At 63.8% G+C, this 104,606-nt stretch carries 86 protein-coding genes, 3 tRNA genes, 1 other RNA gene and 1 riboswitch; of the genes, 52 read left to right on the forward strand and 38 right to left on the reverse strand.

Going from position 1 to position 104,606, the window contains the following annotated elements:
• Positions 1-68 precede the first annotated feature (68 nt).
• Positions 69-413, reverse strand: coding sequence for an ArsR/SmtB family transcription factor (locus D3F03_RS15840; protein ID WP_119110415.1), 345 nt, complete (start codon positions 411-413; stop codon positions 69-71).
• A 394-nt stretch (positions 414-807) separates the two neighbouring features.
• On the opposite strand from D3F03_RS15840, the gene D3F03_RS15845 reads away from it, so the two are divergent.
• Genes D3F03_RS15845 through D3F03_RS15855 form a run of 3 tightly spaced genes read left to right on the forward strand, consistent with a single transcriptional unit; the run spans position 808 to position 9,415 of the window.
• A complete protein-coding gene (locus D3F03_RS15845) occupies positions 808-3,351 on the forward strand; it encodes a sensor domain-containing protein (protein WP_425453159.1) in 2,544 nt (847 codons plus the stop codon).
• 39 nt (positions 3,352-3,390) lie between these two features.
• Positions 3,391-8,301, forward strand: coding sequence for a response regulator (locus D3F03_RS15850; RefSeq protein ID WP_119110416.1), 4,911 nt, complete (start codon positions 3,391-3,393; stop codon positions 8,299-8,301).
• Positions 8,291-9,415: a response regulator gene (locus tag D3F03_RS15855; protein WP_119110417.1), complete on the forward strand. Its 1,125-nt coding sequence runs from the start codon at positions 8,291-8,293 to the stop codon at positions 9,413-9,415. The genes D3F03_RS15850 and D3F03_RS15855 overlap by 11 nt, the downstream gene beginning before the upstream one ends.
• Positions 9,416-9,424: 9 nt before the next feature.
• On the opposite strand, the gene D3F03_RS15860 is transcribed toward D3F03_RS15855, so the two are convergent.
• Positions 9,425-10,351 (reverse strand): inositol monophosphatase family protein, encoded by a 927-nt coding sequence (locus tag D3F03_RS15860; protein ID WP_119110418.1) that lies wholly within the window; start codon positions 10,349-10,351, stop codon positions 9,425-9,427.
• 144 nt (positions 10,352-10,495) lie between these two features.
• Here D3F03_RS15860 and D3F03_RS15865 point away from each other — a divergent pair, with 144 nt between their 5' ends.
• Both D3F03_RS15865 and cysE read left to right on the forward strand, forming a co-directional pair.
• Positions 10,496-11,317: an RNA methyltransferase gene (locus D3F03_RS15865; RefSeq protein WP_119110419.1), complete on the forward strand. Its 822-nt coding sequence runs from the start codon at positions 10,496-10,498 to the stop codon at positions 11,315-11,317.
• A gap of 34 nt (positions 11,318-11,351) precedes the next feature.
• Positions 11,352-12,128, forward strand: a complete 777-nt coding sequence (gene cysE, locus D3F03_RS15870) for a serine O-acetyltransferase (protein WP_119110420.1) — start codon at positions 11,352-11,354, stop codon at positions 12,126-12,128.
• Positions 12,129-12,228: 100 nt separating this feature from the next.
• Here cysE and mog read toward each other — a convergent pair whose 3' ends face one another.
• On the reverse strand, positions 12,229-12,837 hold the full coding sequence (gene mog / locus D3F03_RS15875; RefSeq protein WP_119110421.1) for a molybdopterin adenylyltransferase: 609 nt from the start codon (positions 12,835-12,837) through the stop codon (positions 12,229-12,231).
• Positions 12,830-13,504: a ribosome biogenesis factor YjgA gene (gene yjgA / locus D3F03_RS15880; protein ID WP_119110422.1), complete on the reverse strand. Its 675-nt coding sequence runs from the start codon at positions 13,502-13,504 to the stop codon at positions 12,830-12,832. The genes mog and yjgA overlap by 8 nt, the downstream gene beginning before the upstream one ends.
• 79 nt (positions 13,505-13,583) lie before the next feature.
• Here yjgA and pmbA point away from each other — a divergent pair, with 79 nt between their 5' ends.
• The gene (gene pmbA, locus D3F03_RS15885; protein WP_119110423.1) at positions 13,584-14,972 is read left to right on the forward strand and encodes a metalloprotease PmbA; all 1,389 of its coding nucleotides are present in this window, start codon (positions 13,584-13,586) and stop codon (positions 14,970-14,972) included.
• A 150-nt stretch (positions 14,973-15,122) separates the two neighbouring features.
• On the opposite strand, the gene D3F03_RS15890 is transcribed toward pmbA, so the two are convergent.
• From D3F03_RS15890 to D3F03_RS15910, 5 genes are all read right to left on the reverse strand, one after another.
• Positions 15,123-15,198 (reverse strand) — tRNA-Thr (locus tag D3F03_RS15890).
• Positions 15,199-15,209: 11 nt separating this feature from the next.
• Positions 15,210-16,223, reverse strand: coding sequence for a class 1 fructose-bisphosphatase (locus tag D3F03_RS15895; protein ID WP_119110424.1), 1,014 nt, complete (start codon positions 16,221-16,223; stop codon positions 15,210-15,212).
• The gene (gene pepN / locus D3F03_RS15900) at positions 16,220-18,949 is read right to left on the reverse strand and encodes an aminopeptidase N (protein ID WP_119110425.1); all 2,730 of its coding nucleotides are present in this window, start codon (positions 18,947-18,949) and stop codon (positions 16,220-16,222) included. Before pepN ends, D3F03_RS15895 begins: the two co-directional genes overlap by 4 nt.
• A gap of 9 nt (positions 18,950-18,958) precedes the next feature.
• Positions 18,959-20,063 (reverse strand): peptide chain release factor 2 gene (prfB, locus tag D3F03_RS15905; protein ID WP_119110426.1). Its coding sequence is split into 2 segments (ribosomal slippage): positions 18,959-19,981 and positions 19,983-20,063, totalling 1,104 coding nucleotides; the frame shifts between segments, so codons are not numbered across the junction.
• 139 nt (positions 20,064-20,202) lie between these two features.
• Entirely contained in the window at positions 20,203-22,443 is a 2,241-nt protein-coding gene (locus tag D3F03_RS15910) for a sensor domain-containing protein (protein WP_119110427.1), read from the reverse strand.
• A 378-nt stretch (positions 22,444-22,821) separates the two neighbouring features.
• On the opposite strand from D3F03_RS15910, the gene ppk1 reads away from it, so the two are divergent.
• Both ppk1 and D3F03_RS15920 read left to right on the forward strand, forming a co-directional pair.
• Positions 22,822-24,897 (forward strand): polyphosphate kinase 1, encoded by a 2,076-nt coding sequence (gene ppk1 / locus D3F03_RS15915; protein WP_245960660.1) that lies wholly within the window; start codon positions 22,822-22,824, stop codon positions 24,895-24,897.
• Entirely contained in the window at positions 24,894-25,358 is a 465-nt protein-coding gene (locus D3F03_RS15920) for a SixA phosphatase family protein (RefSeq protein WP_119110429.1), read from the forward strand. The genes ppk1 and D3F03_RS15920 overlap by 4 nt, the downstream gene beginning before the upstream one ends.
• A gap of 100 nt (positions 25,359-25,458) precedes the next feature.
• Here D3F03_RS15920 and D3F03_RS15925 read toward each other — a convergent pair whose 3' ends face one another.
• Together D3F03_RS15925 and D3F03_RS15930 are read right to left on the reverse strand one after the other, a co-directional pair.
• Entirely contained in the window at positions 25,459-26,934 is a 1,476-nt protein-coding gene (locus tag D3F03_RS15925; protein ID WP_119110430.1) for a Ppx/GppA phosphatase family protein, read from the reverse strand.
• Between the two features lie 121 nt (positions 26,935-27,055).
• Positions 27,056-28,228 (reverse strand): ABC transporter substrate-binding protein, encoded by a 1,173-nt coding sequence (locus D3F03_RS15930; RefSeq protein WP_119110431.1) that lies wholly within the window; start codon positions 28,226-28,228, stop codon positions 27,056-27,058.
• Between the two features lie 175 nt (positions 28,229-28,403).
• Between D3F03_RS15930 and pstS the strand changes: the two genes are divergently transcribed.
• The 7 genes from pstS (at position 28,404) to phoR (ending at position 35,141) form a co-directional block, all read left to right on the forward strand.
• Positions 28,404-29,444, forward strand: a complete 1,041-nt coding sequence (gene pstS / locus D3F03_RS15935) for a phosphate ABC transporter substrate-binding protein PstS (protein ID WP_119110432.1) — start codon at positions 28,404-28,406, stop codon at positions 29,442-29,444.
• 122 nt (positions 29,445-29,566) lie between these two features.
• On the forward strand, positions 29,567-30,526 hold the full coding sequence (gene pstC, locus D3F03_RS15940; RefSeq protein WP_119110433.1) for a phosphate ABC transporter permease subunit PstC: 960 nt from the start codon (positions 29,567-29,569) through the stop codon (positions 30,524-30,526).
• Complete coding sequence (pstA, locus tag D3F03_RS15945) at positions 30,523-31,410, forward strand: phosphate ABC transporter permease PstA (RefSeq protein ID WP_119110434.1); 888 nt, start codon at positions 30,523-30,525, stop codon at positions 31,408-31,410. Before pstC ends, pstA begins: the two co-directional genes overlap by 4 nt.
• A gap of 76 nt (positions 31,411-31,486) precedes the next feature.
• A complete protein-coding gene (pstB, locus tag D3F03_RS15950; protein WP_119110493.1) occupies positions 31,487-32,260 on the forward strand; it encodes a phosphate ABC transporter ATP-binding protein PstB in 774 nt (257 codons plus the stop codon).
• 11 nt (positions 32,261-32,271) lie between these two features.
• Positions 32,272-32,973, forward strand: a complete 702-nt coding sequence (gene phoU, locus D3F03_RS15955; protein WP_119110435.1) for a phosphate signaling complex protein PhoU — start codon at positions 32,272-32,274, stop codon at positions 32,971-32,973.
• A complete protein-coding gene (gene phoB, locus D3F03_RS15960; protein WP_119110436.1) occupies positions 32,973-33,686 on the forward strand; it encodes a phosphate regulon transcriptional regulator PhoB in 714 nt (237 codons plus the stop codon). The genes phoU and phoB overlap by 1 nt, the downstream gene beginning before the upstream one ends.
• A gap of 123 nt (positions 33,687-33,809) precedes the next feature.
• Complete coding sequence (gene phoR / locus D3F03_RS15965; protein WP_119110437.1) at positions 33,810-35,141, forward strand: phosphate regulon sensor histidine kinase PhoR; 1,332 nt, start codon at positions 33,810-33,812, stop codon at positions 35,139-35,141.
• Positions 35,142-35,157: 16 nt separating this feature from the next.
• On the opposite strand, the gene D3F03_RS15970 is transcribed toward phoR, so the two are convergent.
• From D3F03_RS15970 to trxA, 4 genes are all read right to left on the reverse strand, one after another.
• A complete protein-coding gene (locus D3F03_RS15970) occupies positions 35,158-36,861 on the reverse strand; it encodes a hypothetical protein (protein ID WP_119110438.1) in 1,704 nt (567 codons plus the stop codon).
• A 154-nt stretch (positions 36,862-37,015) separates the two neighbouring features.
• On the reverse strand, positions 37,016-37,273 hold the full coding sequence (locus D3F03_RS15975) for a type B 50S ribosomal protein L31 (protein ID WP_119110439.1): 258 nt from the start codon (positions 37,271-37,273) through the stop codon (positions 37,016-37,018).
• Between the two features lie 80 nt (positions 37,274-37,353).
• Positions 37,354-38,616 carry a transcription termination factor Rho gene (rho, locus tag D3F03_RS15980; protein WP_119110440.1) on the reverse strand — a complete coding sequence of 421 codons (1,263 nt, stop codon included), beginning with the start codon at positions 38,614-38,616 and terminating at the stop codon, positions 37,354-37,356.
• 240 nt (positions 38,617-38,856) lie between these two features.
• Positions 38,857-39,189 carry a thioredoxin TrxA gene (gene trxA, locus D3F03_RS15985; RefSeq protein ID WP_119110441.1) on the reverse strand — a complete coding sequence of 111 codons (333 nt, stop codon included), beginning with the start codon at positions 39,187-39,189 and terminating at the stop codon, positions 38,857-38,859.
• A 133-nt stretch (positions 39,190-39,322) separates the two neighbouring features.
• On the opposite strand from trxA, the gene D3F03_RS15990 reads away from it, so the two are divergent.
• Together D3F03_RS15990 and D3F03_RS15995 are read left to right on the forward strand one after the other, a co-directional pair.
• On the forward strand, positions 39,323-40,681 hold the full coding sequence (locus tag D3F03_RS15990) for a TIGR03862 family flavoprotein (protein ID WP_281271438.1): 1,359 nt from the start codon (positions 39,323-39,325) through the stop codon (positions 40,679-40,681).
• A 72-nt stretch (positions 40,682-40,753) separates the two neighbouring features.
• Complete coding sequence (locus D3F03_RS15995; protein ID WP_199665490.1) at positions 40,754-41,680, forward strand: adenylate/guanylate cyclase domain-containing protein; 927 nt, start codon at positions 40,754-40,756, stop codon at positions 41,678-41,680.
• 107 nt (positions 41,681-41,787) lie between these two features.
• Here the strand turns inward: D3F03_RS15995 and D3F03_RS16000 are convergent, their stop codons facing one another.
• From D3F03_RS16000 to D3F03_RS16020, 5 genes are all read right to left on the reverse strand, one after another.
• Entirely contained in the window at positions 41,788-43,035 is a 1,248-nt protein-coding gene (locus tag D3F03_RS16000) for an acyl-CoA dehydrogenase family protein (protein WP_119110443.1), read from the reverse strand.
• A gap of 27 nt (positions 43,036-43,062) precedes the next feature.
• A complete protein-coding gene (locus tag D3F03_RS16005) occupies positions 43,063-44,148 on the reverse strand; it encodes a phosphotransferase (protein ID WP_119110444.1) in 1,086 nt (361 codons plus the stop codon).
• A gap of 13 nt (positions 44,149-44,161) precedes the next feature.
• A complete protein-coding gene (locus D3F03_RS16010; protein WP_119110445.1) occupies positions 44,162-44,881 on the reverse strand; it encodes a Crp/Fnr family transcriptional regulator in 720 nt (239 codons plus the stop codon).
• A gap of 111 nt (positions 44,882-44,992) precedes the next feature.
• Complete coding sequence (locus D3F03_RS16015; RefSeq protein WP_119110446.1) at positions 44,993-45,772, reverse strand: oxepin-CoA hydrolase, alternative type; 780 nt, start codon at positions 45,770-45,772, stop codon at positions 44,993-44,995.
• 6 nt (positions 45,773-45,778) lie between these two features.
• Positions 45,779-47,299 (reverse strand): 3-hydroxyacyl-CoA dehydrogenase, encoded by a 1,521-nt coding sequence (locus D3F03_RS16020; RefSeq protein ID WP_119110447.1) that lies wholly within the window; start codon positions 47,297-47,299, stop codon positions 45,779-45,781.
• Between the two features lie 103 nt (positions 47,300-47,402).
• Here D3F03_RS16020 and D3F03_RS16025 point away from each other — a divergent pair, with 103 nt between their 5' ends.
• Positions 47,403-49,448 (forward strand): type IV pilus assembly protein FimV, encoded by a 2,046-nt coding sequence (locus D3F03_RS16025; RefSeq protein WP_119110448.1) that lies wholly within the window; start codon positions 47,403-47,405, stop codon positions 49,446-49,448.
• A gap of 155 nt (positions 49,449-49,603) precedes the next feature.
• Here D3F03_RS16025 and D3F03_RS16030 read toward each other — a convergent pair whose 3' ends face one another.
• Positions 49,604-50,437, reverse strand: coding sequence for an alpha/beta fold hydrolase (locus D3F03_RS16030; protein ID WP_119110449.1), 834 nt, complete (start codon positions 50,435-50,437; stop codon positions 49,604-49,606).
• A 2-nt stretch (positions 50,438-50,439) separates the two neighbouring features.
• Entirely contained in the window at positions 50,440-51,741 is a 1,302-nt protein-coding gene (locus D3F03_RS16035; protein WP_119110450.1) for an O-acetylhomoserine aminocarboxypropyltransferase, read from the reverse strand.
• Positions 51,742-51,847: 106 nt separating this feature from the next.
• Here D3F03_RS16035 and D3F03_RS16040 point away from each other — a divergent pair, with 106 nt between their 5' ends.
• Complete coding sequence (locus D3F03_RS16040; RefSeq protein WP_119110451.1) at positions 51,848-52,321, forward strand: CBS domain-containing protein; 474 nt, start codon at positions 51,848-51,850, stop codon at positions 52,319-52,321.
• A 49-nt stretch (positions 52,322-52,370) separates the two neighbouring features.
• The gene (gene aroC / locus D3F03_RS16045) at positions 52,371-53,468 is read left to right on the forward strand and encodes a chorismate synthase (RefSeq protein WP_119110452.1); all 1,098 of its coding nucleotides are present in this window, start codon (positions 52,371-52,373) and stop codon (positions 53,466-53,468) included.
• A 101-nt stretch (positions 53,469-53,569) separates the two neighbouring features.
• Here aroC and nrdR read toward each other — a convergent pair whose 3' ends face one another.
• The 3 genes from nrdR to D3F03_RS16060 all read right to left on the reverse strand — a co-directional run bounded on the left by nrdR (position 53,570) and on the right by D3F03_RS16060 (position 56,332).
• Positions 53,570-54,019, reverse strand: a complete 450-nt coding sequence (gene nrdR, locus D3F03_RS16050; RefSeq protein ID WP_119110453.1) for a transcriptional regulator NrdR — start codon at positions 54,017-54,019, stop codon at positions 53,570-53,572.
• Between the two features lie 10 nt (positions 54,020-54,029).
• Positions 54,030-55,277, reverse strand: a complete 1,248-nt coding sequence (gene glyA / locus D3F03_RS16055) for a serine hydroxymethyltransferase (protein ID WP_119110454.1) — start codon at positions 55,275-55,277, stop codon at positions 54,030-54,032.
• 31 nt (positions 55,278-55,308) lie between these two features.
• Positions 55,309-55,454: riboswitch (ZMP/ZTP riboswitch) on the reverse strand.
• Positions 55,455-55,483: 29 nt separating this feature from the next.
• Entirely contained in the window at positions 55,484-56,332 is an 849-nt protein-coding gene (locus D3F03_RS16060; protein ID WP_119110455.1) for a lytic transglycosylase domain-containing protein, read from the reverse strand.
• A gap of 497 nt (positions 56,333-56,829) precedes the next feature.
• Here D3F03_RS16060 and D3F03_RS16065 point away from each other — a divergent pair, with 497 nt between their 5' ends.
• Positions 56,830-59,571 (forward strand): DUF349 domain-containing protein, encoded by a 2,742-nt coding sequence (locus D3F03_RS16065; RefSeq protein WP_119110456.1) that lies wholly within the window; start codon positions 56,830-56,832, stop codon positions 59,569-59,571.
• A 52-nt stretch (positions 59,572-59,623) separates the two neighbouring features.
• Here D3F03_RS16065 and D3F03_RS16070 read toward each other — a convergent pair.
• Positions 59,624-59,708: transfer RNA gene (locus D3F03_RS16070), tRNA-Leu, on the reverse strand.
• A gap of 105 nt (positions 59,709-59,813) precedes the next feature.
• Positions 59,814-59,898 (reverse strand) — tRNA-Leu (locus D3F03_RS16075).
• Positions 59,899-59,932: 34 nt separating this feature from the next.
• Here D3F03_RS16075 and rnr point away from each other — a divergent pair.
• Positions 59,933-62,230 carry a ribonuclease R gene (gene rnr / locus D3F03_RS16080; protein WP_119110457.1) on the forward strand — a complete coding sequence of 766 codons (2,298 nt, stop codon included), beginning with the start codon at positions 59,933-59,935 and terminating at the stop codon, positions 62,228-62,230.
• An 81-nt stretch (positions 62,231-62,311) separates the two neighbouring features.
• Here the strand turns inward: rnr and D3F03_RS16085 are convergent, their stop codons facing one another.
• The 3 genes from D3F03_RS16085 to D3F03_RS16095 are packed head-to-tail and all read right to left on the reverse strand — an operon-like array spanning position 62,312 to position 66,545.
• Entirely contained in the window at positions 62,312-63,820 is a 1,509-nt protein-coding gene (locus tag D3F03_RS16085; protein ID WP_119110458.1) for an NAD(P)H-hydrate dehydratase, read from the reverse strand.
• 45 nt (positions 63,821-63,865) lie between these two features.
• On the reverse strand, positions 63,866-65,125 hold the full coding sequence (locus D3F03_RS16090; RefSeq protein ID WP_119110459.1) for an FAD-dependent oxidoreductase: 1,260 nt from the start codon (positions 65,123-65,125) through the stop codon (positions 63,866-63,868).
• A 49-nt stretch (positions 65,126-65,174) separates the two neighbouring features.
• Positions 65,175-66,545 (reverse strand): amidase, encoded by a 1,371-nt coding sequence (locus tag D3F03_RS16095; RefSeq protein WP_119110460.1) that lies wholly within the window; start codon positions 66,543-66,545, stop codon positions 65,175-65,177.
• Positions 66,546-66,699: 154 nt separating this feature from the next.
• On the opposite strand from D3F03_RS16095, the gene rpsB reads away from it, so the two are divergent.
• The 21 genes from rpsB (at position 66,700) to D3F03_RS16200 (ending at position 87,970) form a co-directional block, all read left to right on the forward strand.
• On the forward strand, positions 66,700-67,452 hold the full coding sequence (gene rpsB / locus D3F03_RS16100) for a 30S ribosomal protein S2 (protein ID WP_119110461.1): 753 nt from the start codon (positions 66,700-66,702) through the stop codon (positions 67,450-67,452).
• Positions 67,453-67,553: 101 nt separating this feature from the next.
• On the forward strand, positions 67,554-68,477 hold the full coding sequence (tsf, locus tag D3F03_RS16105) for a translation elongation factor Ts (RefSeq protein ID WP_119110462.1): 924 nt from the start codon (positions 67,554-67,556) through the stop codon (positions 68,475-68,477).
• Between the two features lie 51 nt (positions 68,478-68,528).
• The gene (pyrH, locus tag D3F03_RS16110) at positions 68,529-69,251 is read left to right on the forward strand and encodes a UMP kinase (RefSeq protein WP_119110463.1); all 723 of its coding nucleotides are present in this window, start codon (positions 68,529-68,531) and stop codon (positions 69,249-69,251) included.
• Between the two features lie 42 nt (positions 69,252-69,293).
• Complete coding sequence (frr, locus tag D3F03_RS16115) at positions 69,294-69,851, forward strand: ribosome recycling factor (RefSeq protein ID WP_119110464.1); 558 nt, start codon at positions 69,294-69,296, stop codon at positions 69,849-69,851.
• 23 nt (positions 69,852-69,874) lie between these two features.
• Entirely contained in the window at positions 69,875-70,606 is a 732-nt protein-coding gene (uppS, locus tag D3F03_RS16120) for a polyprenyl diphosphate synthase (RefSeq protein ID WP_119110495.1), read from the forward strand.
• A gap of 9 nt (positions 70,607-70,615) precedes the next feature.
• Positions 70,616-71,467, forward strand: a complete 852-nt coding sequence (locus D3F03_RS16125) for a phosphatidate cytidylyltransferase (RefSeq protein ID WP_119110465.1) — start codon at positions 70,616-70,618, stop codon at positions 71,465-71,467.
• Positions 71,467-72,657 carry a 1-deoxy-D-xylulose-5-phosphate reductoisomerase gene (gene ispC / locus D3F03_RS16130; RefSeq protein ID WP_119110466.1) on the forward strand — a complete coding sequence of 397 codons (1,191 nt, stop codon included), beginning with the start codon at positions 71,467-71,469 and terminating at the stop codon, positions 72,655-72,657. The genes D3F03_RS16125 and ispC overlap by 1 nt, the downstream gene beginning before the upstream one ends.
• A 17-nt stretch (positions 72,658-72,674) precedes the next feature.
• Positions 72,675-74,033 carry an RIP metalloprotease RseP gene (rseP, locus tag D3F03_RS16135; RefSeq protein ID WP_119110467.1) on the forward strand — a complete coding sequence of 453 codons (1,359 nt, stop codon included), beginning with the start codon at positions 72,675-72,677 and terminating at the stop codon, positions 74,031-74,033.
• A 52-nt stretch (positions 74,034-74,085) separates the two neighbouring features.
• The gene (gene bamA / locus D3F03_RS16140) at positions 74,086-76,383 is read left to right on the forward strand and encodes an outer membrane protein assembly factor BamA (protein ID WP_119110468.1); all 2,298 of its coding nucleotides are present in this window, start codon (positions 74,086-74,088) and stop codon (positions 76,381-76,383) included.
• Positions 76,383-76,901 carry an OmpH/Skp family outer membrane protein gene (locus D3F03_RS16145; RefSeq protein ID WP_119110469.1) on the forward strand — a complete coding sequence of 173 codons (519 nt, stop codon included), beginning with the start codon at positions 76,383-76,385 and terminating at the stop codon, positions 76,899-76,901. The genes bamA and D3F03_RS16145 overlap by 1 nt, the downstream gene beginning before the upstream one ends.
• Positions 76,902-76,928: 27 nt before the next feature.
• Positions 76,929-77,921 (forward strand): UDP-3-O-(3-hydroxymyristoyl)glucosamine N-acyltransferase, encoded by a 993-nt coding sequence (gene lpxD / locus D3F03_RS16150; RefSeq protein ID WP_119110470.1) that lies wholly within the window; start codon positions 76,929-76,931, stop codon positions 77,919-77,921.
• Positions 77,918-78,358, forward strand: coding sequence for a 3-hydroxyacyl-ACP dehydratase FabZ (gene fabZ / locus D3F03_RS16155; protein WP_119110471.1), 441 nt, complete (start codon positions 77,918-77,920; stop codon positions 78,356-78,358). The genes lpxD and fabZ overlap by 4 nt, the downstream gene beginning before the upstream one ends.
• 13 nt (positions 78,359-78,371) lie before the next feature.
• A complete protein-coding gene (gene lpxA, locus D3F03_RS16160) occupies positions 78,372-79,160 on the forward strand; it encodes an acyl-ACP--UDP-N-acetylglucosamine O-acyltransferase (RefSeq protein ID WP_119110472.1) in 789 nt (262 codons plus the stop codon).
• A 3-nt stretch (positions 79,161-79,163) separates the two neighbouring features.
• Complete coding sequence (gene lpxB, locus D3F03_RS16165) at positions 79,164-80,321, forward strand: lipid-A-disaccharide synthase (protein WP_119110496.1); 1,158 nt, start codon at positions 79,164-79,166, stop codon at positions 80,319-80,321.
• Positions 80,293-80,931: a ribonuclease HII gene (gene rnhB, locus D3F03_RS16170; RefSeq protein ID WP_119110473.1), complete on the forward strand. Its 639-nt coding sequence runs from the start codon at positions 80,293-80,295 to the stop codon at positions 80,929-80,931. Before lpxB ends, rnhB begins: the two co-directional genes overlap by 29 nt.
• Positions 80,928-81,701 carry a TrmH family RNA methyltransferase gene (locus D3F03_RS16175; protein WP_119110497.1) on the forward strand — a complete coding sequence of 258 codons (774 nt, stop codon included), beginning with the start codon at positions 80,928-80,930 and terminating at the stop codon, positions 81,699-81,701. Before rnhB ends, D3F03_RS16175 begins: the two co-directional genes overlap by 4 nt.
• A gap of 211 nt (positions 81,702-81,912) precedes the next feature.
• Positions 81,913-83,115: a glutamine-hydrolyzing carbamoyl-phosphate synthase small subunit gene (gene carA, locus D3F03_RS16180; protein ID WP_199665491.1), complete on the forward strand. Its 1,203-nt coding sequence runs from the start codon at positions 81,913-81,915 to the stop codon at positions 83,113-83,115.
• Positions 83,112-83,507 (forward strand): hypothetical protein, encoded by a 396-nt coding sequence (locus tag D3F03_RS16185; RefSeq protein ID WP_119110474.1) that lies wholly within the window; start codon positions 83,112-83,114, stop codon positions 83,505-83,507. Before carA ends, D3F03_RS16185 begins: the two co-directional genes overlap by 4 nt.
• A 9-nt stretch (positions 83,508-83,516) precedes the next feature.
• Entirely contained in the window at positions 83,517-86,762 is a 3,246-nt protein-coding gene (gene carB / locus D3F03_RS16190) for a carbamoyl-phosphate synthase large subunit (RefSeq protein WP_119110475.1), read from the forward strand.
• Positions 86,763-86,943: 181 nt separating this feature from the next.
• Complete coding sequence (gene greA, locus D3F03_RS16195; RefSeq protein WP_119110476.1) at positions 86,944-87,420, forward strand: transcription elongation factor GreA; 477 nt, start codon at positions 86,944-86,946, stop codon at positions 87,418-87,420.
• A 121-nt stretch (positions 87,421-87,541) separates the two neighbouring features.
• The gene (locus D3F03_RS16200; protein ID WP_119110477.1) at positions 87,542-87,970 is read left to right on the forward strand and encodes a DUF4149 domain-containing protein; all 429 of its coding nucleotides are present in this window, start codon (positions 87,542-87,544) and stop codon (positions 87,968-87,970) included.
• 56 nt (positions 87,971-88,026) lie between these two features.
• On the opposite strand, the gene D3F03_RS16205 is transcribed toward D3F03_RS16200, so the two are convergent.
• Together D3F03_RS16205 and D3F03_RS16210 are read right to left on the reverse strand one after the other, a co-directional pair.
• The gene (locus D3F03_RS16205; RefSeq protein ID WP_119110478.1) at positions 88,027-88,773 is read right to left on the reverse strand and encodes a glycosyltransferase; all 747 of its coding nucleotides are present in this window, start codon (positions 88,771-88,773) and stop codon (positions 88,027-88,029) included.
• Positions 88,774-88,778: 5 nt separating this feature from the next.
• Positions 88,779-89,255, reverse strand: coding sequence for a YhbY family RNA-binding protein (locus tag D3F03_RS16210; protein ID WP_119110499.1), 477 nt, complete (start codon positions 89,253-89,255; stop codon positions 88,779-88,781).
• A 108-nt stretch (positions 89,256-89,363) separates the two neighbouring features.
• On the opposite strand from D3F03_RS16210, the gene D3F03_RS16215 reads away from it, so the two are divergent.
• The 4 genes from D3F03_RS16215 to glmM all read left to right on the forward strand — a co-directional run bounded on the left by D3F03_RS16215 (position 89,364) and on the right by glmM (position 94,349).
• The gene (locus tag D3F03_RS16215; protein ID WP_119110479.1) at positions 89,364-90,014 is read left to right on the forward strand and encodes an RlmE family RNA methyltransferase; all 651 of its coding nucleotides are present in this window, start codon (positions 89,364-89,366) and stop codon (positions 90,012-90,014) included.
• Between the two features lie 118 nt (positions 90,015-90,132).
• A complete protein-coding gene (ftsH, locus tag D3F03_RS16220) occupies positions 90,133-92,052 on the forward strand; it encodes an ATP-dependent zinc metalloprotease FtsH (protein ID WP_119110480.1) in 1,920 nt (639 codons plus the stop codon).
• A gap of 71 nt (positions 92,053-92,123) precedes the next feature.
• Positions 92,124-92,969 (forward strand): dihydropteroate synthase, encoded by an 846-nt coding sequence (gene folP / locus D3F03_RS16225; protein WP_119110481.1) that lies wholly within the window; start codon positions 92,124-92,126, stop codon positions 92,967-92,969.
• A 45-nt stretch (positions 92,970-93,014) separates the two neighbouring features.
• Positions 93,015-94,349, forward strand: coding sequence for a phosphoglucosamine mutase (gene glmM / locus D3F03_RS16230; RefSeq protein WP_119110482.1), 1,335 nt, complete (start codon positions 93,015-93,017; stop codon positions 94,347-94,349).
• Positions 94,350-94,423: 74 nt separating this feature from the next.
• Here glmM and D3F03_RS16235 read toward each other — a convergent pair whose 3' ends face one another.
• A complete protein-coding gene (locus D3F03_RS16235; protein WP_119110483.1) occupies positions 94,424-95,344 on the reverse strand; it encodes an alpha/beta fold hydrolase in 921 nt (306 codons plus the stop codon).
• Between the two features lie 130 nt (positions 95,345-95,474).
• On the opposite strand from D3F03_RS16235, the gene D3F03_RS16240 reads away from it, so the two are divergent.
• From D3F03_RS16240 to plsY, 3 genes are all read left to right on the forward strand, one after another.
• Positions 95,475-96,536 (forward strand): aldo/keto reductase, encoded by a 1,062-nt coding sequence (locus D3F03_RS16240; protein ID WP_119110484.1) that lies wholly within the window; start codon positions 95,475-95,477, stop codon positions 96,534-96,536.
• A 58-nt stretch (positions 96,537-96,594) separates the two neighbouring features.
• Positions 96,595-97,098, forward strand: coding sequence for an aminoacyl-tRNA deacylase (locus D3F03_RS16245; RefSeq protein ID WP_119110485.1), 504 nt, complete (start codon positions 96,595-96,597; stop codon positions 97,096-97,098).
• A 104-nt stretch (positions 97,099-97,202) separates the two neighbouring features.
• Complete coding sequence (plsY, locus tag D3F03_RS16250) at positions 97,203-97,883, forward strand: glycerol-3-phosphate 1-O-acyltransferase PlsY (protein WP_119110486.1); 681 nt, start codon at positions 97,203-97,205, stop codon at positions 97,881-97,883.
• A 60-nt stretch (positions 97,884-97,943) separates the two neighbouring features.
• Here plsY and D3F03_RS16255 read toward each other — a convergent pair whose 3' ends face one another.
• The 3 genes from D3F03_RS16255 to D3F03_RS16265 all read right to left on the reverse strand — a co-directional run bounded on the left by D3F03_RS16255 (position 97,944) and on the right by D3F03_RS16265 (position 101,027).
• Positions 97,944-99,230, reverse strand: a complete 1,287-nt coding sequence (locus D3F03_RS16255; protein WP_119110487.1) for a TRAP transporter large permease — start codon at positions 99,228-99,230, stop codon at positions 97,944-97,946.
• Positions 99,227-99,865 carry a TRAP transporter small permease gene (locus tag D3F03_RS16260; protein WP_199665492.1) on the reverse strand — a complete coding sequence of 213 codons (639 nt, stop codon included), beginning with the start codon at positions 99,863-99,865 and terminating at the stop codon, positions 99,227-99,229. Before D3F03_RS16260 ends, D3F03_RS16255 begins: the two co-directional genes overlap by 4 nt.
• A 160-nt stretch (positions 99,866-100,025) precedes the next feature.
• Positions 100,026-101,027 (reverse strand): TRAP transporter substrate-binding protein, encoded by a 1,002-nt coding sequence (locus tag D3F03_RS16265; protein ID WP_119110488.1) that lies wholly within the window; start codon positions 101,025-101,027, stop codon positions 100,026-100,028.
• Between the two features lie 172 nt (positions 101,028-101,199).
• Here D3F03_RS16265 and D3F03_RS16270 point away from each other — a divergent pair, with 172 nt between their 5' ends.
• Together D3F03_RS16270 and D3F03_RS16275 are read left to right on the forward strand one after the other, a co-directional pair.
• A complete protein-coding gene (locus tag D3F03_RS16270) occupies positions 101,200-103,143 on the forward strand; it encodes a sensor histidine kinase (protein ID WP_119110489.1) in 1,944 nt (647 codons plus the stop codon).
• Entirely contained in the window at positions 103,140-103,769 is a 630-nt protein-coding gene (locus D3F03_RS16275; protein WP_119110490.1) for a response regulator transcription factor, read from the forward strand. Before D3F03_RS16270 ends, D3F03_RS16275 begins: the two co-directional genes overlap by 4 nt.
• A 31-nt stretch (positions 103,770-103,800) precedes the next feature.
• On the opposite strand, the gene ffs is transcribed toward D3F03_RS16275, so the two are convergent.
• Both ffs and D3F03_RS16285 read right to left on the reverse strand, forming a co-directional pair.
• An RNA gene (ffs, locus tag D3F03_RS16280) (signal recognition particle sRNA small type) lies at positions 103,801-103,896 on the reverse strand.
• 33 nt (positions 103,897-103,929) lie between these two features.
• Complete coding sequence (locus D3F03_RS16285; protein WP_119110491.1) at positions 103,930-104,484, reverse strand: cytochrome b; 555 nt, start codon at positions 104,482-104,484, stop codon at positions 103,930-103,932.
• Positions 104,485-104,606 lie beyond the last annotated feature (122 nt).

Here is a 104,606-nt window from a genome sequence, read left to right on the forward strand (position 1 = left end):
AGGCCAAAGCCATGGGCATGCAGCTCGTGCCCTCCGACAACACCGCTTGAAAACACCATGAAAATCAATCAGTTATCTGGTGTTTCTTGAGAGCAGCTGCAAGCCGTTGCCGCAGGGCTCAGGCAAGCGGCTCCTTGGCAGCAGTTTTCGGTGAGGTAGCTCAGCAGCTCGTTCATGGTGGCGAACGACGCGCGATAGATCAGGTTGCGCCCTTGGCGCTCTTGGCTGATGAGCCCTGAGTGGGCGAGCTCTTTGAGGTGGAAAGACAGCGTGTTGGGCGCGACATCCAGTTGGTCGGCGAGGATTCCGGGAGTGAGCCCAGCGTCGCCTGCCATGACCAACGCGCGAAAGACTCGCAAGCGCACTTCTTGGGCAAGAGCAGCAAGGGATTTGACAACGTCGATTTCTTTCATTTAGCAACTATACAACTATTATTGAAATATTGCAGAGTGCTTTGACTGGAGCATCGAAAGCCGGCCTGCCAACAGTCAACGCCAAGCTTTAAAGGCCGTGCTGCACCATGGGCGTGTGAGCGGAAAGGCCGGTGGCGCAGTGCACTTGGGGACTCCGGTCATGGTGGTGGGGACGCTCTCGGTGCTGGTGAGTGCAATCCATCGAAAGATCCATTGCCCATGACGAAGTCGCTTGTGCGTGCGGTGAGGTCCGTGCCATAAGCTGTCTGATACACAAGGTTTTCATGATGGTTACTTTTTGTAATACCATGCCGCGGCAGGCTTGGCTCCGGCTATTGCTGATCGGGGCATTGCATGGCCTGCTACTAATCACGCGGGAGGGTTTTGTGTGACCGTGAACCCGTCAGTGCGCCTATCCGACTCGGCGGTGCCTGCTGCTCATACGGCGTGGCCGGCTGCGCTGGCGAGCGTGCCCGCCATGCTCGATGCAGTGCCAGTGGCGCTCCTCCATTTTCAAATGGAAGGCGCTGAGTTGCGCTTGCAGTTTGCCAATGCTGCGGCACACCGCCTGCATGGCCTGCGGGCCGTGCGCACGCCTGCGGTGTCGGCTGCCAAGGTGTTTGTGTTGCTCGTGGGCACGCACTTGCTTGAGCAGTTGCACGCTGTGGCGCACTCGGGGGTACCGCTCGATTGCCAGCATGTGCTGCGTGACCAGGGGCAGTTGCGTCTGGCCTGGAAAATTCATGCAGAGTGCACACAGAAAAACCACGTTCTGGTGACGGTGCAGGACATCGCTGAATCCGAGGCCTTGGCGGGCAGTCTGTTGCACGCCCAAAGCACGCTGGCCGAAACCCAGCGCGAACTGCGTGAACAAACCGAGGTGTTTGGGACCATGGAGAGCATGGGGCGCTCGGGCTATTGGCGGCGCATACGCGATGAGGGCGAATCGGTGCTGCTGTGGTCGCCCGGCCTGTGCGACATCGCGGGGCTGGATCGGCAGGAATGGATCAGCACCGAGCGTGCGCTCAGTGGCGTGCTGCCAGAAGATCGACAGGTGTTCGAATCGGCGCACGGAGCCGGCTGCGACAGCGATATCGAATACCGCTGGCGCCGGCCCGATGGGCAGGTACGCTGGATGCGCGCGCGCGTGCGCCTGCCGGCGCAGCAGGACGGCGTGCTGGTGGAAATGGGCGTGGTGCAGGACGTGACCGACGAGCACCGATCGGCAGAACGCATGCGCGATCAACTGGATTTCATTCAGAGCATTGCCAGCCGTGTCCCGGGGTTCATTTACCAATGCCGCGTCCACCGGGATGGCAGCCACAGCTTGCCGTACGTGAGCGAGGCGGTCAATGAAATGATGGGCGTGTCCAACACACTCGTGCGCCAGGACCACCATGCGCTGGAGCGCAACGTCGTCAAAGGCGATATTCCCATGCTGCGCCGTGTGGTGAGGCGTGCCGTGCGCACGCTTGAGCCGTGGCATTGCGAGTACCGCGTGCAGGCACCAGATGGTTCGGTGCGCTGGCACATGACCAGCGCGGCCTTGCAGGCGGAATCCGACGGCTCGGTCTTGATGCATGGCTACACGCAGGACATTACCGACCGCAAGCATGCCGCCCAGGAGATCGAGCGCCTGGCTTTCTACGACCCGCTCACCCAGCTGCCCAATCGCCGCTTGCTGCTCGATCGGCTCGACCGCTTGGTACTCGGCAGCCAGCGCAGCCACCAGCACGGGGCCTTGTTGTTCATCGACCTGGACAACTTCAAGGACCTGAACGACACGCTGGGCCATGACATGGGCGATCAACTGCTGATTCAGGTTGCCCAGCGCCTCTTGGGCAGCGTGCGCGAATGCGACACCGTGGCGCGCTTTGGTGGCGATGAATTCGTTATCCTGCTCGACGGCCTTCACCGTGACATGGACGAGGCCGCGCGGCAGACCGAGGCCATTGCACGAAAATTGCTTTCGGCGCTGAACCAGTCCTTCGAACTAGCGGGCCAGAAGCACTACAGCACGCCCAGTATTGGGCTGACGCTGTTCGGCCAGGAGCGGCTGAGTGTGGAAGAGCTCCTCAAGCGAGCCGACCTGGCGATGTACGAAGCCAAGGCCGCAGGCCGCAACACCCACCGCTTCTTTGACCCAGGCATGCAGCAGGCGCTGCACGAGCGCTCCAGCCTGGAGGCCGATCTGCGCCAGGGCCTAGCGGGCGGCGAGCTCTTTGTGCACTACCAGCCGGTGGTCGATCACAAGGGTCGTGTCATGGGTGCCGAGGTGCTGGCCCGCTGGAGCCACCCGGTGCGCGGCGCCATCAGCCCGCTGGAGTTCATTCCCCTGGCTGAGCAGACCGGCCTTATCCTGCCCTTGGGCAAGCAGGTGATGCGCAGCGCCTGCGAGCAACTGGTGCAGTGGGCCAAACATTCACACACGGCGCACCTGAGCATTGCCGTCAACGTCAGCGCCCGGCAGTTTCGCCAAGCCGATTTTGCTGCCCAGGTGATGCAAATCCTCCAGGAGACGGGCGCGAACCCGTTCAGGCTCACGCTCGAACTGACCGAGAGCCTGCTGCTCGGCGATATCGAGGAGGCGATACAGCGCATGGTGCAGCTCAAGCGCGAAGGCGTAGGCTTTGCTTTGGACGACTTTGGCACAGGCTACTCCAGCCTGAGTTACTTGAAGCGTTTGCCTTTGGACCAGGTGAAGATCGACCGGGGTTTTGTGCGCGATGTGCTGACCGACCCGAACGATGCCGCCATTGTGCGCAGCATCCTGGCGCTGGCGCAAAGCCTCGACCTGGAGGTCGTGGCAGAAGGGGTCGAGACGGCTGGGCAACTGGGCTTTTTGCGCCTGCACGGTTGCGAGAAGTTCCAGGGTTTCCTGTTTGGTCGCCCAGGCCCTGCCGCAGATATCGAGGCACAGGCCCATGGTGAGGTTTGAAGCACCGAAGCATGGCTCCGGCGGCGGGAAGCGCCTGCCATGCTGATGGGCGCTCCTGCGGAGCAGCGCGTGCCCTGGTTCAGGGGGGTTGTGGCCGTGCTGTTGTTTTCGCTTGTGGGCGCTTGGCTCGCGGTGCTGGCGTTGCACGAGCAGCGCTTGGCCGAGCGACAGGTGCTGCGACAAAAAGTGCTCTCACGCGCCAGCAATGTACTGGCCGAGCACTCTACCCACAGTGCTGTGGTGGGCGCTGTGGCGCTCATGGGTCTGAACGAACCCTTGCTGAAAGCCGTGGCGCTAGGGGTGCGAGCGCCCGATGCCCCTGCTGCTCTGGGAGCGCTCGCCGCCGCACGCGAACGCTTTGGACTCGACGGTGCGTACGTGATCAATGCCCACGGAATCGTCGTGGCGCATCAGACGGCAGGTGCCAGCTCCACAGGTCTCGATGTCGGTTTTCGTCCGTATTTTCAACAGGCCATGCGGGGCCAGATCGGCATCTACGCGGCCATTGGCTCCAAGACGAACACCCGTGGTCTCTACATTGCCGCGCCGCTGTATGCGGGCAGCACGGTGCAGACGCCCATCTTGGGTGCGGTGATGTTCAAGCTGCCGTTTGCTGTCGTGGACGCTGCGCTTGCTGGTACGGGCCTGACGGCGCTGCTGCTTTCGCCACAGGGGGTGGTGATGGCCTCCAGCCGCCCTGAATGGTTGTACGCGCTGACCCCACCACTGACGCAGAGCCGCATTGACGCCATTGCGCGCCTGGGTCAGTTGGGCCACTATTTCGATAACGGGGTGGCCTCGGAGTTGCCCTTTTCATTGGGCTTGTCGAAGGTTCTGATCGACGGAGTCCCGCAAGCTGTGGAGCACCAGGAGATGGACTGGGGCGACCCTGGAGGCCCCTGGTCCATGGTGGTACTGGAAGACATCTCACAGGTCATGCCATGGCCGGTGCGCCTGCGCTACGGGGGCATGGCTTTTGTGTTCTTGGCTTTGCTGGGCCTGTTGGTGCTCGAATTGCTGCGCAACCGCGCCCGTATCGCGGCCACGCAGCAGCGCCTGTTCGTGCTGGGCGCGGCGCTGGAGAACAGTCCTCTGGGCGTGGTGGTGACCGATGCCCAGGGGGTGATCGAATGGGTCAATCCTGAATTCGAGCGCAATACCGGCTATTGCCTCGATGAGGTACGGGGCCACAAGCCCTCACTGCTGGCCAGCGGCAAGACACCCATGCAGACCTTCAACGGTATGTGGGCCGCTGTCATGACCGGGCATGCGTGGAAGGGGCATTTCATCAACCGCCGCAAAGATGGCACCGAATACCACGAGGAGGCAACGCTCTCGCCCGTGCGCAATGCGCGTGGGGTCTGCGTCGGCATGGTGGGCCTGCACCAAGAGGTCTCGCAGCGTATGCGCGAGCAGGAAAAATTGCGGCGCAGCGAGCGCAGGCTGAAGGAGTTGCTGGAGCAACAGAACGCCATTTTTGACAATGCGCCGCCCGTGCTGCTGACATGTGACGGTGCCATGCACCTGTTCAATCCGGCTTTCGTGGCCTTGCTGGGCGGCACCCCCGAGCAGTTGCAGGACCAGCGCGTGAGCATGCTGTTTGGTAGCCCGGAGCAGCATGCCGCATTTGCCGCATACGTGGCGCCGCAGCTCGCGCAGGGCCTGCCGGTGCGCGAGAACTGGGCCGTGCAGCGGCTGGATGGCCGTGTGATAGACGTTCGCATGTCGGGGCGCGCCGTGCATCTGGATGGGTACCCCAATGCCGCCTTGTGGGTCATTGAGGATGTGACCGAGGTGCACCGCGCTGAACGCACCATGCGCGAGACGAGCGAGCGCCTGGAGTTGGTGCAAGAGGCAGGAAAAACGGCCGTTTTCGATGTGGACCTGCGCATCGGGCGCTGCCTCTGGCGCGAGAAGATCGAAGGGGTAGAGGGCATCACCGAGCGGGTATTTGACGACTGGCGTGCCATCTGGCTTGACCGTCTGTGGCCAGCGGACAGCGCCGCTGCCATGGCGCGCATAGACGCAGCGCTGCAGGGCGATACCTGCAGTTTCCACGATGCCTGGCGCCTGCAGCGTCTTGAAGAGGGAGTGCGCTGGTACGCCTGCACCGCCCATATCCAGCGCGACGGCGAGGGCAAGGCCGAGCGCATCGTCGGCGTTATCGTGGATATCGACGCCTACAAGAAGCTCGAAGAGCAGGTGGCGGCCCAGGTGCAGTTCCAGCAGGTGCTGATGGACACCATCCCGGTGCCCATTTTTTATAAGGACGACCAGGGCCGTTATCTGGGATTCAACCGGGCCTATGAGCAAGCATTTGGAATTCGGCGTGAGGACTTCCTGGGCCGGACGGTGCAAAGCCTGGTGTATTTGTCGCAGGATGCACGCGACCGCTTCGAGGCCGATGCGCAGGCGGCGCTGCAGGGGGGCACGGCCGTGCACCGCGAGATCGTCATGCCCCAGGCAGACGGGCAGCCGCACCACATGCTGTTCTGGTTGCAGGGTTTTCGCCGGCCTGATGGTGCGCCGGGCGGGGTGATTGGTGTCTTTGTGGACATCAGCGACCGCGAACGCGTGCAACAGGAGCTGCGCCATGCCAAGGAGCTTGCCGAAGAAGCCACGGCGCTCAAATCCAACTTCCTCGCCAACATGAGCCACGAAATCCGTACGCCCATGAACGCCATCATCGGAATGTCGCACCTGGCGCTCAGGTCGGGGTTGAACCAGCGACAGCACGATTACGTCAGCAAGATCGGCCAGGCCAGCCAACACCTGATGGGGGTGATCAACGATATTCTTGATTTTTCGCGCATTGAGGCGGGCAAGCTGCGCATCGAAGCACAGCCTTTCGTGCTCGACCAGGTGCTGGGTGGTGTCGTCGATGTGGTGAGCCACAAGGCCAGTGCACAGGGCTTGGAGCTTATTTGCGATGTGGCGCCCGACGTGCCGCCCAATCTCGTGGGGGATGCCTTGCGCATCGGGCAGATTCTCATCAACTACACCAACAACGCCATCAAGTTCACCGAGCGCGGCGAGGTGGGCATTGTGGTGCGCGTGCAGCAGCGGCAGGGCGAGCAGGTCCTGCTGCGTTTCGAGGTGCGGGACACCGGAATTGGTCTCGCCCCCGAGCAGATTGAGCGCCTGTTCCAGAGTTTCCAGCAGGCCGACACCTCCACCACGCGCCGCTATGGTGGCACGGGCCTGGGGTTGGCCATCAGCAAAAGTCTGGCCGAACTCATGGGCGGCGAGGTGGGCGTGCGCAGCCTGCCGGGGCAGGGCTCCACCTTCTGGTTTACCGTGCCGGTGCAACGCGGCGCACCGGCACGGCCTCTGCTACCGGCCCCTGATTTGCGCGGCCTGCGGGTGCTGGTGGTGGACGACAACGCGCATGCCGCCACGGTGATCGCCGAGATGCTGCAATCCATGAGCTTTGAAGTCGAGCAGGCCCATTCGGGCGCCGAGGCGCTGCGGGCCTTGCAACGCGCCACGCCGCAGGGGCAGGCCTTTGACCTGGTCGTACTCGACTGGCAGATGCCAGGGATGGATGGCCTGGAGCTCGCGCGGCGCATTGGTGAGCTGCGCCTGCCACGGCTGCCGCGGCGCGTCATGGTGACCGGCTTTGGCCGTGAAGACGTGCTGGGCTCCGCGCGGCGCCAGGGGATTGAAGAGGTGCTCATCAAACCAGTGAGTGCCTCCGTCATGTTCGACACGCTGATGGCCGTCCTGGGTGACCACGGCGAGCTTGCGACGGACTCTGTCGCAGCGGCGCCACTGTCGCTTGCCTGTGGCAGTCCGCAGTTCGCTGCCTTGCGCGGTGCGCGTGTGTTGGTGGTCGAAGACAACGAACTCAACCAGCAGGTGGCGCGTGAAATGCTGGAAGAGGTGGGCGTGGTGGTGGAGGTTGCCAGCAACGGCGAGGAGGGCGTGGCCATGGCGAGCGCGCGGCCCTTTGACCTGGTCCTGATGGACATGCAAATGCCGGTGATGGATGGGCTGGAGGCCACGCGCAAGCTGCGTGCCGAACCCCGCTTGTCGGCGCTGCCCGTGATCGCCATGACCGCCAACGCGCTGGAGGCCGATCGCGAGCGTTGCCTGGATGCCGGCATGAACGACCATCTGGCCAAACCCATGGCCGCGGAAAGCCTGTGGAAGACCCTGCAGCGCTGGCTCGCGCCAGCCGCCCGGGGTGCTGCGGACACGCCAGCCACCGTCGACAGGCCCGGAGCGGGCGCGGCTTTGGACGACACCGTGCTGCCAGCGGTTCCGGGCTTGAATCTGGTGCAGGGTTTGCGCAGCACCATGGGCCGGCGCGCGCTCTACGCCGAGACATTGCGGCGCTTTCTCGGGAGCCAGGAGCATGCGCCGGCACGCATCGGCGAAGCATTGGCCGCGGGCCATGGCGAAATTGCGCTGCGCGAGGCCCACACCTTGCGCGGCCTTGCGGGCATGGTCGGGGCCACGGCAGTACAAGACAGTGCTGAGCGGCTTGAAGAGGCGCTTCGCAACGGCCCCCAAGATGATGAAGCCGTGCGGCCTTTGCTGGAGGCGCTGAAGGCGAATGTGGACCAATTGGTGCAATCACTGCAGCCCTGGCGTGGGCGGGTGCAGGGGCCTGCTGGTGGTGCTTTGCCCGGGGCGGCTGCAGCAAGTCTGGCAACGGGTGGATCGGCCCGGCAGGACCCTGCTTTGCGCGAGGCAATCAACACCGCGCTGCAGCAATTGCACGAGCTGTTGCAGCGCGACGACCCGGCAGCGGTCGTCTTTGTGCAGCGCCATGCCGCGCTGCTGCAGCAGGCCTTGGGTTCGGCACTGCCCGCGCTCCAGGCCCACCTTGAACAGTTTGACTACGAAAACGCGTTGCGGCTCTTGGACGGGCAGCGCGTGGCGTTGGCACAAGCGCCCGGCTATCCGCCAAGGCACCGCCGCAAAGGGAGTTCCCATGCAACGTGAAAATGGCCTGACCGCCTCGGTTGAATGGCGCGACCGGCACTTGCCCACCGTGCTGGTGGTGGACGATACGCCGGACAACCTGGCATTCATGTCCGAGCTGCTGGGGGAACACTACCGTGTGAAGGTCGCGAGCAGCGGTGCCCGCGCGCTCAAGGCCGCCCAGGCCGAGCCTGTTCCCGACCTCGTCCTGCTCGACATCATGATGCCGGACCTGGACGGCTATGAAGTGTGCAGGCAGCTTAAAGCCACAGCCGCCACGCGCGACATTCCGGTTATTTTTTTGACGGCGCTTGCCGACACCGAGGCCGAGCGCAAGGGTTTTGCATTGGGCGCGGTGGATTACGTCACCAAACCCGTGAGCCCGCCCATCTTGCTCGCGCGCGTGCAGACGCATCTGGCGCTCAAGGCCACGGCGGATTTTCTGCGCGACAAAAGCGCCTACCTGGAGCGCGAAGTGGCCTTGCGCACGCTGGAAGTGCAGGCGATCCAGGACGTTGCCATGATGGCGCTGGCCTCACTGGCCGAGACGCGCAACGATGAAACCGGCAACCACATCCGGCGCACGCAGCTGTATGTGAAGGCCTTGGCCGAGAGACTGCGCACACACCCGCGCTTCGAGCCGGTGCTAAGCCGCTACATGATCGATCTGCTCTACAAATCGGCGCCACTGCACGACATTGGCAAGATTGGTGTCTCCGACCTGGTGTTGCTCAAACCCGGCAAGCTCACCGACGAGGAGTTTGAGTTGACCAAGGCGCATGCGCGACTGGGAAGCAAGGCCATCGAGAGCGCCGAACGGCAGCTTGGCATGCGGGTGCGATTTTTGAGTGTGGCCAAGGAAATGGCCCGCAGCCACCACGAGCGCTGGGACGGCACAGGCTACCCTGACGGCCTGGCCGGCGACGCCATTCCCGTGCCGGCACGGCTGATGGCGGTGGCCGACGTCTACGACGCGATCATCAGCGAGCGGGTGTACAAAACCGCTGGCACGCACGAGCAGGCTGGCATCGCCATCGTGAAAGGCCGGGGGACGCAGTTCGATCCGGATGTTGTCGATGCCTTTATCGACATCGCCGAAGAGTTCCACACCATTGCGCTGAACTATCCGGATTGAACGGCTGGCTTAGATCTCCGCGTCGTCTTCCAGCTTGCTGGGGACATTGCTCGGCGTCTCGCTCGCAGAAGCAGCTTCCGACAGCTCCTGCGCCGCCTGGCGCACGGCGGCTTTGTCACCGGCACCGGCGAACTTGCTGTATTTGCCCAGAATCTGCACCAACTGGCCGTAGATGCGGGGCGTGCCGGCCAGGCATTCGCGTTGCTCCAGAAAATCGGATTCACCGGTGAAGTTGCCGATCAGGCCGCCGGCCTCGGTCACCAGCAGTGAGCCGGCTGCCACGTCCCAGATGGACAGGCCGGTCTCAAAAAAACCTTCGGTGTAGCCGGCTGCCACGTAGGCCAGATCCAGCGCGGCAGCGCCGGGCCGGCGCAGGCCGGCGGTGCGCTGCATGACGTCGCCCATCATGTTCAGGTAGCTCTTGAAGTTGTCGCCCGGGCGGAATGGGAAACCCGTGGACAGCAGCGACTCCTTGAGCTGCGTGCGCTTGGAGACGCGGATGCGCCGCTCGTTCAGGAAGGCGCCGCGCCCCTTGGTGGCCGTGAACAGGTCGTTGCGGCTGGGGTCGTAAATGACGGCCTGCTCGACCTTGCCGCGCACCGCCAGCGCAATGCTGACGCAATACACCGGGAAGCCGTGAATGAAGTTGGTGGTACCGTCCAGCGGGTCAATGATCCAGACGTATTCCGAATCTTTCGCCCCATGCTCGCTGCCCGACTCTTCCGCAACGATCCCGTGGCCCGGATAGGCTGTCAGCAGCGTTTCGATGATGGCGCGCTCGCTGGCGTGGTCGACTTCGGTAACGAAGTCGTTGATCTGCTTTTGCGAGATGCGCACCGATTCCACGTCAAGCGCCGCGCGGTTGATGATGGCGCCGGCGGCGCGGGCGGCCTTGATGGCCACGTTGAGCATGGGGTGCAGGTTGGGGGACGACATGGAATTTTTAAGCGGGAGGGCGGCGTGCCAGAGCGGCGCGGCGCACAAGGTGCAAGAACGGAAAATCGCTGACCGGCGATGCGGGCAGCGACAATAAGCCTCCGATTTTACGCGTCTGGCTCTTGAGTTGCCCGCGACCGTCCTATGAAAACCCGCTTCATCCTGATCAACACCAGCCACGCCGGCAATGTGGGCGCCACCGCGCGCGCCATGAAAACCATGGGCTTTGGCGACCTGGTGCTGGTCGCCCCCCGCTGGCCCAACGTGCTGCGGCGCGAGGAAACCATCCAGCGCGCCAGCGGTGCTCTCGACGTGCTGGAGAACGCGCGCATCGTCGCCACGCTCGACGAAGCGCTGGATGGCGTGAACCACCTCTGTGCCACCGCCATGACGCCGCGCGACTTTGGCCCGCCCACGCGTGCGCCGCGTGCGCATTTTGAATTGCTATTGAAAGGAGAGCAGCTTGCGCAGTTGGGACAAGCGCTGGAGGCTGAAAACACTTCAAACCTGGTGTTGGAGCCGCCTGCTTCTGCTGCGGGTGCGCAAAGCACAGAGGCAGGCATCGCCTTCCTGTTTGGCTCGGAGCGTTTTGGCATGAGCAACGAAGACGTGTACCGCTGCCACGTCGCGCTCTCGATCCCCACCAACCCCAAGTTCAGCTCGCTCAACCTCGGTGCTGCGGTGCAGCTCATCGCCTACGAATGGCGCCAGGCATTGGGCGGTTTTCCCGTGTACAGCAGCGCGCCTGCGTCGCAGCAGGCCGATGCCCAGCAGGTGGCCGGCATGCTGGCGCACTGGGAGGAGGCGCTGGCCGCCATTGGTTTCCTGGACCCGGCAGCACCCAAAAAACTGATGCCGCGCCTGAACCAGATGTTCAACCGCGCGCAGCCGACACAGGAGGAAATCCACATCCTGCGCGGTGTCGCCAAGGCCATGCTGCAGACCGCAGCCCAGGCAAAGCACTAAACTGGCTGCCTGCCTGCTTCATTCTCTCGTTCCCATGTTCTCCCGCCTGCGCTCCGATATCCAATGCATCCTGGAGCGCGACCCGGCCGCGCGCAGTTCGTTCGAGGTGCTGACCTGCTACCCCGGCCTGCACGCCCTGTGGCTGCACCGGCGCGCCCACTGGTGCTGGACGCATGGCCTCAAATGGCTGGGGCGCTTTATTTCGCACTTTGCACGCGGGTTCACCGGCATTGAAATCCACCCCGGCGCCAAGATCGGCGAGCGCGTGTTCTTCGACCACGCCATGGGCGTGGTGGTCGGCGAAACCGCCGAGATCGGCGACGGTTGCACCATCTACCAAGGCGTGACGCTAGGCGGCACTTCGCTCTACAAGGGGGTCAAGCGCCACCCGACGCTGGGCAAGGATGTGGTTGTCAGCGCCGGCGCCAAGGTGCTGGGCGGCTTCGAGATTGGCGATGGCGCAAAAATAGGCAGCAACGCCGTGGTGATCAAGCCCGTGCCCGCAGGCGCCACGGCGGTGGGCATTCCGGCGCGCATCATCCCCTCGAAGGAAGGCCAGAGCGCCGACGTGACCGAGCCACAGGCCCCCAAGTTCACGGCCTACGGCATCACGCAGGAGGACGACCCCCTCTCGCAGGCCATGCGTGGCCTGGTGGAGAGCGCCGGCTCGCAAGAGCACCAGATCGCGCTGCTCTGGCAAGCCATTGAAAAGCTCTCGGCCGGCCAGCATACCCAGGGCTGCGTACCGGGCGACGCGGCGCTGAAAGAGCAGTTCGAGGCGGGCAAGCTCAACGACCTGATCGGTAAATAGCAGCGCGCTTGTGTGCTCTTTTATTGAGAGCTGAAAGCGCTTAGTGTGTAAGCGCTATAGCCAGTTTTCATGATATTTTTCGACAGTGTGGCGCGTGCGCTCAGGTTCGCACGGGCCGCTGCGCCGTCTTGGGCCTGAACGCCTTGCACACCGCCTCGCGGGTCTCCAGGTACGGCCCGCCGATCAGGTCGATGCAATAGGGCACGGCGGCAAAAATCCCTGCCGCCAGCAGGCTGCCGTCTGCAGCGCGGGCGCCTTCCAGCGTTTCGGCAATCGCCTTGGGCTGGCCGGGCAGGTTGATGATCAGGCTCTGGTTGCGAATCACCGCCACCTGGCGCGACAGGACGGCTGTGGGTACGAAGCGCAGGCTGATACTGCGCATCTGTTCGCCAAAACCCGGCATTTCCTTGTGCGCTATGGCCAGTGTGGCCTCGGGCGTCACATCGCGCGGGGCGGGGCCGGTGCCGCCCGTGGTCAGCACCAGGCTGCAGCCGGCGTCCACCAGGGCCACCAAAGTGTCGCTGATGGTCTGCTGTTCGTCGGCAATCAGGCGCGGCAGAAACTCGATGGGGTTGTGCAGCGCGCGCGCCAGCCAGTCCTGCAGCGCGGGCAGGCCCTTGTCTTCGTAAACGCCGGTGCTGGCGCGGTCGCTGATGGAAACGATGCCGATTTTCACCGGCTCGGGTGGGGGCAGGCTGGGGTCAGTCATTGGGCTCGTCTTCGTCAGGGGGCTCTGTTGCGTCGTCGGCTTCGCTTGCGCCGCCAAGGGCGGTACGCACCAGCGCAAACAGTTCGCGGTAGGCGCGGCCCTTGCGCGGGGCCAGGCCCGTGGATTCGGCAATCTTGGCGTCGTGGGCGCTCTGCGCGTCCTTGCGCGCCTGGCGGATCAGCGCGCGCAGTTGCTGGATATCGGTGTCGGGGTGGTGGGCAATCCATTCGGCCTGCGCTGCATCTTCGCTGATCAGCCGGTCGCGCCACTGCTCCGCCTGGTGCAGCGCCATCTTCTCTTGTGCCGAGCCGCTGTGCTGCACATCCAGCGCGGCGCGGGCGGCTTCCACCGTGGCCTCGTCGAGCTTGCGCATGAGCTTGCCGACAAACTGCATCTGCCGGCGTTTGCCCTCGAAATTGGTGATACGGCGGGCTTCGGCGAGCGCATCCACCAACTTATCGGGCAGTTTCAGGCCGGCCAGCAAATCGGCCCGCAGCGTGAGCAGATCTTTGCCCAGGTCCTGGAGCGCATCGCTCTCGCGCTTGAGGTCGGTACGGCTCGAATCGGCCGTGCCTTTGAGCTCGGCTTTGAGTTCGAGATCCAATTCGCTGCCTTCGGCAACGAACTGACCGCGCACGTAGTAGCCTTTTTTGGGTTTGCGTGACATGTGAAATGGGGGTTGGGGCAGCACGGGCTGCCCGGGGCGCTCTCCTGATGGAGAAGCCGCAAGTATCATAGCCCTCGCCATGAACCCAACCGACTCCCGCGCCGACACCGGCTTCAGCTATTCCCGCCCGTTTTTTGAAGAACTGGTGGACCAGGCGTTGCAACACGCCAAAAAACTCGGCGCGAGCGATGCCGCCGCCGAAGCCTCCGAGGGCAGCGGCCTGTCGGTAGGCGTTCGCAAGGGCGAGCTCGAGACTGTGGAGCGCAACCGCGACAAGTCACTCGGCGTTACGGTCTATGTCGGCCAGCGCCGCGGTAACGCCAGCACCTCGGATTTTTCGCGTGCCGCCATCGAGCAGACCGTGCAGGCGGCCTATGATATTGCCCGCTTTACCGCTGCCGACCCCATGGCGGGTCTGCCCGATGAAGGCGATATTGCCCTGCCCGAGACGCACCGCACCGATCTGGAGCTGTTCCACCCCTGGGCCCTGACCAGCGAAGAGGCAGCGCGCATCGCGCTCGAATGCGAGGCCGCAGCCTTTGCCACCAGCCGGCGCATCACCAACAGCGAGGGCGCTGGCGTGTCGGCCCAGCAAAGCCATTTTTTCACCGCCCACACGCGTGGTTTTCGCGGCGGCTACGCCACCTCGCGCCACAGCCTCTCTTGTGCCCCCATCGCCAAAAGCCCCGGCAAGCGCGGCGACATGCAGCGCGACGCCTGGTACAGCTCCATGCGCGACGCGCAGGAGCTGGCCGCACCGGCTGACGTGGGCCGTTACGCCGCCGAGCGTGCGCTCGCGCGCCTGGGCAGCCGCAAGCTCCCCACGACACAATGCCCGGTGCTGTTCGAGTCACCTTTGGCGGCGGGCCTGCTCGGCGCCTTTGTACAGGCGGTGAGCGGTGGCGCGTTGTACCGAAAAAGCAGTTTTTTGCTCGACTCGCTGGGCAAGCAGGTTTTCCCCAAGCACATTGATATTCTGGAAGACCCGTTCATCGCGCGCGGCAAAGGCAGTTCGCCTTTTGACGAAGAGGGCGTGCGCGTGGCGCCGCGCAAGGTGGTGGACGCCGGCTGCGTGCAGGGTTACTTCCTGAGCAGCTATTCGGCCCGCAAATTGGGAATGAAAACCACGGGCAATGCCGGCGGTTCGCACAATCTCATCCTGAGTTCGCGCCGCACGAAAAAAGGCGACGACCTGGACGCGATGCTGAAAAAACTGGGCACGGGCCTGTTCGTCATCGAGCTGATGGGCCAGGGCGTGAACTACGTCACCGGCGACTATTCGCGCGGCGCCAGCGGCTTTTGGGTGGAGAACGGAGAAATCGCCTACCCAGTGCACGAAATCACCATCGCCGGCAACATGGCCGCCATGCTCAAGGGCATCGAGGCGGTGGGCGCGGACGCGTACAACTACGGTGCGAAAACAATTGGGTCGGTGCTGGTGAACCGGATGAAGGTGGCGGGGAGCTGAGAGGGGTCTTAAGGCGCCAAGGATGGGCCAATTCGTCCAAGGCGCTTATAGGCGGCGGTGGTGTAAGCGCTCTTATTAAGCGCGGTCCAATCATCCACAGGCAGGATCAAAAGAAAAGCCCCTGACTCTTGCGAATCAGGGGCCTTCATTTGGTGCCGGAGAGATGAATCGAACACCCGACCTTCTCATTACGAATGAGCTGCTCTACCGACTGAGCTACACCGGCTTAGCTCAAAATTATAGCCCGGAATGGTAGCTGGTCACGCGTTCAACCTCGTTTTTTGAGCCCAGAATGACGCTGACGCGTTCATGCAGCTTGGTCGGCTGGATGTCCAGGATGCGCTCCTTGCCATTCGTGGCGGCGCCGCCGGCCTGCTCGATGAGCCAGGCCATGGGGTTGGCCTCGTACATCAGGCGCAGCTTGCCGGGCTTGTTGGGTTCGCGTTGATCCCAGGGGTACATGAAGACGCCGCCGCGGGTGAGGATGCGGTGCACGTCGGCCACCATGCTGGCGATCCAGCGCATGTTGAAGTCTTTGCCGCGCGGGCCTTCCTTGCCGGCCAGGCACTCGTCGATGTAGCGGCGCACGGGCGGGGCCCAGTGGCGCATGTTGCTCATGTTGATGGCGAATTCCTGCGTGTCGGCGGGAATGCGCACGTTCTCCTGGGTGAGGACGAACGAACCCTGCTCGCGGTCCAGCGTGAACATGACGACGCCGTCGCCCACGGTCAGTACCAGGGTGGTCTGCGGGCCGTAGACGCAGTAGCCGGCGGCGACCTGGCGGTTGCCGGGCTGCAGAAAATCGCCTTCGTCCACGCCGCGGTCACCTTCGGGCATGTGCAGCACGCTGAAGATGGTGCCGATGCTGACGTTCACGTCGATGTTGCTGGAGCCATCGAGTGGGTCGAACAGCAGCAGGTATTCGCCCTTGGGGTAGCGGTTGGGCACTACGTAGATGGCGTCCATTTCTTCGGACGCCATGCCCGCCAGGTGGCCGCCCCATTCGTTGGCTTCGATCAGCACCTCGTTGGCGATGATGTCGAGCTTCTTCTGGATTTCGCCCTGCACGTTTTCGCTGTCGGCACTGCCCAGAACGCCGCCGAGCGCGCCCTTGTTCACCGCGTGGCTGATGCTCTTGCAGGCGCGTGCGACCACTTCAAGCAGCAGGCGCAACTGGCCGGGGATGAGGCCGTCGATGCGCTGCTGCTCAACGAGGTAGCGGGTGAGGGAGATTTTCTTGGGGGGTGTCATGGGGTCTCCAGGGCGCGGGTGACCACCTCGCGCACGTCCTTGCTGAGTTTGGCATGTCCGGCCACTTGGGCAATGGCGGTATGCGCCACGCTGCGCCAGGGTTCGGCCAGCTTGCTCCAGCGGTCCAAGGCGCGCGCCAGGCGGGCGGCGACTTGCGGGTTGATGGCGTCAAGCGCGAGCACGCGGTCGGCCCAGAAGCGGTAGCCGGCGCCGTCTGCGCGGTGAAAGGCGCCAGGGTTGGCGCTGCAGTAGCTGAAGATGAGGCTGCGCGCGCGGTTCGGATTGCCGATCTGGAAGTCCGGGTGCTTCATCAGCGCCTGCACGGCGGGCAGTACGTGGCCGCCGCGATCGGGCGTGCCGGCCTGCAGGGCAAACCATTTGTCGATGACCAGGGCGTCGTCCTTGAACAAGGCATGGAAGCGCGCCAGTGCGGCCGCGGCGTGCGGGTGGCCGCTGGTGACCAGGGCTGCAAGTGCAGCAAAGCGGTCGGTCATGTTGCCGGCATCCTTGAAGCGCTGCAGCGTTTTGCCGGGCCAGACGGCGTCACCCGTGTGCTGCGCGGCGAGGCACAGCATGGACAGCGCCTGGCCGGCGAGGGCGCGGCGGCCGGCCGACGCCGCGTCTGGCTGGTAGGCGCCGGTGTCGTGGCTGGCTTCGTAGGCGGCTTCCCAGTCGCTGCGCAGGGCGGTGGCCAGTTGCAGGCGCATGGCTTCGCGCACCGCATGCACGCGCTGCGGGTCCACCACGTCGAGCTGCTCGGCCAGGTAGCTTTCGGAGGGCAGGCTCAGCACCAGCTCCTTGTAGGCGGCGTCGAGTTGCGGGTCGCGCAGTGTGCGGCGCAGGGCGGCGAGCAGGTCCGCGTCCATGATTTCAGCATCCAATGTGCCTCCAGCGCTTGATGCATCTGCGCTACCAGCTATTGCATTGATAGCGCAGCGCAGCATCAGGCGCTGGCCTGCTTCCCAGCGGTTGAAGGCGTCGGTGTCGTGCGCCAGCAGCGTCAATAGCTCGGCATCGGTGTAGGCGTAGTCCAGCCGCACCGGTGCGCTGAACGAGCGCAGCAGCGAAGGCACGGGCGCGCTCGCCACGCCGATGAAGCGCAGCGTCAGGCTGGCCGCGTCGAGCACCACGGTGCGCGTGCTGGCGCCGGGGGCGGTTTCGCCTTCCATCTGCAGGGGCAGGGCGCTGCCGTCCTGTGCCAGCAGGCCCAGTTCGACGGGAATGACGAAAGGCAGCTTGCTCGGCTGGTTCGGTGTGGCTGGGCAGCTTTGGCTGAGCGTGAGGGTGTAGGTTTGCGCGGTGGCGTCGTATTCGCCTTGCGCCTTGACGCAGGGCGTGCCGGCCTGGCTGTACCAGCGTTTGAAGGCATCGAGCCGCGTGGCCAGTTCGCTGCCGGGGTTGGCGTCGGCAATCGCGGCTGCGAAGTCGTCGCAGGTGACGGCCTGGCCGTCGTGGCGCTCGAAGTACAGCTTCATGCCGCGCGCAAAGCCCTCGCGGCCCACCAGGGTGTGCATCATGCGCACCACTTCAGCACCTTTTTCGTAAATGGTGACGGTGTAGAAGTTGTTGATTTCCACGTAGCTTTCGGGCCGTACCGGGTGCGCCATGGGGCCAGCGTCTTCGGGGAACTGCACGGTGCGCAGCACGCGCACATCCTCGATGCGCTTGACGGCGCGGGCCGAGGCGCTGCCCGCCATGTCCATGGAAAATTCCTGGTCGCGGAACACCGTCAGGCCTTCTTTCAGGCTGAGCTGGAACCAGTCGCGGCAGGTGACGCGGTTGCCGGTCCAGTTGTGGAAGTACTCGTGGCCGACCACGCTCTCGATGTTGGAAAAATCAACATCGGTGGCCGTGGCCTGGCTGGCCAGCACGTACTTGGTGTTGAAGACGTTCAGGCCCTTGTTCTCCATGGCGCCCATGTTGAAGTCGCTGGTGGCGACGATCATGAAGCGCTCCAAATCAAGGCTGAGGCCAAAGCGCGTTTCATCCCACGCGACGCTGGCCATCAGGGAATTCATCGCGTGCTCGGTCTTGCCCAGGTCGCCGGGGCGCACGTACACCTCCAGCAGATGCTCCTTGCCCGTGCGGGACGTGATGCGCTGCTGGCGCGCGACCAGTTTGCCGGCCACCAGGGCGAACAGGTAGCAGGGCTTTTTGTGCGGGTCCACCCATTTGGCGAAGTGCCGGCCGCCATCCAAGTCGCCTTGTTCCACCAGGTTGCCGTTGGAGAGCAGCACCGGGTAGGCGGCCTTGTCGGCGCGCAGCAGCACCTGGTAGCTGGCCATGACGTCTGGGCGGTCGAGGAAGTAGGTGATGCGGCGAAAGCCCTCGGCCTCGCACTGCGTGAAGAACGTGCCCTGGCTCACGTAGAGCCCCATCAGGGCGGTGTTCTTCTCGGGCGCGCAGGTGGTGAAGATCTCCAGGTCAAAACCGGCCTCGTCCTGGGGCAGGTTTTCAAGCACCAATTGGCCTGCGTCCATGCGAAAAGACGTGCCGGCGCCGTTGACCATCACGCGCGCAAGGTTCAGCTCGTCGCCGTCGAGGCGCAGCGGCTGCGCTGGCACGTCCGGGTTGCGGCGCACGCGCATGCGGTTCAGGACGCGTGTCTTGGCCGGGTCGAGGTCGAAGGTGAGGTCTACGGTGTCGATCCACCAGGCCGGGGCCTGGTAGTCGCCGCGGTGGCGGGCGGTGGCGGGTGCCTGGCCGTCTTCGCGCAATGAAAACATGCAGATTCCTTAAATACCTTGCTTCAATGAAGCTTCGATGAAGGCGTCGAGGTCGCCATCCAGCACTTTCTGGGTGGCGGAGATTTCGACGTTGGTGCGCAGGTCCTTGATACGGCTGTTGTCCAGCACATAGCTGCGAATCTGGTGGCCCCAACCGACGTCGGTTTTGGTGTCTTCGAGCTTTTGCGCTTCTTCCTGGCGCTTGCGCATCTCGAAGTCGTAGAGCTTGGAGCGCAGGCGCTGCCAGGCGATGTCGCGGTTGCCGTGCTGGCTGCGCCCGTCCTGGCACTGCACGACGATGCCGGTCGGCAGGTGGGTCAGGCGCACGGCCGAGTCGGTCTTGTTGATGTGCTGGCCGCCTGCGCCGCTGGCGCGGTAGGTGTCGGTGCGCACGTCGGACGGGTTGATGTTAATTTCGATCGAGTCGTCAATTTCCGGATAGACGAACAGCGAGGCAAAACTGGTGTGGCGGCCGCCAGAACTGTCGAACGGCGATTTGCGCACCAGCCGGTGTACGCCGGTTTCGGTGCGCAGCAGGCCGTAGGCGTAATCGCCCTCGATATGGATGGTGGCGCTCTTGAGGCCGGCCACGTCGCCCGGGGTTTCTTCTTCCACCGTCGCCTTGAAGCCCTTGCGCTCGGCGTACTTCAGGTACTGGCGCAGCAGCATGCTGGCCCAATCGCAGGCCTCGGTGCCGCCGGCGCCGGACTGGATGTCGATAAAGCAGTTCAGCGGGTCGGCTTCGGTGCGGAACATGCGGCGGAACTCAAGCGCCTCGATGTCTGGGCGCAGCTTGGCGGTTTCCTGCTCGATGGTGATCAGGCCGGCCTCGTCGCCTTCCTCGCGGCTCATTTCGAACAGCTCGCTGTTGTCGGCCAGTTCGCGCGTCAGGCGCTCAAGCGTGAGTACCACGCCGTCGAGGGATTTTTTCTCTTTGCCGAGCTCCTGGGCCTTCTTCGGGTCGTTCCAGACCGAGGGGTCTTCGAGCGAGGCGTTTACCGTGCGCAGGCGTTCAAATTTGGCATCGTAGTCAAAGATACCCCCGTAACTCACGGGTGCGCTCCGTGAGGTCTTGCAGGGAGTTGCCGATGAGGTTGATGCGTTCTGCTTCCATGGTGTTGTCTTTGGGTGTCTGGTGAGGAATCGGGCATTTTCTCACGCGCTGCAGACAGAAGTAATTTGCTATTTAGAAAATAGCTGAAAACCTAGGACCAACAAGCGCTGGAGCCTTATTTTTCTCAAAAGTTTGGCCGTCAGGGCACAGGTTGCTTGCCCGCAGCCTGCGAGTGGGAATGCAGCCAGCCGGGCAGGGCGTCGCCCGGCATGGGGCGGGCGTAGTAGTAGCCCTGGGCCTCGGTGCAGCCTTGTTCCCGCAGGAAGGCGAGCTGCTGCGGCGTCTCGACACCCTCGCCGGTGGTTGCGATGCCCAGGGCCTGCGCCATGCGCACGATGGCGCTGACGAGGGCGCGGTCGCTGGCGTCCTCGCCCAGGTCGCGCACAAAGGACTGGTCGATCTTGAGCTTGTGGATGGGAAAACGCTTGAGCAGGCTGAGCGACGAATACCCGGTGCCGAAGTCGTCAATGGCCAGCCGCACGCCAAGGGCGTTCAGTTGGTCCATGGTGGCGCTCGCCGACTGCGGGTCGTCCAGGGCCACGCCTTCGGTCAGTTCCAGCTCCAGCGCATGCGCCGGCAGCTCGGCCTGGGCCAGCATCTGGCCGATGCGCTCGGGCATGCCGGGCTGGCGGAACTGCACGGCCGAGAGGTTCACGGCCACGCTGGGCACCGCATGGCCGGCGTGTTGCCAGGCGCGCAGCTGTGCCAAGGCCGTACGCAGCACCCAATCACCAATGGCCAGAATCTGGCCGCTGTCCTCGGCCAGGGGAATGAATTCGGTGGGCGAGATGGCGCCCAGTTCGGGGTGCTGCCAGCGAAGCAGCGCTTCGACGCCGTGCAGTCGGTCGGTGGCTATGTGGACCTGCGGCTGGTAGTGCAGCGTGAACTGCCCGCGCTCCAGCGCGCGCCGCAACGCGTTCTCCAGCGTCAGGGCACGGGCCGATTGGGCCTGCATCTCGGGCGTGAAGAACCGGTGGGTATTGCGCCCGCCCTGCTTGGCGCGGTACATGGCCACGTCGGCCGACTGCGTAAGCGTTTCGAAATCTGCGCCGTCGCGAGGGAACACGGCAATGCCCATCGAGGGCGCCATGGTCAGCTCGTGGTGTCCGATCTGGTAGGGCGTCTTGGAGGCATCGAGCAGTTTGCCCGCCACGCGTTCCGCGCCCCTGGCATCGGCGCCGGGCAGCAGCAGAATGAACTCATCACCGCCGAGGCGGCAGACCGTGTCCTTGTCGCGCACCACGGCGCGCAGGCGCTCGGCAATGGCGACCAGCAGGGCATCGCCGACGCGGTGGCCCAGCGAGTCGTTGACGTGTTTGAAATGGTCGAGGTCGAGAAAGACGACGGCCAGCGGTGTATTGTTTTGCTGAGCAGCGCTGATGGCGTCGCGGCTGCGCTCGGCCAGCAGCGTGCGGTTGGGCAGGCCGGTCAAGGCGTCGTAGTGGGCCAGCCAGTGGATGCGGTCGCGGTCGGCGCGGCGCTCTTTCATTTCGCGGTGCAGGGTGTCGACGGTGTCGCTGAGCTCGCGCGTGCGTTCCTGCACTTGGCGCTCGAGCTCGGCCTGGGCCTGGGCCACCGCGGCCTGGGCGCTGCGGCGCTCGGTCACGTCCATCACGGTCCACAGCGATCCCAACGCGGGCTTGCCAGGATGCAAGGCCCGGCTGCAGACTTCGCAGACGATCTGGCGGCCGTCCTTGCGGCAAATGGTGACTTCGCCCGCAAACGAATCGCCGCGCTGCAGTACTGGATAGCTGCGCTGCGCAATGTCGTCCCACTCGGCGTCGGTGGCGTACCACTGCCGCGTCGAGCAGCCGGTCAGCTCGCCCGGACCGTAGCCCAGCATGTTTTCAAAGAAGCTGTTGCAGCGCGTCATCTTGCGGTCGACGAGGTAGACGATGCCCACCATGGCGTGGTCGAACAAAGTCTGCTTTTCCCACAAGGCGGCTTCCAGCTGGTTCTGCGCGGCTTTTTGCGCATCGAGGTCATCGATGACCCAGACAGCACCGTCCAGCGGCTCGGCCGCATTGATCAGGCTGCCGGTGAGGCGGGCCCAGAAGCGCTGGCCGCCCCGCCGCCGCATTTCGCGCTCAGTGGTGTAGGGCTTGCCGGCCGCGATCACGGGAAAGGCTGCGCGCCCCAGATCGCGATAGGCCGCTCGACCCAGGGAAAAGCTCTCGCTGCGCTGGCCAATCAGTTCGGCCGCCGAGGCATAGCCGAACAACTGTGCAAACCGGGCATTGCAGCGCACCACCTGCCGTTCGCGGATGAAAACGATGCCCGCGCCCGCGTTGTCCAGCAGCGCCTGCAACTCGTGCAGGGTGCGCTCAGGCGAAGCCGTGTTGGGGGGCGCGGCAGAAAGGGAGGGGGCAAACTCGTTCAATGAAACAGCGGTGCGGAGGCGGCCGGGCGGGTGCAGGGGACCTTGGCTGCGAGATTGTATGCAATTGTTTCGCCATCCGCCGTGGGTGCGCCTGAATCCAACGGCGAATAAGTGTATGCGCAGTGTCTGGTCGCGGGTGACTCGCTGGTTCCCGGCGCGGGTGCGGGAACGGGAGCGTCACGGGCGTGTCACAAAGGCTGGACAAACTACCAAGCACACCGAGCGCGGCGCGCGTACGCCACTGGCCTCGCTGGTGCGGCCTGGCTGTCGCAGGCTGTCCTTTTGCTCTGAGGGTTCTGCTCGCCTATGCTTCGTCCGCTCCTGTGCCTCGCTGTGCCAACACCTGTCGAAGACGTGGCGCCGCCGCCTGGGCCGCCCATGCACGCACCCACCGTGCCCCGACTGGAAGCCGCGCTGCTGGACCGCGATCTGAGCATCCTGGCGTTCAACCAACGCGTTTTTGACTGGGCAGCGCGGGCCGACGTGCCGTTGCTCGAGCGCCTGCGCTTCCTGGCCATCGTGTCGTCCAACCTGGACGAGTTTTTTGAAGTGCGGGCCGAGCCGCACCTGGCGTCCGCGCGCAACTCGGTGGCCGGCCGGCCGGCCTTCGAGGCCATTGCCGCCACGGTGCGCCAATTGGTGAACCGGCAGTACGCGCTGTACCAGAACGAATTGCTCCCGCAACTGGCGCTGCATGGGATCCGGGTGATCGCACATGGTGAGCGGTCGCCCGCACAGCGCCGCTGGGTGCGCGCGCTGTTCGAGCGCGAATTGCGTCCCTTGCTGCTGCCGGTGAGCCTGGATCCCGCGCACCCCTTTCCCCAAGTGGCCAACAAGTCGCTCAATTTCATCGTCCGGCTCTCCGGCAGCGACGCATTTGGCCGCCACAACGAAGTGGCCATCGTGCGCGTGCCGCGGGCCCTGCCGCGCTTTTTCCGCCTTCCGGCCTCCGTCGCGCCTGAAGGCCGGCAGTTTGTCAGCGTCTCAAGCGTGGTGCGCGCGCACCTGTCCGATCTCTTCGTGGGCCGTGAGGTGACGGAGCTGTCGCAGTTTCGCGTCACGCGCCATTCGGATCTGGCGGTGGACGAGGAAGACGTGCGCAATCTGCGCACCGTGCTGCGCCAGGGCCTGCAGCAGCGCAATTTCGGGCAGGCGGTGCGGCTCGAAGTGTCGGCGGGCTGTACGGAGTTTCTCTGCGCCTTCCTGCTGCGCCAGTTTGAACTGCCCGAGGCGGCCATGTACCGCGTGGAAGGTCCGGTGAATCTGGTGCGCTTGTCGCAACTGGTCGATATGGCCAGCGAGCCTTCCCTGTTGTTTCCGGTCTGGACGCCGCGTTGGCCTCGGGATTTGCCGCACACAGGCTCGCTGTTCGCGCATCTGCACGCAGGAGACGCGCTGGCGCACCAGCCGTACGAGAGTTTCGATGCGGTGCTGGCGCTGCTGCGCGAGGCCGTGTTCGATCCGGCGGTGGTCGCCATCAAGCAGACCATTTACCGCACCGGCTCGGACTTGCAGTTGCTGGAACTTTTGCGCGAGGCCGTGCGCCTGGGCAAGGAAGTGATGGTGGTGGTGGAACTGAAGGCTCGCTTTGACGAGGAGGCCAACATCAACTGGGCCGAGGCGCTTGAGAGCGCTGGCGCCCAGGTGGTGTACGGCGTGCTGGGCCTCAAAACGCACGCCAAGATGCTGCTCATCACCCGGCGCGAGGGCCGGCGCATGCGGCGCTATGGCCATCTTTCCACGGGCAACTACAACGCACGAACGGCGCGCTTGTATACCGACCTGAGCTACATGACGGCCGACCCCCTGCTTACCGCCGACATGGACCAGGTTTTCAGCCATCTGGCCAGCCAGAGTGTTCTGCCGCGCATGCGGCGCCTGCTGGTGGCGCCGTTTCACCTGCAGCGGCGCATGCTCGAGCGCGTGGCCGCGGTGGGTAAGGCGGCAGCGCAGGGGCAGGAGGCGCGCATCGTCCTCAAGATGAATGCCCTCACGGACGAAGCGCTGGCGCTGGCGCTGCTGAAAGCGGGGGCCCAGGGGGCGCGTATCGACCTGATCGTGCGCGGCGCCTGCATCGTGCCCGCGTGCGTTCCAGGCGTGAGCGACAACATCCGGGTGCGCTCGGTGATCGGCCGCTTTCTGGAGCATGCGCGCGTGTTTTATTTTGCGCACGGTGAGGAGCAGGTGCTGTATCTCTCCAGCGCCGACTGGATGAACCGCAACATGCTGCGCCGCGTCGAACTGGCGTGGCCGGTGTCCGATCCGCGCCTGCGCCAGCGCATCATTGACGAGTGCCTGGTCGGAGCGCTGCACGATGACCGCGACGCCTGGCAGTTGCGACCCGACGGCAGCTACGCCCGTGCGCAGCACCCCGTCTCTGGCAATAGCGTGCAGGCCGCGCTGATGGCGCGCTACGCCCAAGGTGCAAGCGATGCGGTACGCCGCGCCCCGTGATGGATCTCATCCTCTGGCGCCATGCGGAAGCCGTTGCGGGCGGCGTCGGCATTGAAGACCTGCGGCGCCCGCTGACGGCACGTGGCGAGCGCCAGGCGGCGCGCATGGCCCGGTGGCTGGACAGCCAGTTGCCCGAAGGCCTGCGCGTGCTGTGCAGCCCGGCGCTGCGCACCGAGCAGACGGCACGCACCCTGGGGCGCAAGCTCAGGCTGTGCGCCGAACTGGCGCCGGGCGGCAGCGCGCAGGATCTGCTCGATTGCGCGCGCTGGCCGCAGGGGCGCGGCACGGTGCTGGTCGTCGGGCACCAGCCCGTGCTGGGCGAGGTGCTGGCCCAGACGCTTGGCCTGGCGGGCGGGGCCTGCGCAGTGCGCAAGGGCGCGGTGTGGTGGCTGCGCCAGCGCCAGCGCGTGGACGCATGGGAAACCGTGCTGCTGGCAGTGCAGTCGCCTGAACTGCTTTAGGTCAACTATTTGATAAAAATCTGCCGCTAGCGCAATACCAATATAGGAATACAGCTATATTTACTATAGCAATCGAGAGCTCGGATGGCGTGGAAGCGGTTCAGGGCAGATCAAGCTGCAAGTCCCAGGGCGTTTTGTTCCATGCCGCCGCTTCCTCTTGCAGCAGGTAGGCCGATTGCGGAAATTCGCTTGCCCAGCCGGGCCGCGCCTGCAGGGCAAAGCGCTGACCGGACAGGCGCAGGCTCAGCCCTTCGGTTGACGGGTCGCGCCGTGCATGGCACAAGGCTTTGGCCAGCCGCAGGCACAGCAGTTGCAGGGCCAGCGTGGTGTCGCTCATGTCCACATCCAGTTTGCGTGGCTTGCCGCGCTGGCCGAGCACCAGCGTGCCCAGTTGGGCGAGCTCGTCGCGTGAGAAGCCGGCCGCGTCGGTGTTGTCCAGAATGTAGGCGCCGTGGCGGTGCGCATCGACATGCGAGACGATGCAGCCGATTTCATGCAACTGCGCCGCCCAGGCCAGCTCTCGTGCGCCCATCGCCCCGGGGCCGCGCAGTTGCCCATACAAATCCACCGCCGTGCGCGCCACGCGTGCGGCCTGGTCCACATCGACGGCAAAGCGTTGCATGAGTGTCTGCACGGTGAGCACGCGCAGGTCGGATTCGGGGTGTTCGCGCTGGACCATGTCGTACAGCACGCCCTGGCGCAGCGCTCCCTGGGCCACGTTAAGGCTGTCGATGCGCAGCAGGTCGAACACGGCGCACAGCACGCTGATGCCGCCCCCGATCACCGGACGCCGGTCTTCCTTGAGGCCGTCCAGGCGCACGCGGTCGGCGCTTTGCGCGCGCAGCAACTGGGCTTTGAGCCAGAGCAGGCCGTCGCGGCCGATGCGATCGCGCTCGAAACCTGCGCCCGCCAGAATGTCCGCCACCGCCCCCACCGTGCCCGAGGCGCCGTAGGCCAGCTCCCAGTGGCTGGACGAAAACATCTCCGCCGCATCTTCCAAGGCCGCTTGTGCGGCGACCTCGGCGCGCTCGAAGGCATTGGCGGTAAAGCGGCCATCGGCGAAATACTGCGTCGACCAGGCGACGCTGCCCACGCGGTAGGACGCGACGGCCTGTGCGTCGAATTGCTGGCCCAGGATGAGCTCGGTCGAGCGACCGCCGATGTCGATCACCAGCCGGCGCTCGTCCGACTGCGGCAGCAGGTGCGCCACGCCCTGGTAGATGAGGCGGGCCTCCTCGGGGCCGGAGACCAGGTCGATCGCATGGCCCAGCACCTCGCTGCCGCGGTGCAGAAAGGCTTCCCGGTTGTTGGCCTCGCGCAGTGTCTGCGTGGCCACCGCGCGTACCTGTGTGTGCGCAAAGCCCCCCAGCCGTTCGGCAAAGCGCGCCAGGCAGTCCCAGCCGCGCTGCATGGCGTCCAGGCTCAGGTTGTGGTCTTCGTCCAGCCCGCCTCCCAGGCGCACGGTTTCCTTGAGGTATTCCACGCGCTGGATATGGCCGTTGTCTTGCCGGCCGATCTCAAGGCGAAAGCTGTTGGATCCAAGATCGACGGCGGCGAGCAACGTTCCGTTTTGCATTGTGGAAAAAATAGGGGGAGGAAATAGGGAAAACCAGACGGTTGGCGGGGTTGGGCAGGATAGCACCCGCGTGCGCAGCGCCCGGCCCGGCCGGCACTGCGGTAGCCCGCTGGTCAGCCGATCAGCCGATCAGTCGCCCATCGGCAGACAGCATGGTCTGGGTCACGTAGCCGCTGCGGCGCTCGGCGCCTTCGCAGCGCACCATGAAACCGTCCACATCGGTGTCCTTGCGCTCGCGCAGCGCCTGCAGGACGCTGGCGCGGGTGATGCCCATGCGCATGCCCGAGAGCACGGCTGCGGTGTAGCGCGCCGCCACGAAGCCGGCCAAGCCCTGGGGCGACGGCGGCTCGTCGTAGTAGCGCGCGAGCGCCTGGCGATAGGCCCGTACCACGCCGGTGCTGGAGGTCAGCAGTGGTACCGCCTGCGTGGCAATGACGGAGGAGTGGCGGGGCACACCGCCCATCTGCCCGAGCACCTGCAGGTTCACATCGGCCAGCGTAATGATGTAGCGGTGGCCGCCTGGCTGGGCTGGCAGACGCTGTGCGAACGCATGCAGTTCAGGTGTTCCGCCCACGAACAACACGATGGCCTGGGTCTGCTCGGCCTGGCGTTCGGCGCTGCTGGGCGCCTGGCCCGGCGCAGGCAGGGAGCGCAGTTTCAGGCCCAGGGTAGCGGCCGCCTGCTCGACCGCGGGCAAGGCTGCATCGCGTTGACGGGCATGGGAAAACGCGACCCCGATTTCCCGCACGCCCACACTGGACAGGGAGCTGAGCGCGTGGGCCATCTGTTCGCGGTAGCCCGGAAAAATACCGAATACGGCGCTGCTGTCGGGGTAGGTGTCCTCTGCCTGTACCCAGGGCGCCACCTGCGCCAGCGTGGCCCCGCTTGGGCTTTTGGCCTGCAGTCCGGTCAGGGTGCGGGTGGCCGCATCCCCCACGCAGCCCGACAGGACCACGCAGTTGGCCGTTGCCTCGATGCGCTGCCAGGCATCACGTGTGCCCTGGGCACTGCCGTCGGTGACAAAGCTCAGGTGGCGCACGGGGCGGCCCTGCACACCTCCCGCGGCATTGATGCCTTGCCAGGCGGCCTGTGAACCGACAAGGAAATCGCGCCCCACGTCCTGCAGGTTGGCGGACATATCCACCACCTGGGCCACGGCAATCGGCGTGGTGTCGGTGCCGGGTGACCGTGGTTGGGCTGCAGACGGCAGGCCCCACAGGGCAAGGGCCGAGCTGGCGGCGTGCAAAAAACCCCTGCGGCTGATGGGAAGGCTGGAGCGCAAACCTGAAGGCATGGCAAACCCGCGCGAAGCGGTTGGTGGAAGAAGCGCTCAGCGTATATTTGTGCCGTGACGGTGCTGTGACACTGGTGGTTTCGACGGATGCAGGGAGTCGCATATGTCACAGACATGTCACATTGAGCGCCTAAATTGCACTTGCTTTCCATCAACCAAGGTAAGGGGTTTTGCAATGAACGGTTCAATGATTCGAATTTTGGTCTCTGGCGCAGTGGCTGTGGCGTTTGCTGGCGGCGCGTACGCGCAGCAAGAGGCTACCGGCGCTGGCGCCAGCTTTCCCGCGCCGCTGTATGCCAAATGGGCGTCTGACTACAACAAGGCGACCGGCGTGCGCATCAATTACCAGTCGGTTGGTTCGGGCGCCGGCATCCACCAGATCGACGCCAAGACGGTGGACTTTGGTGCTTCTGATATGCCCCTGGAAGATAAGGACCTGGCTCAGAAGGGCTTGATGCAGTTCCCCACCGTGATCGGTGGCGTGGTGCCAGTGGTCAATATTCAAGGTATCGAAGCCGGCCAGATGAAGTTGAGTGGCCATGTGCTGGGCGATATTTATCTGGGCAAGATCAAGCGCTGGAACGATCCAGCCATCGTGGCGCTCAACCCTGGTGTGAAGCTGCCTGATGCCGATATTTCTCCGGTGCGCCGCGCAGACGGTTCGGGCACCAGCTTCATTTTCACCAATTACCTGAGCAAGGTGAATGCCGAGTGGAAGTCCTCCGTGGGCGTAGGCACGACAGTGAAATGGCCCACCGGCGCGGGTGGCAAGGGCAACGAGGGTGTTGCTGCCTTCGTTGGCCGTCTGCCCAACTCCATTGGCTACGTGGAGTACGCTTACGTCAAGCAGAACAAGATGAAGTACGTGCAGCTGTCCAACAGCACCGGCACCTTTGTCTCGCCTGAGGACAAGGCTTTCAAGGCCGCCGCGGCGGGCGCCGAATGGAACAAGAGCTTCTACCAGATCCTCACCGATGAGCCTGGCAAGGACTCATGGCCCATCACGGGCGCTACCTTTATCCTGATGCACAAGGTGCAGGACAAGCCCATGCAGGCCACCACGGTACTCAAGTTCTTTGACTGGGCCTACACCCATGGTGACAAGACGGCGGCTGATCTGGACTACGTGCCCATGCCCGATAGCGTGAAGGCCGTGATCATGAAGGCCTGGGGCGAGATCAAGGACAGCTCGGGCAAGGCCGTTACGTTCAAGTAAGCGCGGTCGGGCGCGGCGCATTGGGCGCCGCCGCCCGATTTCGATCACCAGGACAGCCAGTGTCTACACTTACCGTTTCCTCCGCGCCAGGCGCCCATGCTCTGGCGGGTGCCCAGAAGAATATGCCTCCACCGCGTAAGTTTCGAATCTCCGGCGTACTGGCCGACCGTGTTTTTGCGCTGCTTGCGCATGCGGCGGCCTGGCTCACCCTGGCAACTTTGGCAGGGATCCTGGTGTCCCTGGTCATCGGGGCCTGGCCCGCTATCGAAGCCTATGGGCTGGGCTTTCTGACCAATAGCGTGTGGGACCCGGTGAAGGACGAGTACGGCGGTCTGGTGATGATTTACGGCACCTTGGCCACCTCGGCCATCGCCTTGCTGATTGCCGTACCGGTGAGTTTCGGCATTGCGCTGTTCCTCACCGAGCTCTCACCCGGCTGGCTCAGGCGCCCGCTGGGCACGGCCATCGAGTTGTTGGCTGCCGTTCCGTCCATCGTCTACGGCATGTGGGGCCTGATGGTGTTTGGCCCCATTCTGGCGACCTGGGTGCAGGCGCCGCTGCAAAAGTTGTTTTCTGGCGTGCCGTATCTGGGCGCGCTGGTGTCAGGTCCGCCCGTGGGCATTGGCATTTTGTCGGCGGGCATCATCCTGGCGATCATGATCATTCCGTTTATCTCGGCGGTGATGCGAGATGTGTTTGAAGTGACGCCCACGTTGCTCAAAGAGTCGGCCTACGGCTTGGGCTCGACGACCTGGGAGGTGGTCTCCAAGGTCGTGCTGCCCTATACCAAGACGGGGGTTCTGGGTGGCATCATGCTGGGGCTGGGCCGTGCGCTGGGCGAGACCATGGCGGTCACCTTTGTGATCGGCAACATGAACCAGCTCGATTCGTTGTCGCTGTTTGCCGCCGCCAACAGCATCACGTCCGCGCTCGCCAACGAGTTCGCCGAGGCAGGCGAGGGGCTGCACCAGGCGTCGCTGATCTACCTGGGGCTGGTGCTGTTTTTCATTACCTTCGTGGTGCTGGGGTTGTCAAAAATTCTGCTGCTGCGCCTGCAGAAGAACGAAGGAGCCCGGTCATGAGCAGCACCTCGCAAACCTTGATTTCAGCGGCCGACCTGGGCGCTGCACGGGCCGCGCGTTTTGCCAGGCGCAAGCGCGTCAACCGCATTGCGCTGGGTCTGTCGCTGCTGGCCATGGTGTTCGGCGTGTTCTGGTTGGTGTGGATTCTTTGGGAAACCCTCCGCTTGGGTCTGGGCGGGTTGTCGTTGGCGCTGTTCACCGAAATGACGCCGCCGCCCAACGAAGCGGGGGGGCTGTCGAACGCCATTTTTGGCTCGCTCACCATGGTGGCGCTGGCCACCTTCGTGGGCACGCCGATCGGCATCCTGGCGGGCATTTACCTGTCGGAGTACGACACCCACGGCCCGCTGGCGCAGGTCACACGCTTTGTGAACGACATCCTGCTCTCGGCGCCCAGCATCGTGATCGGCTTGTTCGTCTATACCGTCATGGTGACGCGTTTCAAAAGCTTCTCCGGCTACGCAGGGGGGTTGGCGCTGGCGCTGATCGTGGTGCCGGTGGTCATTCGCACGACCGAGAACATGCTGCTGCTGGTGCCGGCGGGCCTGCGCGAGGCGGCCTATGCCTTGGGTACGCCGAAGTGGAAGGTGATTTCTTTCATCACGCTGCGTGCGGCGCGGGCCGGCGTCATCACCGGTGTGCTGCTCGCGGTGGCGCGCATCGCGGGTGAGACGGCGCCGCTGCTGTTTACCGCGCTGAACAACCAGTTCTGGAACGCCGACCTGTCCAAGCCCATGGCCAGCTTGCCGGTGACCATCTTCAAGTTCGCCATGAGCCCCTACGAGAACTGGCAGAAGCTGGCCTGGGCGGGGGTGTTCCTCATCACCATGGCCGTGTTGGCCCTCAACATCCTGGCGCGCGTGCTCACGCGCGTCAAAAAATGAAACGGCGTAAGCCGTCTGTTTGGACACCATGCTGACCACCACGCTTGCACCGCCTTCCAGGCTGAACACTGCCCACATGGCGACCGCCATGCCTACCGTGCCCAAGATCACCGTGCGCAACCTGAACTTCTATTACGGCAAGTTCCATGCGCTCAAGGGCATCAACCTCGACATTCCTGAGAACAAGGTCACTGCGTTCATCGGGCCGTCGGGATGCGGCAAATCGACGCTTCTGCGCACGTTCAACCGCATGTTTGAGCTCTATCCCGAGCAGCGCGCCGAAGGCGAGATCGTGCTAGACGGCGAGAATCTGCTGACCAGCAAGCAGGATGTGGCCCTGCTGCGCGCCAAGGTCGGCATGGTGTTTCAGAAGCCCACGCCGTTTCCCATGTCGATCTACGACAACATCGCTTTTGGCGTCAAGCTGTTCGACAGCTTGAGTGCTCCTGAGATGGACGAGCGCGTGGAATGGGCGCTGCGCAAGGCAGCGCTCTGGACAGAGGTGCGCGACAAGCTGCATCAGAGCGGCGCCAGCCTCTCGGGCGGACAACAGCAGCGTCTGTGCATTGCGCGCGGCATTGCCATCAAACCCGAAGTGCTGCTGCTCGACGAGCCGTGTTCCGCGCTCGACCCCATTTCAACCGCCAAGGTCGAGGAGCTGATTGCCGAGCTCAAGGCCGATTACACCGTGGTCATCGTGACCCACAACATGCAGCAGGCGGCCCGCTGCAGCGACTACACCGCTTACATGTACCTCGGCGATCTGATGGAATTTGGCGAAACAGAGCAGTTGTTCGTCAAGCCCAAGCGCAGCGAAACGGAAGACTACATTACCGGCCGATTTGGCTGACCGGAGGCAACATGACAGAAAAGCATCTATCCTCGCAGTTCGATACCGAGCTCAATACCGTTTCGGCCCGTGTCATGGAACTCGGCGGGCTCGTGGAATCGCAGATCGGTCACGCCATCCGCGCCCTGTCGCAGTTCAGCCTGGAGGCCGTGGACACCGTAGCCACGCTAGAGACACGTATCAATGCGCTCGAAGTCGATATCGACCGCGAGCTCTCCACCATCATTGCCCGGCGCCAGCCCACCGCGCGTGACCTGCGCCTCTTGATGGCTTTCTCCAAGGCAACGGCCAACCTGGAACGCATGGGTGATGAGGCCAGCAAGATGGCGCGCATGGTGCGCTCCATCATCGAAACTGGCGCGCCGCGCAACCTCCCCACCATGGACCTGCGCGTGGCTGCCGATCTCGCCTCCGGTTTGCTGCACAAGGCGCTGGATGCGTTTGCGCGGCTCGACACTCGGGCAGCGCTGGCCATTCTCAAGGAGGACGACCTCATTGACGAGGAGTTCGATGGCTTCGTGCGCAAGCTCATCACCTACATGATGGAAGATCCGCGCACCATTTCGCCCAGCCTCGATCTGCTGTTTATCGCCAAGGCCATTGAGCGCATCGGTGACCACTCCAAGAACGTGGCCGAACTCATCATTTACCTGGTCGAGGGTACGGACGTGCGCCACACCTCGGTGGCCGAGATCGAGTCGGTGCTGCGCTGATGAGGCATCTTCCCAAAGTGCTGGTGGTAGAGGACGAACCGGCGATTGCCGAACTGATTGCCGTCAACCTAAGGCACAACGGTTTTGTGCCCGTGTGGGCCGAAGACGGCCCCAGCGCACAGCGCGAGCTTGACGCCGTACTGCCCGACGTGATTCTGCTGGACTGGATGCTGCCCAGCCAGAGTGGCTTGCAGCTCGCGCGAAAGTGGCGCGGCGACGCGCGCACGCGCGGCATTCCCATCCTGATGCTGACCGCGCGCGGCGACGAGCCCGACAAGGTCGCCGGCCTCGATGCCGGCGCGGACGACTACATCACCAAGCCGTTTTCCACCCAGGAGTTGCTGGCGCGCATCCGCGCCGTGCTGCGCCGCCGTGCGCCTGAGCAGGTTGCGGAGGCGGTGGAACTTGGCGGTCTGCTGCTGGATGCAGCTACGCACCGCGTGATGTATCTGGGCACTGAGCTGCGCATGGGGCCTACGGAATTCAGGCTGCTGCGCTACTTCATGAAGCACCCCGAGCGGGTGCACTCCCGCGCTCAGTTGCTGGACAAGGTCTGGGGGGACCATGTTTTCATTGAGGAGCGTACGGTGGATGTGCACGTCAAGCGCCTGCGCGAAGCGCTGGGCCAGGCGGGCGCCATGATCGAGACGGTGCGTGGCGCGGGCTACCGGTTTTCCGGTCAGGCTGGAGGCAGTGCAGCCATCCCCGACTGACGCTGTGCGGGAGTCATTCGGCTGTGATGTACTCTCACATTCATAGCATGTAGCCCATATGCATAAAGCGCTAGAGGCCGATTTGATCAATTTTTTCTATTCAATACCCCGGCTCCCATTTTCATGCTGGTCCGAGCGCTGATTTTTTTCCTGGTGCAACTCCTCGGGGCTGCCATCGGTTTCTGGCTGGGCGGCATTTGGGCTGCGGTGTGGGTGGGCGCTGGAGTGGTCTGGTGCTGGTTTCTCGTCGATCTGCTGCGATCCGCCCGCGTGCTGCACTGGCTGCGTGAGGCCCCCGAAGGCCCCGCTCCGGCGAGCGTGGGGGTGTTGGGAGAAGCCGTGGACCGGGTGCAGCGCCTGCTGCGTGTGCGAGACCAGGCGACACGCGAGAGCGACGAGCGCCTGCACGGCATTCTCGATGCGCTCCAGGCCACGCCCAATGGCGTGCTGCTGCTCGACGATCGGGGCCGGATTGTCTGGTGCAACCAGCGCGCTGCACAACACCTGGCCATCGATGCGCAGCGCGATGTGCTGCAGTTCATTGGCAACCTGCTGCGCGACCCGGACTTTACCGCCTACCTGGCCGGAAAAGACTGGTCGCACGATGTGGTGATCTCCACGCGCCCGGCCGAGAGTGCACATGTGGCCCGCCTGTCGATCCAGCTGTGCGCGTATGGCGATGGCCAGAAGCTCATGCTGACGCGCGACGTGACTGCAGTGGAGCAGGCCGAAGCCATGCGGCGCGATTTCGTCGCCAACGTGTCGCATGAGATCCGCACGCCGCTCACCGTCGTGGCAGGTTTTATCGAAACCTTGCAAACGCTCACGCTGGATCCCCAGGAAAAGTCACGCTACCTTGCCCTCATGGCACAGCAGGCCCAACGCATGCAACGTGTGGTCGAGGGGCTGCTGGCGCTCTCACGGCTTGAGGCCAGCCCGCCACCCGGAATTGCTGAATGGGTGCCGGTCGCCGCGCTGCTCGAACGCTGCGAGCAGGAGGCGCGTGCCCTTCAGGCACTGATCGCACCGGGGCAGACGCTCCGTTTTTCGCAGTTCAACCGTCCCGAAGATGTGGGTGACATTGCGGGCGTGCCGGCCGAATTGCACAGTGCTCTGGCCAATCTTGTGGGCAATGCAATTCGCTACACCCCGGGTGATGGCAGCGTCGATGTGCAATGGGCTTGGCAACCCGATGGCAGTGCGGTTTTTTCGGTGCGCGATACCGGGCCAGGCATTGACGCCGAGCACCTGCCGCGCATCACCGAGCGGTTCTATCGGGTCGATCGCAGCCGCTCGCGTGATACCGGCGGCACAGGACTGGGGCTGGCCATCGTCAAGCACGTGGCGCAGCGCCACGGCGCCCAACTGCTCATCGAGAGTGTGGCGGGAAAAGGCTCAACGTTCCGGATCGCGTTTCCCGCCTTCCGGCTGCGCCGACGGCAGGCGCAGTTGTGAGCGGCTGATGCGCCAATCAGGGCGGGGCACGCCGATACACCACCAGCGCATCGTTGCGGTCTGTTGGTCGGCCAATCCGGCCCGTCAGCACCCATTCCTTCGCGTCGGGCGGTGTGCGCCGCAAGGCCGGGGTGGGAGCATCGTCGGCTTCCACGAGCCAGGGACATGACGGCGCAGCAGCGGTAAGTGGCTGCATGGTGATGCTGCCAAAGATCTGTAGCGCGGCAAACTGGCCCTGGTCCAGTCCCAGTACATGCACGCAGACGGGGCGGCCGATGAGCGCCTGCAAGGCCCGAACCTGCGGTGCGTCGCTGCGCGCATAGTCAAGCATGGGCAACCATAGGGTGGTCAGCAGTAGCCAGCACAGCGTGGTGCCCGCCGCCGGGAGTACCAGCGTTTTCCACAGCGCGCTCTGGTTGCGTCCCGTGCGCCAGACGACCACGGCACACCATGCTGCTGTGGCCGCCAGCGCCACGGCCAGCGCCACAGCGGAAAACTCCGGCCGAAAGCCATGTGCCAGCCGGGCGACGTTGGCGGCTGGTTGGGCGGGGATGCCAGTTTGCGTGGAGATCCAGATGACCCAGATCGCAATCGCCGAGGCCGAAAAAAACAGCAGAGTGAACCAGTCGATCAAGGCCGAAACACTGCGTTTGAGCGTGGGCAGTGCAAAGGCAGCGAGCGCTGCCAGCGCCGGCAGGCCCAGCAGCAGCGCGCGGTCTGCTGGCCGCGAGAGGACCGTGGCGCCCAGTGCGCACCCGGCAAACCACATGGGCAGCCACAAATGGCGTTGCAATGACCGGGTGAAGACATGGCCGCGCCAGCGCCACAAGGTCCACAGCGCGAGCGGCCAGGCGGGCCAGGTGAACCACAGCAGCAGGCGTGCGAGGTTGTGCCCGTCTTTCTCGAAATCCGGCCAGAAGACATGCCGCTCCGAGAGGCCCAACTGCCATGCAAGCAGCGCCGCCGCCAGGGTCAGCGCGAGCAGGCCCCAGGCAGCGCGGCCATTGCGTGCGCTGTGCTGCAACTGCTCTGGCGCCCATAGGCATAGCACCGCGCCACCCGTGCCATAGAGCACCGCCAGCACCGGAGCGCCGCTCAGCACCAAGCCGGGCAGACCCAAGGACATTGCCACCCACGGGCCCCAGCGGTGACGGGGCATGGCCGCCAACCCGTAGAACACCAGCGCGGTGGCGCACAGCTGTGTGAGATAGGCGGTAGTTTCATGCGAAGGCTGGGCCAGCCCCAGGCTGGCGAGCAGCGCAAGCAGCCCACCATCGGCGATGGCACGGGCATAGCCTGCGGGTGAGGCCTCACCGCCAAAGGCAAATGCCACGGGCTGCGCACCAGGGCTGCGTGCCAGTGCATAAATACCCCACCAGGTGGCCCACAAGGTCAGGACCAGCAGCAGTGCAAAGGGAATCCGGGCGGCGAAGATGGCAGGCAGGATGCCTTCTGTGCCTTGCAGGGCCCAGGCACCAATCCAGTAGGGCAGCAAGCCATCTGATTCCGGCGGAAGCCCGCCCAGCAGTGGCGCCAGCCATGGCGTATGCCCCTGCGCCAGTTGCAGCATGTAGCCATAGGCGGTGACGTCCGCCCCGCGCCAGGGGTCGCGGCCAATAAAACCTGGCAGCACGTAGGCTGTGCACAGCAGCAATAGCGCCCAGCGCGGCAGTGGTCGCACGGCGCTGTGGGGCACGATGGCGGGAGTCGGTTGGTTCACGCGGAATCAGGCGATAGGTTTGCGGCCAAGCATACGGGCAAACATACGGGCAAACAAAAAGACAGCGCGGTTTCCCGAGCTGCCTTCTGATGGGTGCGAGGGCGCTGGCGTTTGGAGGTGGCTTTTGAGGGCCCGCCAGTGCGCTTGCCGTTGCTTACTTGGCCGTTGTCTTGCCGAAACGGTTGCGGAAGCGCTCGACGCGGCCACCCATGTTGTCGACCGACTTTTGTGTGCCCGTGTAGAAGGGGTGCGATTCGCTGGAGGTATCGAGCTTGAACAGCGGCAGTTCACGGCCGTCCTCGGTCTTGCCCATTTCCTTGGTGTTCGCACACGAACGCGTGACGAACTTGAAACCGTTGGAGAGGTCCACGAAGAGCACTTCGCGGTAGTTGGGGTGAATGCCTTCTTTCATGCTGATCCTTGAATGTCGCTGCGGGAGCCGGGCCAGACCATCTGACCTACTTTCCGCAAAAAAGCCTGCAATTATAACTTTTATCCGCCGCGGCGCATCATGTCGAAGAACTCGACATTGCTCTTGGTGGCCTTCATGTTCTTGATCATGAGCTCCATGGACTCAATCTCGTCCATGTTGTACATGAACTGGCGCAGGATGCGCGTCTTTTGCAGGATTTCTGGCGCCAGCAGAAGCTCTTCACGTCGCGTGCCGCTCTTGTTGAGCTCGATGGCGGGGAAGACGCGCTTTTCATAGAGGCGGCGACTGAGGTGAATCTCGCAGTTGCCCGTCCCCTTGAACTCTTCAAAGATCACTTCGTCCATCCGGCTGCCGGTATCGACCAATGCCGTGGCGATGATGGTCAGCGACCCGCCTTCTTCCACCTTGCGCGCTGCGCCGAAGAAACGCTTCGGGCGTTGCAGGGCATTGGAATCGACGCCACCTGACAAAACCTTTCCCGACGAGGGCACAACGTTGTTGTAGGCGCGTGCCAGACGGGTGATGGAGTCGAGAAGGATGACGACATCCTTCTTGAGCTCGACCAGGCGCTTGGCGCGCTCGATCACCATTTCGGCCACGTGCACGTGGCGCGCGGCGGGCTCGTCGAAGGTGGAGGCAATGATCTCGCCCTTCACCGTACGCTGCATTTCCGTCACTTCTTCCGGTCGCTCGTCCACCAGCAGCACCATCAGGTGCACGTCGGGGTTGTTGGCCGTGATGGCGTGGGCGATGTGCTGCATCATCACTGTCTTGCCGCTCTTTGGGGGCGCTACGATGAGTGCGCGCTGGCCGCGGCCGATGGGCGCGATGATGTCGATGATGCGGCCGGTGATGTTTTCTTCGCTCTTGATGTCCCGCTCAAGCCGCATGTGTTCCTTGGGAAACAGCGGCGTGAGGTTCTCGAACATCACCTTGTGCTTGTTCTGCTCGGGCGGGCCGTCGTTGACCTTGTCGAGCTTGGTGAGCGCAAAGTAGCGTTCGCCGTCCTTGGGCGTACGCACCTCGCCCTCGATCATGTCGCCGGTGTGCAGATTAAAGCGCCGTACCTGGCTGGGGCTGATATAGATGTCGTCGGTACTGGCGGTGTAGCTGGTGTCGGGGCTGCGCAGGAAACCAAAACCATCAGGCAGGATTTCCAGTACGCCATCGGCAAAAATCTGCTCGCCCGCCTTGGCGCGCTTCTTGATGATTGCGAACATCAGCTCCTGCTTGCGCATGCGGCCGCCGTTTTCGATGTCAAGCGCTTCCGCCTGCTGGAGGACTTCGGACACGTGCAGTGCCTTGAGTTCGTTGAGGTGCATGGAGTGACTCCTGAGCGGAGTTGGTAGAAATCAGGGAAGAGGCTCTGTACCAGGAAGGCCGCTGTGAGCGGATCTGTCAGGCCTGAAGTGCTCGAATCGGACGCCGGAGTTTGCGTAGCGGAGAGCGGAAATGATTATGACAGGAAAAACTCAGGACAAGGCCAACGGGCGATTGCGGCTCGTCGATCACAAAAAAGAGCTGCGCGGACTGCGGGCTGGCCGCAGCAGCGCAGGCTTGTCTCAGGCCAGTTGCTGGTCGATGAAGGCGGTGAGTTGTGCCTTGCTCATGGCGCCCACCTTGGTAGCGGCAAGCTCACCGTTTCGAAACAGCATCAGCGTTGGAATGCCACGGATGCCATAGCGCGCTGGCACCTCGCGATTGTCGTCCACGTTCATTTTGGTGACTTGCAGCTTGCCTTGGTAGCTGCCAGCTACTTCGTCGAGGATGGGGGCAATCATCTTGCAGGGGCCGCACCACTCGGCCCAGTAGTCCACCAGGACGGGCGTTGCAGACTGAAGCACGTCGGCTTCGAAACTGGCGTCTGAGAGGTGCTTGATGAGATCGCTGGCCATGCTTTTCCTTTGATCGATGCGAAACAGATAGAGTACCGCGATTGTGACAGAAACAGACTCCCACTCACCCTTGGGAGGGTCTAAGTTTGCTATGACTGTCATAGCGAAAAACGATATATGAAGGACTAGAAAATTGGACGATCCTATAAGCCAGGCCGGCACGGCTGTTGATGCCGTGGTGGTGGGTGGGGGGCCCGCGGGCTTGATGGCAGCCCAGCAGCTTGCCGCCGCCGGATGGCGCGTTCATCTCTACGATGCCATGCCCTCCGTGGGGCGCAAGTTCCTGCTCGCGGGAAAAGGGGGGCTGAATCTGACGCATTCGGAGCCCGAGTCGGCCTTCGTACAGCGTTACGGCGACCGTGCGCCCTGGGTGGCGCAGTGGCTGGCAGAGCTGGGGGCGCCGCAAGTGCGGGCCTGGGCGCAGAGCCTGGGGGTGAGTACCTTCATTGGCACTTCTGGGCGTGTGTTTCCGCAGGAGATGAAAGCGGCGCCTCTTTTGCGCACTTGGTTGTCACGCCTGCGTGCCGCCGGGGTGCAACTGCACATGCGCGAGCGCTGGCGGGGCTGGGCCGACGATGGAGCGCTGCTGTTGGAAGGGCCGCACGGTTCGCACCGTGTGCTGGCGCGCACGGTGGTGTTGGCGCTTGGGGGTGCGAGCTGGCCGCAATTGGGCTCGGATGGGGCATGGGTGCCCGTGCTTGCCGCTGATGGGACGCAGGTAGCGCCCCTGCTGCCCGCCAACTGCGGCTTTGATGTCGTGGGCGGGGCGGCTCTGCGCGGCGAGAGTCGGCGGGAGTTTTTTAAGGATTTGGTGGGGCAGGGCGTGGCGCAGGCCAGCGGCTGGAGCGCCCATTTCTGCGAGCGCCATGCTGGCGCAGCGCTGAAATCGGTAGCGCTGTCATTTGCGGACAGTGTGGGCCACCGTTTTGCCCGCCGTGGCGAGTTTGTGGTAACCGGCACAGGGGTGGAGGGCAGTTTGATCTATGCGGTTTCCGCGCTCTTGCGCGACGAAATTGCACGCAGCCACAGTGCCACGTTCTATCTGGATTTGTTGCCTGATCACCCTGCCGAACGGGTCACTGCCGAGGTTGCGCATCCCCGTGGCTCCCGATCGTTGTCCACCCATCTGAAAAGTCGCTTGGGTCTCTCGGGCGTGAAGCTGGCCTTGCTGCACGAACTGCTGACCAAAGAACAACTCAGCGATGCTGCTGTCCTGGCGGCCGCCATCAAGCATTTGCCGGTGACGGTACTTGCAGCGCGGCCTGTCGCGGAGGCCATCAGCACGGCGGGCGGCGTAGCGCAGGAATCTCTGGACGCGCACCTGATGCTCCGCCGTCGCCCTGGTGTCTTTTGCTGCGGCGAGATGCTCGACTGGGAGGCGCCGACGGGCGGCTATCTGCTGACGGCGTGCTTGGCCAGCGGGCGCATCGCAGGGCAGGGCGCCGCCCACTGGCTGTCCGTGCCGCGAGCCGATGCGACTGTGGGTGCTTAGCGACAGTGGGCCCACGACTGCAGGCTGCTGCCCTAAACTGTTTTACTTACCGCCTGCCTGAAAAAGCACCCCTTGCGCACCTTTGCCACCGTCATGTTTGCCGACTTGTCGGGAAGCGCCGCGTTGTATGAATCCCTTGGCAACGAGCGAGCTTCCAAGGTGGTCAGCCGCTTGACCCGCTGGATGGGTGACATCGTCGTGGCCCATGGTGGCCGCGTCGTCAAGGAGCTGGGCGATGGTGTGCTGAGTGTGTTTGTGGAAGCCTCTGCGGCGATCACAGCCGCAGCGGCCTTGCAGCGCAGCCACCAAGCGAATCTGGCGCGCTGGGCTGAGCCCCTGCGCATGGCGGTTCGTATCGGCATCGCCAGCGGCGAAGTGATGGAGCTCGATGGCGATACCTACGGAGACGCCGTCAATGTGGCATCGCGTTTGTGCGAGCGTGCGCTGGCCAATGAAGTGTGGGTGACTGACGCCACGGCCGTGGACGCTGGCGCTGTGCCGCAAGTGCAATTTCGTCGTCTGGGCGCCTTCGACATTCGCGGCAAGTCCGAATCACAGGTGGTGTACCAGGCAGATTGGCGCCAAGACCTGCCGCAGGACGCGTTGACCCAACACGCGGGGTTGTCGAGTTTGGTTGCGCCCATTGACCATGGAGCAGCGAGCGTGGAGTTGGCCTGGCTGGACGATATGCGCAGCTTTGGTTCGGAAGAAACGCCTGTGCACATAGGGCGCTTGCCTGAAGCTGACTGCTTTGTACACGACCCGCGCGTCTCACGCACGCACGCACGAATCGATTGGCGCCAAGGGTGCTTTACGCTCACCGATGTGAGCAGCTTTGGCAGCTGGGTGCGCTTCGATGGCAGCGAAACAGAAGTGCGTTTGCGGCGTGACGCCTGCATGTTGCATGGCAGTGGGCAGATATCCCTGGGCACGCCCTTTGGAGCGGATGCCCCGGTGCTGACGTTTCATGTCCGGGATGGGGACGTGCACGGCGCTTAGCGTTTGGTTTTTGAAAAAATATACGTAAAAATAGCTACTAGCGCTTATGGAGTAAGCGTTAGTAGCTATGGTTTTTGATATATCTGAGGCGTACTGGGTGGTGGCCGTCAGTGCGCTTTGGGTGCTGCGTATTTGCCCAGCTCCATTTTGGCGATGGAAGCGCGGTGCACTTCATCCGGGCCGTCGGCAAAGCGCAAGGTGCGTGCGCCGGCGTACGCGTAGGCAAGCGGAAAATCGTCGCTCACGCCGCCACCGCCGTGCGCCTGTATAGCCCAGTCAATCACGTCACAGGCCATGCTGGGCGCGACGACCTTGATCATGGCGATTTCGGTCTTGGCGACCTTGTTGCCAGCCACGTCCATCATCCAGGCGGCCTTGAGCGTCAGCAAACGTGCCATGTCGATCTTGCAGCGTGCTTCGGCAATGCGCTCCTGGGTCACACCCTGCTGTGCCACGGTCTTGCCGAAGGCGACGCGCGAAAGCGAACGCCGGCACATCAGTTCCAGTGCGCGTTCGGCCAGACCGATCAGGCGCATGCAGTGGTGGATGCGCCCTGGGCCAAGGCGTCCTTGCGCGATTTCAAAACCGCGGCCTTCGCCCAGCAGGATGTTCGAAGTGGGGACCCGGACGTTTTCAAACAGGACTTCGGCGTGACCATGCGGTGCATCGTCGTAGCCAAACACGCTCAGGTTGCGCAGGATTTTGACGCCGGGCGTGTCGGCAGGCACCAGGACCATGCTTTGCTGCGAGTGGCGCTGCGCTTCGGGGTCGGTCTTGCCCATGGTGACGAACACGGCGCAGCGCGGGTCGTTGGCGCCGGACGTCCACCATTTGCGCCCGTTGATGACGTAGTCGTCGCCCTGGCGCTCGATGCGGGTCTCGATGTTGGTCGCGTCGCTGGAGGCGACGGCCGGTTCGGTCATGGCGAAGGCCGAGCGGATCTTGCCTTCGAGCAGTGGCTTGAGCCAGCGCGCCTTGTTCGCTTCGTCGCCGTAGCGTGCGATGGTCTCCATGTTGCCGGTATCCGGTGCCGAGCAGTTAAAAACCTCGCTGGCCCAGACGACGCGGCCCATGATTTCGGCCAGCGGTGCGTATTCCTGATTGGTCAGCCCCGCGCCCTGGTAGCCCGAGGCTTCGGCGGTGTCCACGGGCAGGAACAAATTCCACAGCCCTGCAGCCTGCGCCTTGGGTTTGAGGGTTTCAATGGTGGACAGCGGCGTCCAGCGCCTGCCCGCCTGGGTGTTGGCGGCCAGCTCCCGTGCCAAGTCTGCTTCAGCGGGGTAAATGTGTTCGTCCATGAACCTGATCAGGCGTGCCTGCAAGTCCTTGGTTTTGGGGGAATAGTCAAAGTCCATGGAGTTCTCCTTCAAAAATGGGAGCCGCTAGCTGCGCTGGGCAAAGCCCCAGGCCATTTCCGCCAGCGGCCTTGCGCCGGTGGCCGATGCCTTGGCTTGGGCGCTTGACGCCGTGCCTGTTTCGACGCGCTTGGCAATGCCTTGCAAGATGGCTGAGAGCCGGAACAGGTTGTAGGCCAGGTAGAAATTCCAGTCGTGGGCAAGCTCTTCAGGCGTTGTCAGGCCGGTCCGTTCGCAGTAGCGGCGGATGTACTCGGCTTCCGAGGGGATGCCCAGCGCCGCGTGGTCCAGCCCGCCGATGCCGCGGAACATGCCGGGCGGAATGTGCCAGGCCATGCAGTGGTAGCTGAAGTCGGCCAGCGGGTGGCCGAGCGTGGACAGCTCCCAGTCGAGCACGGCAATGGCGCGCGGCTCGGTGGGGTGGAACATGAGGTTGTCGAGGCGGAAGTCGCCATGCACGATGGACGTGCGCGCCTCGTCTCGCGCGCCGGCGGGAATGTGCGCCGGCAGCCACTCCATGAGCCGGTCCATCTCGGCAATCGGCTGGGTGATGGACGCCTGGTACTGCTTGCTCCAGCGGCCGATCTGGCGCTCGAAATAATTGCCTGGCTTGCCATATCCCGCCAGGCCACGCTCGGCATACGGCACGGTATGCAGCGCAGCGATCACGCGGTTGGTTTCGTCGTAGATGGCGCCGCGCTGCGCGGGCGTCATGCCGGGCAGGGCCTGGTCCCACAGCACACGGCCTTCCATGTACTCCATGATGTAGAAGGCGCGTCCGATGACGGATTCGTCCTCGCACAGCACGTGCATGTGTGGCACGGGCACGTCGGTGCCTTGCAGGGCGCTCATGACGGCAAATTCGCGCTCCACCGCATGCGCCGAGGGCAGGAGTTTGGCCACCGGACCGGGCTTGGCGCGCATCACATAGCTGCGGCTCGGCGTGACCAATTTGTAGGTCGGATTGGATTGGCCGCCCTTGAACATCTCCACCTGCAAAGGGCCGGCAAAACCTTCCAGCCGCGGCGCCAGCCAGGCGCTCAAGGCAGCGGTGTCGAATGCGTGTGTGTCAGACACTGGGCGTGTGCCAACAAAATGGTCAAAGTTGCTCATGGGTGGTACATGCTCAGTTGTCGAGCTCGGTCAGGCGCATCAGCGCGGGGCGGTCGCACACCACCAAGCCACCCGGCTCGATGCGGATGATGTCGTCCCGCTCCATGGCCTTGAGTTCCTGGTTCACCCGCTGGCGCGAGGCGCCCAGGAGCTGTGCCAATTCTTCCTGCGCCAGTTGCAGGCCAATGCGCATTTCGTCGTTGTGGGACAGGCTGGAGATGCCGTAGCTGCGCACGAGGTGCAACAGTTGCTTGGCCAGGCGTGCACGCAGGGGCAGGGTATTGAGATCTTCCACCAAGCCGTAGAGTTGGCGAATGCGGCGCGCATGCAGGCGCAGCATGGCTTCGTAGAGCTCGATGTGCATCGCCAGGATTTTTTTGAAATCGCTCTTGGCTACGCACAAGATGGTGGTTTCCCCATGGGCATAGGCGTCGTGCGTGCGCCGGTCGCCGTCGAAGATGGAAACGTCGCCAAACCAGATGCCCGGCTCTACGTACGTCAGCGTGATCTGCTTGCCCGAGATGGAGGTCGAGCTCACGCGCACGGCGCCCTTGGCGCAGGCAATCCAATCCTCCGGTGGATCGCCACGGGCGCAGATCAGGCTGCCGTCCTTGAAACGTTTGACGTAGGCGCATCGGAGAATGTCGTGTCGCAGCGAAGGGGAGAGGGAAGAAAACCAGCGACCAGAGTTGATCGCCTCGCGTTCGTCGATAGTAAGAATAGGGTCGTCCATGGTCTGTCTTGTGTGTGACTGGTGGCGGTTTTATTGTCGCGTCCGGGACCGGCGAGTCCGCGCGTGCGATGTCTCCTGGGTGTCTGGCACGCACGTGGCCAGCAGCGGTTTTCAGCGGAAATGGGGCGTGCGTTTGTCCAGGAAAGCGGCAATACCTTCGCCTGCGTTGGGGTGCTGCAGGTTGCTGACAAAGTGCTTGCGCTCCATGGCCAATTGGGAGTGCAGATCGTTGGTGCGCGCCTCGGCGAGCAGTTCCTTGACGCTGGCGAGCACATTGGGTGCGCGCGCATGAAGGGCTGCGCACAAATCCAGAGCACCTCCCAGCGCAGCACCGGGATCGGTCAGCCGGTTGACGATCCCCAGTGCATGCAGGCGCTCGGCTGGCAGCGTATCGCCCAGCATCAGCCACTCTGCTGCCAGCGTGCGCGGAATGGCCTGTGCCAGTGCCCAGCTTGCGCCGCCATCGGGTGACAGGCCAACGCGGCTGTAGGCCAGCGAGAAGCGTGCACTGCGCGAGGCCACAAGAAAATCGCAGGCCAGAGCCAGAGAGAAGCCCGCTCCCGCAGCCACGCCTTCGACTGCTGCAACCACGGGTTTGGGGTAGGTTCGGAGTGCTTCGATCCAGTCGTGCAGCGCGGTGATGCTGGCCGTCTGTACTTCGGGGTCCAGCGAGCGGTTGGCCTGCAGTCGGACCAAGTCGCCCCCGGCACTGAAGAGACCATCCGCACCTGTCAACACCACACTGCGGATATCGGTGCTTCGCTCAGCACCGTTGAGCACCTCGATGCCAGCGGCGTAGATGTCGGGGCCCAGCGTGTTGTGCTGGCCGGGGTTGCGCAGCGTCAGAACCAGGGTCTGGCCCTCGGTGCGGCTTAGGAGTTCTGCAGCCATGGCGTGTCAGCCCTCTGTGTGGGTGAGGCTCAGGCCCAGTGCGCCGCGCCGACGTAACCAGGGGCTGGGGCGGTAACGCGGGTCGCCATACACGGTTTGCAGGTTGAACAGCACTTCCAGGATATTCGTCGGTCCCCAACGGTCACCCATGGCGAGTGGCCCGAGTGGATAGCCGAGGCCCAGAGTGACAGCAAGCTCCAGATCGGAGGGGCTGCAAATCGCCTGCTGGCAGATATCGCTGGCGATGTTCACGATGTGCGCCACCACGCGCTGAGTGACAAAGCCGCCGCTGTCGCGAACGACACTCACGGCCTTGCCATCGCGTGCAAAGAGGGCATGGGCAGCGTCGCGCATATCCGAGCGCGTGGCCGGGTTGGTGGCCAGCACACGGCGCCGCGTGCTGGCATCGTCGATGAGCATGTCGATGCCGACGGTGCGCGCCGGGTCCAGCCGCTCCACCACCGCAACCGTGGTGATATCAAAGCCCAGCGGTGCCACAAGACACAAGGCCTGGCTGGACGGTGCTGACCCGGTTTCAATGGACGCGCCGAGGTCCTTGAGCAACTGGTAAATCTCGGCACGGCGCGCGGCGCGAGGGGACACCCATACCGCCGGGATCACGTTCACCGCAGGGGTCGGCGCTTCTGTGGGCACCTGGGCCACCCCTTGCTCGTAGCGGTAGAAACCTTCGCCGCTTTTGCGACCCAGCACGCCTGCGGCGAGGCGCTGTGCGGTGATCACACTGGGGCGAAACCGGGGTTCTTCGTAGAACTGGTGGTAGATGGATTCCATGACCGGGTGCGACACATCAAGCCCGGTAAGGTCCATCAGTTCGAAAGGGCCCAGGCGAAAGCCCACCTGGTCACGCAGAATGCGGTCGACCGTCGCGAAGTCGGCCACACCTTCGGAGACGATACGCAGCGCTTCCGTACCAAATGCCCGGCCTGCATGGTTCACGATAAAGCCGGGAGTGTCTTGTGCACGCACCGGCGTATGCCCCATGCGCACGGCCAGGTCCGCGAGGGCGTCACAAGTGCGTGGATCTGTCTTGAGGCCGGGCACCACTTCCACCACCTTCATGCGAGGTGCCGGGTTGAAGAAGTGAAAACCGCAAAAGCGACCCGGGTGTGCCAGCCTGGCGGCCAACGCCGTGATGGGGAGAGACGAGGTATTGCTCGCCAGCACCGCGTCGGGTGAGACGATAGCTTCGAGCTCAGCCAGCAAGGCGAGCTTGGCGTCCGTGCGCTCAACAATGGCCTCTACCACCAGATCACAGCTCGCCAGTTCAGGCATCTGATCGGCTGCGGAAAGCTGGGTTTGCCACCTGGAGGCTGTCTCCGCCGTGCATTTGCCCGTGGCCGCCATGCGCTGCCAATGTGCGGCTATGGCGGTGGTACCGCTTTGTGCAATCCCCGGGCGTATGTCGAGCAACAAAACGGTGCAGCCAGCCTGCGCCGCAAGCTGTGCAATGCCTTGGCCCATGGCGCCAGCGCCCACGATACCGACACGTGAAATTTGCTTTTTCATTGTTTGATTATCCCGTTCGCGTAAATACTGCAATCTATGCAAGAATTACCTGAAGCAAATTGAAAAAAAAGTGAGACTTCGCAATCTTCTACTAGCCGTCTCGATGGGGGTCGCGGCGAGCGGTGCAGCGGCACTGTCCCTTGGCAATCCCCAGGGCACGGTGGTGCTGGGTAGGCCATTGGACCTCGTGTTCGACGTGCACACCGATGGCGCGCAGTTGGCAGATGCCTGCATCAGCGCGGACGTGACGGCTGGGGACACACCGCTCTCACGCAGCCAAATTCTGGTGTCTCCCGTTGCCCCGAGGGAGGGGCGTGCCACGGCCATCCGTGTCCAGAGCACACAACCGATCAATGAGCCCGTGCTGAGTGTGCGGCTTGCCGCCGGCTGTTCGGGCAGCGTGGTGCGTACCTATACCGTATTGGCCTATCCGGAAACCTCTTTGAGTGCTCGCCAGTTGGCTGCTGCAAGCTTGGCAAACATGCCCCAACAGCCTGCCGCAGGTCTCTCAGGGCCTTCCGGGCGGGCACAAGCTTCGGGTGGCATGCCGGGTCGCCGCACCAAGGCAGTTGCAGAAGCACCCCAGAAGTCTGTGAAGCGACCTAAGCATGGCCGAGCGGGCCACCAAGCTGCCGTGCCCAAGGCAGCGGAAGACTCGGGACGCTCACGCTTGGTCATGGAACCTTTGTCCGATTGGCTGGAAGCGCCTTCCGTATTGCGGGCTTCTCCAGAGATTGCAACGCTGTCGCCCGCGTCTCCGGTGCAGCGCGAAGAAGCTGCTGCACGCTGGCGGGCGCTGAACATGCAGCCGCAAGAGCTGTTGCAGGAGGCGGCGCGCCAGGTTGCACAGGAAACCGAATTGGCCAAGCAGCACGCCCAGGCCGAGCGCGACAAGGCAGCTGCGCTACAGGTTCAACAGGCATTGCAACAACGGGTGGCTGAGCGTTTCTCTGCACAGGTTGTCTATGTCCTCAGCGCGTTGCTGCTCTTGCTTGCGGGGGCGCTGCTATGGATGTGGACGCGGCTTCGCCGGCCGGCGCCTGGCGGTGAGCGCTCCTGGGCGCAGGCGGTTGTGCAAAATGCGGAGGCCGCTTCGGCAAGTGCTGCCAGCACTGCGGCTCAGGTGGCGTCCGTGCGGGCACCTGTGCATGCTGAGCACTCACTGCGCGTGCGGCCCACTGAGCCAGAGCTTTTGCCATCGGGCATGCTGCCCATTGAGTTCGGACATTTGCAGGAGACCGGGTCGGTGGAGCAGGTCGAGCCCGTGACGCCTGCCACGTCCGATGCGCCTGCACCCGTCGCTGCGGTGGTGAACCCGGAAGATTTGTTCGATCTGCAGCAGCAGGCAGAGTTTTTCGTTTCCGTTGGAGAGCACGACCAAGCCATTGATGTGATGAAAAAACACATTGAGGCCAATCAGACGTCCTCGCCCCTGGCATACCTTGAATTGTTGCGCCTGTACCGGTCACTGAGCCGGATTGAGCAGTTCAATGCGCTGCGTACGCAGTTTCACCGCTATTTCAACGCGCAGGTGCCCGAATTTGCCGCATTCTCTCGCCAGGGAAAGACGCTGTTTGCCTACCCCGAGGTGCTGGCGCGGATCGAGGCCTTGTGGTGCGATCCGTCCGTAGTGCCCTTGCTGCAGGAATTGCTCTTTCGAGGCCAAGCGAGCGAGCAGCAGCGCTTCGATTTGCCTGCTTACGACGACCTCTTGTTGCTGCACGCGGTGGCGCGCACAACGCCTGCTGCCACGCGCGGCATTTCCAGCTCACGCATTCGCACGACGCCGCTGGAGCCCACGGATTGGGAAACGCCTCAGGCAGAGTTGATTGAGCCCACCGCCGCTCCCGCCAGCAATCTGATGGAGTTTGAGCACGATTGGGCCTTCGAGACCCCTGGGGACCGTCCGGCCGATCCGGCAGCGGCGGCCGGCAGCACAGCGCTTGATCTCGACCTGAGCGACGTGGCGCACCTGGACGCTCTATCCGAGCAAGCCGAGAGCAGTGCGCCTCTGCCCTTTCTGACGCAGGACGAATTGCCCCCCGTTCCCACCACAGCACCGCCAGCGCCCGATCAACCGGTCGGGTTTGGCAGCAACAGCGACCGCTTCGAGGCGCGGGTCGACCCCGACACACGCAAGCCGCGCTGATGGTCGTTGGCCCCTTTGGGCATGGGTGCAAGACCACCGGTAGCGAGGGCACCTGTTTTTATCTGCCCACAGTGCGTACGCTGGGTGTGCGAAAAACGCTCTTATTTATATAGCTTAAACGCTATGCTTGATAAGCGCTAGGGCCTGTTTTCTTCTTAAATTCTATCGTGGCGATCCACTAGAAAATCGCGCAGCGCCGCCAGCGTTTCCTCCGGCGCTTCGGTCATTTCGTTGTGCCCCACGGGCAGCATGCGCACGGTTACCGTTTTGCCGGCTTGTTTTGCAGCGGCCACCAAAATCTGAGCTGCCTTGGGTGTCGTCATCTGGTCCTGCGCACCGAGCACGAACAGCACGGGGCATTCCACGTTCACTATGGCCGCCTCGCCCCCGGCATACTGATCGCATGCCATGAACCCTCGGTGAAAGACATTCACCTCGGGATTGCTGGCCAACACCCGCCGACCCAGCGCCATCTGGGCGCCAAAGACCCAGGTTCCTGGCCCGAGTGCCGAGGGTGGCGCGCACAAGGTGCTGCGGGAGTACACGTTGACCATGCGCAGCGCTGTCTCTGGGGCATTCAGGGCCGCGTCCAGTAGGGCAGGCGACACTTTCATGGGCCACGCCGTTCCCACCAGGGCGAGATGCGTGGCGCGCGCTTTCATGCGGCTTGCCGCCTCTAGCGCAATCAGCGAGCCCCAGCTGTGCCCGACCAAGGCGGCACGCTCCACCCCCAGGGCGTCGAGCAAGGCGATGATGAAATCCGCCGCTTCCTCCACGCTTTGGGGGGCCGCGCCGGCGCTGCGGCAATGGCCGGGCAAATCGACTGCCAGCACGTTCCAGCCATGGTTGGCCAGCCAGCGGCTCTGCATGGCCCAGACGCTGTGGTCGTTGAGCACGCCGTGGATCAAGACGGCGGTGGGTAGAGTCGGGTCGAAGCTGCGCCCGCCGGTGTAGCAATAGGTGTCGTGTCCGTTGACTGGCAAGCGCATGCTCAGGCTCCCGCTTTTTCTGCGGCCTTCAGGGCGCGCTTGAGGTCGTCTATCAAATCGTCCACGTCTTCCAGGCCGATGGACAGGCGAATCGTTCCTTGGGTGATGCCAGCAGCGTTCAGTGCTTCGTCGCTGAGGCGGAAGTGCGTAGTACTGGCGGGGTGAATGACCAGGCTGCGGCAGTCGCCCACGTTGGCTAGGTGGCTGAAAATTTTCAATGCTTCAATGAACTTCTTCCCTTGCTCGCGTGAGCCCTTGAGGTCGAAGCTGAAGACGGAGCCGGCGCCCCGCGGCAGCAGCCGCTGCGCCAATTGGTGGCTGGGGTGCGAGGGCAGCATCGGGTGGCCGACACGCGCCACAAAAGGGTGGCTTGCCAGGAACTCCACCACGCGCTCCGTGTTGCGCATGTGCTGCTGCATGCGCAGCGGCAGGGTTTCGATGCCTTGCAAAATCAGCCAGGCGGTGTGCGGGCTGATGCAGGCGCCGAAGTCGCGCAAGCCCTCGCGGCGCGCGCGCAACAAAAACGGACCGACTGTGCTTTCCTCGGCGAACACCATGCCGTGAAAGCCGTCGTAAGGCTCGGTCAGCTCGGGGTAGCGGCCAGAGCCTTCCCAGTCGAAACTGCCGCCATCCACCAGCACGCCGCCTATCACCGTGCCGTGCCCGCTGAGGAACTTGGTGGCGGAGTGGTACACGATGTCGGCCCCGTGTTCAAAAGGCTTCATCAGCCAGGGGGTTGTGAACGTGGAATCAACCAGCAATGGGACGCCAGCCTCGTGGGCGATGGCGCTCACGGTCGGAATGTCGAGCACGTCGAGGCCTGGATTGCCCACGGTCTCGCCAAACAGCAGGCGCGTATTGGGGCGGATGGCGGCGCGCCAGGCGTCCACATCGCCGGCCGGTACAAAGCTCGTTTCGATCCCGAAGCGGCGCAAGGTGTAATGCAAAAGATTCTGGGAGCCGCCATACAGCGCGCTGCTGGCAACGATGTGCGAGCCCGCGCCCATCAAAGTGGCAATGGCCAGATGCAGGGCTGCTTGCCCGCTGGCGGTGGCCAGAGCCCCCACGCCGCCTTCCAGGGCCGCCATGCGCTGCTCCAGTACGGCCGTGGTGGGATTGCTGATGCGCGAGTACACGTGGCCGCCGCGTTCCATGTTGAACAGCGAAGCCGCGTGGTCGCTGGAGTCAAAAACGAAAGACGTGGTGAGGTGAATGGGAACAGCGCGTGCGCCGGTGGCAGGGTCGGGTATGGCGCCTGCGTGCAGGGCCAGGGTGTCGAAGCCAGGGTCGGCGTAACCGGGCATGAAGGGTCTCCAATGCAATCGTGGATGGGCGTGTGCGGCATTGTGGGCTATATTTATGAGGCCGCGCAGCAACACAGAGCTTGCTGCACACAGCGAGGAACCCCCCATGAAAGTCAGCGACATCTTGCGTGTGAAGGGCAATACGCTCTACACCGCCCACCCTGCCGAACCACTTGCGGACGCCGTGCGCGTGATGTCGGAGCGGGACATCGGTTCGCTGGTGGTCATGGAGCATGGTGACTTGGTGGGCATGCTCACCTTCCGCGAAGTCATCCAGGCGCTGGTGCGCAATGGCGGCGCCGTGGGCACGATGCTGGTGCGTACGGCCATGGACGACCACCCGCTGACCTGTACCAATGCGACCGATATGGACGAAGTACGCCGCATGATGCTCGAACGCCACGCGCGCTACATGCCGGTCATGGACAACCGCATGCTGATGGGAGTCATCAGCTTCTACGACGTTGCCAAGGCCGTGGTGGACAGCCAGAATTTCGAAAACAAAATGCTCAAGGCCTATATCCGCGATTGGCCCGAGGGCGAGGACAGCGATACGCCCGGCGCCGCTGCCGGGAAGTAAGCTACTTGTGCGGTGCTCGCCCGTGTCGCTGCCCCGATAATGGCGGCCCATGAGCGGCAACACATTCGGCACCCTTTTCGCAGTCACCAACTTTGGTGAATCCCACGGCCCGGCCATTGGCTGCGTGATCGACGGCTGCCCGCCTGGCATGCCTTTGTGCGAGGCCGACATCCAGGCCGACCTGGACCGGCGCCGTCCCGGCACCAGTCGCCACGTCACACAGCGCGCCGAGCCCGATGCGGTGGAAATCCTCTCGGGGGTCTACGAAGGCCTGACCACCGGAACGCCGATTGCCCTGCTGATTCGCAACACCGACCAGCGCAGCAAGGACTATGGCGATATCGCCCAGCGCTTTCGCCCTGGACATGCCGACTACACCTACTGGCACAAGTACGGCGTGCGCGATCCGCGCGGTGGCGGGCGCTCGTCGGCTCGGCTGACGGCGCCCACCGTGGCGGCCGGCGCCGTGGCGCGAAAGTGGCTGGCCGCGCAGTTCGGCACCCAGGTGCGCGCCTGCATGAGCCAACTGGGCGAGCTCGACATTGGCTTTGAGTCCTGGGAGCACGTGGCGCAGAACCCGTTTTTTGCTCCAGTGGCCGATGTGCAGCGTTTGGAGGCCTATATGGACGCGCTGCGCAAGGCGGGCGACTCCTGCGGTGCGCGCATCCGCGTGCAGGCCACCGGCGTTCCCATTGGGCTGGGCGAACCGATTTACGACAAGCTCGACGCCGACATTGCCTGGGCCATGATGGGCTTGAACGCCGTCAAGGGCGTGGAAATCGGCGCCGGTTTTGCCAGCGCCGCGCAGCGGGGCACCGTGCATGGCGATTCGCTCTCACCCGAGGGCTTTCGCAGCAACCATGCGGGTGGGGTGCTGGGCGGCATCAGCACGGGGCAGGACATCGAGGTGCAGATCGCCATCAAGCCAACCAGTTCGATCTTGAGCCCACGCGAATCCATCGACACAGCCGGGCAGTCGGTCCAGGTCAGCACCCGCGGCCGCCACGACCCCTGTGTGGGCATACGGGCGGCGCCCATTGCCGAGGCACTGCTGGCGCTGGTGCTGATGGACCATGCCCTGCGCCACCGCGCGCAGTGCGGCGACGTGCACCAAAGCGTGGCGCCGATTGCAGCCGAAGCCCCTTGAATTCGCTATAGAAAAAATAGCTTCTAGCGCTTACTGGATAAGCGCTAGAGGCCAAAAAACCTTAAAATTTTCGCACTCTTGAGCGCGGGGCAAGCGCTGGCTCAGCGCCGCACCTCGTCCACCAGGTGCTTGAACTCGTCGATGTCCTCGAAGCTGCGGTACACGCTGGCGTAGCGGATGTAGGCCACCTGATCGAGCTTCTTGAGTTCGCGCATGACCAGTTCGCCAATGCGGCTGGACGCGATCTCGCGCTGCCCCAGGCTGAGGAGCTGTTCTTCGATGCGTTCTATGGCCGCGTCCACCTGCGTCGTGCTTACCGGGCGCTTGCGCAGCGCAATGGCAAACGAGCCGAGCAGCTTGGCATGGGCGTACTCGGTGCGTCGCCCGTCTTTCTTGACGACGACAGGAAAGCTGACTTCAGGCTTCTCGTAGGTCGTGAAGCGCTTGCCACAGGCCAGGCAGCGGCGCCGGCGGCGGATGAAGTCGCCGTCTTCCGCGACCCGCGTCTCGGCCACCTGGGTGTCGAGATGGCCGCAGAAGGGGCACTTCATGATCGCCGCTTTACCCGCGGTAGACGGGGAACTGGGCCGTCAGCGCGTTCACCTTGGCACGCACGGCAGCCACATGGGCTTCGTCGCGTGGCTTGTCGAGTACATCGGCGATCAGGTTGGCGGTCAGGCGGGCTTCCTCGTCCTTGAAGCCGCGCGTCGTCATGGCAGGCGTGCCCAGGCGGATGCCGCTGGTCACCATGGGCTTTTCCGGATCGTTCGGGATGGCGTTCTTGTTGATCGTCATGTGGGCCGATCCCAATACTGCTTCGGCATCCTTTCCGGTAATGCCCTTGGCACGCAGGTCGACCAGCATCAAGTGGCTCTGCGTGCCACCGCTGACGATGCGCAGCCCGCGCTGCGTCAAGGTTTCGGCCATGATGCGTGCGTTGACGAGCACCTGCTCCTGGTACTGCTTGAATTCGGGTTGCAGCGCTTCCTTGAAGGCTACCGCCTTGGCCGCAATCACGTGCATCAGCGGGCCGCCCTGCAGGCCGGGGAAGATGGCGCTGTTGATCGCCTTCTCATGCTGCGCCTTCATCAGAATGACGCCGCCGCGCGGACCGCGCAGGCTTTTGTGGGTGGTGCTGGTGACGATATCCGCGTGCGGCACGGGGTTGGGATAGACACCAGCGGCAATCAGGCCGGCGTAGTGCGCCATGTCCACCATGAAAATGGCGCCGACGTCTTTGGCCACCTTGGCGAAGCGCGCGAAGTCGATGTGCAGGCTGTACGCCGAAGCACCCGCGATGATGAGCTTGGGCTTGGTCTCGTGCGCCTTGCGTTCCATGGCGTCGTAGTCGATGACCTCGTTGGCGTCGAGCCCGTAGGACACCACGTTGAACCACTTGCCCGACATGTTGAGTGCCATGCCGTGCGTCAAATGCCCGCCTTCGGCCAGGCTCATGCCCATGATGGTGTCGCCCGGCTTCAAGAAGGCAAGAAACACCGCTTCGTTGGCCGACGCGCCGCAGTGGGGCTGCACGTTGGCCGCTTCGGCGCCAAAAATCTCTTTGATGCGAGCAATGGCCAGCTGCTCGGCGATGTCGACGTACTCGCAGCCACCGTAATAGCGCTTGCCGGGATAGCCCTCGGCGTATTTGTTGGTCAGCTGCGTGCCCTGGGCCCACATGACGGCGGGCGAGGCGTAGTTCTCGCTCGCGATCAGTTCGATGTGCTCTTCCTGGCGCCGGTTTTCGGCCTGAATGGCAGCGAACAGCTCAGGGTCGGTTTGCTCTACGAGAATATTGCGTTGGTACATGGCAGTCCTGTGAACTTGTGTCCCTTGAATCAAGGGCTGCCCAGGCGAACGGCGGAACGCAGCGGACGGGGGCCCGTGCGGCACGCTTCCCGGTGGTTCACAAGGACAGCGCCTTGCTGGTTTCCACGTCAGCGACGGCCCTTGGGGCCGCGCCTATCGCCAGTCGCGTACCCCGCGAGTTTACCTGAGACCCTGGGCCGACTTGCTCAGAGTGCGGAGAGCAGGGCGACTTTGTCGGTGCTGGCTGCGGCCGGGATGGCAGGAGCCGGCGCAGCAGGCGTCACGGCCTTGGTGGTCAAGGTGCCGGCGGCGGAAGGTGCGGTGCGCGTGCTGCGCCCGGCGGCTACCTGGCGCAAGCGGAAGTGCTCGGCCATCACCTTGGCGGCATAGCCGCCATCGCTTTCAATATTGGCGGCGCCCACGTAGTAACGCAAGCCGCCTTCGAGGGAGCCGGCGCGGCGGATGCATTCTTGCAGCACCTGTACGCCGACCCGCAAATTGGTGACAGGGTCAAAGGCTGCGAGATGCCCGCCCACACTCTCATACTTGTCGGTGTGTACGCGGGTCATCACCTGCATCAGGCCTTGTGCGCCGACCGGGCTCTGGGCAAAGGGATTGAAGCTCGACTCAATGGCCATGATGGCCAGAATGAGCGTCGGATCGAGCTTGGTCTTGCTGCCAATTTCATAGGCCTCGCTGACCAGCAAGCTCAGTGGCTCAGGCGCCACGTTGTATTTCTTGCTGAGCCAATAGGCCACGCGTGCCTGCTCCTTGGGCAGGCCTTGCGGATCTGTTGCCAGCACCCGTTCGCTCGGCTCCTCTATATCTAGTGCGTCGTCCGCTTCTGGTGCCACGCTCTGGCGCGCTTCAAGCCAGCTGCGCAGTTGCACTTCGCCTTGGGCACGCAAATCGGGGCGTGCTGCCAGCATGATGGCCAAGCAGGCCACGGCGAGTCCGAGCAGCGCAAAGCTGTTGTGGGTCGTTTTCAAAAAGACGTTGGTCAAGGTGTTTGCCATCACACGCAAGGCCGCGGCCAACTTTCCTGTCGCTGTCATAGCTTCCTTTCGGCGGTACTGTCGCGGTTCGCACAGACACAAGGTCTCGCGTTCGCGATGTTCACCTGATTGGTACGCCATCAAATTCGTGCCTGGCGTGTAGCACTGGACCGTTTTGACTTAGCCGAGATCGGCAGCGGAACTGGGGTTTGTACTTAGCGTTGGCGCCAAGATCGCGGATTCTAGGAGGGCATCAAATGCCAGGTCAACACTAACATTGTAATTTAATAGCTTTGTTTGTTATTAAATAGCTGTATGAAACCGCTGATTTGGCCCGTGCCGACAAGAGTCTTGAAGTCTTCACGGTGCTTGCATCGCTCCGCCTGGCGGCCTCTGCGAGGCAGGTGCAGGCAGCGGGCGCTGGTCTGAAAGTCCGGAAATTGGGGAGTCGAACCAAAACGCGGTGAAAATAGGCCCATGCACGCAATGGCGTGCCCTCTGTTCTTATTTCTTTGTTTGGCTGGCGAGCACTTGTACGCCATTGCCTCCATCTGCTCATGTTTCCTTTTTCTTTGCGCAACAAGATGTCCGACGCCCCTGATCTCACCCCCACGCCGGCACCGGCGGCGCCCGTGCATCCCCTGGACGGGCTGACTGGTGGAGCCTTTTCTGCTGCAACCTCTGGTGAGCGCGCCGCCCGAATTCGCGAGTGGTTGGTCTCACAGCCCGAGCCGGCGCAGCTCCAGGAAGTCTTCAAGGAGCTGAGTGGCCGCGACAAAGGCGCTGCGCGTGCGGTGCGCGAACGTCTGGATGAAATTCGCCGAGCCAAAAGCCAGGAGCTGATTGCTGCCGAATGGGCAGAAAAGGCCACTGCGCTGCTGGCAGCCTCCAAACTCAATATCGCCGACGCCATGGCCTGGCAGCGCGACGCCGCCAAGGCCGGTGCGCCGCTCTCACGCGAACCGCTGGCCGAGCTTAAGACGGCTTTGACCGAGCGCATCAAGGTGATTGAAGACCTCCAGCACCGCGTGCAGGTGCAGCGCGAGGCCGCGGTGCTGCTTGCCCAGCGCATTGAAGTGCTGTCGACCAAATCCTGGCAGGATGCCCACGCGGTGCGTGAGGCGCTGCAGGCTGACGTACAGAACTGGCAGGACCAGGCGCAGGCCTTGGCGAGCGACGCCAGCTGGCCAAGCGTGGAGGCGCGCTTTCCTCCGCTCCTTGATACGTCGCGTGCGCAACTGCTCGTTGTCTGGGACGCGTTCCAGGCCGCCATCGCCCAGGCCGCGGCTGCGGCGGCAGATGCGCAGGCACCGCTGCCGGCGGTCCCTTTGTGGGCCGACGAATTGCGCGCCGCGCGTGGCGAGGCTCCGGCTGCGGCCGAAGCGAGCGCTCCGCGTCCTGCGAAGCCCCGAACAGACCCGGCGATCGTCGCCCAATCGGTGGCCAAGGTGTCTGAGGCGCTCGCCAAGTTGGAGCAGGAAACGGCGCAGGGCCACGGCAAAGCCAGTTCTGGCGCTGCCGCGGCATTGCGTGCCGTGCTCAAGCAGCATGGCCGGCATATCGACGCAGCGCTGGAGCAGCGCGTGCACGCGGGTTTGGTGGCGGCGGGCGAGCTCGAAGGCTGGCAGCGCTGGAGCTCTGACCAGGTCCGCGAAGACCTCATTGCCAAGGCGCATGGCTTGCTCAATCGCCCGGATGGCCAGGCCCTGGGCGGGCGCAAGATGCAAGAGAGCCTGCGCCAGTTGCGCGAGCAATGGAAGCAGGCCGATCAGGGTGGTGCGCCCAACCATGGCCTATGGAAGAAATTCGACGAGGCGTGCAACGAAGCACACAAGGTGGTGGAAGCTTGGCTGGAGAAAGTGCGCGCTGACGCAGCCGAGCACAAGGCGCAGCGCTTGGCCCTGATTGCCGAACTCCAGGCCTGGGGCGAGCAGAACGCCACCAATACCGATTGGAAGTCTGTTTTGCGCGGACTGCAGCAATTTGGCGCCCGCTGGCGTGAGGGCGGGCATGTGGGCGAGAAGCTGCTGGCCGAACTGCTGCCCCAGTGGAAGCGGGCCATGGACGCGGCGGCTGCGCCGTTTGAAGCCGCGCAAGCAGCCAGCTTGGGTCGACGCCAGGCCATGATTGAGGAGGCGGCAGTGCTGGGTGCCGCGCCCATGCTGCGCATCGACGCCGTCAAGGCTCTGCAGCAACGCTGGCAAGCCGAGGCACAAGCCGTGCCGATGGAGCGACGCCAGGAGCAAAAGCTTTGGGACGCATTCCGCAAGCCCATTGACGAGGCCTTCAATCGCAAGACGGCCGATCGCGAGCGCGGCGCAGAGCAGACGAGCGCACACGACAAAGCCGTGCTCGAAGCCTCCAAGGCTCTGGAAGCCGCCAACGCTGGCGGTGACGTCCAGGCGATTCGCGCTGCCGTGGCTGCTTTGGAGGCTGCTTTGCGTGGTCAGGCGGCCCATGCCGCCGAACAGGCTACCGCGCATGCCCCTGAGGCACCGACCAAGGCCTCAGGCAGTGGTGTTGGCAGCGCAGAAGGACAGGCGCAAGACGCTTCTCCAGCGTCTTCTCCGATGGATGCCGCCGCAGAACGCGAAGCTGGCGTGCAAGGTGAACAGGCTGCTGCGCAAGCACTACGGGCCGTGCCACGCCCTGTCGTGGCCGTACGCGGTGACGACCGGCCGGGTATGAAGAAGGATGTGCCGGCAGCACCAGGCCGGGGCGCCAGGCCGGGCGAACGCCGCGATGCCCGGGGACCGCGCGATGGCGCGCCGGGCATGGGCCGGCCATCCGGGCGCTTTGGTGAGCGTGCAGAATTTGCCGACCGTGGGCCGCGGCTGGGTGATGCCGCGTTCCGGGCGCAGCGCGAGGCACTGGAGCACGCGCAGGCGGCGCTGCGCAAACTCGCTGCCCAAGCGCATGGTGAAGCGCTGGCGCATTTGCTGGCCGCCTGGGATGCACGCGATGCCTCGCAGATCCCATCCACGCAGGAATTTGGCCGCGCCGTGAACGCAGCTGCGCGCAACCTCTGGGTGCAGGCGCTGTCGCAAGCACCGCAACCCAAGCCCAAGGTGCCCGCAGCGGATCTGCTGCTCAGGCTTGAAATTGCCGCCGAAGTGCCAACGCCCGCCGAGCAGCTACCGGCCCGCCGGATGCTGCAATTGCAGCTGCTTACGCGCCGCAATGAAGCAGCGCCGGCCGAGACCTGGACGCAGGATGTGGCTGCGCTGCTGGCAACGCCGAGCGAGGCGGGCGCCGCTCGCCGGCTGCAAAACGCGTTGAAGGCGCTGATGCGCGCTTAGTCTCGACGTTCCAATAAAAAAGCCGCTGCAATGATTGCAGCGGCTTTTTGCTTGGTGCCCAGAAGAGGACTCGAACCTCCACGATGTTACTCGCTAGTACCTGAAACTAGTGCGTCTACCAATTCCGCCATCTGGGCTTGAACTCGAATGCCTGAATTTTATAGCAATGAACCCAAGATTCATGCGCCAATGGAGCGAATAACAACAAAAAAGCCGCTTACGCAGCGGCTTCTCGTTAAACTTGGTGCCCAGGAGAGGACTCGAACCTCCACGATGTTACTCGCTAGTACCTGAAACTAGTGCGTCTACCAATTCCGCCACCTGGGCATTTCAGGAAAGAACGAGATTGTATAGCAAAAAAATGAGTGAAAAATTGCCCGCAAACCAGCCTACCGACGAATTTGAAGGCACGGTTCAAGGGCACCGCGATGGCCACGGTTTTGTCCTGCGCGACGATGGCCTGTCTGACATTTTTCTTCCCCCAAACGAGATGCGCGCGGTGTTGCACAAAGACCGCGTGCGTGTCTGTATCGTGCGCCAGGACCGGCGTGGCCGTCCCGAGGGGCGGGTGGTTGAAATCATCGAGCGGCCCGCGCAACCGCTGATCGGGCGGCTGCTGCAAGAAAGCGGCGTGTGGATCGTTGCGCCTGAAGACAAGCGCTACGGGCAAGACGTGCTCATCCCCAAGGGGGCGCTTGCCGATGCGCAGCCGGGCCAAGTGGTGGTCGTGCAACTGACCGAGCCACCCGCGCTCTATGGCCAGCCTGTGGGCCGCATCACCGAGGTGCTCGGCGAGGTGGACGACCCCGGCATGGAAATCGAAATCGCCGTGCGCAAGTACGGCGTGCCGCATGAATTTTCTGAGGGGTGCCTGGCCGAGGCTGGCGCGCTGCCCGATAAGGTGCGGCCGCAGGACAAGAAGCACCGCATCGACCTGACCGATGTCCCGCTCGTCACCATTGACGGCGAAGACGCACGCGATTTTGACGACGCCGTGTACTGCGAGCCGGCGAAGGTGGGGCGCGGCAAGGGCTGGCGCCTGCTGGTTGCGATTGCCGACGTGAGCCACTACGTGCAGACCGGCAGCGCCATCGACATCGACGCCTACGACCGCGCAACCAGCGTGTATTTCCCGCGCCGCGTCATTCCGATGCTGCCCGAGAAGCTCTCCAACGGCCTGTGCTCGCTGAACCCCGAGGTCGAGCGTTTGTGCATGGTCTGCGACATGCTGATCACGGCCAAAGGCGAAGTACACGCCTACCAGTTCTACCCGGCGGTGATGTTCAGCCACGCCCGCTTCACCTATACAGAGGTTGCGGCGATTCTGGCGAACACGCGCGGCCCAGAGGCGGCGAAACGCAAAGAGCGCGTGCCTGATCTGCTCAACCTGCACGATGTGTACCGCGCACTGTTGATAGCGCGGCGCGAGCGCGGTGCGGTGGACTTTGAAACCACCGAGACGCAGATCGTCTGCGACGACAACGGGCGCATCGAGAAAATCATCCCACGCACGCGCAACGACGCCCACAAGCTGATCGAAGAGGCCATGCTGGCGGCCAACGTTTGCAGTGCCGACTTCATCGCCCAGGGCAAGCAGCATGGCCTGTACCGGGTGCACGAAGGCCCGACGCCCGAGAAGCAGGACATCCTGCGCAGCTACCTGAAGGCCATGGCGGTGGGCATGACCATCAGCGACAACCCGGCACCGTCCGAGTTCCAGGCGATTGCCGAAGCCACCAAAGACCGGCCGGACGCCCAGCAAATCCACACCATGCTGCTGCGCTCCATGCAGCAGGCCATCTACACGCCCATCAACAGCGGCCACTTTGGTCTGGCGTTCGAGGCGTACACCCACTTCACGAGCCCGATTCGCCGCTACCCCGACCTGCTGGTGCACCGCGTCATCAAGTCGATTCTGGGCAATACAAAGTACCGCCTGCCCATGCTGCCGATGCCGGGTGAAGCGCATGCCAAGTTGGCCAAGCGCCTGGCAGCGCGCGTCCCCCGGCCCGGCGCCGTGCCGCGCAAGAAGGAAACGGGCGCTGCGCTGGCGGAAACGCAATCGTGGGAAGCGGCGGGCCTGCACTGCAGCGCCAACGAACGCCGTGCCGACGAGGCCAGCCGCGATGTCGAGGCCTGGCTCAAGTGCAAGTACATGCGCGAGCACCTGGGCGAGGAATACGGCGGCGTGGTGTCGTCCGTCACCAGCTTCGGCATCTTCGTCACGCTGGACGCGATGTACGTCGAAGGCCTGGTGCACATCACCGAGCTGGGCGGCGACTACTTCAAGTTCGACGAGGCGCGCCAGGAACTGCGCGGCGAGCGCAGCGGTACCCGCTACGCCATCGGCTCGCGCGTACGCGTGCAGGTCAGCCGGGTCGATCTTGATGGCCGCCGCATCGATTTCCGCCTGGTGCATGAAGGCGAGGCGCTGGCGCCGCGCGGCGCTGGCGACCGAAGCGGCGGGAAAAACGGCAGCAAAAAGAGCGATAAGCCGGCGCGTTCCCGCAGTGATGCGGACGATGTACCACCCGTGAGCCGCAAGGCCGGGCGCGTTGCATCTTCCGCGCCCGCATCGGGAGGCAAATCGCGGCAGCAGGCTGCCCTGCTGACCCAGGCGCCGGCGCGTACCGGCAAGGGCAAGTCACGCCGGAGCTGAAGCGCAGACCTCCGTTTGCGCACGTTTCGCTATATTTTTAGGAGCTGCTAGCGCATATGGGATAAGCGCTAGTGCCTATTTTTACTTAAAATTTGGCGCGCAGGCCAATGCGCTGGCGACCAAGCTTGTGCCGCCGGGCCAGCCGTCGGCCAGGCGGCCATGCACGAACACCGCATGGCGCGCCGCGGCGAGTGGGGCGTCGCCAGCGGCAAGGCGCGCGCCCACCATGCCGGCCAGTACATCGCCCGTGCCCGCCGTGGCCAATCGGGCGTTCCCCGTGGGGTTGATGAAGGAGGGGGCTTCCCCGGGGGGCGCCACGATGCTGCCCGAGCCCTTGAGCACACAAACGCAGCCAAAGCGCTGCGCCAGCGTGTGCGCTGCGGTGAGTCGGTCGGCCTGCACGCTGGCAGCGCTGCAGCCCAGCAGGCGGGCGGCTTCCAGTGGGTGGGGCGTCAGGATGGTGGGCAGGCCGTGTGCCGCGCGCTGGGCCAGGGCGGTTTGCAGCTTGGTGTCGCGTGCGATGGCATTCAGCGCATCGGCATCCAGCACCAGGCGAGCGGCCTGAGTGAGTACGGGCGGCAGCACCTCGATTACCGCTTCGCCGCCGCCGCAGCCGCAGACCACCGTCAGTTGGCCCAGTTCCAGGGCCTCGAAGTGGCGCTGCATCAGTTCAGGCGTCGAGTTGGCCGCATGCAATGCGCCGCCGTCCAACAGGGCCACCAGCACCCGCCCGGCACCTGCGTGCAATGCGGCCGTGGCGGCGAGCAGGGCCGCGCCTTCCATGCCCATGCCGCGTCGCGCCAGGCCTTCGCCGCCGACGATGGCAACGTCGCCAAAGCTGCCCTTGTGGCTGGCGTGGGGGCGGGGGCTGTGTTCGGGCGGGCCGGCCAGCCAGGCGCAGGCACGGGCATCCTCTGGAGAGACGCCCAATCGATCGAGCCATACGGTACCAGCGGCATCGCGCCCTTGTGCAGTGAAAAGGCCGGGTTTGAGCGTGAGGAGCGAGAGGGTGTGGCAGAGCGCCCCCGGGGGGATACCCGGCGCGAATCCTTCTGCCCAGGCGCCGGTGTCGGTCTGCAGGCCGCTGGGCACATCCACACACAGCAAGGGGGCTGGGCCGGCGCGCAACTGGTGCAGCAGGGCGCGCCAACGCTCAGGCGGCGGGCGCGAAGCATCCCCGGGCGCAAGGCCAATGCCCAGCAGCGCGTCGATGCACAAGTCGCGCTCGGTCAGGGCCGTAGCGGGGCCGTCGGCAAAGCACACGCCGGCGCTGCGCGCGCGCTCAAGCGAGCGGCGTGCGTCGGGCGGCACGTGGGTATCGTTGCCCAACCAGGTCACCGTGACCTGGCGGGTGGGGTTGTGCAGGTGCAGGGCGGCTTCCAGCCCGTCGCCGCCGTTGTTGCCTGGCCCGCAGACGATCCACACCTTGCGCGCGTGCGGCGCGAGCGCCAGGGCGAGCTGCGCGGTGGCCAGGCCTGCGCGCTGCATCAGCGTGTGTTCGGGCAGACCCGCCGCTGCGGCCTGTTCCAGGGCGCGCGTGGCGGCAAGGTCGTGCAGGGCGTGGGGCCGGTCAGGCAGGATGCGCAGCATGCGCGCCATTATGGGCGTGCGGGTTGCGCGCTTGGCGTTACCGGCTCAAGCTTTGGCGGCGGAAAAATGCGCCAGTTCGCTCGCTGCCCATGCGCACGTCTGCCCGCTCAGCATCTCGGACAGCAGGCGTGCGCAGCCGCTGGCGAGCGACCACCCATAGCCGCCGTGGCCCAAATTGAGCCAGAGACCGGGCACGCCGCTAGCCCCTAGCGCAGGCAGGCCGCCTGGGCGCATGGGCCGTGCGCCGCGCCACAGCTGCATGCCAGCGCGCTGCGTGCTGCCAGGGAACCAGGCGTCCAGCGCTTCGTGGAGCTGGCGCACGGTGGCCGGGTGGGGCGTGCCGTCGCTTTGCCCGAGTTCTGCGCCACCGGCCACACGCACGCGCTGGCCCAGGCGCGCGATCGTCACCTGCCGCGCCACATCGATCACGACACCTTGCGGCGCGGCGGCGTCTTCGCGCAGCGGCGCGGTGAGCGAGCTGCCCCAGAGCGCCACCAGACCGAGGTGCAGGCCGAGCGGCTCCGCCAGACGTGCGGTGTGGGCGCCGGTGCACAGTACGGCGGCATCAAATGGGCGCGGCTGGGTCTCGCCCTGAAGATGCAGCGCCATGCGAGCGCTGGATGGACTCAAGCGGGCGACCTCGGCCTGAAACTCGAACACCACGCCCAGGCGCTGCGCCGCCTGGCGCAGAGCGCTGGTGAACTGGCGGCAGTTGGCCGCCTCGGCCTGTGGCAGGTGCAGTGCGATGGTCAGGCGCTCGGCCTCTGCCAGGCCGGGTTCGATGTGGCGCGCGGCCTCGGCACCGATTTCATGCAGCGCCGTGCCAGCATCGCGCAGGGCCGTCACGGCCGCGCGCAAGGGTGCCGCGCCCTGCTCATCTTGCAGCAGCACCAGTGCACCCTGGCTGCGTTCCAGATCAAGTTCCAGAGCCTCGGTGGTCTCCAGAAAGCACTGCTGGCTGAACTGCGCGAGCTTTGCCAGCGCACGCATGGCGGGCGAGGGCTCGCTGCTGCGCAAAGCAGCGCGCGCTGCACTGCGCCAGTTCCAAAGCCAGCGCAGCTCGGCCACAGTGGCGCCGCGCGTGCGCACCCGGATGCCGGAACCCACCAGGCTGGGCGCTGCCATGGCGCCTGGCATGGCCCAGGGCGCGAGCAAGCCGGCGCCCAGTACAGCCCCTGGCGCAAAGCTCGATTCTTCGGCCACGCTGGAGCGGCGCTCGAACACCGTCACCGCATGCCCTGCGCGCGCGAGTTCGTACGCGCTTGAGACGCCGACCACGCCGGCGCCCACGATCGCTATCTTCATAAATTTAAGGGTTTTTGGCTTCTAACGCTTATTTAGTAAGCGCTGATAGCTATTGTTTTTGGAGCAATTCTTCGGCACGAAGGCCAATATTGAGCACTGCGTCGTCGTGCAGTGCGCCGTGCCAGACCATCAGGCCCACCGGCAACTCGCCGCGCACATGGCAGGGCAGCGACAGGGCGCAGCCGTCGAGCATGTTGACGACGCTGGTGTTGCGCAGCAGCAAGGCGTTGACGCGCTGGAACTCGGCGTCGCGCACAGCGTCCTGCGCGGCATCCTGGCCATTGGCCGGCGCCACGCTGGCAATAGGCGGTGCGACGAGGGGCACCGTCGGGGAGAGCAGGGCGTCGAAGCCGGCGATGGCCGCCTCTACGCTGGAAATCCAGCCGGCTCGCGCCTGCAACAGATCAATGTAGTCGGCGGCAGACATAGTGGCGCCGCGCTCGATGCGCACGCGCACCCGCGGGTCGTAGGCCGCAGCGTGCCGGGCCAAGCGGTGGCGGTGCCAGGCGAAGGCCTCGGCGGCGGCAAAGCTTCCGCGCACCTGCAGCCCTGACAGTTCCTCGGCTTGCCGCAGCTCAATTGCTTCAATGTGGGCGCCGGCGGCGCGCAGTTGCGCGATGCTGCGCTCAAACGCCGTGCGCACGGTGGCGTCCAGTCCGTCCAGAAACACGCCGCCGGGCACGGCGAGGCGCCACATCGACAGCGGCGCCGCACTGCGTGTGATGCGCCGGGCCGCCAGAATTTCGTGCGCCAGCACGGCATCCCGGACCGAACGGGTCATGGCGCAGGCCGTGTCCAGGGTGGTGGAGAGCGGCACGGCGCCTTCGGTCGGCACCAGGCGCGCCGTGCTCTTGAAGCCGACGATGCCACACAGCGCTGCAGGAATGCGAATCGAGCCGCCGGTGTCCGAGCCCAGGCCGATGAAGGCAGCACCAGTCGCCACCGACACAGCGGCCCCCGATGAAGAGCCTCCGGGCACGCGCGCCGGCCCGGGCAGGGCGCCAAAACGCCCGTCAAAGGCAGCCGGGGTGCCGTAGTGAGGGTTGGTGCCGACGCCCGAAAAAGCGAATTCCACCATGTGCGTGCGGCCCACGACCACGCCGCCAGCGGCACGCAGGCGCGCCACGGCGGGGGCGTCTTGCAGGGCGGGCGGCTCGGTCGCCAGCACGGTGGAGCCCGCCATGCTGGTGATGCCCTGCATGCCAAACAGGTCTTTGACCGATACCGCCAAACCAGCCAGGGGGCGGTGCGCCAGCGAGGGCGATGCGGCCGTCTGCAGCGCCTCATCAAATAAAGAAAGCGAAAATGCGTGGTGGCATTCCGGCGCTCGCGCGCGGGCGATGCAGGTTTGCATTTCCGCACTGGCGCTGGTGGCGCCTGTGTGCAGCAGGCGCAGCGTGCTGTCAAGGTCTTTTGCCATGCCTATGCTAGAATCCTTGGGTTTTGCAGAGCGTTAAACCTCAGCGAAAACAATAGCAAACCAGTCCCGCCAAGGTGTTGCGGTCGTGCCAGCGAATGAAGTGGCAGGCCGCGATGTCGGACTGGATTTTAGACCCAACCTTTGGAGTACTTTTATGGCAGTCACCATGCGCGAAATGCTGGAAGCCGGCGTTCACTTCGGCCACCAGACCCGGTTCTGGAACCCCAAGATGGCCCCGTACATCTTCGGCCACCGCAACAAGATTCACATCATCAACCTGGAAAAGTCGCTGCCGATGCTCCAGGAGGCGACGAAGTTCGCTCAGCAGCTCACCGCCAACCGCGGCACCGTGCTGTTTGTCGGTACCAAGCGCCAGGCCCGCGACACCATCGCTGCTGAAGCCCAGCGCGCTGGCGTGCCTTTCGTGAACCAGCGCTGGCTGGGCGGCATGCTGACCAACTTCAAGACCGTCAAGACCTCCATCAAGCGCCTCAAGGACATGAAGGCGCAGCAGGAAGCTGGCCTTGAATCCCTGAGCAAGAAAGAGCAACTCATGTTCACGCGTGAGATCGAGAAGCTCGAAAAAGACATCGGCGGCATCCAGGACATGACGGCCCTGCCCGATGCCATCTTCGTGGTCGACGTGGGCTTCCACAAGATCGCCATTGCCGAAGCCAAGAAGCTCGGCATTCCGTTGATTGGTGTGGTTGATACCAACCATTCGCCCGAAGGCATTGACCACGTCATTCCTGGCAACGACGACTCCGCCAAAGCGGTTGACCTGTACGTGCGCGCCATGGCCGATGCGGTCGTTGAGGGTCGCAACAACGCGGTGTCCGATGTGGTGAAGGCGGTGTCCACTGAAGGCTCTGACGAGTTCGTGGAAGTGCAAGAGACCGTGGCCTGAGAGTCCCCTGCCCGCGCGACGTTTGTCGCAAGAAAAAGCGGGGCTGAATCGGCCCCCTTTTTTTATCTTGATACGACTGAATTGAATTTGGAGAACTGAGAATGGCTGCAATTACCGCAAGCATGGTGGGTGAACTGCGTGGCAAGACGGATGCCCCGATGATGGAATGCAAGAAGGCGCTGACCGAGGCCAATGGCGACATGGTCAAGGCCGAAGAGCTGCTGCGTGTCAAGCTCGGCACCAAGGCCGGCAAGGCGGCGTCGCGTATCACGGCCGAGGGCGTGGTGGCAAGCTTCATCGACGGCAACACCGGCGCGCTGGTTGAAGTCAACAGCGAAACCGACTTCGTCAGCAAGAACGACAGTTTCATCGCCATGGCGAATGCCGCCGCCGAGCTTGTTGCCAAGCACAACCCGGCCGACATCGCCGCGCTGGGCGCACTGGCGTATGAACAAGACAGCTTCGGTCCCACGCTGGAAGACGTGCGCAAGGGTCTGATTGGCAAGATTGGCGAGAACATGTCGTTCCGCCGTTTCCAGCGCTTTGCTGGCGGCGACAAGCTTGCGTCTTACCTGCACGGCACGCGCATTGGCGTGGTGGTGCAGTACGAAGGCGACGAAACTGCCGCCAAGGATGTGGCGATGCACATTGCCGCCATGAAGCCTGTGGCCCTCGCCAGCAGCGATGTGCCTGCCGAGCTGATTGAAAAAGAGCGCTCCGTGGCCGCTGCCAAGGCTGCGGAAGACAAAGCCAAGGCGCAAGCCGAAGGCAAGCCGGTGCAGTCCGACGAAATCGTGGCCAAGCGCATTGAAGGCGGCGTGCAGAAGTACCTGAAGGAGGTGTCGCTGTTCAACCAGGCCTTCGTGAAGAACGACAAGCAAAGCGTCGAGCAGATGCTCAAAGAGCGCGCCACCACCGTCAAGGGTTTTGCTCTGTACGTGGTCGGCGAGGGCATCGAGAAGAAGGTGGACGACTTTGCTGCCGAAGTGGCTGCCCAGGTCGCCGCTGCCAAGGCCGGCGCCTGAACACTGTCCATACGTCTGTTCACCAACCAAAGCCTTAAGAAGGAGCGTTCCATGACGACTGCCACACCGGCCTACAAGCGCATTTTGCTCAAGCTGTCCGGTGAGGCGCTGATGGGCGACGATGCCTTTGGCATCAACCGCGCCACCATTGTGCGCATGGTGGGCGAGGTGGTAGAAATCACCCGCATGGGCGTCGAGGTGGCGGTGGTGATTGGTGGGGGCAATATCTTTCGCGGCGTCGCGGGCGGTGCCGAAGGCATGGACCGGGCCACAGCCGACTACATGGGCATGCTGGCCACGGTGATGAATGCGCTGGCGCTGGCCGACGCCATGGACAAGCAGGGGCTGACGGCGCGCGTGATGTCGGCCATTTCCATCGAGCAAGTGGTTGAGCCTTACGTGCGGCCCAAGGCATTGCAGTACCTGGAAGAAGGCAAGGTGGTGGTGTTTGCCGCCGGCACCGGCAACCCGTTTTTCACCACCGACACGGCAGCGGCGCTGCGCGGCGCCGAGATTGGCGCCGAACTCGTTCTTAAGGCCACCAAGGTGGATGGCGTGTACACCGCCGACCCGCACAAGGACCCCACGGCTACGCGCTATGCGACACTGAGCTTTGACGAGGCCATGGTGCGCAACTTGGGCATCATGGACGCCACCGCGTTTGCTCTGTGCCGCGACCAGAAGCTTCCGGTGAAGGTGTTTTCCATCTTCAAGCCTGGGGCACTCAAGCGGGTCGTGATGGGGCTGGACGAAGGCACGCTGGTGCATGCCTGAAGCACTGCGCGACCGCGGGCCCCGATTTCGAGGAGAAAGAACATGACAACCGATATTCGCAAGACCATGGAGGGCAAGATGGACCAGTCCATCGTTGCCTTCAAGAACAACCTGCAGAAAATCCGCACCGGCCGCGCCAGCCCCGCGCTGCTCGATTCCATCCATGTGGAGTACTACGGTTCCATGGTGCCACTCAGCCAGGTGGCCAACGTGCAATTGCTCGACGCCCGCACCATCAGCGTGCAGCCGTGGGAAAAGGGCATGGGGGCCAAGATCGAAAAGGCCATCCGCGAGAGCGACCTGGGTCTGAACCCGGCATCTCTGGGCGATCTGATCCGTGTTCCCATGCCGCCTATGAGCGAAGAGCGCCGCAAGGAAATGACCAAGCTGGCGCGCAACGAGGGCGAGTCGGCCAAGATCGCCGTGCGCAACCTGCGCCGCGACGCCAACGAAGCCGTCAAGCGCATGGTCAAGGACAAGCTGGCGTCCGAAGACGACCAGAAGCGCTCCGAGGCCGAGATTCAGAAAATCACCGACCGCCATGTGGCGGACATCGACGCCTTGGTGGTCGCCAAGGAACAGGACATCATGGCGGTGTGAAAGCACCGCTGCACCCCGTCTGCATGGCCCAATCCCTCGCTGCACCCACCCACATCGCCATCGTCATGGATGGCAATGGCCGCTGGGCAAAACGCCGTTTCCTGCCGCGTCTCGCGGGCCACAAGCAGGGCGTGGATGCGTTGCGCCGCTGCGTTAAGGCCTGCGCCGAGCGTGGCGTGTCGGTGCTTACCGTATTCGCGTTTTCCTCCGAAAACTGGAATCGCCCGGCCGACGAAGTGTCCGGCCTGATGGAGCTGCTGGCACGGGCCATAGGGCGCGAAGTGTCGCAATTGGCGCGCGATGGCATTCGCCTGCATTTCGTCGGCGAACGCGCCAACCTTACGGCTTCCATGCGTGCGGGTCTGGAGCAGGCCGAGGAACAGACGGCACACTGCACACGCATGGTGCTCAACATTTGCTTCAACTATGGTGGCCGCTGGGATATTGCCCAGGCCGCAGCCAGCCTGGCGGCGCGCGGCGAGGCGATCACGCCGGACAGTCTGGACGCCGCCATGGCGCTGTCGCATGTGCGCGACCCCGACCTTTTGATTCGCACCGGCGGTGAGATGCGTCTGAGCAATTTCCTGCTGTGGCAAAGCGCTTATTCCGAACTTTTTTTCAGCGACAAGCTCTGGCCGGAGTTTGACGAGGCAGCGCTAGATACTGCCATAGCGGCCTACCATGGCCGCGAGCGCCGCTTTGGCCTGATTTCTGAGCAACTTGCCCAAGAGCCGCACGCTCTGGCGCGTGCCTGAAGGACCGCCATGCTCAAGCAGCGCATCGTCACAGCCCTGGTCTTGTTGGCCATTTTGTTGCCGGCGCTTTTCTACCCCCAGCCGATTGCATTTGCGGCCGTGGTGCTGGTGCTGGTGGCGGGAGCAGCCTGGGAGTGGGGGCGGCTCAATGGCTGCACGTTTGCCGCATCGCTCGTGCTGGCAGCCCTTTGTGCGCTTCTGTGCCTTGCGTCTTGGCAGGCCGGCTGGCTGCTACGCCCCTTGGTGCTGCTGTGGACCGTGGCGACTGGGGCCTGGGTGCTGGGCTCGGCCTGGCTGCTGCGCGCGGGGGTTGCGGGTTGGCCTCGCATTCCACAGGCGCTGCGGCTTGTCGCTGGCGTGCTGGCCCTTTGGCTGGCGTGGCTGGCGGTGGTGCGGGCGCGCATGATCGGTATCAACTTTCTCCTGTCGGTGATGACGCTGGTCTGGATGGCCGACATCGCCGCCTATTTCACCGGCCGCAGCTTTGGCCTGCGCTTCACGAAAAACAAGCTGGCCCCCTCGATCAGCCCGGGCAAGAGCTGGGAAGGCGTGTGGGGCGGTGTTGCCGGAGTGTTGCTGCTGGGTTTGGCGTGGTCCGTCCTGGACCGCCATTGGGGCGCCACCGTACCCAGCCTTTACTCGCGCCTGGCAAGCCAGGGCCTGTGGCTGCTGGTGCTTGGCGTATTGTTCATGGCTTGCATGAGTGTCGTGGGGGACTTGGTTGAATCGCTGGTCAAGCGCAGTGCCGGGGCCAAGGACAGCAGCAACCTGCTCCCTGGTCACGGTGGCGTGCTCGATCGTGTGGACGCCTTGTTGCCCACGCTACCGCTGGCCATGATGCTGACCTCGTTGGTGGCCTGATGCGCCAACGTATCACAGTGCTTGGCTCGACCGGGTCAATCGGCAAAAACACCCTCGACGTCGTCGCGCGTCACCCCGAGCGTTTCGAGGTGTTTGCCCTCAGTGCCGCCACGCAGGTGGAGCTGCTGCTGGCGCAGTGTGCCCAGTTCCAGCCACGCTACGCGGTCATGGCAAGTGCGGTTCACGCACGCGAATTGGCTGAAAAAATCAAGTCAAATGGGCTTCCGACGCAGGTGATTCAAGCGCATGATGCTCTTGAAACCATAGCATCTCATCCGGAGGTGGACAGCGTCATGGCCGCCATCGTCGGTGCTGCGGGCCTGGCACCCTGTCTGGCTGCGGCGCGTGCTGGCAAGCGCCTGCTGCTGGCCAACAAGGAAGCGTTGGTGGTGGGCGGCGAGGTTTTCTTGCAGGCGGTTCGCAGCGGCGGCGCCACCTTGCTGCCGATCGACAGTGAGCATTCGGCTATTTTCCAGTCGCTCCCGGAAGACCCGGCGACCTGGGCCGGGCGCGTTGACAAAATTATTTTGACCGCCTCGGGTGGGCCCTTTCGCTCCCGCCCGCCGGCGAGCCTGCGCGATGTCACCCCCGAAGACGCCTGCGCGCACCCGAACTGGGTCATGGGGCGCAAGATTTCAGTGGATTCGGCCACCATGATGAACAAGGTGCTGGAGGTGATCGAGGCGCGCTACCTCTTTGGGCTGGCGCCGGCGCAGCTCGATGTGGTGATCCACCCGCAGAGCACCATCCATTCGATGGTGCAGTACCGCGACATGTCGGTGGTGGCACAAATGGGCACCCCCGACATGCGCGTGCCGATTGCCTATGGGCTCTCCTGGCCGGAACGCGTCGCCTCGGGCGCCGCAGCGCTCGATTTCCATGCACTCAGTGCCATGACCTTTGAGTCCATCGACGACCATGGCCATCCCGAGCGATTCCCAGGCTTGCGCCTGGCCTGGGAGTCGCTGGCCGCAGCGCCCGGAACCACGGTGGTGCTCAATGCGGCGAATGAGGTGGCGGTGCAGGCGTTTCTGGAACGGCGTATCCGTTTTGACCAGATTCACGCCTTGAATCTTGAAACTTTGTCCGCAGTCCCCTCGTCCAATCCCGATTCACTCGACGCCCTGCTCGATCTTGATGCCAAAGCGCGCAGCAGCGCCGAGCAGCATGCCATGCGCATGTCTGCCTGAGTTTCGAGGAAACAGCCATGCTGACCTTCATTGCTTTCGTTGGCGCACTTGCCATCCTGATTGCTGTGCATGAATACGGCCACTACCGCGTGGCGGTGGCCTGCGGTGTCAAGGTGCTGCGGTTTTCGGTGGGTTTCGGCAAACCGATTCTGCGTTGGCAGTCCAAGGGCTCGCCCACTGAATTCGTGGTGGGCGCCATCCCGCTGGGCGGCTTCGTGCGCATGCTCGACGAGCGCGAGGCGCCTGTAGCCCCTGAAGAAAAGCACCTGGCGTTCAACAACAAGCCGCTGCGCGCACGAGCGGCCGTGGTGGCGGCCGGGCCGCTGGCCAATTTGCTGCTGGCGGTACTGCTCTACGCCGTGGTGAACTGGGCGGGCGTGCAGGAGCCTATGGCGTACCTGTCAAGCCCACCAGAGGGCTCCATCGCCCAGCGCGCCGGGCTGCATGGCGGTGAGTTGGTGCAGAGCATTGCATTGGGAGACGACCAGCCCAGCGAAGTGCGCTCGTTTGAGGATCTTCGCTGGACGTTGACGCGCGGTGCGCTCGATGGTCTGCCTGCCCGGCTGGAGGTCCAAGCCCGTCCTGGCGTGTCGCGCAGCGTGCTGCTGCCGCTCGATGAGATAGATGCCAAGCAAGCCGATGCCGACCTGCTGCGCAAGGTCGGCATTGCTACCCCCTGGAGCCGGCCCGTGATTGGCGAGTTGGTAGCGGACGGCGCCGCAGCCCGCGCCGGCCTGCAAAAGGGGGATCTGGTGCTGCGTATCGGCCCGTCGGAAATAGACGACGCGCAGCAACTGCGTGAACGTATCCGCGCCTCGGTGAGCGCGGGTGCCCCGTTGGCGCAGAACTGGAGCGTCGAGCGCGGCGGTCATGTACTGGAGATCACGGTGGCGCCCGATGCCGTGGGCGACGAAGGCCAGGTGATTGGCCGCATTGGCGCGTATGTGGGCGAGCCCCCCCGCTTTACCACGGTACGTTATGGAGCGCTGGAAGGCTTGTGGAATGGGGTCAAGCGCACTTGGCAGGTGTCGGCACTCTCGCTCAAGATGATGGGGCGCATGGTGATTGGCCAGGCCTCCCTCAAGAACATCAGCGGCCCACTGACCATTGCCGATTACGCCGGCCGCTCAGCCCATGTGGGCGTGACCCAGTATCTGACGTTTCTGGCCCTGATCAGCGTCAGTCTCGGGGTGCTGAACCTGCTGCCACTGCCGGTGCTCGACGGCGGCCACCTGATGTATTATCTTTGGGAGGGCATTACAGGCAAGAGCGTGTCCGAAGCCTGGATGGAAAATCTGCAGCGTGGCGGCATTGCGGTCTTGCTGCTTATGATGTCCATCGCATTGTTCAACGATTTCACCCGGCTATTTGGCTAACTTGCGGGCCCGTGCGAAAGCATACGGCGGTACCCGACATCGATCTCTCTCCATGATGAAGAAACTACCTCGCTTTGGCGTGCGGACCGTTGCGGCCGTGGCGGCCCTGGTTCTCGCAGCACAGGCGGCCTGGGCGCTTGCGCCTTTCAAGGTGCGTGATATCCGGGTGGAGGGTCTGCAGCGTGTAGAGCCCGGAACGGTTTTTGCGTCGCTGCCCGTGCATGTCGGCGACGACTACAACGACGAGAAGGGCGCAGCGGCCATTCGGGCGTTGTTTGCCCTGGGCCTGTTCACCGATGTGCGTCTGGAAGCGTCTGGCGATGTGCTGGTCGTGGTGGTGCAGGAGCGACCCACGATTGCCGCCGTGGAGTTTGCCGGGGCGCGCGAATTCGACAAGGACACGCTCAAGAACGTGATGCGCGACATTGGCCTGACCGATGGCCGCCCGTACGACAAGGCGCTGGCTGACCGCGCCGAGCAGGAGCTCAAGCGCCAATACATCAACAAGAGCTTTTATGCGGCCGAAGTGGTGACCACGGTCACGCCGGTGGATCGCAACCGTGTGAACCTCACTTTTACGGTGACCGAGGGCGAGACGGCGCGCATCAAGGACATCCGCATTGTTGGCAACAAGGCGTTCAGCGACTCGACGCTGAAGGGGCTTTTCGATCAGGACACGGGTGGCTGGCTAAGCTGGTACACCAAGTCCGACCGCTACGCACGGCCCAAGCTCAACGCCGATCTGGAAACCCTGCGCTCCTACTACTTGCAGCGCGGTTACCTGGAGTTCCGCATCGATTCCACGCAAGTGGCGATTTCACCTGACAAGCAAGACATTTCCATCACTGTCAACGTCACCGAGGGTGAGCGTTTCGTGGTGTCCAGCGTCAAGCTTGAAGGCAACTACCTGAACCGCGAGGACGAATTCAAATCCCTGGTCGCCATTCGGCCTGGTGAGCCCTACAACGCCGACGAGGTCACGGAAACCACCAAGGCGTTTTCGGACCATTTTGGTAATTTCGGTTTTGCCTTTGCCCGCGTGGAGGCTGTTCCGGAGATTGATCGCGAGCACGGCCGGGTGGCGCTGGTCTTGACGGCAGACCCGCAGCGGCGCGCCTATGTGCGGCGCATCAATGTTTCAGGCAACGACCGCACGCGTGATGAGGTGGTGCGGCGCGAATTCCGCCAGTTTGAAGCTTCATGGTACGACGGTGAGAAGATTCGCCTGTCACGTGACCGCGTTGACCGGCTGGGCTATTTCACGGAGGTCAGCGTCGAGAGCGTGGAGGTTCCAGGTGCGCCCGATCAGGTGGATCTGGTCATCGCAGTCAAGGAAAAGCCCACGGGCTCGCTGCAACTGGGGGCCGGTTTCTCCAGTGCCGAAAAGGTGTCGTTCTCGTTTGCCGTCAAGCAGGAGAATGTCTTTGGCTCAGGGAACTACCTGGGCATCGATGTCAATACCAGTAAATTCAACCGAACGCTGACGCTTAGCACCACCAACCCGTACTTCACGCAGGATGGTATTTCGCGCACGTTCGACGTGTATTACCGTACTGCCAAACCGTACCAAGACCAGGGCGGTAACTACGAACTGGTGACCACGGGCGCCAGTGTGCGTTTTGGCGTGCCGTTCAGCGAAACCGATACGGTGTTCTTCGGTGGTGGCCTGGAGCAGACGCGCATCAAGGCGGGTACCAACATTCCGGCGGCCTACCTGGTCTATGCAGACCGCTATGGCGCCAGCAGCTCGGCCGTGCCGCTGACCATCGGCTGGTCGCGTGACAGCCGAGACAGTGCACTGGCACCGAACTCAGGCCGTTACCAGCGCCTGAATTCTGAATGGTCGGTCGCGGGGGATGCGCGCTATCTGCGCGCCAACTACCAGTACCAGCAGTACGTACCATTGAACAAGAAGTTCACAGTGGCCCTCAATGGTGAGCTGGGAATGGGCAAGGGGCTTGGTGGCCGCCCGTTCCCGGTGTTCAAGAATTTCTATTCCGGCGGCTTGGGCTCGGTACGCGGTTTCGATCAGGGCACCCTGGGTCCGCGTGATGTGACAGGCGCATCGCTGGGTGGACCGAAGAAGGTGACGCTGAACGCCGAACTGATCGCTCCCTTCCCAGGGGCTGGCAACGACCGCACGCTGCGCGTGTTTACCTTCCTCGACATGGGCAATGTGTATGGCGATTCAGACCCCATTCGTTTGAATGAAATGCGCGCCTCTACAGGTGTGGGGATCAGCTGGATCTCGCCGCTTGGGCCTTTGAGCTTGGCCTACGCCAAGCCGATACGCAAATTTGCTGGCGATAGAATTCAACAACTCCAATTCCAGATCGGAACCTCGTTCTAATGACACATATTTCTCGTTATGCCGCATGCGCGTTGGCGCTGGCGACGTTTGCCGCCTGGACGCCTGCCCAGGCTGATGATTTCAAAGCGGGCTTCGTTCACACTGAGCGCGTTTTCCGTGAGGCCAACACCGCCAAGGCGGCACAGGCCAAGCTTGAGCAGGAGTTCTCGCGCCGCGACAAAGACTTGCTCGACCAAGGCAATGCTCTCAAGGCCGCCAACGACAAGTTCGAACGCGAGGCGCCTACGCTCTCCGAGAGCCAGCGGGCCACCCGCCAGCGTCAGTTGGTGGACCAGGACCGTGATTTCCAGCGCAAGCGCCGCGAATTCCAGGAAGACCTGAACGCGCGCAAGAGCGAAGAGCTGACGCAAATGGGTGACCGTGTGAACAAGGTCGTCAAGCAGATCGCCGAGCAGGAAAAATACGACCTCATTCTTGACCAGGCGGTCTATATCAATCCCAAGAATGACATCACGGACAAAGTGATCAAGGCGCTCAATGCGGCGCCTGCCAAGTAAGCGCGGCCTGCGAGTTGCGGTGTTGGCGTGAGTCTTCGCCTGGGGGAAATCGCCGAGGCCTTGGGTGCGCATCTTTATGGCGACGCGCAGTTAGGTATTGATCGGCTGGCTCCGCTTGAGACAGCGGGGCCAGACGCGCTGAGCTTTCTGAGCAATCCGCGTTACCAGCAACAGCTTGCCGCCTCCAAAGCCGCGTGCGTCATCGTGGCACCCGCCATGGCCGAGCTGGCGAAAGCGCGCGGTGCCTGTATCGTCGCGGACGACCCGTATGCCTGCTTTGCACGTGCGACCCAGCTATGGAAGCGACATATCGGCCCTGCGCGGGTGGGCGGAATTCACCCAAGCGCCGTGGTCAGCCCGGACGCCGTGGTGCATCCCTCGGCCGCCATTGGACCCCTGTGCGTCATCGAACGAGGTGCCGAGGTCGGCGCGGACACTGTGCTGCGCAGCCGAGTCACGCTGGGCGAGGATTGCCACATCGGCGCTCGCTGCATCGTCCACTCGGGCGTGGTGATTGGCGCCGACGGCTTTGGCTTTGCGCAGGAGCGAGGCGCCTGGACCAAGATCGAGCAGCTCGGCGCGGTGCGCATTGGCGACGATGTAGAGATCGGCGCCAACACCTGCATTGATCGCGGCGCCCTGGACGACACGGTGATTGAAGACGGCGTCAAGCTCGACAACCTGGTGCAGATCGGCCACAACGTGCATGTCGGACGCCACAGCGCCATGGCGGGCTGCGTGGGCGTTGCCGGCAGTGCGAAGATTGGCGCGCGCTGCACTTTTGGGGGCGGGGCCATCGTGCTGGGCCACCTGAGTGTGGCCGACGATGTCCACGTCTCGGCCGCTACGGTCGTGACGCATTCGATCCATCGGCCCGGCCACTACACTGGCATGTTCCCTATCGATGACAATGCGCGCTGGGAAAAAAACGCCGCTACGCTCAAGCAGTTACACCGCTTGCGCGAGCGCATCAAGGCGCTGGAAAGCCGCCTGCAAGACAACACACCCGAACGCCCATGATGGACATCCACGCAATTCTCAAGCAACTCCCCCACCGCTACCCTTTTCTGCTGGTGGACCGGGTGCTCGAACTCGAGCGCAACACGCGCATCAAGGCCGTCAAGAACGTCACCTTCAACGAGCCCTATTTCATGGGGCATTTTCCCGGGCATCCCGTGATGCCGGGTGTCTTGATTCTTGAGGCGCTCGCCCAGGCGGCCGGGCTTCTGGCATTCGACGCCATGGGCCAGGTGCCTGATGAAAACAATATTTACTACTTCGTCGGTATCGACGGCGCCCGTTTCAAGCGGCCCGTGGAGCCGGGCGACCAGCTGATGCTGGACATCACCATCGATCGCGTGCGTGGCGGTATCTGGAAGTTCAAGGGCATCGCCAGCGTCGGCGACGAGGTTGCCTGCGAGGCGCAACTCATGTGCACCATGCGCGCCGTCGGCTAAAGAGAGGCGAGAAGTGGTCGCGGCGCGCATACACGCCACCGCCGTCATTGATGCGGCGGCGCAGATTGATTCCTCTGTCGAGGTGGGCCCTTACGCCGTGATTGGCCCGCATGTGTCCATCGGTGCTGGCAGCACGGTGGGGGCACACTGCGTGATCGAAGGGCGCACCACGATTGGCGCCGACAACCGCATCTTCCAGTTTGCTTCCCTGGGCGCGGTGCCGCAGGACAAGAAATACGCTGGCGAGCCGACCGAACTTGTCATCGGCGACCGCAATGTGATCCGCGAGTTCTGCACCTTCAACATCGGTGTGCCGGGGGCAGGTGGCATCACGCGCGTGGGCAGCGACAACTGGATCATGGCGTATACGCACATCGCGCACGACTGCCGCGTTGACAACCACACCACGCTGGCCAATAACACCACGCTGGCCGGTCATGTTCACCTTGCCGACTGGGTCACGATCGGCGGACTCACCGGCATTCATCAGTTTGTCTCGATCGGCGCCCACGCAATGGTTGGCTTTGCCAGCGCCGTGTCGCAAGATGTGCCCCCCTTCATGCTGGTCGACGGCAATCCGCTGGCCGTGCGCGGCCTCAACATCGTCGGCCTGCGCCGCCGCGGCTTTTCGACAGCGCGCGTGCGGGTCATCAAGCAGATGCACCGTCTGCTCTACCGCCAGGGCCTGACGCTGGCCGCAGCGCGCGCGGCGATTGCAGAACTGCCGGCCGAGGACGCGCAGCAGGACGTGGCGATGATGCTCGACCTGCTGGATGCGTCGTCGCGCGGCATCGTGCGCTGAATGATGCCGTCGCAACCGCGCATCGCCATGGTGGCGGGCGAAGCCTCTGGTGACCTTCTGGCCAGCCTGCTGCTGGGCGGTATGCGGGGTTTGTGGCCGGATTTGCAGGCCTTTGGCATCGGCGGGCCGCAAATGGCGTCGCAAGGCTTTGATGCGTGGTGGCCGAGCGACCGGCTTGCCGTGCATGGCTACAGCGTCGAGCTGCTGCGGCGTTTGGTGGAACTGGTGCGCATCCGGCACCAGTTGCGCGCGCGGCTGCTGGCTGCGCCGCCCTCGGTCTTCATCGGCGTGGATGCCCCCGATTTCAATCTGGCGCTGGAGACTGATCTGCGCGCCGCCGGCACGCGCACGGTGCATTTTGTCTGTCCGTCCATCTGGGCCTGGCGTGCCGATCGGGTGGAGAAAATCCGCCGCGCTGCCGACCACGTGCTGTGCATTTTCCCATTTGAACCGGCATTGCTCGCGAAGCACGGCATTGCGGCGACCTACGTGGGCCACCCACTCGCTGCCGTGATTCCACGCGAGCCCGACCGCGCTGCGGCGCGCGCACGGCTCGGCTTGCCGCAGGAGGGGCCGGTGCTGGCCATTCTGCCCGGCAGCCGCAGTGCCGAGGTGCAGTACATCACTCCAGCCTTTTTCAAGGCCGCAGCGCTTATCCGAAAAGCGCTTCCAGCTATCAAAATGATAGTTCCCGCGGTGCCGGCGCTGCAGGAACGCATCACCGCCTGCGCGCGCGACTGCGGCATGCAGGACGCGCTGCAGATCGTCACGGGACAGTCGCATACGGTATTGGCGGCTTGCGATGTCACGCTGATTGCCAGCGGCACCGCCACGCTGGAGGCCGCGCTCTTCAAGCGCCCCATGGTCATCGGCTACCGCATGCACCCGGTGAGCTGGCGCCTGATGCGCCGCCGCCAGCTCCAGCCCTGGGTGGGCCTGCCCAACATCCTGTGCCAGGATTTTGTCGTGCCCGAGCTGATCCAGGACGCGGCGACGCCCGAGGCGTTGGCTGCTGCGGTGCTGGAGTGGTTGGCTGCTTGCCAGTCCCGATCTGACCGTGTCACGGCGCTGCAAAAGCGCTTTGCCGCATTGCACGACATACTCGCGCGCAATACCTCTGAACTGGCCTCGGATGCGATCCGCCAAATCATTGAAGCCTGAACAAGGCCACCTTCCCTGGCATGGTCCGGTTCTGACGGCCGGCGTGGATGAGGCTGGGCGCGGGCCTCTGGCGGGCCCCGTCGTGGCAGCGGCGGTGATCCTGGACGAGCGCCAGCCCATCGCCGGGCTGAACGATTCCAAAAAACTCTCGCCGGCGCGGCGTGAAGCCCTGTTCGAGCAGATTCGCGCCCGCGCCCTGTGTTTTGCCATTGCCGAGGCCAGCGTCGAGGAGATCGACCGGCTCAACATCCTGCAAGCGACCCTGCTGGCCATGCAGCGCGCCGTGGCCGGCCTGCGCCTGCGCCCGGGCCTGGTGCTGGTGGATGGCAACCGCTTGCCGGTGCTCGATTGCGCGGCCGAGGCGATAGTGGGGGGCGATGCGCTGGTTCCATCCATCTCTGCCGCGTCCATCCTGGCCAAGGTGTACCGCGACCGCTGGTGCGTCCAGGTGGATGCGCAGTACCCGCAATACGGCTTTGCTGGCCACAAGGGCTATGGCACGGCGGCGCACATGGACGCCTTGCGAGCCCACGGCGCTTGCCCGCTGCACCGACGCTCGTTTGCACCCGTGGCCTTGCATTGGCGCGCCCCTGGGGAGCCAGCGCCATGACAGCGCCGCAGGTGGTGCACATCAGCTCACGCGATAACCCGCTCGTCAAGGACCTGCGGCGCCTGGCGCAAGACAGTACGCAGTACCGCAAGCAGGGGCGCGTGTGGATCGAGGGCGAACACTTGTGCGAGGCGGCGCGCCAGCAGGGCCGCGCACCTGCCATCGCGGTTTTTTCCGAGTCTTTTTGGCCTCTGGCGCATATGGATAAAGCGCCTTCAGCTATTAAAGTCATAGTACTTCCAGATGCTTTGTTTGCTAGCATCAGTGCGTTGGAGTCGCCAGCCGGCATGGGCTACGTGCTGGATCTTCCGGTCGCCGCGCAGCCCGATCCGCAGGCGCCCACGGTGGTGCTCGACCGCGTGCAGGACGCCGGCAACGTCGGCTCTATCCTGCGCAGCAGCGCGGCGTTCGGTTTTCGCCAGGTGCTGGCCTTGAAGGGCAGTGCGGCCCTGTGGTCAGCCAAGGTGCTGCGTGCTGGTATGGGGGCGCATTTTGGGCTCACTCTGGTCGAAGGTCTGGAGAGCGAGGATCTGGCTGCGTTGCAGGTGCCGCTTTTGGTGACGCATGTGCATGAGGGCGATTTTTTGCACCGGGCAGCGCTTCCCTGGCCTTGCGCCTGGGTGTTTGGGCACGAAGGGCAAGGGGTTGCACCCGGTATTGAGGCGCACGCTACGCAGCGCATTCGGATTGCACAACCAGGCGGTGAAGAATCCCTCAACGTGGCAGCCGCTGCCGCCATCTGTCTGCACGCCAGCGGCTGCATGCGCTGAGCCTGGAAGCACCCAAGGCGGATCGGGATCGGGGTCTCGCGCGGTCCGTCGCCTGCATGAGCAGGCGCCTGCGGCTACAATCGGGGGCTTTTCTCGCAACAGCGTCGCCCGACCGCACCCAAAGCAATAAACTATCCGAGAGCCGCCATCCACGCATGCCATGCGGGATTGTGCGCAGGCGCCGGGCGACCGTAACCATCCGGAGAACCCAGTGCTTTTGTCTCTCAAGGGAAGTTTCCCGCCCGCCATCCTGGCGCTTGCAGACGGCACGGTCTTTATCGGCAATTCGATTGGAGCCCCCGGCTCCACCGTCGGCGAGGTGGTGTTCAACACCTCCATGACCGGCTACCAGGAAATCCTCACCGACCCGAGTTACTGCCAGCAGATCGTGACCCTCACGGTCTCGCATGTGGGCAACTACGGCGCCAATGCTGAGGATGTCGAAGCCGCGAGGATTCATGCCGCTGGCCTGATCATCAAAGACCTGTCCGCTGTCGTCAGCAACTTTCGCAGTACCGAAAGCCTCTCGTGCTACCTCAAGCGCGCGAACACGGTGGGTATTGCCAACATCGACACGCGTGCGCTCACCCGGCGGCTGCGCAGTACGGGCGCGCAAAACGGTGCCATTCTGGCGTTGGCGCCCGGCCAGGAAGTCACCCAGGCGCTGCGGGACGAGGCGGTGGCGCAAGCCCGTGCTGCGGCTTCCATGACCGGTCTGGATCTGGCCAAGGTGGTTTCCACGCCAACCCGCTACGAGTGGAGCCAGACCGAATGGCAACTGGGCGCCGGCTATGGCGAGCAGCAGGCACCGCAATTCCACGTGGTGGCCTACGATTTTGGGGTCAAGTACAACATCCTGCGCATGCTTGCCGCGCGCGGCTGCCGCGTCACCGTCGTACCGGCGCAGACCACGGCTGCCGAGGCCTTCGCGCTGGCACCCGACGGCGTGTTCCTCTCCAATGGCCCGGGCGACCCGCAGCCCTGCGACTACGCCATTGCCGCCACCCGCGAGATCATTGACTCCGGCATGCCAGTTTTCGGCATCTGCCTGGGGCACCAGATCATGGCGTTGGCGGCGGGTGCCAGCTCGTTCAAGATGGCGCATGGCCACCACGGCGGCAACCATCCCGTGAAAGACCTGGATACCGGGCGCGTGAGCATCACCAGCCAGAACCATGGTTTTGCCGTGAAAACAGAGAGCCTGCCGGCGCACCTGCGCGCCACGCACGTGAGCCTGTTCGACGGTACCTTGCAGGGCCTGGCCTACCGGAACAAGCCGGCCTTCAGCTTTCAGGGCCACCCTGAAGCCTCGCCTGGGCCGCACGACATCGCCGGCCTGTTCGACCGCTTTGTCGATGCCATGCACGATGCCCGAGTTGCTGCCGGTTCGACAACTGGAGCCGTGGCGGCATGAAGCTGTTCAGTTTTCCTGCGGCGGCGCTTGAAAAGGCCATCCACAAACGCGTGCTCAGCCTGCCACCGCCGCACCGTGAATGGTTTGCCGAGCGCTGGCAGCAAAAACCCTACAAGAAGGCGTTCATTGAACACAAGGCCATGCCGCTGGTCACGCTGGTGGCCAAAGGCAAGACCTGGGACGACGCCACCTTCGCCGAGGCGCTGCAGGAGTGGGACGCCACCTTCTATGAAGCCGAGACCGAAGTGCTGAGCCCACTCGTTCAGGGCGACGGCCTGCTGCAGCTGATGCAGAAAAACCTGCCCGCCGAGCGCGCCACGCAGCTCCTGGAAAAGCTCCAGCAGCGCCGCGCCGCGGCCGGGCCCGATGCCCCAGGCGCATCCAACGACTGATTGCACCCCATGCCAAAACGCACAGACATCAAAAGCATCCTCATCATCGGCGCCGGCCCCATTGTGATTGGCCAAGCCTGCGAATTCGACTACTCCGGCGTGCAGGCCTGCAAGGCGCTGCGCGAAGAAGGCTACAAAGTCATCCTGATCAACAGCAACCCCGCGACGATCATGACCGACCCGGCCACGGCTGATGTCACCTATATCGAGCCCATCACCTGGCAGACGGTCGAGAAGATCATTGCCAAGGAGCGTCCCGACGCCATCCTGCCCACCATGGGTGGCCAGACGGCGCTCAATTGCGCGCTGGACCTGTGGCACCACGGCGTCTTGAACAAGTACAAGGTCGAACTGATTGGCGCCACGCCCGAAGCCATCGACAAGGCCGAAGACCGCCTCAAGTTCAAGGATGCGATGACCCGCATCGGCCTGGGTTCGGCGCGATCGGGCATCGCCCACAGCATGGACGAGGCCTGGGCCGTGCAGAAAACGCTGGGCTTTCCGACCGTCATCCGCCCCAGTTTCACGCTGGGCGGCACGGGCGGCGGCATTGCCTACAACCCCGAAGAATTCGAGACGATTTGCAAGCGTGGCCTTGAAGCTTCGCCCACCAGCGAGCTGCTGATTGAAGAGTCGCTCCTGGGCTGGAAAGAGTACGAGATGGAAGTGGTGCGCGATAAGGCGGACAACTGCATCATCATCTGCTCGATTGAAAACTTGGACCCCATGGGCGTGCACACCGGTGATTCCATCACCGTGGCCCCCGCGCAGACGCTGACCGACAAGGAATACCAGATCATGCGCAACGCCAGCCTGGCCGTGCTGCGCGAGATCGGCGTGGACACGGGCGGCTCCAACGTGCAGTTCTCGGTGAACCCGAAGGACGGCCGCATGATCGTCATTGAGATGAACCCGCGCGTCTCGCGGTCGTCGGCGCTGGCCTCTAAGGCCACGGGTTTCCCGATTGCCAAGGTGGCGGCCAAGCTGGCGGTGGGCTATACGCTCGATGAATTGCGCAATGAGATCACGGGTGGCGCCACACCGGCGTCGTTCGAACCCTCGATCGACTACGTGGTCACCAAGATCCCGCGCTTTGCTTTCGAAAAGTTCCCGGCTGCCGATAGCCGCCTGACTACGCAGATGAAGAGCGTGGGTGAGGTCATGGCCATGGGCCGCACCTTCCAGGAATCCTTCCAGAAAGCACTGCGCGGCCTGGAAGTGGGCGTGGACGGCATGAACGAGAAAACCCAGGATCGTGAAGTGCTCGAAAAAGAGCTGGGCGAGCCCGGCCCCGAGCGCATCTGGTACGTGGGGGATGCCTTCGCCATGGGACTCTCCGTGGACGAAGTGTTCGAGCTCACCAAGATCGACCGCTGGTTCCTGGTGCAGATCGAGCAGATCGTGAAGATCGAGCTGGATATCGACCAACTGACCGCCGAGCAAGGTGAGGGCGCCTTGGCTGCGCTGGATGCCGGTGAGCTGCGCACTTTGAAGCAAAAAGGTTTTTCCGACCGGCGCTTGGCCAAGCTGCTCAAGACTACCGAAAAGGCCGTACGCGACCAGCGCCGAACACTGAATGTGCGCCCGGTCTACAAGCGGGTTGACACCTGCGCGGCCGAGTTCGCCACCAACACCGCCTACCTGTATTCGACCTACGAGGAAGAGTGCGAGGCCGAGCCTACCGACAAGAAAAAGATCATGGTGCTGGGCGGCGGGCCGAACCGCATTGGCCAGGGCATTGAGTTCGATTATTGCTGCGTGCACGCTGCCCTCGCCATGCGCGAGGACGGCTATGAAACCATCATGGTCAACTGCAACCCTGAAACCGTGTCCACCGACTACGACACCTCCGACCGTCTGTATTTCGAGCCGGTCACGCTGGAAGATGTGCTGGAAATCGTGGACAAAGAAAAGCCCGCAGGCGTGATCGTGCAGTACGGTGGCCAGACGCCGCTCAAACTGGCGCTGGCACTCGCCGCTGAGGGTGTGCCCATCATCGGCACCAGCCCCGACATGATCGACGCCGCCGAAGACCGCGAACGCTTCCAGAAGCTGCTGGGTGCGCTGGGCTTGCGCCAGCCGCCCAATGCTACGGCGCGCACGGAGCCCGAGGCACTGGAGAAGGCCGAGGCCCTGGGCTACCCACTGGTGGTGCGCCCGAGCTATGTGCTGGGTGGCCGCGCCATGGAAATCGTGCACGAGCAGCGCGACCTGGAGCGCTACATGCGCGAGGCCGTGAAGGTCAGCCACGATTCGCCTGTGCTGCTGGACCGCTTTCTCTCCAACGCCATCGAATGCGATGTGGACTGTGTGCGCGACTGCGCCGGTGTCACCTTCATCGGCGGCGTGATGGAGCACATTGAGCAGGCAGGGGTGCACAGTGGCGATTCGGCCTGTTCGCTACCTCCTTACTACCTGTCGCAGCCCACCATCGACGAAATCAAGCGCCAGACGGCCGCCATGGCGGAGGGGCTCAGCGTGGTGGGCCTGATGAACGTGCAGTTCGCCATCCAGCAAGTCGATGGCCAGGACATCATCTACGTGCTTGAAGTGAACCCGCGGGCCTCCCGCACCGTGCCTTTCGTCAGCAAGGCCACGGGCATTCAGCTGGCCAAGGTGGCGGCGCGCTGCATGGCGGGGCAGACACTGGTAAGCCAGGGTATTGCCAAAGAAGTGACGCCGCCCTATTTCAGCGTGAAGGAGGCGGTTTTCCCCTTCGTCAAATTCCCGGGTGTGGACACGATCCTTGGCCCCGAAATGAAATCCACCGGCGAGGTCATGGGTGTTGGCAAGACGTTTGGCGAGGCTTTCGTGAAGAGCCAGCTCGGAGCCGGCACCAACCTGCCGACGTCCGGCAAGGTGTTTCTTACGGTAAAGAACAGCGACAAGCCGCGCGCGGTGGACATTGCGCGCCAGTTGGTCGAGCTGGGCTTTGAGCTGGTCGCCACCAAAGGCACGGCCGCTGCGATTGCCGCTGCCGGGGTGCCGGTGCAGGTGGTCAACAAGGTGACGGAAGGGCGTCCGCACATCGTGGACATGATCAAGAACAACGAAATCGTCATGGTCATCAACACCGTGGAAGAGCGCCGCAATGCCATTGCCGACTCGCGCGCCATTCGCACCAGTTCTTTGCTGGCCCGGGTCACCACTTTCACCACCATTTTTGGCGCCGAAGCCGCTGTTGAGGGCATGCGCCACATGGACCAGCTCGACGTGATCTCCGTGCAGGAGATGCACGCGCAGCTCCTGGCCTGAGGCCCCCCGGGGGGCTTCTTTCGAGAACGCAAACACGGCATAATCAGCGCCAGATCAACACCGCCGCGCGGCAACGTGCGGCGGTTTGCTTTTGGGGCATGCCACACCACCTTCTGGCTGTGCATGCGTAGACAAGCCGCGCTTTTCTGCGGCACACCACCACCAACGGAGACGTCGGGCCATGGCCACTCTTCCCATTACCAAACGCGGCGCCGAGAAACTCAAGGCCGAACTGCATAGACTCAAAACGGTGGATCGTCCCGCTGTTATCGCCGCCATTGCCGAGGCTCGCGCCCAGGGCGATTTGAGCGAAAACGCCGAATACGACGCCGCCAAGGACCGCCAGGGCTTCATTGAAGGGCGCATCCAGGAAATTGAAGGCAAGCTCTCGGCGGCTCAGATCATCGATCCGAGCACCCTTGATGCTGAAGGGCGGGTGGTGTTTGGCGCCACGGTCAAGCTGGAGGAAGAAGACACGGGCGAAGCCGTTACCTACCAGATCGTGGGAGAAGACGAGGCCGACCTCAAGCAAGGGCTGATCAACATTGGCAGCCCGATTGCACGTGCCTTGATTGGCAAGGTCGAAGGCGATACCGCCGAAGTGCAGGCACCAGGTGGCGTGCGCCACTACGAAATCGTGGCAGTCAGCTACGCCTGATGAGGCGACAACCCCCTAGTAGGCACCGCCAGTGCGGCAAAGTAGCCTTTGCACGGCGGCCGCTGGCGTGGGTTGCGCCAGTGCCGCGGGCTGCGCACGGCGCAAGCGATAGGGTGCGCACATGAGTCCCCTGCGCCAGCGCTTTCCTGTCCTCCTCGCCGCCTTGTGGTGGGGGAGCCTGACCACGCTTGGCGCGCTGGTCGTTCCCATGCTGTTCGTCCACCTGGCGACCCCAGCCATGGCGGGCAATATGGCGGCGCGCTTGTTTGCTGCGCAGACCTGGGTGTCCGTTGGCTGTGGCCTGCTTCTGCTCCTGATCTCAAGGCCAAGAGGGGAGGTAGCGCAATACCCATGGGCGCGCGCAGCTATGGTTTTCATACTGGCGGGCATGCTGCTCGCTGTGCTGGTGCAGTTTGGTGTGGCGCCGCGCATCGAGGCGCGGCAAAACCTGCGCCTGTGGCACGGCGTGGGCTCCGCAATGTTTGGCCTGCAGTGGTTGTGTGCGCTGGCCGTGCTGTGGTGTACGGCAGATAAGCGACCATTCCCCTGAGCCGCTTGCGCGGCGTTCGCTGGTAGAGACACGAGTCGACTGCCGCCGCGCCGATGCTACTCGTGCCAGTGCTCGGCTACCCACGCAGCAGGGCGAATAAAACGAAAACGTCGGTTGCGCCGCCCCGCCAATGCGTCGGGCGGGTTGCATTCGCCATGGAAGATCACGACGCGTGCGCCCTCTGGCACGAAGGGGAGGCGCCAGTAATTGGTCGGCCAGCGCGGAATGCAGTGGTATTTGAAGCTCGGGCACCAGGTGTCGGGCCAGTAGGCGAGCTTGCCCTGGCGGTGCAGGAAATCCGACAGATACGCCTGCTCGTTGCGAAAGCGCCGCCGAATTTCGTCGAAATGCGTGCGGAAGTAAGCGAGCACATCGGGATGGGCACCCAGCTCGAACCGGTACACCGACGAGTTGCCGGTGATGCGCCAGGGCCGCTTGTGGTCGTGGATGATGAGAAATTCACCCGGCTGGGTGAAAAAATCGTCCAGGCTGCCGGTGACCACCACGTCCACGTCCAGGAACAGCGCCGTGCCCTGCAAACCATGGAGATCGGCGGCGAAGGTGGCGAGCTTGTTCCAGCCACGCTCGGGAATACCAGCGGGCAGGTCCAGCGGTGGGATTGGCAGGCACTGCACTTCGCTGCGGATGCCTGCAGCATCGTCCGTCAGGCAGACAAAGTTGAAGTCTCCCCTCAGGTGCCGGCGTACCATGGCGTAGAGCCGGTTGACGTACTCGGGGCCGTATTTCGTGCCCCATTTCATGCAAATGACGTGGCGCGGGTGCGCCTGGCTGGCCTCACGCATCGCCGTCAAGGGGCCTGGCGTTTCTTGATCGAGATGGGCCTGGGTTTCTTGGCGCGCTTGACCTGGCCGCCTGGCGTCAGCCGCTGGTTGCCCAGCACGCGCAACTGCTTGATCTCTGGGCGTTGGCCGCCGCGCTTGCTGTACTTGAGCACCTTGACATCGCGCGGGCCGGGCATGCGGTCCTCGTCGGGAGTTTTGAGCTTCTCGGGCTGGGGGCGCCACAGCACCAGGAGCTTGCCAATGTGCTGGATGGGTGCGGCATTCAGTTCTGCAGCGAGTTCCTGGTACATCAGTTCGCGCGCCGCGCGGTCGTCACTGAAGACGCGGATCTTGATCAGGCCATGCGCGTCGAGCGCGGCTTCGATTTCCTTGCGCACTGCGGGCGTCAGGCCATCGCCGCCTACCATGACCACAGGGTTCAGGTGGTGCGCCTGGGCGCGCAATTCGCGGCGCTCGGCCGAGTGGAGTTCTATTTGGGGCATGGGCCGTATTATGTCTGCGGCCTGGTGCTGGGCGCGTTCACTGCGCTTGCGCGACATATGCGCCTGGTGCAATCGGCACGACCGATTGTCGAGCGACAATGGACTTCCATGAAAGTCAAAACCCAAAGCAAGAAGGTCAACAAGGCTTGGCTGAACGACCACGTCAACGACACCTACGTGAAACTCGCTCAGCATGAGGGCTACCGCGCGCGCGCTGCCTACAAACTCAAGGAGATTGACGAGCAGTTTGGCCTGCTGCGCCCAGGCGCGGTGGTGGTCGATCTGGGCAGTGCGCCTGGGGCCTGGAGCCAGTATGTGCGCCGGCGCCTGGGAAGCAGCGGTGGTGGCCAACTGGCGGGAACCATTCTGGCGCTCGACATACTGCCCATGGAACCTATCGAAGGCGTGCGCTTTCTGCAGGGGGATTTCCGCGAAGACGCGGTGCTGGCACAACTGGAAGCCGCGCTTGAGGGGCGCAAGGTGGACCTGGTGGTCTCGGACATGGCGCCCAATCTCTCGGGCATTGCAGCAACCGATGGCGCGCGTATTTCGCTCTTGGTCGAGTTGGCACTTGACTTTGCCCGTGCCCATCTGCAGCCGCAAGGAGCGCTCGTGGCCAAGCTGTTTCACGGCCAGGGCTACGACGCGCTGGTGCAAGGCTTTCACGCGCAGTTTCGTGTGGTGAAAACCGTGAAACCCAAGGCCTCGCGCGACAAGTCTTCTGAAACCTTTCTGGTCGGGATAGGCCGCAAAGATTGAGAGACCGCACCGGCGCAATGGCCGGTTTCCTGACGGCGCAAGAGCGGCAGACCTTGAAAGGCCTAAAATTGGCGCTATCTGGGTCAAACCAACCCTGCCAATCCCTCTGGAGCCCCGCTTGAACAATCAGTGGTTTTCGAAAGTCGCCGTATGGCTTGTCATCGCCATGGTGCTTTTTACGGTGTTCAAACAATTTGACACCCGCGTCAGTGCGTCGGCTGGCCATGTGGGCTACTCCGAGTTTCTGAGCGAGGTGCGCAACAACCGCATCAAGAGCGCCACCATTCAGGAAGGCCAGGGCGGAACCGAGATCGTCGCTGTCACCAACGACGACCGGCGCATCCGCACCACCGCGACGTACCTTGATCGCGGCCTGGTGGGCGACCTCATCAACAACAACGTCAAGTTCGATGTCAAGCCGCGCGAGGAAGGCTCGCTGCTCATGACCCTGCTGGTCAGCTGGGGCCCGATGCTGCTCCTGATTGGTGTCTGGGTGTACTTCATGCGCCAGATGCAGGGCGGCGGCAAGGGCGGCGCTTTCAGCTTTGGCAAAAGCAAGGCGCGCATGATGGACGAGAACAACAACACGGTGACGTTTGCCGATGTGGCCGGTTGCGACGAGGCCAAGGAAGAAGTCAAGGAAGTTGTCGATTTCCTGAAAGACCCGCAACGCTTTCAGAAGCTCGGCGGCCGCATTCCGCGCGGCCTGTTGCTGGTCGGCCCTCCGGGCACCGGCAAGACGCTGCTGGCCAAGTCGATTGCGGGCGAGGCCAAGGTGCCGTTCTTCTCGATTTCCGGCTCTGATTTCGTCGAAATGTTCGTCGGCGTGGGCGCAGCCCGGGTGCGCGACATGTTCGAGAACGCCAAGAAGAACGCTCCCTGCATCATCTTCATCGACGAAATCGACGCCGTGGGCCGCCAGCGTGGCGCAGGCCTGGGCGGCGGCAACGACGAGCGCGAGCAGACCTTGAACCAGATGCTGGTCGAGATGGACGGCTTCGAGACCAACCTGGGTGTGATCGTGGTGGCTGCCACCAACCGGCCCGACATTCTTGACGCTGCATTGCTGCGCCCCGGCCGCTTCGACCGGCAGGTGTATGTGACGCTGCCGGACATCCGCGGCCGCGAGCAGATTCTCAACGTGCACATGCGCAAAATCCCGGTCAGCCAGGACGTGAACCCCAGCGTCATCGCGCGCGGCACACCGGGTATGAGCGGCGCCGATCTGGCCAACCTGTGCAACGAAGCTGCTTTGATGGCCGCGCGCCGCAATGCGCGTACGGTCGAGATGCAGGATTTCGAGCGCGCCAAGGACAAGATCCTGATGGGCCCTGAGCGCAAGAGCATGGTCATGCCCGAGGAAGAGCGCCGCAACACGGCCTACCATGAGTCGGGTCACGCGCTGATCGGCAAGCTCCTGCCCAAGTGCGATCCAGTGCACAAGGTCACCATCATCCCGCGCGGCCGTGCGCTGGGTGTCACCATGAGCCTGCCGGCGCAAGACCGCTACAGCTACGACAAGGAATACATGCTGAACCAGATCAGCATGCTCTTTGGCGGCCGCATTGCCGAGGAAGTGTTCATGGGCCAGATGACCACGGGCGCCAGCAACGACTTCGAGCGGGCGACCTCGATTGCCCGCGACATGGTCACGCGCTACGGCATGACCGATGCGCTTGGTCCCATGGTCTATGCCGAGAACGAAGGTGAAGTGTTCCTGGGGCGTTCGGTCACCAAAACCACCACCATGAGCGAGTCGACCATGCAAAAGGTCGATCAGGAAGTGCGCAAGATCATCGATGAGCAGTACGCCCAGGCACGCAAGCTGATCGAGGACAACCGCGACAAGATGCACGCCATGGCCAAGGCGCTGCTCGAATGGGAGACCATCGACACCGACCAACTCGACGACATTATGGCCGGCAAGCCGCCGCGCCCGCCCAAGGACTGGACGCCGCGCACGCCCTCGTCGGGCGGTGATGGCCCGACCGGCGGCACACCCGCCGTGGCACCCGATCCGGCGCCGACAGCGGCCTGATGCAGGCATTCCTGCAACGAACAAACGGGGCGCAAGCCCCGTTTGTTCATTCTTCTGCACCCATCACCCCCATGCTCTGGCAAACCAGCCGCTTCGCCATAGACCTCGGCCGCCCGCAGGTCATGGGCATCGTCAATGCCACGCCAGATTCTTTCTCCGATGGGGGCAAACACGCCAACGCTGCAGCCGCCCTGCGCCACTGCGAGGTGCTGCTGAAGGACGGTGCTGATCTGCTTGACATCGGAGGCGAATCCACGCGCCCCGGCAGTCCTCCCGTCCCTCTGGAAGAGGAGCTTGCCCGTGTGCTGCCAGTGGTGCGCGGTGCTGTGGCGCTGGGTGTGCCGGTCTCGGTGGATACCTACAAGCCTGAGGTGATGCGAGCGGTCCTTGACCTGGGCGCCGACGTCATCAACGATGTCTGGGCCCTGCGCTGCGGCGATGCGGCGCAAGTGGTGGCCGGGCACCCGCGTTGTGGCGTCTGCCTGATGCACATGCACCGCGAACCGCAGACCATGCAGGCAGCGCCCATGGAGGGCGATGTGCCTGCACAAGTGCTCCTTTTTTTGAAGCGGCAAGCGTCCATTCTGCAAGCGCTAGGCGTTGAAAAGAGCCGAATTTTGCTCGATCCTGGAATTGGCTTTGGCAAGACCGTGGCGCAGAATTTTTCCCTGCTGGCGCGTCAGCACGAGCTGCTGGCCGCTGGCTACCCGCTGCTCGCTGCCTGGTCGCGCAAGTCATCGCTGGGTGCGGTGACGGGGCAGGAAGTGGGCGAGCGCCTGATTCCCAGCATTGCCGCGGCACTGCTGGCGGTCGAGCGTGGCGCTCGTGTCGTGCGTGTGCACGATGTACGTGAGACCGTCCAGGCGCTCGCCGTATGGCGCTCGGCCAGCGGGCAGGCCACTTTGAACAGGCTCTAAGTGGCTTGCTCGCACGGCCTGCACAAGAAAATTTTGGGAGGAAAAATGGACCGACAGTATTTCGGCACCGATGGCATCCGCGGCACGGTAGGGCAACCGCCCATCACACCCGACTTCATGCTGCGCCTCGGCCATGCCGTGGGCCGCGTGCTCAAGCGCAGCGAAGAGCGCCCTACGGTGCTGATTGGCAAAGACACGCGCATTTCGGGCTACATGCTCGAAAGCGCACTGGAATCAGGCTTTAATTCTGCTGGTGTCGATGTGGTCTTGCTCGGGCCGCTGCCCACGCCCGCCGTTGCCTACTTGACGCGTGCCCAGCGGGCCAGCCTGGGTGTGGTCATCAGCGCCAGCCACAACCCGTTTGCAGACAACGGCATCAAGTTCTTCAGTGCCCAAGGCAGCAAGCTGCCGGACAGCTGGGAGCGGGCCGTTGAGGAGGCGCTGCAGGAACTGCCTGTGTGGGCGGATTCGGCCTCCTTGGGCAAAGCGCGTCGGCTGGACGATGCCTCGGGGCGTTACATCGAGTTTTGCAAGAGCACCTTTGCCCACGACCTCACGCTCAAAGGGCTCAAAATCGTCGTGGATGCTGCGCACGGAGCTGCCTACCAGGTAGCACCCAAGGTGTTCCACGAATTGGGTGCTGACGTGATCGCCATGGGCTGCGCGCCGGACGGCCTCAACATCAACCACGAGGTCGGTGCCACGCATCCCGACGCCCTGGTGCTCGCGGTGCGCGCCAACCATGCCGACTACGGCATCGCACTCGACGGCGATGCCGACCGTCTGCAGGTCGTGGACGCCGCTGGCCGCCTCTACAACGGCGACGAACTGCTCTACCTCATGGCGCGCGAGCGCATGGGCCGCGACGAACTCGTGCCGGGCGTGGTCGGCACCCTGATGACCAATATGGCGGTGGAGCTGGCATTGGCCGAACGCGGTGTCAAGCTCGTGCGCGCCAAGGTGGGTGACCGCTACGTGTTGGAAGAGCTGGCGCAGCGCCGCTGGTTGCTGGGCGGTGAAGGCTCGGGCCACCTGCTGGCGCTCGACAAGCAGACCACGGGCGATGGCCTGGTGAGCGCCTTGCAGGTGCTGCAGTGCGTGGTGCGCAGTGGCCGCACGCTGGCGCAGTTGATGGAAGAGGTGACGCTGTTCCCGCAGGTGCTCCTCAATGTCCGGCTGGCGCCCGGCAGCGACTGGCGCGGCAATGCCCATCTGGCGCGGGAAACCGAAGCCGTGCAGGCCGAACTGGGCGCCCTGGGCCGTGTGCTGATTCGCGCCAGCGGCACCGAGCCGGTACTGCGGGTGATGGTGGAGGCGCGCGACGCTGCGCAGGCAAGCCGCTGTGCCGAGCGCTTGGCCGAAGCTGCTCGCGCAGCCTGATACTATGTTCTTGATAGCTTTTAACGCTTACAGGATAAGCGTTAGATGGCTATTTTCATCAAATAAATCGGACGTCAGTCGCGCAAAAAGGTTTCTATCAGTTGTGCCAGCACCTCGGGCTGGTCGTGGTGCAGCATATGGCCGGCGTCCTGGATGACGGCGGTGCGGCAGTCCGCCACGGCTTTCAGGCGCTCGTGGTACTGCGCCAGCGTGTAGCGGCCCTGCCACCACTGGCCCAGGCTGTCTCCGCTGGCTTCCACCGCCAGCGTGGGCGCGGTGATGGCGGCGTAGAGCGCTTGCGCCTCGTCCACGCGGTAGATCTGCGCGCTCTTCACCTTGTGCGCCGCGTCGCCCAGGATGGCCCAGCGGCCTGACGCGTCCTGCGCGGCCCAATGCTGTGCCAGCCATTGCGCCTTGTCCTGCGAGAGGCGTGGGTTGGTCTTCATGAGCCGCCGCGCCACGCCGTCCAGGCTGTCGTAGCTTTTGAGCGCCATCTCGCCGCGTTCGAGTTGGCGGATTTCGTCCATCCACTCCGCATAGCGGCGCACCGCAGACTCCGGTTGGGAGGCGGGCAGGCCAAAGCCTTCCAGGTTCACCAGGCGCCGCACCCGCGCCGGCCGTACCCCCGCGTACATCATGGCGATGTTGCCGCCCATGCTGTGGCCCACCAGGTCCACGGGGCGATTGCCCGCGCAGTGGTCCAGCAATTGGTCCAGGTCGGCCAGGTAGTCCGCAAAGGCGTAGTGGTCGGTCGGGGCCGGGGGTTTGGTGAGCCCGAAGCCGCGCCAGTCGGGCGCGAGGATGGTCCGGCCCTGCACGAAGGCCTCGGACAGGGCGTCCACCATGAACTGGTAGGAAGCACCCACGTCCATCCAGCCATGCACCAAAACAAGTGGTGGAGCATCGGCCTCGGACGCTCCCCAGCGCCAGACGTGGTAGTCGAGTGAGCGGACGCGCACGAACTCGGTGCGGGCGGGAAAGCGTTCGGAATACATCCGCCAATTATTCATGGCTTGCGCAAGCGGCTTGTCCTTGCGGCGACAAACACCTGCGCGCTTGCTCGCCTGCACGATTGCGCCCGCGCCCGTAAACTGCAGCGCTCCCTTTGGACAAGCCCCGCACCGCATGAAAACACTCCAACTCGGTCAGAGCGACCTGCACGTCACCCCCATCTGCCTGGGCACCATGACCTTTGGTGAACAGGTGGACGAGCCCACCGCCCATGCCATCCTGGACCGTGCGGTCGAGCGCGGCATCAACTTCCTTGACACGGCCGAGATGTACGCCGTGCCGGCGCGTGCCGAAACTTTTGGCGCGACCGAGACCATCCTCGGCAACTGGTTTGCTTCGCGGCCCGGTCTGCGCGCCAAGACCGTGCTGGCCACCAAGGTGGCCGGGCCGTCGCGCGGCATGCCCTGGGTGCGCGAAGGGAAGGGCATGACGCCGGCCGACATCGTCGCGTCCTGTGAGGCCAGCCTGCGGCGCCTGCAGACCGACGTCATTGACCTCTACCAGATCCACTGGCCCGAGCGCCATGTGCCAGCCTTTGGCACCCAGTACTACGACCCGGCCAAGGAAACATCGCAAACGCCCATCCACGCGCAACTCGATGCGCTTGCCGGCCTGGTGCGCGCTGGCAAGGTGCGCCACATTGGTTTGTCCAATGAAACGCCCTATGGCGTGCATGAATTTGTGCGGCTGGCCGAGCAACACGGGCTGCCCCGCGTCGTGAGCGTGCAAAACCCGTACTGCCTGATCAACCGCAGCTACGAGAACGCCCTCGACGAAACCTGCCACCGGCTGAAGGTGGGCTTGCTGGCCTATTCGCCCCTCGGCTTTGGTCTGCTCACCGGCAAGTACGACGCAAGCGGCACCGAAGGCCCGAACGCGCCCGCTGGTGCGCGCATTGCCAGTTACGCCAGCGTGCGCAAGCAGCGCTGGGGCCGGCCCGAGGCGCTGGCGGCCGCGCGCCGCTACAACGCGCTGGCACGCGACCATGGATTGAGCCCCACGCAGATGGCGCTGGCCTTTTGCGCTACCAAGTGGCAGGTCGCCAGCACCATCATTGGCGTGACCTCGCTGGCGCAGCTGGAGGAAGATATTGGCGCTTTTGGCGCCACGCTCAGCCCGGAGCTGCTCGCCGCGATCGACGTGCTGCGCTGGGAAATGGGCGACCCCGCAATTTGAGGTCAAATGAGGCCCTAGCGCTTATGCTGTAAGCGCGACCAGCTATCATTTTCAAACCATGGCAAAGAAAGACAGCAAGGCGGCGCACGTCAGCGAAACCCCTGCGACGCAGATGTTGCGTGCGCACGGCGTGGCGTTCACCGGCCACCCCTACGAGTACCTGGAGCACGGTGGCGCCCAGCACAGCGCGGCGGTGCTGGGGCTGGACCCGTACGCCGTGGTCAAGACGCTGGTCATGCAGGACCAGGACGCCAAACCCCTACTGGTGCTGATGCACGGCAACCGCACCGTGTCCACCAAGAACCTGGCACGCCAGATAGGTGCCAAATCGGTCGAACCCTGCAAGCCCGAGGTCGCCAACCGCCACAGCGGCTACCTGGTGGGTGGCACGTCGCCCTTTGGCACGCGCCGCGAGATGCCGGTGTACATCGAGGAGAGCATTCTCACGCTGCCGCGTATCGCCATCAACGGCGGGCGGCGCGGGTTTCTGGTGCAGATGGATCCGCAGGTCTGCGTGCAATTGCTGGGTGCTCGGCCGGTGCAATGCGCGCTGGAGATGTAGGCGCGTGTTCGCCGCCCAGGTCCGGGTGGCTGGCACAATGGCCCGCCGTTCGCTGGTGCGGGCCATTGCTGTCCGTTTGCATTTGAATTTCTGGAGTTGCCTCCGTGCCTGTTGCCTATAGCTTTGCCGCCGTGCTTGCCGCCTACCTGCTGGGCTCCCTCTCGTTTGCCGTTGTCGTCAGCCGCGCCATGGGCCTGGCCGATCCGCGTACCTTTGGCAGCAAGAACCCTGGAGCCACCAACGTGCTGCGCTCGGGCAGCAAGGCCGCCGCCATCGTCACGCTGCTGCTCGACGCCGCCAAGGGCTGGCTGCCGGTGGTGCTGGTGCGCTGGTACGGCGCGCCGTATGGGCTGGAGGACGGCACGCAGGCGATGGTGGGCCTGGCCGCTTTTGCGGGCCACCTGTGGCCGGTGTTTTTCCGTTTTCAGGGCGGCAAGGGCGTGGCCACCGCGCTGGGCGTGCTGGTGGGCTTCAGCCCCTGGCTGGGGCTGGCCACTGCCGCCACCTGGCTCATCGTGGCGTTTTTCTTCCGCTATTCATCGCTCGCCTCGCTGGCCAGCGCCTTGTTTGCACCGGTGTACTACGTGATGGTGGGCGGCATCGTCTGGGATACCGAGCGCACCATCGCCGCGTCCATCGTGGTGATGTCGAGCTTGCTGACCTGGCGGCACAAGGACAACATCGCGCGTCTGATCAAGGGAACGGAGTCGCGCCTGGGAAAATCCAAAGAAAACGCCGCAAGCGCCGACGCGCCGCGGCCCCGCAAGCGCCGTTCGCGCCACTGAGGCACTGCTGAACGGGGAGGCGCAGCAGGCCAGAAGTGGCGCGATAAAGGGTTTAGCGGCTCACCTGCCCATCCCCAGTATGTGCGGTAGCCAGAGCGTCATTGGCGGCCAGTAGGTGACGGCGACAAGAAAGCCCAACATCGTCAGCAGCCAGGGCCAGACGGCGACGGTGAGCTCCGTAATCCCCATCTGGGTGATGCCGGACGCCACGTACAGATTGAGCCCCACCGGCGGATGGCACATGCCGACCTCCATGTTCACGACCATCATGATCCCGAAGTGCACGGGGTCGATGCCCATCTTCACGGCGACCGGAAAGAGGATGGGAGCCATGATCAGCACAATGGACGATGGCTCCATGAAGTTGCCTGCCACCAGCAGTAGGACGTTGCACACCAGCAGGAAGGCGATGGGGCCCAGTCCCATTCCCACCATCCAGTCCGCCAGGTGCTGCGGGATCTGCTCGTTGGTGAGAACAAAGCTGAACAGCACCGCGTTGGTGATGATGTAGAGCAGCATGGCGCTCATGTTGGCGGATGCCAGCAGCACCCGCGGCACTTCGCTCAGGCGCAAATCCTTGTAGACAAAGACCGCCACGACGAACGCGTACACCGCACTCATGGCCGCTGCTTCTGTTGGCGTAAAGAGGCCCGCGTAGATGCCGCCCATCACGATCACGATCAGCATAAGCCCCCAGAAGGACTCGCGAAACGCCTTGCCACGTGTGGCCCAGCTGGCTTTGGGCAAACGCGGGTAGTTGTTTTTGCGCGCCCGGTACCAGGTTGTCAGCCCCAGCAAAAACGCCAGCACGGCGCCAGGGACCACGCCGGCCATGAACAGTGCGCCGAGCGAGGTGTTGGTGGAGACCGAATACATCACCATCACGATCGAGGGTGGGATCAGGATACCCAGCGCGCCCGAGGTCGTGATAACGCCGGCACCGAAGCTCTTGGGAAAGCCTGCCTTGACCATCGCTGGCAGCAGAATCGAGCCGATGGCCACCACGGTGGCCGGGGATGAGCCGGAAACGGCGGCAAACAGCGCGCAGGCCAGCACGCCGGCCAGACCCAGGCCGCCATACCAATGGCCCACCATGGAGGCGGCGAAGGTGATCATCCGCTTGGCAACACCACCGTGCGTCAGAAAATTGCCTGCCAGGATGAAAAACGGCACCGCCATGATCTCGAAGTTCTCGATGCCGGTGAAAAGCTTCAATGCCACGGCTTGCGCCGGTACATCGGTGAAACCGAAGATGAAGCTCAGAACGGTCAGGCCCAGAGCGATGGACACCGGCATGCCGGTGAGCATCAGCGTGAGCAAAATCCCAAAAATGATCAGGCCGTTCATCGCGTGTGCTCCTGCGGGTGCAAATCGGGGGCGGCGTCTTCCTCGACGCCTTCTTCCAGGCCATCGACGTGGCCGTGGTCATGGTGGGGCAGTTCGCCGGTACGGATGAAATTCCAAGCCACTTGCAGGAAGCGAAAGCACATCAAGCCGGAACCCAGCGGAATGGCGGAGTACACGATCCAGGTTGGCATCTCCATGTCGGGCGTGACAGGCCCTTGCGTGAGGCCGTCAAGGCTCAGGCCCAGGATGCTGAAAATGCGGTAGTGCGCGCCGTTTTCCCAAACAAAACTTCCGCCGAAGGAGGCGAGCGAGAAGGTGAAGAAGGCGCCAGCCAGCAAGCCAAAGACGATGATTTTTCCGCGTGTGCGCTCGGGCAATCGGTTGATCGCCACGTCAACGCCGACGTGGATGCCGGTCCGCACGCCGTAGGCAGCGCCGAACTTGGCCATCCACACGAAAAGGTAGATGGTGGCTTCCTGCGCCCAGGACACGTCCTGCCGCAGCAGCCAGTCCTGCAGGCCCGGTATCGCCAGGCCCGAGGCGTAGCGGTGTATCACCGCCAGAAAAGTAATGAGCGTGGCCAGCCCCATCAACACGGTGATGAGCCACTCTTCAAGATGATCAAGCCATTTCACAACAGCTTCTCCTTGCGGCCACAAGCGACCGCGGAACGTTTTCGGTATGCGCTACCGAGATGCGGCGTGGAAAAAAGGCGGGGAAGGGGCATCTGCCTGCGGATGCGCGAAGCGCCGGGCTGACACGGCGATCAACCCGGCGCTTCGTGCTGCTGCTGCTTTAGAGCTTCGACGGATCGAAGCCGGTTTCCTTGTAGATCGCCTTGATGGTGTCTTCGCCAATGCGCGAGGCCATCTGCTTGTGCACCGGGATCAAGGCCTTCTTCAGAGCTGTTTTTTCCGCGTCGGTGGGTGTGTAGACGTTGGTCTTGCCTGATGCTTTCACCTTGGCCAGCGCGTTGTCGTTGTCCTGTTTCGCATCGTCGTTAGCCACCTTGGTGGCTTCGGTCATGGCTTGGTTGAGCTCGGTGCGGATATCTGCTGGCAGGCCGTCCCAGAACTTCTTGTTCACGACCACGGCATAGCCGAGGTAGCCGTGGTTGGAGAGCGTCATGTCCTTTTGCACTTCATACATCTTCTGGGTGTAGAGGTTGGAGTGCGGGTTTTCTGTGCCATCGACCACACCGGTCTGCAGGGCCTGGTAGACCTCGCTGAACGCCATCACCTGCGGGATGGCGCCCAGGGCACGCATCTGCGCGTCCAGCACCTTGGACGATTGGATGCGCATCTTCAGGCCCTTGAAGTCTGCCGGCGCGTGCAGCGGCCGGTTGGCCGAGAACGACTTGAAGCCGTTGTCCCAATAGGCCAGGCCGGTGATGCCCTTGGGCTGAAGTTTGTCCAGCAGGCTCTTGCCGACGGGGCCCTGAGTGACCTTGTGCAGCTCGTCGTAGTTGTCGAACAGGTAGGGCAGGTCAAACACCTCGAACTCACGCACGCCGAGCGGTGCAAACTTCGACAGCGACGGCGCCAGCATCTGGACCGAGCCCAGCTGCAGCGCTTCCATCTCCTCTTTGTCCTTGTAGAGCTGGCTGTTGGGGTACACCTCAACCTTGACGCGGCCCTTGGTCAACTCGGCGGCACGTTTGGCGAAGAAATCTGCTGCCTTTCCTTTTGGGGTGTCCGTTGCCACCACATGACTGAACTTGATGACGATGGGCGCCTGGGCATAGGCGCCAAAACTGGCTGAAAGGGCGACCGCGAGCAGGAAAGAACGCTTTTTCATGAGATGTCTCCGGTGATGAAACGGGGCAGGAGTGCACCGCTGTGCAGGGGGATTTTTCTGCATTTCTCGATTTTGCGGCATTGTGGATTTCCACAACACAGCCGCCGCCCCGACAACCGCAGTGCCGAGGCCTTAGACTGTTTTGGTGCCGTCGCCACTGATTCCCCCCGCATTGCCCGCATCACCGTCGCACCAGAAGCTGCGCGCATGGCTGTGGGTCTTGCCGTTTTGCCTGGCTGTGGTTCTGGTGCTGGCCGTGATGGCGGTGCTTGAGGCCAGCGATCGGCGCGACCTGGAGGCGCTGCGCCACACCATGGAAGTGGATGCACTGGGTCTGCAAGACAAGCTGAGTGCGCGCATTGAGTCCGAGCAACTGCGCCTTGACGGCTTGGCCGCGCATTTGGTGGCCGACGGGGTTACGCCCGAGAACCTGGCGTTGGACAGCGCGGTGCGCAGTGCGCAACAGGCGTACTGGGTCAGCCTGATATGGCTTGACCCGAACAATCGCATTCTGGCGGAGGTGCCTGACCCGCGCCACGCCCTGGGGCGCGACGACATTCCGACGGGTGTCTCGGTGCATCTGCTCGCGCCGCTCCACCATGGCGGCAGACAGACCGGCATGCTCATTGCCAGGCTGCAGCCGGCGCGCTTGCTCAAAGAGTTGACCCCCTGGTGGATGGGGCAGCGCTACGACATTCGCCTGATGGATGATTTTGACCAGGTGGTGGCTGCCGCGCCTGGCGCCGCCTGGCGCTTTGCGGTTCCACCGCTGTCGCACCGCATCAGCCTCTCGCCCCTGCTGAGCGAGACCTACCTGGAACTGGCTCTGCGTGAGCGCTTTCGCCCCTGGTTTCGCACCTTTCCGTCTTGGCTGTTGGGCGCTTTGCTGGCCATGATCGGCTGGGCCTCGCTGCTGCTGCGCCGCCAGATGCAGGGCGTGCGGCGTGCCGAGGCGGCCTGGCGCACCGAGGCAGCCTGGCGCACGGCCATGGGCGAGTCGCTGCGTGTTGGTCTGCGTGCCCGCGATCTGCACGGGCGCCTGCTCTACGTCAACCGCGCCTTTGCAGATATGGTTGGCTACAGTGTTCAGGAGCTCTTGGGCCATGTTCCGCCCATGCCTTACTGGGAAAGCGAGAACATGGATGAGATGCAGGTCTTGCATCGCCGCACCATGTCGGGGCGGGCGCCCCCGGAAGGCTATGAGGTGCGTTGGAGGAAACGGGATGGAGGCGTTCTGGAGGTGCTGATCGTGGAAGCGCCCCTCATTGATGCGCGCGGTAGCCAGATCGGCTGGATGGGGTCGGTGCTCGATATCACCGAACGCCTTCGCGCGCAGGAGAGCGAGCGGCGCCGTACCGAAGCCATGGCGACCCAGGCTCGGCTGGCCACCTTGGGCGAAATCGCCTCGACCTTGGCACACGAGCTCAACCAGCCCCTGGCGGCAATTTCCAGCTACAACGCCGGTTTGCAAAATGCACTCAAGAACCGCAACGTGACCGATGGGCACATCACCTTGGCGCTGGCACGCCAGGCCGAGCAGACGGAGCATGCTGCGGCCATCGTGCAACGCATCCGGGATTTTTTGTCGCGCAGAGAACCGCACCGAGAGCCTTGCGATCTTGCGGATATTGCCACCCAAGCGGTGCAATTGCTGGGGCGCGACCTGTCGCAGCGCCGGGTGCGCGTAGTCAACCAGCTGCCCGTGCGTACGCATCTGGTGGAGGGCGACCGCGTGCTGCTGGAGCAGGTGCTCATCAACCTGATCCGCAACGCCGCCGACGCGCTGACTGCAGGCGCGGATTCCGGGCGCTTGCCCAAAACCATCACGCTGGGTTTTAGTGTCGTCTCGGAGCGGTTTGTGCGCTTTGATGTTTGTGACAATGGCCCTGGTCTGAAGGGGCAGGGCATTGAGCAGCTGTGTCAGCCCTTTTTCTCTACCAAGACCGACGGCATGGGCATGGGCATGGCCATTTGCCGCTCGATCATTGAGGCGCATTACGGTTCCATGGATGCGGCGGATCTCCCCCAGGGCGGCGCGCGCATCAGTTTCATCTTGCCGCTCGCCGTGCCCGTGTTGGCGGATTCGCCAGAGATCATTGAGAAAGCTTTGATATGAACACTGCAAGCGGCGCGCTCCAACCCTGTGTCTATCTGGTGGACGACGAAGCGGCGGTGCGCGACGCGCTGGTCTTTCTGCTGCAGTCGCGCAATCTGGCGGTGCAAAGTTTTGCCAGCGCGGCCGAACTGCTGCAGAACCTGGCGCCTGCGGACCGCCTGCGCGGGTGTTTTCTGCTCGATGTGCGCATGGATCCGGTCTCAGGCCTGGCGCTGCACGGTGAACTGTTGGTTCGCGGCGTGCGCAACCCCGTGCTTCTGATGACTGGCCATGGTGATATTCCCATGGCGGTGGAGGCCCTGAAGAAAGGGGCCTTTGATTTTCTTGAAAAACCCTATAGCGACAACACGCTGGTGGACCGCCTGGAGCAGGCGCTGGCGGTAGATGCTGCGATGCACAACCACCAGGCTCGCGGTGCAGAGCTGCGCGCCCGCTTGGCCAGCCTGACGGAGCGTGAACAAGAGGTCATGCAGCGCGTGGCCCTGGGGCGGCTCAACAAGGTCATTGCCGATGAGCTGGGCATTGCCGTGCGCACCGTGGAGGTGCACCGCGCCCGGGTTTTCAGCAAGCTGGGCGTGCGCTCGGCGCCGGAAGTCGCAACGTTGCTGGCGCACGGCACGCAGTGAGGACACTGCGTTGCGCAGTGCCGAAGAAGAAGTTGACGAGCCTTACCCCGGCACTGGCTCCACAGTTAGGGCTGCTTGGTTCCCCACCTGACCCGGTTGGCTGCTTCACCATGCGGGGAGGCCCGTCACCGCTGATTGTATGCGACGCGCTGCGTGCGCTTCAGCGTGTGCCAGGCAGCATGCGCAGCACGGTGTCATCGCGCTGGACATAGTGGTGAAACAGGGCGGCTGCGGCGTGCAGGCCAACCAGCACATAGCCCACCGTGGCGCCGGTTTCGTGTAGTTCCTTGATCCAGGTTGCTGTTTCCTTGCTCTCAGTGATGGGCAGCAGCGGGAGCCCAACCCCACCTGGCAAGGTGACGGGAGCGCCCTTGGCGCTCAGTGCCATCCAGCCCAGAAGTGGCAGGCAGATCATCAACGCATACAACGCCACTTGCACCAGATGGCCCAGCATGGCCTGCCACGCGGGGGGCGTCGGCGTAATTACCGGGGTGTTGCCCAGTGCGCGTGCCAGCAGGCGCAGCCACACAAGCACAAATACCGAGAGGCCGAGGCCGAAATGCACCGATCTGAGTAGCGCCCGCCCAGCACTGTCTTTGGGGTATATCCCCTTCAGTTCCATGGTGGCGGCGGTAGCCACCAGCAACACGGCCATCAGCCAGTGCAGGGCAATGGACCAGCGGCTGTAGCGATGGACAAAGGTGTTTTGGGTCATAGGTGCTTTCCTGGGCAAAGAAAACCGATGCTAGTGTGGTGTCTCAAAAGTAAGCATCAAATAATTGAGCCTGCAGCCCGTGCGACAGATGCCAGGATGGTGTCGGCGCTTTTGTGCCACAC

Origin of the sequence: Simplicispira hankyongi, assembly GCF_003570885.1 — a bacterium.
GTDB classification, from domain to species: Bacteria; Pseudomonadota; Gammaproteobacteria; order Burkholderiales; family Burkholderiaceae_C; genus Simplicispira; species Simplicispira hankyongi.

What these genes read in the sequence shown, in the direction of transcription:
- D3F03_RS15840 (WP_119110415.1), bottom strand. Translation starts at nt 413, where the DNA reads ATGAAAGAAATCGACGTTGTCAAATCCCTTGCTGCTCTTGCCCAAGAA.
- D3F03_RS15850 (WP_119110416.1), top strand. Translation starts at nt 3,391, where the DNA reads ATGCTGATGGGCGCTCCTGCGGAGCAGCGCGTGCCCTGGTTCAGGGGG.
- D3F03_RS15855 (WP_119110417.1), top strand. Translation starts at nt 8,291, where the DNA reads ATGCAACGTGAAAATGGCCTGACCGCCTCGGTTGAATGGCGCGACCGG.
- D3F03_RS15860 (WP_119110418.1), bottom strand. Translation starts at nt 10,351, where the DNA reads ATGTCGTCCCCCAACCTGCACCCCATGCTCAACGTGGCCATCAAGGCC.
- D3F03_RS15865 (WP_119110419.1), top strand. Translation starts at nt 10,496, where the DNA reads ATGAAAACCCGCTTCATCCTGATCAACACCAGCCACGCCGGCAATGTG.
- cysE (WP_119110420.1), top strand. Translation starts at nt 11,352, where the DNA reads ATGTTCTCCCGCCTGCGCTCCGATATCCAATGCATCCTGGAGCGCGAC.
- mog (WP_119110421.1), bottom strand. Translation starts at nt 12,837, where the DNA reads ATGACTGACCCCAGCCTGCCCCCACCCGAGCCGGTGAAAATCGGCATC.
- yjgA (WP_119110422.1), bottom strand. Translation starts at nt 13,504, where the DNA reads ATGTCACGCAAACCCAAAAAAGGCTACTACGTGCGCGGTCAGTTCGTT.
- pmbA (WP_119110423.1), top strand. Translation starts at nt 13,584, where the DNA reads ATGAACCCAACCGACTCCCGCGCCGACACCGGCTTCAGCTATTCCCGC.
- D3F03_RS15895 (WP_119110424.1), bottom strand. Translation starts at nt 16,223, where the DNA reads ATGACACCCCCCAAGAAAATCTCCCTCACCCGCTACCTCGTTGAGCAG.
- pepN (WP_119110425.1), bottom strand. Translation starts at nt 18,949, where the DNA reads ATGTTTTCATTGCGCGAAGACGGCCAGGCACCCGCCACCGCCCGCCAC.
- ppk1 (WP_245960660.1), top strand. Translation starts at nt 22,822, where the DNA reads ATGCACGCACCCACCGTGCCCCGACTGGAAGCCGCGCTGCTGGACCGC.
- D3F03_RS15925 (WP_119110430.1), bottom strand. Translation starts at nt 26,934, where the DNA reads ATGCAAAACGGAACGTTGCTCGCCGCCGTCGATCTTGGATCCAACAGC.
- D3F03_RS15930 (WP_119110431.1), bottom strand. Translation starts at nt 28,228, where the DNA reads ATGCCTTCAGGTTTGCGCTCCAGCCTTCCCATCAGCCGCAGGGGTTTT.
- pstS (WP_119110432.1), top strand. Translation starts at nt 28,404, where the DNA reads ATGAACGGTTCAATGATTCGAATTTTGGTCTCTGGCGCAGTGGCTGTG.
- pstC (WP_119110433.1), top strand. Translation starts at nt 29,567, where the DNA reads ATGCCTCCACCGCGTAAGTTTCGAATCTCCGGCGTACTGGCCGACCGT.
- pstA (WP_119110434.1), top strand. Translation starts at nt 30,523, where the DNA reads ATGAGCAGCACCTCGCAAACCTTGATTTCAGCGGCCGACCTGGGCGCT.
- pstB (WP_119110493.1), top strand. Translation starts at nt 31,487, where the DNA reads ATGGCGACCGCCATGCCTACCGTGCCCAAGATCACCGTGCGCAACCTG.
- phoU (WP_119110435.1), top strand. Translation starts at nt 32,272, where the DNA reads ATGACAGAAAAGCATCTATCCTCGCAGTTCGATACCGAGCTCAATACC.
- phoB (WP_119110436.1), top strand. Translation starts at nt 32,973, where the DNA reads ATGAGGCATCTTCCCAAAGTGCTGGTGGTAGAGGACGAACCGGCGATT.
- phoR (WP_119110437.1), top strand. Translation starts at nt 33,810, where the DNA reads ATGCTGGTCCGAGCGCTGATTTTTTTCCTGGTGCAACTCCTCGGGGCT.
- D3F03_RS15975 (WP_119110439.1), bottom strand. Translation starts at nt 37,273, where the DNA reads ATGAAAGAAGGCATTCACCCCAACTACCGCGAAGTGCTCTTCGTGGAC.
- rho (WP_119110440.1), bottom strand. Translation starts at nt 38,616, where the DNA reads ATGCACCTCAACGAACTCAAGGCACTGCACGTGTCCGAAGTCCTCCAG.
- trxA (WP_119110441.1), bottom strand. Translation starts at nt 39,189, where the DNA reads ATGGCCAGCGATCTCATCAAGCACCTCTCAGACGCCAGTTTCGAAGCC.
- D3F03_RS16000 (WP_119110443.1), bottom strand. Translation starts at nt 43,035, where the DNA reads ATGGACTTTGACTATTCCCCCAAAACCAAGGACTTGCAGGCACGCCTG.
- D3F03_RS16005 (WP_119110444.1), bottom strand. Translation starts at nt 44,148, where the DNA reads ATGAGCAACTTTGACCATTTTGTTGGCACACGCCCAGTGTCTGACACA.
- D3F03_RS16010 (WP_119110445.1), bottom strand. Translation starts at nt 44,881, where the DNA reads ATGGACGACCCTATTCTTACTATCGACGAACGCGAGGCGATCAACTCT.
- D3F03_RS16015 (WP_119110446.1), bottom strand. Translation starts at nt 45,772, where the DNA reads ATGGCTGCAGAACTCCTAAGCCGCACCGAGGGCCAGACCCTGGTTCTG.
- D3F03_RS16020 (WP_119110447.1), bottom strand. Translation starts at nt 47,299, where the DNA reads ATGAAAAAGCAAATTTCACGTGTCGGTATCGTGGGCGCTGGCGCCATG.
- D3F03_RS16025 (WP_119110448.1), top strand. Translation starts at nt 47,403, where the DNA reads ATGGGGGTCGCGGCGAGCGGTGCAGCGGCACTGTCCCTTGGCAATCCC.
- D3F03_RS16030 (WP_119110449.1), bottom strand. Translation starts at nt 50,437, where the DNA reads ATGCGCTTGCCAGTCAACGGACACGACACCTATTGCTACACCGGCGGG.
- D3F03_RS16035 (WP_119110450.1), bottom strand. Translation starts at nt 51,741, where the DNA reads ATGCCCGGTTACGCCGACCCTGGCTTCGACACCCTGGCCCTGCACGCA.
- D3F03_RS16040 (WP_119110451.1), top strand. Translation starts at nt 51,848, where the DNA reads ATGAAAGTCAGCGACATCTTGCGTGTGAAGGGCAATACGCTCTACACC.
- aroC (WP_119110452.1), top strand. Translation starts at nt 52,371, where the DNA reads ATGAGCGGCAACACATTCGGCACCCTTTTCGCAGTCACCAACTTTGGT.
- nrdR (WP_119110453.1), bottom strand. Translation starts at nt 54,019, where the DNA reads ATGAAGTGCCCCTTCTGCGGCCATCTCGACACCCAGGTGGCCGAGACG.
- glyA (WP_119110454.1), bottom strand. Translation starts at nt 55,277, where the DNA reads ATGTACCAACGCAATATTCTCGTAGAGCAAACCGACCCTGAGCTGTTC.
- D3F03_RS16060 (WP_119110455.1), bottom strand. Translation starts at nt 56,332, where the DNA reads ATGACAGCGACAGGAAAGTTGGCCGCGGCCTTGCGTGTGATGGCAAAC.
- D3F03_RS16065 (WP_119110456.1), top strand. Translation starts at nt 56,830, where the DNA reads ATGTTTCCTTTTTCTTTGCGCAACAAGATGTCCGACGCCCCTGATCTC.
- rnr (WP_119110457.1), top strand. Translation starts at nt 59,933, where the DNA reads ATGAGTGAAAAATTGCCCGCAAACCAGCCTACCGACGAATTTGAAGGC.
- D3F03_RS16085 (WP_119110458.1), bottom strand. Translation starts at nt 63,820, where the DNA reads ATGCTGCGCATCCTGCCTGACCGGCCCCACGCCCTGCACGACCTTGCC.
- D3F03_RS16090 (WP_119110459.1), bottom strand. Translation starts at nt 65,125, where the DNA reads ATGAAGATAGCGATCGTGGGCGCCGGCGTGGTCGGCGTCTCAAGCGCG.
- D3F03_RS16095 (WP_119110460.1), bottom strand. Translation starts at nt 66,545, where the DNA reads ATGGCAAAAGACCTTGACAGCACGCTGCGCCTGCTGCACACAGGCGCC.
- rpsB (WP_119110461.1), top strand. Translation starts at nt 66,700, where the DNA reads ATGGCAGTCACCATGCGCGAAATGCTGGAAGCCGGCGTTCACTTCGGC.
- tsf (WP_119110462.1), top strand. Translation starts at nt 67,554, where the DNA reads ATGGCTGCAATTACCGCAAGCATGGTGGGTGAACTGCGTGGCAAGACG.
- pyrH (WP_119110463.1), top strand. Translation starts at nt 68,529, where the DNA reads ATGACGACTGCCACACCGGCCTACAAGCGCATTTTGCTCAAGCTGTCC.
- frr (WP_119110464.1), top strand. Translation starts at nt 69,294, where the DNA reads ATGACAACCGATATTCGCAAGACCATGGAGGGCAAGATGGACCAGTCC.
- uppS (WP_119110495.1), top strand. Translation starts at nt 69,875, where the DNA reads ATGGCCCAATCCCTCGCTGCACCCACCCACATCGCCATCGTCATGGAT.
- D3F03_RS16125 (WP_119110465.1), top strand. Translation starts at nt 70,616, where the DNA reads ATGCTCAAGCAGCGCATCGTCACAGCCCTGGTCTTGTTGGCCATTTTG.
- ispC (WP_119110466.1), top strand. Translation starts at nt 71,467, where the DNA reads ATGCGCCAACGTATCACAGTGCTTGGCTCGACCGGGTCAATCGGCAAA.
- rseP (WP_119110467.1), top strand. Translation starts at nt 72,675, where the DNA reads ATGCTGACCTTCATTGCTTTCGTTGGCGCACTTGCCATCCTGATTGCT.
- bamA (WP_119110468.1), top strand. Translation starts at nt 74,086, where the DNA reads ATGATGAAGAAACTACCTCGCTTTGGCGTGCGGACCGTTGCGGCCGTG.
- D3F03_RS16145 (WP_119110469.1), top strand. Translation starts at nt 76,383, where the DNA reads ATGACACATATTTCTCGTTATGCCGCATGCGCGTTGGCGCTGGCGACG.
- fabZ (WP_119110471.1), top strand. Translation starts at nt 77,918, where the DNA reads ATGATGGACATCCACGCAATTCTCAAGCAACTCCCCCACCGCTACCCT.
- lpxB (WP_119110496.1), top strand. Translation starts at nt 79,164, where the DNA reads ATGCCGTCGCAACCGCGCATCGCCATGGTGGCGGGCGAAGCCTCTGGT.
- rnhB (WP_119110473.1), top strand. Translation starts at nt 80,293, where the DNA reads ATGCGATCCGCCAAATCATTGAAGCCTGAACAAGGCCACCTTCCCTGG.
- D3F03_RS16175 (WP_119110497.1), top strand. Translation starts at nt 80,928, where the DNA reads ATGACAGCGCCGCAGGTGGTGCACATCAGCTCACGCGATAACCCGCTC.
- D3F03_RS16185 (WP_119110474.1), top strand. Translation starts at nt 83,112, where the DNA reads ATGAAGCTGTTCAGTTTTCCTGCGGCGGCGCTTGAAAAGGCCATCCAC.
- carB (WP_119110475.1), top strand. Translation starts at nt 83,517, where the DNA reads ATGCCAAAACGCACAGACATCAAAAGCATCCTCATCATCGGCGCCGGC.
- greA (WP_119110476.1), top strand. Translation starts at nt 86,944, where the DNA reads ATGGCCACTCTTCCCATTACCAAACGCGGCGCCGAGAAACTCAAGGCC.
- D3F03_RS16200 (WP_119110477.1), top strand. Translation starts at nt 87,542, where the DNA reads ATGAGTCCCCTGCGCCAGCGCTTTCCTGTCCTCCTCGCCGCCTTGTGG.
- D3F03_RS16205 (WP_119110478.1), bottom strand. Translation starts at nt 88,773, where the DNA reads ATGCGTGAGGCCAGCCAGGCGCACCCGCGCCACGTCATTTGCATGAAA.
- D3F03_RS16210 (WP_119110499.1), bottom strand. Translation starts at nt 89,255, where the DNA reads ATGCCCCAAATAGAACTCCACTCGGCCGAGCGCCGCGAATTGCGCGCC.
- D3F03_RS16215 (WP_119110479.1), top strand. Translation starts at nt 89,364, where the DNA reads ATGAAAGTCAAAACCCAAAGCAAGAAGGTCAACAAGGCTTGGCTGAAC.
- folP (WP_119110481.1), top strand. Translation starts at nt 92,124, where the DNA reads ATGCTCTGGCAAACCAGCCGCTTCGCCATAGACCTCGGCCGCCCGCAG.
- glmM (WP_119110482.1), top strand. Translation starts at nt 93,015, where the DNA reads ATGGACCGACAGTATTTCGGCACCGATGGCATCCGCGGCACGGTAGGG.
- D3F03_RS16235 (WP_119110483.1), bottom strand. Translation starts at nt 95,344, where the DNA reads ATGTATTCCGAACGCTTTCCCGCCCGCACCGAGTTCGTGCGCGTCCGC.
- D3F03_RS16240 (WP_119110484.1), top strand. Translation starts at nt 95,475, where the DNA reads ATGAAAACACTCCAACTCGGTCAGAGCGACCTGCACGTCACCCCCATC.
- D3F03_RS16245 (WP_119110485.1), top strand. Translation starts at nt 96,595, where the DNA reads ATGGCAAAGAAAGACAGCAAGGCGGCGCACGTCAGCGAAACCCCTGCG.
- D3F03_RS16255 (WP_119110487.1), bottom strand. Translation starts at nt 99,230, where the DNA reads ATGAACGGCCTGATCATTTTTGGGATTTTGCTCACGCTGATGCTCACC.
- D3F03_RS16265 (WP_119110488.1), bottom strand. Translation starts at nt 101,027, where the DNA reads ATGAAAAAGCGTTCTTTCCTGCTCGCGGTCGCCCTTTCAGCCAGTTTT.
- D3F03_RS16275 (WP_119110490.1), top strand. Translation starts at nt 103,140, where the DNA reads ATGAACACTGCAAGCGGCGCGCTCCAACCCTGTGTCTATCTGGTGGAC.
- D3F03_RS16285 (WP_119110491.1), bottom strand. Translation starts at nt 104,484, where the DNA reads ATGACCCAAAACACCTTTGTCCATCGCTACAGCCGCTGGTCCATTGCC.